The following is a 114,865-nucleotide window of genomic DNA, read 5'->3' as shown; positions in this document are numbered from 1 at the left end:
GGCGCTGGCGGGGGCGCAGATCCAGTTGCAGGCGCAGGCTTGGACGCGGCAGAAAAATGGCAAGCGCGTGCCGACGCGGTGGCGGGTGCAGGTGCCGGGGCATGGGCTGGATGTGCAGGCAGAGGCGCTGGAGCCGCAGGCGTGGATGGACACGCGGTTCCCGTATTGGGAAGGGCCGGTGCGGTTGACCGGCAGTGCGGGGGGGCGCGGGTATCTGGAGATGACCGGCTACTGAGGCTTCGCCGCAGCGCTACTGCAACCCTGCCTGTGTTGGCTGGGTGCGGCCAGCTGGCCATCCCCCGCTGGCTGTGGCACCCTCGCCGATGGCCTGCCGACCGTCAATACACCCCTGTGGTTGCCAGGCCGCATACATCACCAAAAGAAGAACAGAGAAATCACCATGCCATTTCGCCGTACCTTCCTGGCTGCCTCCCTCGCTCTGCTGATCACTGGCCAAGCCCCGCTGTACGCCGCACCGCCGCTGTCGATGGATAACGGCACCACCGCCCTGACTGTGCAGAACAGCAACGCCTGGGTCGAAATCAGCGCCAGCGCGCTGCAGCACAACATTCGTACCTTGCAGGCAGAGCTGGGTGCCAAGTCCAGGCTGTGCGCCGTGCTCAAGGCCGACGCCTATGGCCACGGCATCGGCCTGGTGATGCCATCGATCATTGCCCAGGGCGTGCCCTGCGTGGCGGTGGCCAGCAACGAGGAAGCCCGTGTGGTCCGTGCCAGTGGCTTCACCGGGCAGCTGGTGCGGGTGCGCCTGGCCAGCCTTGGTGAGGTGGAAGATGCCCTGCAGTACGATATGGAAGAACTGGTCGGCAGCGCCGAGTTCGCGCGCCAGCTCGATGCCCTGGCCGAGCGTCACGGCAAGACCTTGCGCATCCACCTCGCGCTCAATTCCAGCGGCATGAGCCGCAACGGGGTAGAGATGACCACTTGGTCCGGCCGTGGCGAAGCACTGCAAATCACCGACCAGAAGCACCTCAAGGTGGTTGCGCTGATGACCCACTTCGCCGTGGAAGACAAAGACGATGTGCGTAAAGGCCTGGTTGCCTTCAACGAGCAGACCGCCTGGCTGATCAAGCATGCCAAGCTGGATCGCAGCAAGCTCACCCTGCACGCGGCCAACTCCTTCGCGACGCTGGAAGTGCCGGAAGCGCGCCTGGACATGGTGCGCACCGGTGGCGCGCTGTTCGGCGATACCGTACCGACGCACACCGAGTACCAGCGGGTCATGCAGTTCAAGTCGCATGTGGCGGCGGTGCACAGCTACCCGGCCGGTAACACTGTCGGCTACGACCGCACCTTCACCCTGAGCCGTGATTCGCGCCTGGCCAACATTACCGTCGGCTACTCCGATGGCTATCGCCGCGTGTTCACCAACAAAGGCCATGTGTTGATCAACGGCCACCGCGTGCCGGTGGTGGGCAAGGTGTCGATGAACACCTTGATGGTCGATGTCACCGACTTCCCTGATGTGAAGGATGGCAACGAAGTGGTGTTGTTCGGCAAGCAGGCCCAGGGCGAGATCACCCAGGCCGAGATCGAAGAAATCAACGGCGCGCTGCTGGCCGACCTGTACACCGTATGGGGCAGTTCCAATCCCAAGATTCTCGTCGACTGACATAGCCGTTCCAGCAAGCCCTGGCGCTGCCGGCCCAGGGCCCGGGCGCTAGGTGCCTGGGTAGCGGCCTTTGCTCAGATAAGCAGCAAATTCCGTCTCCGGTACCATGCTGCCGCCGGTCCCCCACACCAGGTGCGTGGCCCTGGCCATACGCTCGCTCGACAAGCCCATGCGGGCCAGGTATTCGGGCGCTTCAAGCACCTTGACCATGCCCGGCATACCCGCCAGCGCCGAAGGTTCCAGCCGTACATGTTCCAGGTCATGGGCCAGTACCAACAGCCGGTACAACGTTTCGTCGCTGACGGTGTAATACCCATCGAGCAAGCGCTGCATGGCCTTGCCGACGAAGCCTGAAGGGCGGCCCACCGCCAGGCCGTCTGCGGCGGTCAGGTTGTCGATGCCGAAATCCTGCACGCTGGTGGCGTCATGCAGCCCGCTGTACACCCCCAGGAACATGCATGGCGAGTGGGTGGGTTCGGCGAACAGGCAGTGCACATGGTCGCCCCACAGCAGCTTCAGGCCGAACGCCACGCCACCGGGGCCCCCGCCGACACCGCAGGGCAGGTAGACGAACAACGGATGCTCGGCATCCACCTGGATACCGGCCGCGTCGAACTGCCGGGCAAGCCGCTCGGCGGCAACGGCGTAGCCAAGGAACAGGTGCGGCGAGTTCTCGTCATCGACGAAATAGCAGGTCGGGTCCGCCGCCGCCTGCTGGCGGCCTTGCGCCACCGCGACGCTGTAGTCGCTGGCATACTCGACCACATTCACGCCATGGCCGCGCAGTTTGTCCTTCTTCCACTGGCGAGCATCGGCCGACATGTGCACGGTGGCCTGGAAACCCAGCCTGGCGCTGATGATGCCGATCGACAGGCCGAGGTTACCGGTCGAACCGACGGCAACCTTGTAGCGCCTGAAAAACGCCCGCGCCTGGTCGCTGTCCAGCGCCCGGTAGTCGCTGTCGAGGCTGATCAGGCCGGCGGCCAGGGCCAGGTCTTCGGCATGCTTGAGCACCTCGTGAATACCGCCGCGGGCCTTGATCGAGCCGGAGATCGGCAGTTCGCTGTCGGCCTTGAGCCACAGCGAACCGCTGGCGCGCAGGCCGGCCTCCTGCAGCAAGGTGGCGTGCAGCGCGGGCAGCGGGCGCAATGGCGATTCGATGATGCCGCCGCTGGCGGCGGTATCAGCAAATACGCTGGCCAGGTACGGGGCAAAGCGCGTTAACCGGGCACTGGCCGCACTGACATCGACGGCGCCCAGGCCAACATCGGCCAGGGCCTGGGCGGCCGGAGCGATGTGCGGGTTGAACCAGCGGGTTTCGCGCAGCCCCACCAGCTCCTCGATCAGGGGGTGGGAGTTGCACCATGCTTGCAGCGTCTTGCCGTGAATCATCGTGGCGTTCCTGGGATGGGGCCGGGGCTGACTGGGCGAAGTAACCAGATTTGCTCCTTGTCGGCAAGGCCGGTCAGTTGCATTCATATTCCCGCGCCCCGGCAATATGCCGCCCGGCCACATAGCCAAAGGTCAGCGCCGGGCCCAGGTTGATGCCACCCGACGGGTACCAGCCGCCAAATACACTGGCCATGTCGGTACCCGCCGCGTACAGGCCGACGATGGGCTGCCCGGCCTCATCCAGCACCCGGGCACTGGCGTCGGTGCGCAGCCCGGCAAAGGTTCCAAAACAGCCGGGTTGGACCTTTACCGCATAGAACGGCCCGTATTCGATCGGTGCCACGCAGGGGTTGGGCCCTTCATGCTGCGGGTCGCCCTGCTTGCGGTTGAAGGGTGTGGAGCCACGGCCGAAGGCGGGGTCCTGGCCGTTACGGGCGTGGTGGTTGAATTCGCTGACCGTGGCCTGCAGCCCGACCGGGTCGATGCCGCAAGCCTCGGCCAACGCTTCGAGCGTGGCGCCGCGCCTGAGGTAGCCGCTGCGCAGGTGCGGCCATACCGGCAGCGGGGCCGGTCGGGCGTAGCCCAGGCCGTAGCGGCGCAGGAAGCGGTGGTCGCAGACCAGCCACGAGCACACTTCCTCATGCGCCGGTACGGCCGCAATCATGGCCGCCACGTAGTCGTAATAACCATGCGCTTCGTTGACGAAACGCCTGCCATTGGCCAACACGCCGATGATGCCTGGCTTGCCGCGCTCGATGATGTGCGGGAAGTGGCCGACACTACCGTCGCGGTACGGCACTCGCGACACTGGCGCCCAGGCCACCGGCGACTTCAGGTCGGTGGCCACCACGCCGCCAACCGACTCGCCCAGACGCAGGCCGTCGCCCGAGCAGCCCTTGGGCGGCAAGGCCAGGTTGTCGTGGCCACTGGCATCGCGGGGAAACAGTTGCTGGCGCCGCGCAGGGTCGTTGGGGAAGCCGCCTGCCGCCAGCACCACGGCTTTGGCACGCACCGGTTGTTCGCCCTGCGCTGTGGCTATCACTGCCCCACACACCCGAGCGTTCTCGACCAACAGGCGCGTGGCCGGTGCCGACGCTTGTAGCTGCACGCCCAGGTCCTGTGCCGACTTGGCCAGGCGCGCCACCAATGCCACGCCGTTGACCAGGTACATCGCCCGGCCATACCGGGCCAGGTGGTACAGGTGGCGGCCAAAACGCTTGCAGACGTGCAGCAAGGCCTTGGGCGAACGGGTCAGGTTGAGGAACGCGGCAAGGTCGGCACCGGCCATGATCGGCATGCCCATGAACGAGGTTTCGCGCAGGGGCTGGCGCAAGCGTGGCAGCAGTGCGCCCACTTCGCGAGCGTCATAGGGCGCGGCAATCACCTGGTGCCCACCCTCGGCCGCACCCGGCGTGTCGCCGTGCATGTCCGGTATGCCGTTGCCGTCGGCAAACTGCAACGCCGTGTGCTGTTCAAAGAACGCCACCATGTGCGGGCACGCCTCGAGGAAGGCGTCTACCCGCTCTTGGTTGTAATACGCCCCCAGCTCGTTACGCAGGTAAGTGCGCGGTTGCTCGATGCTTTCCTCGATGCCGGCCCGGCGTGCCAGCGGGTTGCGCGGCACCCAGGCCCAGCCGCCGGACCAGGCAGTGGCACCGCCGAACACCGCTTCCTTCTCCACCACGATCACCTTCTGCCCATGCCAGGCGGCCGTCACCGCGGCAGCCAGACCGGCGGCGCCGGACCCTATGACCAGTACATCGCATTCGGTTTCTATCGGGGCGGAAGGCATTACAAGCGTCCTCTATTGTTATTGGAACAAGGTTCCATATTCTTCGCGGCAGGACATCAGCCTGCAAGGGTGAGATGGCCCGGACCGGCAAGTTATGGGCGATCACCGGACAATTTTCGCTGACCTTGCTGCGCCCGGTATCGGGCCTGTGGAATCATCTTCTAGAATCCGCAAAAATTTTCAGGGACCTGAGTCATGGCTGGTAGTCAGATCGAACGCGCCTTCAGTCTTGTAGAACACCTGGCCGGTGAACCGCAGGGGCTGCCTTTGCAAACCCTGGCCGAGCGCATGGACATCCCCAAGAGTGCTACCCACCGCATGCTCACCGAGCTGGCAAGGCTGGGCTATGTGCGGCAGAACCGTGACAACAGCCGCTACCAGCTCTCCGCCAAGCTGGTGGCACTGGGCTTTCGTTACCTGGCCAGCAGCGGCGCCGACATCATCCAGCCGATACTCGACCGCCTGGCCCAGGACAGCGGTGAACTGGTGCGTCTGGGCGTGATTGACGGTGCTCGCCAGACCTGGATCGCCAAATCCCAGGGCGCCCGCTCAGGGCTGCGCTACGACCCTGACATGGGCCGCGATGCGCCGCTGTTCTACACGGCGTCCGGGCATGCCTGGCTAGCCAGCCTGGATGATGAACAGGCGCTGCAGATGGTGTTGCGTCAGGGGATTGCCGACCCGGCCCAGTTCGGCCCGAAGGCGCCACGCTCCACCGATGAGCTGTTGGCCTATCTGCGCCGGGCGCGTGAGCGCGGTTACGCTTGGGTCGAGGAAACCTCGGCGATTGGCACCTCGGCCCTGGCAGCGGTGGTCCGGCGCCCGCAAAGTGACCATGTGATTGGCGTGCTGAGCATCGCCGGGCCCAGTGCACGCCTGGCAGAGAGCCGCCTGGCAGAGCTGGCGCCGTTGCTGCTGGCAGCAACGGAAGAACTGTCGCTGGCCAGCCGGGCGAGCGAGCTATTTGCCTGAGTGCGCGCGTTTCTGGTCGATAACCGCACAGTCTGTGCTACCTGTGCTTTTGAAAAGCAGAACCTGGTTCTAGATTGTTCAAGGCAGATTGCGGAACGTTGTTCCGGAATTTCCAATACAACAATCACAAGAGGACAGGCTGTTGAACGCACCCCTTCGTATCGCCTTGATCGGCGCTGGCATAATGGGCCGCCAGCATTACCGGCATCTGCTCAATGTGCCGCAAGCCCGTTTGTGTGCCGTGGCCGACCCGGGCCCGCAGGCCGAGGCCTTTGCCGCCGAATGCGGCGTGCCGTGCTTCTTCGACCATCGGCACATGCTGGAAAGCGCGCGCCCCGAGGCCGTGATCGTCGCCAACCCCAACAACCTGCACGTCGCCAGTGCGCTGGACTGCATCGAGGCTGGCGTACCCGTGCTGGTGGAAAAGCCGGTGGGCGTGCACCTGGATGAAGTGCGCGCGCTGGTCGAGGCCTCGCGTCGGCGCAATGTACCGGTACTGGTCGGCCATCACCGTCGGCATAACCCGTTGATCAGCCAGGCCCGCCAGGTGATTACCGATGGCAAGCTGGGCCGCTTGATCAACGTGACCGCGCTGTGGCAATTGCAAAAGCCCGACAGCTACTTCGAAACCCCATGGCGCCGCGAGCCGGGTGCCGGTTTCCTGCTGACCAATCTGATCCATGACCTCGACCTGCTGCGCCACCTGTGCGGCGAGGTGGCGCAGGTACAGGCCTTCACTCGCAACGATGTGCGCGGATATGCCAACGAAGACAGCGCAGCGGTGTTGCTGCAGTTCGCCAATGGTGCGTTGGGCAGCCTGACAGGCTCCGACGCGGTGGCCGCGCCCTGGAGCTGGGAGCTGGACTCTGGCGAAAGCCCGGTATACCCACGCCAGGATGGCCAGCCGTGCTACTTGCTCGCCGGCACCCTGGGCGCGCTGAGCATTCCCCAGCTCAAGCGCTGGCATTACGCCGAGGCGGGTGCAGGGTGGCATACGCCGTTGCTGCAGAGCGAAGAAAACATTCCCCCCGGCGAAGCATTGACCTTGCAGCTGCAGCACTTCGTGCGGGTTGCCCGGGGCGAGCAGGCGCCGCTGATCGACGCGGCCGACGGTGGCCGCACCCTGGCCTTGATCGAAGCGATCCGCAAGGCAGCGGACAGCGGCCGGGCCTGTGCGCCCGAACAGGTTGCCTGAATGCGCCCTTCATTGACTGGTGACAACTGATGACTGATCGAGTGTTTTCCCTGGCGGCGCTGACCGTGCTCGAACTATCCCCACCTGACATGGTTGAAGCCGCAGCCCGCGCCGGCTACAGCCACGTTGGCCTGCGCCTGGTGCCTGCCACCGAGCAGGAGCAGCATTTTCCGCTGGTGGCCGATGGCGACCTGCGCCGCAAGACCCAGGCGCGGTTGCGCGACACGGGTATCAAGGTACTGGACCTGGAAATCCTGCGCCTGAAGGCGGACACCTGTGTGGCCAGTTTCGAGCCGATTCTGGCCGTGGGCGCCGAACTGGGTGGCACAGAGCTTCTGGTGGCTGGCAACGATGCGGACGAGTCGCGCTTGACCGAGCGTTTTGCCGCGCTGTGCGATCTGGCGGCGGGCTACGGTATTCATCCGCACCTGGAATTCATGCCCTGGACCGATGTACGAGACCTGCGCCAGGCCGTGCGGGTGGTAGCCAATGCCGACCGCGGCAACGGCTGCGTGCTGGTGGATGCGTTCCACTTCAACCGCTCCAGCTGCGCGTTGCACGACCTCGCGCAGCTGGCGCCGCAGCGCATGCGCTACGCACAATTATGCGACGTCGCCGGCCCGGTGCCGGCTGACATGGACGAAATCCTGCGCCAGGCACGCAATGAACGGCGTTTTCCCGGCGAGGGCGATGCCGACCTGGTCGGCCTGCTGCGCACCTTGCCGCCAAACGTACCGCTGAGCCTGGAAATCCCCACGCGGCAACTGCTGGCGCAGGGCATCAGTGGTGAACAGCGTGCGCGCATGGCACTGGAGAAAGCCATGGCGGTGCTGGCCAAGGTCTGACCGAAGCAGTGCGGCTACTGCCGCTGTTCGCCGGCAAGCCAGCTCCTGCACGGCAGGAGCCGGCTTGCCGGCGACGGGGCCGTGCAGGCAGCAGCCATCGCCCCTTGCGGCCTGAGCAAAAAAAGGGCCCGCAAGGGGCCCCGTAGAGGTAAGTGGCAGCGCGCCTAGGCGTGCTCGACCTTGCGCGGTGCCATGAAGTACATCCACACCAACGCCAGGAAGTACATGGCCGGGATCAGGGTGAACAACACCGCATAGTTGTTGTGTGTTGCGGTCAGTACGCTGCCGACGATCTGGGTCATGAACATGCCGCCAATCGCCGCACACATGCTGCCAAAGCCGAACACCGTACTTACCAGGTGCCTGGGCGTGTAATCCATCACCAGGCTCCAGATATTGGCGGTCCATGCCTGGTGCGCGCCGACTGCCAGCGAGATGGCGGCCACCGCAACCCACAGCCCACTGGCATTGGCGGCGAAGGTGACGCTGAGCATGGTGCAGGCGAAGATCAGCATCGACACCAGCCGCGCCGTGGTGGCGCGCATGCCACGCCCGATCAGCCAGGACGACAGGATGCCGCCGCCGATGCTGCCGAAATCCGCCGTCAGCCAGATGATGATCAGCGGGATCCCCATCTGGGTCACGTTGATACCCAGGCTGTATTGCTGGTTGAGAAATGGGGGCAACCAGTACAGGTAGAACCAGAACACCGGCGCGGTAATCGCGTAGGCCACGGCGAAGGCCCAGGTGCCACGCAGGCGCAGGATGCGGCTGAACGGCACGCGGCTCGGCTCGGCAGTATCGCCTTGCTGGATGTATTCCACCTCGCTCTGGCGCACGCGGGGATGGTCTTCCGGGTTGTAGTACTTCAGCACCCACAACACCACCCAAACCAGGCCCAGGCTACCCATGGCGATGAACGCGGCCTGCCAGCCCCACACCGCCAGGATCAGCGGCAGCAGGGCGGGGGTGACCATGGCGCCGACGTTGGTACCGGCATTGAACAGGCCGGTGGCGATGGCGCGTTCCCCGGCCGGGAACCACAGCCGCACGGTCTTCACACAGGCCGGGTAGTTGGCCGCTTCGGTCAGGCCGAGGATGAAGCGGCAGACCATGAAACCGGCGGCTGACGTGGCCAGGCCATGGGCGCCGGTGGCCAGGCTCCACAGCAGCACGGCGAAGAAGAACGCGCGTTTTACCCCGACCTTGTCGATCAACCTGCCTTGCAGCAGGAAACCGATGGCGTAGCCGACCTGGAACCAGAAGTTGATGTTGGCGTAGTCCATCGCCGTCCAGCTCATCTCCTTGGCCAGGACAGGCTGCATGATGCCCAGCGCGGCACGGTCGATGTAGTTCAGGGTGGTAGCGAAGAATACCAGGGCAAGCATGCCCCAACGGGTCTTGCCGACGGCGAAGGCGCCGCGAAGCTTGTCGCCGATCGAACCCTGGGGCGTCCGAGGGGCGGCGGAGGTGGTCCTGGAGTGGTTCATAAACTGCTCGTTCTTGAAATTGTATTCAGCTGCGATGCTACGGGGTCGCCAGTCCCAGGCAGGGGACATGCAAGGCCGGTGCATGGTGGGCAGTGAAGGCGGCAGCGTCAATTCAAGCGAGAGGCTAGTGTTCGGTTATCGAACGGTTGCGGTGGCCTGTGGGCCAGATGGCGGGGCGGATCAGCCGGGGTAGACGGGGTGGCGTTCGCTACTCGGCACCGTGGGGCTGCATGGGCAGTTGTTTTGCTGGCCGAGTATATGTTGGTCCAGGGCGTCAGTACCATACAGTTGTCCAGCGGTGTACCTCGTCGCGGCCGTATTGTTGAATCCATAGTTGCAGCGTTTTGTTCGATGTGCTTTTCGCTTCTATTACCTCAGCGGTGTACGGGTTTCTGTAGTACCTGCTTTGGCGCGCCCTGAAGCGGCGTAATGGTGGTGGGGGCGAGCATGAATGGTTACGATCTTCGTCCTCAATCTTGCTGATCGCCAATATCTCCGATAGGCCGAACTGGTATTCGGCGAGCAGGTCGTGGAGTTTGCTTTCGAACTCGAATTCTCGTTTGAGGTGCGGGTCGATCCCTACGAAGGACAACTCGGACTTCTTGGCGGCGAGCAGGTGCTCGAGTGCGCGGAATTCGGCAAGTCGGGACATGTCTTGGCTCCATCGATTGATGGGGTTAGTGTTAGTGGCTGCCGAACTGTAATGCAAGCAAATAAATAATTTGTGAAATATTTAGGATTGGCAGATGGCGTAGCGTATTGGGTGCGATGTTTAATTCTGTTTTGCCTGTGTAAGAATATTCCCACTGTAAAGTCGGTTAAATGTAAAGAGTTATGGTGACTGCACTATTCAGGCGGGGCGGTGGCATTGGGCCGCAAAGCGGCCCAATTGTTCGATTGGCGCGTTGTCCGTTGGCGCGCCTTCGCCATGGGCCGGGCAAATATGACGATGGCTAACCACGGGTTATCCGCCTTTCTTTTTACCGGCTTGGGCGGTGTTTTTTTGAAAGGCTTCCGGAGGTGGCGGGGCTGCGCGGACGTTGAACAGCCGACAGACACCGTACCAGCAGATGGCGACTGTCAGGTTGTAGGGAAACAGCACGGCCCAGAATGGTAGTTGCCAGTTCTTCTTGCCCTGCATTTCGCCCGGTTCGCCGGTTCGCCAGGGGGCATAGTGGCGCCAGGCTTCGGCCGGGGTCAAGCAGATGGCGTGAAGCGGCCGGTGCCACCAATTGGGTTCGCCAGGTGGGGGAAGTTTGTCAGGGCCGTGGTCCATGAAGTGACGGAGATATTCCCATACTTCGGCGACATGCTTGACGCTGGCTTCGGTGGGTTCGTTGCTGTCGACCCAGAGACAGTCCTTCTGGTGGAGGCTACCGTCTTCCCGGCGAGGGGCGAAGGCGAGGGCATAGCAGGTGCTGAAGGAGGAACCGCCAAACTCGGTGCGTTTGAAAATGCCGCCTCCGGTGTTAGACCATTCAAAAACTAATAATTTCGTCAATCGTTGGTAGTAGATTTTCTTCGTTGAGCGGTTAAGGCAGAGGCTAGATAGATTCTTTATGAAATATATCCGGTAGGCGAGAAACGGAAGGAATACGAAAGGGGTGGCTGCGAATCCGAACATCAGGATGGGGTCGAATGTATAAGGGTTCCAGGCATCGTCAGAGAAAAAGTACGGGTAAGTGACAATCATTAGGATTAAAATTGATGCGCAGTATAGTTTTCCCATGAAAACCGAGTCCGTAACCCAGGGGTTTCGCAGGCACAAAGTGTTATTGGATAAGTGTAATACCTGTCCACCAATAGCTGGCTTGTGACCTGATTCGGATGTTGTGTTAAATAACCAGAGGGTTGCCATTGTCAGCGCTCAAGACGAAAAGTTGAAGAGATCTCATTGCTTTCCTCCAGCCCTTGGTGGGCATTATAAGAAATATGTAATGAGACATGGTTTTGACTGGCTGGAGTGCTTTTGAAATGAAGAACTAGCCCTGCGCTTACGATGTAGCCGTCTGGGACGATTGGATAGACGTCTAGGCCTTGATCATCACGTAAGCTGCTCAAACTCCCGGACCATTCGCTTGCGCCGATTACGAAACCCGGTAAAAGCACTGTAAACTCGACGGTTGGAGGAGTTGTGTTCACTTCATTGGGGGTAATAGCTGTCCAGTTGCGTGGGGGCCAGTGATGATTTTGATGCCAGCGGGTGTCGACATTGATTACACCCAGCGAAGCTGCTTGCTCGGCCGATAGTAGCTTTGGTCCATAGTGCTCATTGTGCCAAGCTTTGATTTCTGCGTGCAGCGATGGGAATGCAGGCAATTTTATTTCATGGTCCAAGGTGATTTCATGGCGGACTTCGCCATCGTTAATGCGATTGCCAAAGATGCTGCGTGCTGCCCAAAGCTCAATAGGGCTGTGAAGGTGTTCATGTGCCTTGCCGTGAAGATAGAGTCCCCCTGCAATAATTGCGACTCCCACAAGTACAAGTGAAGCTGCAGCCCAACCGGCGAACGGTACTACCGAAGTCACGCCAGCAATTGCAAGTCCGGCTTCAAGGACGACAGTAGATCCGGCGGCCATGGTTATCCCTGCGGCCAGTGTATACCTGGATGCAGTTGGATTACCGTTATCAGCTTGACGTTGCGATTTGAGGGTGTCAGAAACAATGCCAAATATAATTGCGGGATATCCTGCTAAACGCGCAAAAAGATTACTGCTCAGAAACCTGATAATCCCATTGCCAAACGCCATCCCCGGCGCAGTCGAACCCAACCTCAGCATCACGGCTTTCTGCGTTGCGCGCACGCTGACCAACGTCGACGCCGCCGCACCGATAACACCGAAAATCGATGAAGCGAAGCCCGTGGTGTATTCCGGCGCATCACTTTTCTGCAGGCTGCTGTAGGCCGTCTTGAGCGACAACACATTGAACCACAGCATCCCGGCGTTCAAACCACCGCCAACGCTTGAAGTCAGCAACCCGAGGAAGTTGGGTTTCACTCGTACGGCAGTGGTCAGTTCGATTGAGACCGTCCGGCTTCCCGAGATACGCAGGCGCTTCATTTCCTCCACCTGCGCCATGCCGCTTTTCAGGTACTTCTGCACCTCCTGGCTGAATGGATTTTCCCTGATCGCCTGGTCGGTAATCCGGTAGCGTGCCGCCAACAACCCGAGTGCCTTCTCGGCATTGGCTTCACCTGCCGCCAGCAGCACTTGCTGGCGCAGGCCACGGCTGGCATCCCAGCGTGTCTGCCCACGCAGGCGCTTGAGCACCACGGTATTGACCGACTGGGCAGTCAGGTCGGTGATGTCGGCCATGGCCGGAAATCGCCCGGCCAAGCCTTCGATCACGTTGTCGCTGGCGCCGAGCAGGCTGCCGATCGCGTCGGCCTTGTCCTTGAACGGGTTGAACGGGGCGAGGGCGGTGTAGAGCGGGCTGTCGTGCTGGTCCAGCCACTGCTCCAGGCGCTTGAGGCGCCGGTCTTGGTCTTCGGTACCGGGGGCCGGCTGGCCCATCGGCTGGATCAGCAGCGCCAGGGAGATTTCCAACCCGCGGGCGGAGGCGAGTTCGTCGCGGTCGTAGCAGGCCAGGGCGGCGGCCAGGCTGTAGGGATTGTCGATATGCCGGGATTCGGCGGTTGCCAGCCAGGCGTCATGGTCGTGGCTGGCTTGCAAGGCCTGGTTGCGCAGGGCGCCGATGCGCTGTTCCAGCTCATCGCGTTCGGCGAGGAACCGCAGGTAGCTGGCGCTATCGAGGCGCTGTGCCAGGCGTGCGCCATTGGGGGAATAGTCTTCGTGGGTGAGGGCCTGGAAATGCGATGCCGAGGGCGACAGGGCGGGCCCGCGGCGTTCCTTGCCAAGCCGGAATGCGGCCAGCTCCGGGGAGGGTGCATCCGCCGGGTACAGGCTTTCCAGTGTCTTGTTCAGCAGCATGGCGACCAGGTTGCGGTGGTGGAAGTCGCGGCTCTGCGGGCTCAGCTGTTCGGCATCCAGCCGGTAGCAGGCCGGTACCCGTTCGTGCTCGGGGCCCTCGGCGGGTTGCAGGTGTTGCAGCTGCTCGGCAGGCATCAGGTCGCGCAGTTGGTGCTGGTAGGCGGACACCGACAGGCTGAGGTCCAGGGCCATGCCTTCGGCGTCGGCTAGCGCCACCACCACCGGTACCTTGGGCTGGGGGTAGGGGTAGTGCCGGCCGATGGCAGCGAGGTTGCCGATGGGCAAGGTTTCGCTGAGCGGATCACTGCTCCAGGTCAGGGACATGCGCTGCGCGGCGGGTTTGTAATCTTCGACCCAGGTGGGCAAGGCACTGACTGGCAAGACATGGGGCTGGCTTGACGGGGCCTGGCTGGCGCTGACGAGTTCGGCCATGTCCAGCTGGCGCATGTGCCGTTTGCGCAGGGCTGGCGAAGCGCTGATGCGCGCGGTCATGGCGTTGGTCCACAGGTGCGGGCTGTAGCCGATCCACACTTCGCTGGCGGTATCGGGGCAGGTGTCGGCCCAGACCCAGCCCAGGGTGCGGCTGGACAGGTAGCGATCGCGCAGGTGGTAACTTTCCAGGCCGCGATAGCGCAGTTCCTTGTAGAGGCCTGCGCCGAGGTACTCGTGGATGACCAGCTTCTGGCCCCGGGGGCCTTGCATGAACACGTAGACATAGCCCGGGCGCAGGGCGCGCAGGGTGTAGGCGGAATGCTGCAGCGGGGGGAAATCCTGCTCGAGGTTGAAGCCGGCATCGGCATAGCGGCAGGCAGGAGCGTCGCCGCTGCGCGGGACGATGGCATAGCGCACCGGCAGGACGGGAATGCGTGCGCTGCAGGCAGGGCCGGAGGTGGCGCTGCTTACGGAGGCGTCGTTCATGGGGCGGGCTCCTCGCTTTCGATCAATGCGCGCAATTCGTGGAGCCGGCTCTGCGGGGACTCCTTCAGGTTGGTGTAGATCGTCACGGCCTGTTCATCGGCCATGAGCCACATGTTCCTGGCGATTAGCCTGATGAACTGCCCAGCCACCTCCTCGTCGCGAAAATGGAGCGCTTTCAATTGCGGCAGCAGTTTTTCAATCCATAGCCTGATGTCCGCCAATGTGTGGCTGGCATGCTGCGGCATGGCTACTACCTCGTGAGCCAGGCTGAGCACGAAGTGCTCGTGCATGCCTGCCTGCAGCCGTTCCAGTTCGACCTTGCTCAGGGAGAGTGGAGATTGCGAGATGGCACGTGCACTGCTCGGGTTGCGCTCGAGCGTCTTCCACGCGTGGGCTGGTCCCCAGTTGACTCGCCAGGCCAGTGAAGTCACAGGCCCAAGCCAGGCAGCCCGATGGTCGTCATCCAGTGCCTCCAGCCAGGCTGCAAGGTGATCCGGTCTGAACTGGAACGTGGCCAGCCCCTGATCAGGAAGCGAGACCTGCACCAGGCTGGTGAAATGGTCTGCCAACCCGCCAAGGCCAATATCGGCATCCAGCGCGATGGCACCGCCAATGGGCATCCAGGTAGCGATTGCATGGGCAAGCAGTTCGGGCGCGTCTGCCACGTTTACCAGCAATGGCCCGAAGTCGTGGCGCTCGTCCAGGGTGCTGCGCTTCCACAGCCACGCTTGCCGGGTGTTTCGGCGCACATCACTGACCAGCTCAAGTACCGAAGGGGCATAGGCCGGCACCAGCTCGCCATTGGGCAGAATCTGCGATATTGGCCGGTAGGCCCAATACTCGAGCACGTTGGTCATCAGCAGCAGAAAGCGCGCGCTTTTCCCGACCTGCATGCTTGGCAAGGTTTTCGAGGACGTGTTTTTCATCGACCTGGCCCTCTGCGACAAGGGCAGTCGGGCAACGGGCAGGAACCATCGGGGCGGCGCCCGCACTGGCGATCCAACGGCTTGCCATGGTCTGGAGCGCCACTGATGGAGAACAGCTTGCCTGCTCCATCTGCCGATTGGAGCACCTGGCCGTTGATGCGTAGTGTCGGACTGTCCAGGGTGATGCCTGCCTCGTCGATCCGGATGGAGCCGCCAGGGCCCTGGATGACCACCGCGTCTGCTGTATGCAGCTCATAGCGCCGGGTACGCCTGCGGATTTCGCCGCGGGCCTCCAGTTCAACATGCCCTTCAACCTGTAGCTCAAGATTGCCGCCAACGCGGGTGTGGTGGTTGGCAGCGATCTGGTCATGGCGGTGGTTGCCGATGGTTTCAACCCGGTCCTTGGCGATGTTGATTGTCTGGTTTCGTCCGATGACGAGTGTGGCGTCATGTCCAATGTTGACGCGTTCATCATTGCCAACCGTTTCAGCGCGGTCACGGCCAATCAGAATGGACTCGTCGTTATTGACCTGTTCCTTGCGGTCGTTGCCGATCTGCGTGGACTCATCGTGCCTGACCACAATGTTCTGGTCTTTCTGTGCGTGGATGAAGACTTCCTCCTGCCCCAGTTCATCTTCGAAGCGCAGCTCGTTGAAACCATCGCCCTTGTGGGTCTGGCTCTTGATCGTCATGCGTGTCTTGTGCCGGGGAAGGTCGTAAGGCGGCAGCTGATCTGCGCAGTAGGTACGTCCGGTAATCACCGGCTGGTCGGGGTCGCCATTGACGAACTGGATGATCACCTCCTGGCCGACCCGGGGGATGGCCATCGAACCCCAGCTGCCACCAGCCCAGCCTTGCGATACCCGAACCCAACAGGAGCTGAACGCGTTGTGCCGGCTTTCGCGGTCCCAGGGAAAGCTGACCTTGACCCGGCCCCACTCATCGCAATGGATCTCTTCGCCGGGCGGGCCGACCACGGTGGCCACGTGGGGGCCATCGACGCGAGGCCTGGCCAGCGGTGCAGGGCGCCACTCGGTTCTGCCGGGGACGAGCGTTGCGCTTTGCTGGTAGCGGGTGCTCTGGTCGGCGCCGGCGGCTTCTTCCAGCAGGCTGGTGAATTGGCTGCCGGTGTGGCTGACCTCATTCACTCGCCAATGCACATTGAGGTCGTCTCGCGGGTGGCCTGCAAGTGTGAAGCTCAGGCCAGGTTGCAAGCGCGGGTCGTCGCCTTCGACTTCGGCAATACGTACATCGTGACGCAATGCGGTGATGCGGTTTTCGGTAAATGGCTTGCCGACGGCATCAGACTTGTAACGGCCTGGATAATCGAAGCGCTCATAAACGCTGGACTGGTGCTCCAGAAAAGGCCCCGAAGCGCTTTGCTCCAGGCGATAGGCCGGTTTGGTGAAGGTATAGTCGCGCTGCACCTGGCGGGCAGTACGCACTCGCTCGCTATAGCGCAAGCGCCGTAAACAGGGGGTTGCCTGCGCGCCGCCGCCAGCAGATCGATACAGCACACTGCACAGCTCGCCAGGCTTGTCATCATCGTCTACGGCTTCTTCGTCATGCTTGGCGGAGGTTGTAGCGGACGGGATATTCCCGAATGCGAGTACTCGGTCGGTCAGGATGAGTTTGTGATTGTTTTCGGTATGTTCGAAGCGGTAGACGAAGCCTTCCTCGGCCGCCAGGCGGGAAAAGAAATCGAGGTCGGTTTCTCCGGCCTGGACGCAGAACTCCCGCTTTGGATAATCGAAACCTTTGGCAATATGGTATTCAGTAATGCCTTGGCGTTTGAGCATCATTTCGAGAATGTGCGGAACGCTTTTGTGCTGGAAGATCCGCCAGTTCGAGCGAAGGCCAGCGCGAGCCAGTTGCGGTTCGACGACGGCGCTGTAGCGGGTGCGATGCGGGCCACTATCGGCTTGGCTGAACGCGCTGATCAGACCATGCACATGCCGCAAGGGGCAGTTCCCACGGCTGATGGTGAACAATGCCGGCTTGTCGAGTAATTGCCCGAAGTCGAGGTCGTGTTCGTAGCTGATGAGTTCCAGTTCCAGCTTGAAGTTCTGGCTGATACTTTCCTTGAGTGTAAAGGACACAACCTCCAACGCGGGTCGGTAAACAAGCGGTTGGAAACTGTAATACAGGTCGGATTGGCTAGGCATGAGCAGTCCCTGTTCACCGTCTGGTAGTACCCAGGTGTCCGGGCGGCGAAGCCGTCCGGATCAATGCCCTGGACGCGTGTTCGGGTGTCAGGATTGTTGCCAGTCGTCAGACCCTTCGGTGCCGCAGATTTCGTGGCATTCCGTTATCTTTCGATAGGAAAACCAAAGTTCCACCTCTTGATGTCGCGGCGTGGAGGTCATTTCTTGTGCATGGGGCTGCTCGGTCCGCATCTTGATGATTGTCGCGTCGGTAAGTGTCGTTGTGTAATAGTGCTCGTTGGGGTCTTCGCTGGTGGCGCGAAATTGCTTGATTGTTACTTCCGGCAGTAACTCCGCCTTGCAGATGGCTTCCAGTAACAGCGGCTTGGATTTGTTCGTGGTGAAGGTCACCTTGTAGGGGCCATGCACACGCTTGCCAGAGGGTTGGCCGTTCTGTGGGTCGATCGGTGTGTTGATTTCATGTTCGACCTTCTGCAACATGATTTCACTTTCAAACTCGGCCTGATAGATATTGCCGATCGACGCCGCAGTGCTTGCGCCTTCGCTGATATCGCCTTGCACTTTGCCGGTGACTTTCAAATATGCGGGTGAGGCCATTATGTACTCCAGATTTTCACGGGTTACATGCCCTGTTTCTGCAAGGGCACAGCCATCGGAAGCGATGGGCTTGTCATCGAGGCGGGTGCCTCGCTGATCAGTGGAACTCGATGATGCGTTGCAGCTGGATTACTGCTGCAAAATGCCGTTGAGGGATTCCAGTACTTCGGTGGTAATCAAGTGCAGGCGATAGCTGTAGATCCCGTAGGCCACAGCCATGGCAAGCAGGGAAATCACCAGGGGACTCCACCACGGCCATTGCCGGCTCATGCGGAAGTTTCGCGGCGCGACATGGGTGTAGGGGTCGCATACCGTTTCGGGTGCAGGGCCCCGTAGTTCACGGAGCATCCCATGCAGTTGATGGATCAGCGCGTTCAGCGTTTCTTCACCTTTTGGCGCGATGGCGTACTTGCCTTTCAGCCCCAGGCATAACGCGAAATACATGAATTCCAGTACGTCCTGATAACGTGCGGGTTCCTGCATCAGACGGGACAACACCGTGAAGAATTTTTCCCCACCCCAGGTTTCGTCGTGGAAGATGCTCAGCAGGGGCTCCTGGCTCCAGCAACTGTTCTTGCCCCACGGCCTTTCCATGACCGCTTCATCGATGTACAGGCACAGGGCATAGGAATAGGCGAGCGCCTGGGCGGGCTCGTAGCCATGCTGGCGGATCTCCTCCTGGATATTCTCGATCTGGTTGCGCACTTGCTGGTGCACTTTCTGGATATTGGGCAACTCGTCCAGTGTGCGCAGGCGTATGACCAGGCCGAACAGCGGTGCCGCAGCATCCAGCATGAGGTTGTCGTAGCCGCCACGCAGTTGAAATTCCGGATCTGCCGGGTAACCTTCGTCAGCCTGTTCCGGCGGTGGCGTCTGCGCCGAGGCTTCCGGCTTGGCCGAAGCAGGTGGCTCCGGGGGCGACGGCTTGCCGAGTACCGCCTGCAGCGGTGTGCTTTCAACACCAGTGGCGTCGGTGGAGGTAGTGTTGTTGCCTTTCATCTCATTCACTCCTGATCGCCCAGAACTGCAATTCAAGCCCGGGGAAGTCCCCCGCGATATGGATGCCGAAGCCGTTTGCCGTCTTCATGCAGGCCCAGGCTGGATCACGTCGGTCCAGTTCGAAGTAACTGAAGCCTGCATGGAAGGGCAGGTCGCGAGGCGCCACTGGCAAGGGGGTCAACGGGATGCCTGGGAGCTGCAACGGCACCAGCTCCTCCAGCGATTCCAGCGAAGTGATCTTGGCTTTCTGCACGAACATCTGGCGTAACACCTGCGGTTGCAGATGGGCGCCCACCGCGACGACGAAGTCGGCCTCATCGATCAACCGGCGGTCATCCAGCGTGGCCTTCATCACGCCGTAGTCCAGTGTTTCCAGTGGCAACGACACGGCACGTGGTTGCAGCACCGTACTCAGCGCCCGGCGTAGCGCGTCCTGCAGTGGCTGGAACGAGGTGCGCAGCGCGGTGTGGTGATAGGCAGGGTATTCGTGCGGCAACCGACCGGGGTCGGTGAAAGTCACCAATTCACCGCAGGCCTGGCTCATGCACAGATAGAGCTGCTCGGGGTGTGTCTGGGCCTGCCTGGCCAGGTGCTGGAAGCAGGGCCACCAGCGGTTCATGGCTTGCAGCAGGTTGAAGTCGCGGATGTCGGCGATGCCCGACTGGCGCCCTCCGCCGAGGCGTGCGGCAAGGTTGCGCCCACGTTCCCGCAAGGTATTGGTGATTTCTTCCAGGAAGCGTTGCAGCGCCGGTATCGCCCGTACCGACACACAGGTGGGGTAGAACGCTTCGTCCAGCTGCAGGCTACCGTCGGGACGACGCTCCAGGATACGTGCCAGGGCCAGGCGGGTATAGGCGCTGCTGTCCTCGGTCTGGCGTTTGAGCTGCAGGTTGGGGACGGCCAGGTCGACGGCTACCAGGTCACCGTCAGCACTGTGGGTATCCTTGATTTCATGGACCTGGGCGATGTAGCGCAGGTTGGCAGCGTGGTCGGGCCAACTCACTTCACGGCCGCCATTGGTGCGCAAGGGCAGGCATAGATACACCTCGCTGTCTCTCGCGCCATCATCTTCGATTTCCAGCGGTGGCGGCGGCGGCAGATCGGCGGGAATATCGAACACCGTGCCATCTGGCATGATGCCCCGGGCCCGGGTAATGGCGATTTTGCCAAGGGTCAGGTACTCGTCGTTCAGCTGTAGTTCGCTGAAGCCATAAAACGCAGCATTGAGGCTACCCAGGCGTTGCTGCAAGGCTGCTTCGCTGGCGCGTGCTGCCTGTTGAAAATGCTGCGGCTTGACGAACAGTCCTTCAGGCCAAAGAACAGGATTACGTGTACTCATGGGCACTCCATGTCAGCGCGGGTAAGCAAAACGGGAAGGGTTGCCGGCCTCATCAATCCTCTTCCTTGAGCAGGATCTGCGTGTCGTTTACCAACACCGACAGAATGATCTGGTGCCCGCGAGGCGGAATCCGGAGCACTTGCTGCCAGGTGGCGTTTTCCTGGTTTCGGTAGTCACCGACGACGGCGACGAAGCGGGTGTCAGGCTCAATCGGGGCAAAGGGGATGAACTTGAACTGGCCGGGCCGCAGCAGATAGTCGTCATCCCGGATGTAGGTGCTGCGCAGGGCTTTGGCAGGGTCCTGCTCCAGCAATTCATAGATACTGTTGCGTAGCAGCGAATCGTCACGCAGTTGCAGGATCTTGATGGCGATGGGGGTCGCCACGGCCTCGCTGGCCACGGTCGTGGTATGCGGCACGGTCAGCACTACAGTCGAGTCGTCGTAGTTGCCGGGTGTACTTTCCTCCAGCGGTGAGCGAACCGGAGCGGTGTCGTCCTCCTCGGCCATCACCGCGGCCGGGGTTGCAGGGAATTGTTCCTGAAGGTATTCGAAGAGGGTCCCGACTTTTTCAGCCAGAACGTAAGGGTCACTTGCGCTCAGGCTCACGGCGTAGGGGCTGGGATCCAGGGCTGTCTCAGCCTCGACGGTGGGGACAAGGCTGTTCGGGTTGCTATTGAGTGTCGGGCTGGCATTGATGCTGAATGCAATCGCGGTCGGGTGATCCTTCGGCGGCCCGATGGGCAACGAAGGGTCCAAGAGCACCTGGCTCATCCTGCTCAGGGCGGTACAGCCAGCAAGCGCGATCAGCGCGGTGCAAAGGGCGGCGGTGAACAGATGTCGGGTCATGCGCCTTCTCCTGCAATCAGGCGCTGCAGCGGGTTGTCCGACGATGGCCTGGTCACTGCAACTGCATCCAGTGCCGCCAGAGGGTCTTTCCCGGTGTCGCAGTTGAAGACCGAGCAGATTTCGGTGACCGCCTGGGGCGCTGCAGGGCTGGGCTGCCAGGCCTGGGCCGAAGTCTCGGCGAGCAACTGGTCCAGTACCCTGTGGTCAGGGGTGAACAGCGCTTCCAGGCGTGCGTCGGCGTGTTCGCACTGAACCAGCAGCCGATAGCTGCCGATACGAAGCTGATCGCCCTCGACGAGCCGTCGCGCAGGGCGCTCGCCAAGGCTGACGCTGCTGTCGTTCAGGTAGGTGCGGTTACAGTGGTCAATTACACAGAAGCTGCCCTCGATCCAGCGGATTTCGCAGTGGATGGGCGCCACCGTCTGTTCGCGGTCAGTGATCAGCCAGGTAGCCGCTTCGCTGCCGATGGTGCCGCCGTTGCGGTCGAACCGGTGCCGCGCCGTTACGCTGTGCTGCAATTGATCGAGATTGATGACGCTCAAGGTCAAGCTGCTCATGCACGCCCCCGAAAGCGGACAACAGGGCTGACCCGACCGTGGCGGTCATCGACAAAGCTGGTCCAGCCCAGGTAGGCCCCTTGGCTGCGATGCAGGCAAAATGGCGATAGCGCATTGCGCTTCAGGCGCAGCTCCAGGTCATAGGCCAAGCCATCGCGCAGCAATAGATCGATCAGCGCGCGCAAGCGGTCGAAGTTGACGCCGCCTGGAAGCAGATCATGCAGTTGCGTCTGGTCAAGTTCGCCGATCACGATGGTGAACTTGCTGCTGCGGGTACGCGTGCGGCTGCCAAGCATGAATGTGCGCCCCAGTTCGCCATTGCGCCGACCAAGGCAGACCAGTTGCTTCAGCGTGGTGGATACCGAGCGCGTTTCGAACTCGCGAATGTGGACCTGCTCCAGGTCGAAACAGTGGGCAATGATGCCGGCGACGGTTCCTGGCGCACGGCTGCGGCTGGCAATGACACCAGCGAAGCTGAGCAGCCGGCTCCACGGCAGCGCGGTGTTTCCCCGCAACTGCCTGTCGTTCAGGCCGAGCAGCGCAAAGATGTACTGTGAGAACCCATCGGTGGCTCCCGGCTGGAAGCGGATGTAGTAGCGGTATTTACGCCAGACGCGATGCAGCAGGCTGAGCAGGTAGTGGTTGAAGAAATCGAAGAATGCCGGGCGTATACCGATACCCTGTGCATGTTCGTACGCCACCTGTTCCAGGTAATAGGTCGGCAACGGCGAATCGGTGCCGTGCAAGCCCATGAAAGTGGTGCACACGCGATAGCGCTGGTCCTGGCCAGGCATACGTTCGGCTTTGTATACGTCCGAAACGGGGAAGGTCAGCCGCGGGTCGCTGGCAAGCCGCACCCGCAACCGGGCGGCCTCGCTTGGCCAGCGTGGTTCAAGGTCATCGCCGTGCAGTCCATACAAGCGCTCCAGCAACTGGAAGAAGTTGTACTGGTGCGCGTCGGCGAGCAGTCTGTCGGCTAGATCAGTGGTTGTTTGCCGGTCTGCAGTGGCCATGTGTAGTGCTCGTTGTTGGTGATGTTGATCACTTCCAGTTGGTGGAAGGAGTTGATGCTGGCGTACAGCGCGAAGAAGTGGGCCAGTGCGCAACTGAACAGGTAGAGGTCGCCTTCGCAGAGGAAGGCCGCCTGGTCCAGCTTCAGGCGGGTACGCAGCCCGCGAATGGGCTGCCCCTTTATCAGCCAGTCCAGGGGCTCTGTATGGATCTCGCGTATGCCGTCGAGGTGCTTGCGTGTGGTGCGAGCGTGCTGGATGTCGTGCAGCGCGGCGAAGTCGTACGCGCGTATCACTGCTTTCAGTGGGTCGACCGATAGCAGTGACAGGTAGTTGAGTGACATGTTGGAAATCAACGCCCACTGCAACTGGCCGTCCAGCACCGGGCGATAGGGGCGGGACGGCGCGCAGATATTGGTGTAGGTGGCGAGGGGAGGCGTAGCCTCGGTGAGCACGTTGATGTCATCGATGCCCAAAGCCAGCGGCAGGTCGCGATTGGTGCAGGTCAGGTCGATGGACGCGGTTTCCAGCTCGCCGATATAGGCGTTGGCATCCGCGCGTACAAAGGCGATGCGGTGAGTGACGCCATGGCCGTGCAAGGATTCTTCGAGGGTGTAGCGGTAGTACAACGCCGTGCGGCCTTGGACGTGTTCGATTTCGTGGGCAAACGACTCGAATGGCCTGAAGGTTCTGAGGTGTTCGCCAACGCTCCCGTCTGCGGTGGTGCGGGTGCTGATGACCGCATCGACGCTGAAGATCTCGTGAGCGAACTGCTCCGTGCCTTTGGGCTTGAGCTCGAACTGGGCTTTGGTGCTGGACAGGTCGATGGGCTCGGCGCTGTGTTCGAACAGGTTGATCGCCGGAGTGCAGAACAGCTTGAAATCTGATTTGCCGATACGCAGCACATCAGGTAGCAGGCGGCAGAAGTGGAATTCGATGTCGACCTGCTTGCTCTGCTCCGCGGGCCAAAGTCTGTCCAACCCGGTGATGGTAAAAAAATGGAAGCGCTGCGGGAACATGAAGTATTCCTGCAGGATCCGGTAACCATCAAAGACATTTTTCGGGTAGGGCAGCAGGGCTTCATCAGCGCTGAAACCGGGGAAGGCAAGGCTGCTGGCAGGCAACCGGCGGACCTGGCCATTGACGGTTACGCAGACATGCTCGAGGTACTGCGACAGCCACAGGTACAACGTGCGGGCGGTACGCTGGTCGCCGCTGAGGTGAAAGTCGAGGCTGCTACAGCTCAAAGTATTCAATGGCCGTTCGACCAGCGTTTTCAGGTGGAGGCGGACCACTGCGCTGTCGAGGGTCTGGGTTGCGCCAACCGCGTCGATTTCGAACGGATGAATATTCACCGGAGTGCAGGTGCGAAACTCGCAGGCGACACCGTCCACCGGCTTTGAGAACAACCTCGAGCCTTTGGCAATCTGTTGTGCCTGGCTGAGCGCCTGCATGCGTGGCGTGAACTGGATAATCGTCACGCTGGGCAGGGGTCGAAGGTAGTTTGGCCACAGCAACTGCAGCATGGGGTGGGTCAATTCCGGCAGGTCGTCTTCCAGCTTCAGCCTCAGCCTGGCTGTAAGAAATGCGAACGCTTCCATCAGGCGCTCGACATCCGGGTCGCTTGCCCCGTTGCCAAGCAACCGGGCCAGTTGCGGGTTGTCCTTGACGAAGTCGTTTCCCAATTCGTGCAGGTATCGCAGTTCTTCGCTGAATCTGTCCTTCAGTGACATGGTTCATCTCACTCGGGTGAAGCGGTTGTGCCCGTTGACCAGCAGTTCCAGTTGCAACTGCTCTGCCTGGTCATTGACCTGTACCTGGCAGTCCAGCCGGAAATGCAATTCCAGCGGGGTGTGACAATCGGGCACGGCTTTAAGCGCACAGACTTGTATGCGTGGTTCAAAGCGTCGGATGGTGCGGCGGATATCAAGGCTCACTTGTTCCAGCAGGTCGCCGCTGCTCGCATCGTGTCCATTGAAATCCCGCAGGCCCAGCTCAGGGCTACTCTGTGAGCAACCTTGCCGGGCGTTGAGCAGTGTTTCGAGGTGGCGCTTGATGGCGGCGATCTTGTGAAAGGCGTTCTCCTGCCGGGAGTGCCCGCTGATAGCGGATTGACCAGCCGTCAAACGATCAAAAAAGCCGGTCATTGGGTATCGAGCCGCCCGACCAGGGAAATCTCGAAGTTCGCGCCCATGTACTTGAAGTGAGGGCGCACGGCGAGCGAGACCTGGTACCAGCCTGGATCACCGGCAACGTCCGAGACTTCTACCCGGGCAGCACGCAGTGGACGGCGGCTGCGTACATCCGCTGAAGGGTTCTCCTGGTCGGCGACGTACTGTTTGATCCATTTGTTGAGTTCGGCCTCGAGATCGCGCCGCTCTTTCCAGCTGCCGATCTGCTCGCGCTGCAGTACCTTGATGTAATGGGCCAGTCGATTGACGATGAACAGGTAGGGCAGCTGCGTACCGAGCTTGTAGTTGGTCTGGGCTTGCAGCCCTTCGGGCGTCTTTGGGAAGTTCTTGGGTTTTTGCGCCGAGTTGGCCGAGAAGAACGCGGCATTGTCACTGTCTTTGCGCATGGTCAGGGCGATGAAGCCCTCTTCGGCGAGTTCGAATTCCTTTCGATCGGAAATCAGCACTTCGGTGGGAATCTTGGCCTGCAACTGGCCCATGGCCTCGTACAGGTGCACCGGCAGGTCCTCGACAGCGCCGCCGGACTGCGGGCCGATGATGTTCGGGCACCAGCGGTAGCGGGCGAAACTGTCGTTGATGCAGCTGGCCAGCAGGAAGGCGGAGTTGCCCCACAGGTAGTTGTCGTGGCGCCCGGCAATGTCTTCTTCGTAGTTGAAACTTTCAATCGGCTGTTCCGTGGGGTGGTAGGCAGAGCGCAGCATGAAGCGCGGGGCGGTCAGCGCGACGTGGCGGGAGTCTTCGCTTTCGCGGAAGGCACGCCATTTGGCATGGCGCGGGCCGGCAAAAATGTCCTTGATCTCCTTGAGGTTGGGCAGATCTTCAAAACTGCCGAGGTTGAAGAACTCTGGAGACGGCGCCGCCAGGAAAGGCGCGTGTGACATCGCGCCGACCGAGGCCATGTAGCTCAGCAGCTTGATGTCGGGAGAAGAGGGCCCGAAGCTATAGTTGCCGACCATGGCAGCCACGGGCTCGCCACCAAACTGGCCATAACCTGCGGTGTAAACGTGTTTATACAGGCCGCTGCAGGTGATGTCGGCAGCATTCTCGAAATCCTCGAGCAGATCATGCTTGCTGACATGCAAGACTTCGAGCTTTATATTTTCGCGGAAGTCCGTGCGGTCGACCAAGAGTTTGAGGCTGCGCCAGGACGACTCCAGTTGCTGGAACGCGGGCTGATGCAGAATGGCGTCCATCTGCTTGCTGAGCACCCGATCAAGTTCGGCAATCATCTGATCAACGCGGTGTTTATTCACCAGTTGGTCCGGTTCACTACTTTTCAGGATTTCAGCAATAAAGGCAGAAACACCCTGGCGGGCAACCTGATAGCCCTCCTGTGTAGGTACCAACTTGGTCTCAGCCATGATCTGGTCGAGCAGGGTTGCGTTGCTCAACGTTTCGCTCGTTGTTTCAACGGCTTGTGTAGTGTCGCTTGTTTTTGGCATCGGACGCTCCGTTGTCTCAGTCTTCTTGTGGCGCCGCGAGCGCCTGCTCGAGTTCTTCGGCGAGTTGTTTGCGCGCTTGCTCGTTACTCAACAGCTGTTGCAGGTGTTTGCGAAAAGTTGGCACGTTGCCGAGCGGCCCCTTCAAGGCGACCAGTGCTTCACGCAACTGCAACAGTTTGTTGAGCTCGGGTACCTGCCGGACAATCCGGTCCGGGCTGAAATCCTTGATGGACCTGAACTGCAGGTTGACTGCTAGCTCGGTATCGGCTGCGGTGCTGAGCAGGGAGGGTGCGGACATGGCCAGGTTGACATCGGCGTCGTGCAACACGTTGTTGAACGTGTGTTTGTCAATGCGCATCACCGAACGGTCTTCAAGCGCACGGCTGTCATCCAGGCCGAAGTCGCCCAGGACAAGCATCTTGTGTGGCAACTCTACTTCGGCCTGCTCGTCACGGGTGGCTGAAACGTATTTGATGTTGATACGTTCTTTGGGTGCAACGGATCCCGAGTTTTTAGACATCGGCACATGGCTCTCTAGTGATGTTGTAGGGTGTTTCCCGAAGGCGTGTTTAATTGTGTGTTTTGTTTGTAGGAAGTTTCCTGCAAAAAGCGCTTTTGGCTCGCTTACTTGCCCTGCCGTCATAAAAACCATGCATGGAAAATCCCCCCTTGGTCGAGGGTTAAGATGTAAATAAATATTTGTTTGTATGCACAGTGTGCGATGTACTAGGCTCGTACCGGTTTCGTTTGGAGTGGTTATGCGCGGGAGGGCGTAAGTGGGTATTCACTTGTCAGAAAAACATTCTGCATGGCCGTGCAGGGCTTATGTGTTCATGGCATGGGTGAACTTGTAATGATATCCCGCCGTGCATGTTACGCAGGCGTTTCGTTGCTGTTTTGTATGCAGCCGGTGCTGGCTGGGCTTGATCGCGAGTGCCCCCGGATCGTCTCCGACATCGAGCGCCTGGCTTGTTTTGACCGGGCTGCCGGTACACCGGCACATGTGTCATCCCGATCGTGGTCAGCGCAGGAGCAGGAAGCGCCGACGGTGATGCGGGTAATGGCAAATGAGGCTTCGCGAGCGGCAGATGACCTGACGTTTCGCATTGGTAGTGGCAGCGAAGCCGGCTCAGCAACAGCGGGGCTGATGATCTCGGCGCCTGCCATAGCCTCAACCAGCGAGGGCCCCTACCTCGCCATCAGCTGCATACAGAAAATATCGCGGCTGCAGCTGATTACCACGCGGCCTGTCGACGCGAGCTGGGTTACCGTGAGGCTGACCAGCGAGGGTGGCGCCACGCGTAACACGCCGTGGCGCGTAATGGAAAACGGCCAGGTACTCGATGGCGGGCGTGGCTTGCCCGCGATCGAGCAGATCAGGCAGTTGATCGGGGCTCATCGGATAGTCGTGGCGAGCGATCGCAGCGAGGTCGACGGGTTGGTGTTCGACGCCCAGGGCCTGGGGCCGTTGATCGAACAGGCGCGGGGTGCTTGCCGGTGGTAGTGCAGACACCCGCGGACGAGATCAGTCGGCTGCTTGCCCCGGTCGACCCAGCGGTCCCGGCTGGGTTGTTCGATATCGAGGATGAAACCTACCAGGCGATAGACCAGGAGATGGTCAAGCTGGGCGGACTGCAGGCGGCGTCAATCGATTGGGCCTACATCGAAGAGGCGTCCTGTCAGTACCTGTGCCGGCAGTGCAAGCACATGCGGATCGTTGCGCACCTGAGCACTGCCTGGCTGCGCAGCGCTTGCTGGGAACGCTGGGGGGACACCCTGGCGTTGCTGGCCGGCATGGTCGAATGCTATTGGGAAAGCGCTTATCCGAAGCCAGGTCCCACGGGTTATCTCGGCAAGCGGAAGCTGGTCGGCCTTGTACTCAGTCGCTTGATCGACGCGCTACCGCGCCTTGACCGGTTTACCTACAGCCCCGCCCATGCAGCGGCGGCGCAGGCTGCCCTGGCGCGCCTGAAACAACAGCAGGTCGGCGCCCAACTCGATGCGGCTGGGTTGGGCGAACTGGAACGCTTGTTACACCGGCAAAGGGAACTGGCCAACGGTGTTGGCGAGGCTGTTGCGCCGACCCTGACTGCTGCAAGCCCGCAGCCCGTGCCACTGGCAGACGTGATTGCCATGCCAGCGCCCAGAGTTTCCATTGGCAGCGAGCGGGAAACGCGGCGCGCCGTTTTGACCATGGCTGAGCTCATCAATCAACAGGATCCGTACGATCCGACCGGTTATCAGCTACGTCGTTTTGGCCTGTGGTCGCATATCCAGGCGGCGCCAGCCGTCAGACAGCGGCACTGCACGGGCCTGATGGCGGTACCGCCAGAGGTGATTGCAGGCTACGAAAATCTCGTAGCGGGTACTTCAGTGGACGTCGCGCTACTGCATCGGATCGAGAAGAGTCTCACGGCAGCCCCTTACTGGTTTCGAGGCAGCTTCCTGGCGGCAAGCGTAGCGTCTCAGCTGGCGCTGAACGAGGTCAGCGAGGCCATTCGCAGTACGACCGCGCGTTTTGTCCAGCGCCTGCCTTCATTGCAGCAATTGTGCTTCAGCGATGGCACGCCGTTCCTTGACGATCAAGCCTTGGCATGGCTGAACGGCTGCCAGGGTGCGTCAGCCCAAGGCGCTGCTTCCCAGGAGTTCGGCAGCCTGCGAGAGGAACTCATTGCCCAACTTGACGGCATGGGTGTAGAGCCCGTGCTCCTGAGGTTGCAGGGGATGCAGGCGGATCTGAACTCGCCGCGTGAGCGCTCGCATACCACGCTCATCGCCGCTGATTTGCTGGCGGCACGCGGCGTGTCCTGGCTGGCCCGGGATCTGTGCATCGGCGTTGCGCGGACGATGCAGCAAACCACTGCCGATGCCTGGGAGCCCGAGGTATTCCAGCGGCTCCAGCACTACACGACATCCACTGCATTGGCAGCTCAGATTAAAGATCCGGAGCCCATATGAACCCACCATGGAAACAACTAGAACGCTGGGGCTTGCGCCTGTCCAGCCGTATCGGTCTGGCGATGCCGCTGCTACTTGGGTTGGGCGCCGTGCTGATGCTGGTCGCCGTCTGGTGGCTTGGCCCGCATTGGACGTGGCATGGACAACAACCGCTGGCCAACCTCGCACATCGTATTGTTGCGAGCCTGCTGTTGGTGGTGGTGCCGTTACTTGGCTGGCTCATCGTGTTGCGCAGACGTGTCCGCCGCCTGCAAGCGGACCGCAAGCAGGCCGTGGCTGCCGCGCTGGACCCCACGCTGCCGCTGGTTCAGGCACAAGAGCGGGCGTTGAACCAGAGGCTGGCCAGCTATCTGGACAATGCTGGCGGGCGAAGCGCCTTGTATCGGCTGCCATGGTATCTGGTTTTGGGCGACGTACACGCTGGCAAGAGCAGCTTCATTGATCGTAGCGACCAGAGTTTCTCCCTGACCCGCATCGACAGGGCCCAGGCCCATGGCCTGCAAGCCCAGGCGCTGGCTTACCCGGTAGGCTGGTGGGTCAGCAACGACGCAGTGATCATCGACCCTCCGGGTGCCTTTATCAGCCAGGCTGCAGCGCCGGGACCGGTGCCTGGCCCTGAGCAGCCCGAAGTTTCCCCGCCACCTGAAGCCCCGGCCAGGCTGTGGGAGCACCTGCTGGGATGGCTGCTGAGCAACCGCAGTCAGAGGGCGCTGAATGGGTTGGTGCTGGTCATTGACCTGCCTGCGTTGTTGCATGGTACTTCCGGCCAACGCCTGGCGTTGGCCCATATGCTGCGCGCACGCCTGTACGAGGTCAGTAGCCGGCTGGGCGCGCGCCTGCCGTTGTACGTGGTGCTGTCCAAGTTCGACTTGCTCGATGGCTTCGATCAGCTCTATGGCAGGCTCTCGGCCTCCAGGCGGGAGGAGTTGCTGGGTTTCACGTTCAAACTGGATGCGGCCGGTTCGCCCGATGCCTGGCTGGACGAATATCGCAGCCATTACGAACGTTTGATCAGGCTGCTGTTCGAGCAGGTCTTCGATCAGCTTGACGGCCTTGGCAGGGCGCCGGCGCGTGCGCGCCTGTTCTCCTTGCATGCGCAACTGGTTGGGCTGCGGCCGATATTGCTGTCGTTTCTGCGTGAAACGCTGGGCAGCGACCGCTTCACCACGCCCGCTCTGGTACGAGGGCTCTACTGGTCGTCGGTGGTGCAGCAAGGCGATATGCTCAATGCGTTCGTCCGTGAGGCGGCACAGCCCTACAAGACAAAACTGCCTTTGCGTGAAGGCAAGGCGCAGGGCAAGGCGTTGGCATACTTTATCCAGCAGGCCTTCGGGCGCGTCATCTACCGGGAAGTCGGTCTCGCCGGCGACAACGCCAGGGTGGCACGCAGCAAGCGCCGGTTGTTGCGGGTGGGTTGCGCAGTAGGCATGCTGGCGTTCTGTATCGTTGTCGCCAGCTGGCAACATTACTTCGATAGCAATGCTGCCAAGGCCGCCAGCGTGCTCGCCAAGAGCAAGGAGTACAGCCACTGGCAACTGGACCAGCATCTTGATCCGACCGGGCGCAACCTGCTGGAGCCGCTGGATCAGATCCGCGATGCAGTATCGCTGTTTGGCGACTATCGCACTGCATGGCCAGGTGTTGCCGACGCGGGCCTCTATCAGGGGCGCGCCATCGGTCCCCGGGTCGACGAGGCCTATCTGAGCTTGCTTGGTAAAAGCTTCCTGCCGGCATTGGCCAGTGGTGTCGTCGACGTGATGACCGCCGCGCCCCCTGGCAGTGAGCAGCAGATGGCCGCGCTCAGGGTTTACCGAATGCTTGAGGATCGCCAGAACCGCCGCCCCGAGTGGGTCGAGGACTGGATGGCTCAGCGGTGGCAGCAAGCCTTCCCGGGCCAGGGGCAACTGCAGCGCGACCTCATGCGCCACCTGCAATACGCCTTGGCTTACGCCGACGCCGACTTGCTCCAGTACCAGCAACGTGTTGCCGAGGTGCAGCAGACCCTGCGCAAACTGCCCCTGCCGGAGCGGGTCTATGCGGGCCTCAAGCAGCGCGCTCAGGAACAGCTGCACCAGGGCCTGGACCTGCGTTACCAGGTCGGGCCAGCCTTCGATGTGGTATATCGGCCGACTTCCGGTTCCATGCACGGTGATGCTGGCGTCGTGATTGCGCCAATGCTCACCGCCAGAGGTTTCCAGGCGTACGTTGCACCGCTCGGCCAGCGGTTCGTCGAAATGGCGATGATCGACCAGTGGGCGCTGGGCGAGCGCGGCCAACTCGATTATTCCGATGCCGACCGGGACGCGCTTGCTGCTCGCCTGCGCAGCCTGTACAGCAGCGATTACATTGATAGCTGGCGGCGGGCACTGACCGCGTTTTCGCTGGTGGACTTCCGTGATCTGGAGCATGCAGTCGCAGTTCTCGAGCAAATGACCGGGCCTGCAGCACCGCTGCAACGGCTGCTGGATACAGTGAAGGAGAACACCACGCTGTGGTCCTCGGCAGACCTGGAGGTGCCAGGCGAGACAGCTGTTCTGCAACCAGTCGGCCGCCCCGCTGAACAGCAGCAGACCATGGCCATCCAGCGCGCATTCGCCGGGCTCAGCGGCATGTTGCAGGCGCCAGGTGACAAGCCGAGCGGCTATGAACAAACCCTTGCCGCGCTGACGGCGGTTCACGCCTATGCCAAGGCGGTGCAGGACAGTCCCGACCGGGGCAAGGCGGCCCTGCAGGCTGTGCGTCAACGCTTTTCGATGACCGGGCCCGACCCGATCGGCACCTTGCAGCGGCTGGCGACAGGCTTGCCGGAGCCACTCAACCATCAGCTCGGAAAGGTCGCGGAGCAGACTGCGCAGGTGCTGAACATTCAAGCATTGCTTGAGTTGGAGCGCCGCTGGGATGCTGACGTCTACCGTTTCTTCCAGCAGCGATTGGCAGGGCGATACCCCTTCGTGGTGAGGGCACCTGATGCTTCCCTGGAGGATTTCGAAGCGTTCTTCGGACCAAAGGGGCGGTTGCAGCAATTCCATGACCAGTACCTGAAGCTGTTTATCGATGACAACCTCGAAGCTCTGCGAGCCGGACAGCAGCAGTCCCTGATCCGCAGCGATGTGCTCGAACAGTTGGCGCTGGCGAATCGCATCCGCGAGACGTTCTTCGATCAACGCGGGAACCTGAACGTGCAGTTCAGCATCGAGCCGTTGGGGCTGAGCGCCAACCAGCGTACGAGCCTGCTGGACCTGGACGGTCAGTTGATTGCCTACACCCATGGTCCGAGTCAGATCACCGGTGTCGTCTGGCCCAATACGCTGGGGCAGCAGGTGCGCAGCAACCTGACCTTGCTCAGGCAAAACGGCAACAGCAGCAGCCTGGGTTACCACGGCCCGTGGTCGCTGTTCCGCTTGCTCAGCCGCGGCTCGCTCAATGGGCGCACTGCCACCAGCGTGGACCTCAGCTTCAGGACCGGTGATGGCGTGATGCGCTATCGGCTGAACGCGGAAAAAGCCTTCAATCCCATTACCCAGCAACCATTCAAAGGCTTCCGGTTGCCACGCGGTCTATTACAGCAGCCAATGAACGTCGCACAGGCGGAAGGGGCGGACGGGCAGGCTTTATGATCAGGAACCGACCCGTTCGTCTTGCGCCTGCAAGCCGCTCAATGCTCTACCAGCCAGGTAGCCAAAGGTCATGCCCGGCCCCAGCGTGATGCCGCCACTCGGGTAATACCCGCCCATCACGCTGCCCATGTCATTACCCACCGCATACAGCCCGGGTATCGGCTGGGCCGCGTGGTCCAACACACGGGCCGAGGCGTCTGTTCCAAGCCCGGCAAAGGTGCCCAGGCTGCCCGGCACCAGCTTCACCGCGTGGAAGGGGCCGTGCAGCAATGGCCGCAGCGACGGATTTGGCGTTTGCGCCGGTTCGCCCTGAGCACGGTTGTAGGCTGATACGCCGCGCTGGAATTCGGGGTCGTGGCCGACGGCGGCATGCCGATTGAAGGCGTCCACCGTGTGTTGCAACTGTGCGGCGTCGATCCCGCAACGCTGGGCCAGTTCTACCAGGCTGGCGCCAGTGTGCAAGTAGCCGTGACGTTGATAAAGGCGGGTCGGAAAGGGAAAGGGCTTGGCCCAGCCGAGGCCGTAGCGGCGTTGCGCACGGTGATCGCAAATCAGCCAGGCTTCAGGCGCCTCGCCCTGCGGCGTGGCGGCGAACAGAGCGTTCATGAAGTCGTGGTAGCAATCGGCTTCGTTGACAAAACGCCGGCCATCACGGCGTACGGCAATGAAGCCGGGTTTGCCGCGTTCGATCAGGTGCGGGAAATGGCTGAAGCGGCCATCGCCACGCGGCACCTCGGACACCGGTGCCCACGCAGCGGCGTGGGCCAGTGCCGTATCCACCAGCGCACCGACCTGTTCACCAAGGCGCAGGCCATCACCGGTGTTTTCGACGGGCGCGGCGGAGTAGTGCCTACGGCCGTCTGGCGCGTGCGGCATCAGTTGCGCGATGCGTTCACGGTCATGCGGGAAGCCACCGCAGGCCAGCACCACGCCACGACGGGTGTGGATCACCTGGCCGTCGGTAAACCGTACTCCGCTGACTCGCCCTTCACCCAGCAGGTGGCTGGCCGGCTTGTCGGTCAGCAGCGTCACGCCAAGGTCCAGGGCGCTGCGTAGCAGGCGGGCGACCAGTGCGTTGCCGTTGACCAACTGCAGGCCGCGACGGTGCAGCAACAGGTCGCGCCCGTGGCGCAACAGGCGCTTGCCCACATACAACGCCGCCGTGGGCGAGCGCGTGGCGTTGAAGAACGCAGCCATGTCGGCACCGCCGGCAATGCCCATGCCGGCCAGGCTGACAATATCCAGAGGTGGTCGCAGCTTATGCAGCCAGGGTCCGAGCAAACCCCCGTCATAGGGCAGTGCGCACAGCGAGCGGCCACCGCGTGCACTGCCATCGCCCTCGCGCATGTCGGGCATGTGGCTGCCGGATTGAAACTGCACGGCGGTGTGCTGCTGAAAGAACGCGACCATCTGCGGGCCATGGCGCAGGAAGGCGCGCTGGCGGGAGTCAAGCTCACCGACATGGGTTTGCGCGCGCAGGTAGCGCTCCGGGGCATCGTCGGCCTCGACGATGCCTTCGGCTAGCGCCAACGGGTTGCGCGGTATCCAAAGCCAGCCGCCCGACCAGGCGCTGGTGCCGCCCAGTTGGCTGGCTTTTTCCGCAACAATCACTTGCAGGCCGTGGTAGGCGGCGGTAACGGCGCAGGCCAGGCCAGAGGCGCCGGAGCCGATGACCAATACGTCACATTCAAGGGGTTGCATGGTGGGGGTCGCCCTGGCAGTGGAGGAAGCTGCTATTGCAGCGGTGAAAAGCCGGTAGGCCGCAGCAGCTGCGACTGCAAGCGCAGCACCGCGCCGAGTTCGCGGTTACGCCGTGAAAACTCTGCCCAGCGCGGGTCTGCCGCCATGGCGGCGCGGCGTGCCATACGCTCGTCGAGGCTGGCGTAACCCCAGATGTGCACCACCTGGTTGGCTTCGCCGAACTCATTGGTGAAAAAGCCGAGAAGATGGCCGAGGTGCTCGCGCTGAACTTCCAGTGCATGGCTTTGGTACAGGGCGAGCCAGTCGGCCATTTTCAGTGGGTCGAGGGTGTAGGTTCTCAGTTCGTAGTACATGCCGGGGTCTCCTTGGCGGTGGTCGGCGCCTGCAGGCGCGCGGCGATGTGGCTGGCTGCGAGCCAGCCGAAGGTGAGGGCAGGGCCCAGGGTGATGCCGGGCCCCGGATAGGTGCCTTTCATCAGGGAATTCATGTCGTTGCCCACAGCGTACAGCCCGGTGATCGGCTGGCCGTCGCGGTTCAGCACGTTGGCCTGGGCGTTGGTCACCAGCCCGCAGGCCGAACCGAGGTCGCCGGTGTGCAGGCGGATGGCGTAGAACGGCGGGCTGGCGAGTGGCGCCAGGCACGGGTTGGGTGTGTGCTGTGGGTCGCCCATGTAGCGGTTGTAGCTGTTGCCGCCTTTGCCGAAGGCGCGGTCAATGCCATCGCGTGCATCGGCGTTGAATTGCTGCAGGGTTTGCATGAACACCAGCGGGTCGGCGCCAATGGCCTGGGCCAGCGCTTGCGCGGTAGGTGCGCGGTGCAGGTAGCCGGCGTCGATCAGTGCCTGGTTGTTGACCGGCTTGGGCCGCGCCAGGCCCAGGCCGTAGCGGTCCATCGCCGCGGCATCACAGACCAGCCAGCAACTGGCGATACCGTTGGCGAGCATGGTGTGGACGAAATGGTGGTAGGAGTCGGATTCGTTGACGAAGCGCCGCCCGTCCGTGGTCACCGCGATCACCCCCGGCTTGGCACGGTCGGTGACCAGGTGGGGAAAGCGTTCGCGCTCGCCGTTGGCATGGCGCAGCTCGGACACCGGCGCCCAGAAGAAGTTGGCCGCCAGGCCCTGGCCCTGGGCCGCGGCGACCGCCTGAGCAAGACGCAGGGCTGCGCCGTCATTGCCAGGTGGTGACATGCTCAGGTGCGGCCCTTGCTGGGTGGGCCGGTAGCTGGCGGCCAACGCGCCGGCAGCGAACCCGCCCATCGCGCACACCACGCCGCCACGGGCCAGCACCCGTTCGACGCGCCCTTCACGTTGTACCACCACGCCGATGACGGCGCCGCGTTCGACGATCAGCTCCAACGCGTCGCTGCGCAACCACAGCTGGGCGCCATGCTCGAAGGCGCTGGTCGCCAGGCGGGCGATCAAGGCGTTACCGGTGGTAAGCCGCGTACCGCGATGGTGCCGCAGGCGGTCACCCGCGTAGCGGGCCATCAGCTTCAGGCAGTGCCACAGTGACCGGGGCGAACGGCGCATGCTGAGGAAGTGCTGGATGTCCACGCGGTTGACCATCATGCCGCCGAACAGCAGCATGCCTGGCGGGGGCATTCGCAGGTCCTTGAAGCGCTGCCCAAGGCGCGTGCCGTCATACTCGAGCATCTCCAGCGCCCGGCCGAACTGGGTGGCGCCAGGGGCGTCCGGGTAATAGTCGGGCGAATGCGGGCGCAGCGCATAGCGCAATTCGCTGTGCTGCTCCAGCCAGCGCAGCGCCTGGTGGCCGTGTTCGATGAAGGCGTCGACGAGGACGGGGTCGTAGCCGTCGCCGATCACATGCCGTAGGTAGCTGCGGATAGCTTCGGGGGAGTCATCGGCCCCGGCAGCGCGGGCCTGATCGGTGCCATACAGCCACACCGCCCCGCCGGAAATGGCCGAGGTGCCACCAAACTGCGCGGCTTTTTCCACCACCAGTACCTTCAGGCCAAGGCAGGCAGCTGTGGTGGCCGCGGCAAAGCCAGCGGCGCCGCTGCCCAGCACGACCAGGTCAAACTGATGCTGCGCGTGTTCAAGTGTTGGCATGGCTCAGATCTCCAGCGGTGTTACACCCATGAAGGCGCCCAGGTGGCCGAGTTGGGCGAAGGCCATTTCCGAGCCCGTCTGGACCGTGCAGCCGACTTCGCGTGCGCGTTTCAGCAGCGGCGTGATTTCCGGCGAGGTGACTACGTCGGCGACCAGCGTGGCTGGCTGCAAGGTGGCGAGCAGGGCGGCCGGCAGCGGCAGCGCTGCGTTGTCGCCCATGCCGACGGGGGAGGCGTTGACCAGCAGATCGAAGCTTTCCAGGCCGTCGACCCGGGTGGCGAGTGCGACCTTGGGGAAGGCTTGGCCGAGCAGTTCGCACATTGCGCCCATACGGGCCGAGCAGGGGTCGCTGAGCGCCACGCTGGCGATGCCCGCTGCGCCCAAGGCGTAGGCGATGGCGCTGCCGACCCCGCCACATCCGACTACCAACGCACGCTTGCCCGCCGGCTCGAAGCCATGTTTGCGTGCGGCGCCGAGGAAGCCGGCACCGTCGACGTTGTCGCCGAGCAAGCGGCCGTCACGCTCGCGGCGAATCACGTTGACCGAACCCAAGGCGGCTGCGCGTTGGCTCAGGTCGTCCAGGCGGCTGGCCAGGGCCTGCTTGTGCGGCACGGTGACCACGCAACCGCGCAGGTTGTGCCAGCCACGCAGGGTGCCGATGAACGCATCGAGCGCGCTTGCCTGCAGGTCGATGGGCAGCATGGCGAGATTGCAATTGTTGTTGGCGAACCAGTTGTTGAAGTTCTCGGGGGACTTCACCTGGGTGATGGGCGAACCGACGATGGCGACCAGTTCAGTGGAACCACGAATCATGCTGACCTCCTTATTTGGCGTTGTCATGGAGGCAAGGGTGAGGCAGAGAGGAACCGGCAACAATGCGCTCGTCACCGTTTTGATGCGATAATCGCACTGCCGGTCCGTTTATCGCATCGGTTGCGGTATTTCCAGTCTGCGAGTCGATTGAATGAACACTTCAGTGATCCATCCCCGCGACCTGATCGCGGGTTTGCAGAAAGGCCTGGCCTTGATGCAGTTGTTCAGCGCCGAGCAGCCGCGCCTGAGCGTGCCGCAGGCGGCCAGGTTGTCCGGCCTTACCCCCAGTGCCGCCCGACGCTTCTTGCTGACCTTGGTGCACGAGGGGTTTGCCGCAACCGATAACCGCGAGTACTGGCTGACACCCAAGGCCTTGCGCCTTGGCCAGGCCTATGTGGACTCGGCGCAATTGCCGCGCATGCTGCGGCCGATCGTCGAGCAGGTGGCACGGCAGACCCAGGAGCATGTGTCGGTGGGTACCCGTGATGGCGACGAAATCATTCACCTGGTGCGCAGCCGCTACAGCCATGTGGCCTCGTTGTCGATCCGGCCGGGCTCGCGGGTGCCGATGTATTGCACGGCCGGTGGGCGGATATGGCTGGCCTGGCTGGACGAGCAGGCGCGGGATGATTACATGGCGCGCAACCCGCTACGGGCGTTGACGCCTTATACCCAGACGGACTGCGGGCTACTGCAAACGGAGCTACTGCGAGTCCGGGAGCAGGGGTTCTGCATCGTCGACCAGGAATTTGAAATCGGCATGCGCGTGTTGGGCGTGCCGCTACTGGACCGCGCCGGCAAATTGAAAGCGACGCTGACCATTACCACCGATGCTTCGCGGTTGAGTGTGGATGAAATGCGCTTGCGCTACTTGCCCAGACTGTATGAGGCGCAGGCGTTGTTGCGGCCGGTGCTGGATTGAACTGACGGCCGTTCCAGCAAGTACTGCCGCGACCTCAGTGGCGCCCTGAGCGTGGCGACCATCAGTGGCGGCCAACCGCATACCGACCGTGGTGGCACTGCTCAAGCGCGAGGCGGCGGCGACAGGTGAGCGGATCAACCCGTTCGACCCGGTGCTGCGCCGGCCTTCGCCTGTGTTTGGTCAGGCTGGGAAGCGGGCGGTACGGTGCCATCTACCATGCCGCCGCCCTGGGCCTATTCCACCGCTTCGGCCACGCCTTGGTCCTCGCCCAGGAACCCGCCACTCTGGTGCTGCCACAAGCGTGCATACGTCCCGTTCTTCGCCAGCAACTGCGCATGGGTACCTTGCTCGATGATGCGCCCTTCATCCATGACGATCAGCCGGTCCATGGCGGCGATGGTCGACAAGCGGTGGGCGATGGCAATGACGGTCTTGCCCTGCATCATTTCATCCAGGCTTTCCTGGATCGCCACTTCCACTTCCGAATCCAGCGCGCTGGTGGCTTCGTCCAGCAACAGGATCGGCGCATTCTTCAACATCACCCGGGCAATCGCGATGCGCTGGCGCTGGCCGCCGGACAGCTTGATGCCGCGCTCGCCCACCAGCGTGTCATAGCCGCTGTGGCCCTGGCGGTCGCTGAGCTGGCTGATGAACCCGTCGGCCTGCGCATTCACCGCAGCGGCGCGGATCTGCGCCTCGGTCGCATCGGGGCGGCCATAGGCGATGTTGTCGCGAATCGAGCGGTGCAACAGCGAGGTGTCCTGGGTGACCATGCCGATGGCGCTGCGCAGGCTGTCCTGGGTAACCCGGGCGATGTTCTGCCCGTCGATGCGGATTTCGCCACTGTCCACGTCATGGAAACGCAGCAGCAGGTTGATCAGCGTGGACTTGCCGGCGCCGGAGCGGCCCACCAGGCCGACCTTCTCACCAGGGTGGATGTGCAGGCTCAGGTCGTTGAGCACCTGGCGCTCGCCGTTGTAGTTGAAACTGACCTTGTCGAAGGTCACCGCGCCGCCGCGGGTGACCAGCTCGCCCGCGTCCGGCGCATCCTGCACCTTGGGGCCACGGGTCAGGGTGTCCATGCCGTCCTGCACGGTGCCGATGTTTTCGAACAGCGAGGTCATTTGCCACATGATCCAGTGCGACATGCCGTTGATACGCAGGGCCATGGCGGTTATTGCCGCCACCGCGCCGGTGCCGACCTGGCCCTGGTGCCAGAGCCACAGGGCATAGCCGCCGGCCCCCAGGATCAGGCCCACCACCAGCGCCTGGTTGACGATTTCGAACTGGCTGACCAGGCGCATCTGGCGAAAGCCGGTGTGCTTGAAATCCTCCATGGCGGCACGCGCGAAGTGCGCTTCCCGTTTGGAATGCGAGAACAGCTTGACCGTGGTGATGTTGGTGTAGGCGTCGGACACGCGCCCGGTCATCGACGACCGCGCATGGGCCTGTTCCTGCCCGACCTTGCCCAGGCGCGGTACGAAATAGAGCATGGCCAGGCCGAACAGGAGCACCCAGGCCATGAACGGCAGCATCAGCTTCACGGCAAAGCCGCCGGCCAGGGCAATGATCGCAATGAAGTACACGCCGATGCCGGGCAGGATCTCGATGATGGTGAACAACACTTCACGCACCGCCAGTGCCGTCTGCATCACCTTGGTGGTGACCCTGCCGGAGAACTCGTCGGAAAAGAAGGACAGGCTCTGGCGCAGCATCAGCCGGTGGAAATCCCAGCGCAGGCGCAACGGCAAATTGATCGCCAGTACCTGGTGCTGGACCATCGTGCGCAATGCCACCAGCCCGATGCTGGTCAGCAGGACGATGCCGATCCCCCACAGTACGTGACTTTCCTGCGGGCTGGCCGGGTCACCAGCCTGCCAGGCTGCAAGCAGGTCGACCACCTGGCCGAGGAAGGCGAACAGCCAGGCTTCGTAGATCGACACCGCGGCGCTGAGCAATGCCAGCGCCAGGATGTAGCCGCGTGCGCCGCGGGTGCAGGCCCACATGAACCGCAACAGGCCCACCGGTGGTGGTGGCACTTCGTCGGGGGGAAAGGGGTCGAGCCATCGTTCAAAAATACGCAACATGCTTGTCTCCGGAAATCTGCTGATGCCTGGCCGCTAACCATACAGAACACGCCACGCTTCGGGGGTTCGAGTTGCCAGGGCGATCCCTTGCGCTGGAAGGCCGGCGAACCTGCAAGGTGACAGAGCCAGGCTATCAGGCTCTAACAGTCACTCTATTAGCTCTCTGCCCAAGCTCGGCTAGTCTTTTATCTGGCTTCGCCAATTGCGCCAGCGGGCGGTGTGTCAGCACTTGCGTGCAAGACCGCAGTCGTTTGCCGTGGCAGTTTCGCAAGCCCTCGTACAGACCTGATAAGGGGCAGCACGAGCGCACGCGCTCGGCTGAAAGAATACCTGGCACAGACCGGAACTCTGGATAAACGACCCGAAGGTACACGCAGATGTCGAACGCATCGAAATGCCCGTTGCATCAAACCGCAGGTGGCGGCACCACCAACCGTGACTGGTGGCCTGACCAGCTCAACCTGAGAATTCTCCACCAGCATTCCTCCAAGTCCGACCCGATGGACCCGGGTTTCGATTATGCCAAGGCGTTCAAAAGCCTCGACTTCCAGGCCCTGAAGCAAGACCTGACCGCCCTGATGACCGATTCCCAGGACTGGTGGCCCGCCGACTTCGGCCATTACGGGCCGCTGTTCATCCGCATGGCCTGGCACAGCGCCGGTACCTACCGCATCGGCGATGGCCGCGGCGGTGCTGGCTCTGGCCAGCAGCGCTTCGCCCCGCTCAACAGCTGGCCGGACAACGTCAGCCTGGATAAAGCCCGACGGCTGCTGTGGCCGATCAAGCAGAAATACGGCAACAAGATTTCCTGGGCCGACCTGATCGTGCTCACCGGCAACGTCGCACTTGAATCCATGGGCTTCAAGACCTTCGGCTTTTCCGGTGGCCGTGCCGATGTTTGGGAGCCGGATGAAGATGTGTACTGGGGTTCGGAAAAGGTCTGGCTGGGCGGTGACCTTCGTTATGGCAAGGAACAGGTCAAGGCCCAACCGCCGGGCCAGGGTGACCTGGTCGCCGAACCAGCGAAGCACCCGGAGGAGCAAAGCCGCGAACTGAGTGGTGAACGCAACCTGGAAAACCCGTTGGCCGCGGTGCAGATGGGCCTGATCTACGTGAACCCGGAAGGCCCGGACGGTAACCCCGACCCGGTCGCTTCGGGCCGGGATATCCGCGAAACCTTCGGTCGCATGGCCATGAACGATGAAGAAACCGTGGCCCTGATCGCCGGCGGGCATGCCTTCGGCAAGACCCACGGCGCCGGCCCTGCCGACAATGTCGGTGCCGAGCCGGAAGCGGCCGGTCTGGAACTGCAAGGCCTGGGCTGGGCCAACCGATTCGGTACGGGTAAAGGTGCAGACACCATCACCAGCGGTCTGGAGGTCACCTGGACCTCCACCCCCACCCGCTGGAGCAACGAGTACCTCAACAACCTGTTCAACTTCGAATGGGAACTGACCAAGAGCCCGGCAGGCGCGCACCAGTGGCGGCCGAAAGACGGCAAAGGCGCAGGCACCGTGCCGGATGCTCACGACCCGGGCAAGCGCCACGCGCCGTCCATGCTCACCTCCGACCTGGCGCTGCGCTTCGACCCGATCTACGAGCCGATCGCCCGCCGCTTCAAGGACAACCCCGAGCAGCTTGCAGACGCTTTCGCTCGCGCCTGGTACAAACTGATTCACCGTGACATGGGGCCGCTGGCGCGCTACCTGGGCCCGGAAATGCCCGACGAAGAGCTGCTGTGGCAAGACCCTATTCCCAAAGTCGACCACCCGTTGGTGGGCGAGCAGGACATTGCTGCACTCAAGGCCAAGGTACTGGCCGCAGGCCTGAGCGTCGGCGAGCTGGTGGCCACCGCCTGGGCGGCCGCGTCGACCTTCCGCGGCTCGGACAAGCGTGGCGGGGCCAACGGTGGTCGCCTGCGCCTGGCACCGCAGAAAGACTGGCCGGCCAACCAGGGCACCGGCAAGGTGCTGGCGGCGCTGGAGCAGATCCAGGCCGAGTTCAATGCCGGCGGCAAGAAAATCTCCCTGGCCGACCTGATCGTCCTCGCCGGCGCGGCCGCGGTGGAAAAGGCTGCCAGGGATGCCGGGCACGACCTCAGCGTGGCCTTCCGTCCGGGGCGTGCCGACGCTTCGCAGGCGCAGACCGACGTCGAGTCCTTCGCTGTGCTGGAGCCGCTGGCCGATGGCTTCCGCAACTTCACCAAGGCCCGCTACAGCGTCAAGGCCGAAAAGCTGCTGCTGGACAAGGCCCAGCTGCTGACCCTCACGGCCCCTGAACTGACCGTGCTGATTGGCGGCCTGCGCGTGCTCGGTGCCAACCATGGCGGCAACCAGCAGGGCGTATTCACCGACAAGGTCGGCACCCTGAGCAACGATTTCTTCCGCAACCTGCTCGACATGGGCGTGGAATGGAAGGCGACATCGGCTGACAACGAGGCGTTCGAAGGCCGTGACCGCAAGACCGGGCAGGTGAAATGGAGCGCCAGCCGGGTCGACCTGGTATTTGGCTCGCATGCTCAGTTGCGGGCGTTGAGCGAGGTGTATGGCAGCAGTGATGGCGGTGAAAAGTTCGTCAAGGACTTTGTGGCAGCCTGGGAGAAGGTCATGGAGCTGGACCGGTTCGACCTGAAGTAACGGTGTTGCAGTGCAGGGGCGCCTGGCGCCCCTTTTCGCGCGGCGCTGGACCATTGCGCCGTTCCTGTGCAAGCTGATGCATGACAGTGATTGCACAGAGAAGGTAATCGTCAGTGACCCCCGAAACCCTGTTGGCAGGTTTGCCAGGCTACGCCCTGGCGCCTGAGTCGATCCAGGTATTGGCCGATGCCAAGGCCTATCACGCTTGCCTGCTCGAGCAGATCCGCGCAGCGACCCGACGCATTGTCATCGTCGCGCTATACCTGCAGCAAGACGAGGCAGGCCAGGAGGTGCTGGATGCCTTGTACCAGGCCAAGGCCGCACGGCCAGGCCTGGATATCACCATCGTGGTCGACTGGTTCCGTGCCCGGCGCGGCTTGCTGGGCGCTGGCCGCCAGCCGGGTAATGCCGCCTGGTATCAGGCCCAGCGCCAGCAGCACGGGCTGGATATCGTGATCCATGGCGTGCCGGTGCAAACCCGCGAGCTGTTCGGTGTGCTGCACCTGAAGGGCAGCATCATCGACGACTGCGTGATCTACACCGGCGCCAGCCTGAACAACGTCTACCTGCACCGCTTCGACCGCTACCGCCTGGACCGCTACCACCTGTTCCACTCGCCAGCGCTTGCCGACGCCATGGTCGACCTGGTCCGGCGCCTGTTGCATCACACCGCGACGCCGCGCCTGGACCTGCCGGCCCAGCCTTCCACCCGCAGCCTGCGCAGCGATATCCGGCGCTTGCGTGCGCGGCTGCGGCGCATGGCTTATGACGCACCGGCCAGTGTGCCGGGGCAAGGCCTGCGCGTGATTCCGCTGCTGGGCGTGGGCCGTGGCAACCCACTGAACCGGGCAGTGTGTGCCTTGCTGGCGGCGGCGCGTCGCCAGGTCATCATCAGCACGCCATATTTCAACCCGCCACGGGTGTTGATGCGTGAGCTCGATCATGCGCTGGAGCGAGGCGTGCGGGTAGAACTGATCGTCGGCGACCGTACCGCCAACGACTTCTATATCGCCCCCGGTGAACCGTTCAGTGCCAGTGGTGCCTTGCCTTATCTGTATGAGGACAACCTGCGTGCCTTCGCCCGGCGTCGCCACGCCGCGATTGCCAGCGGCCAGTTGCAGGTACGGATCTGGAACGACCCTGGGCATACCTTCCATGCCAAGGGGGTGTGGGTCGACCAACGCTATTCGTTGTTGACCGGCAATAACCTCAACCCACGCGGCTTCAACCTGGACCTGGAGAATGGCCTGCTCATCGATGACCCGCACGGCGAATGGCAGGTGCCCCGGGAGGCCGAGCTGGCCGCATTGCGCCGGCATGCGCCGCAGATCGACCCGGTGCAAGCGCTGGGGAGCAAGGCTGAGCATCCGAAGGAAGTACGCACGCTCTTGCGTCGGCTACGCTTCAGTCGGTTGGAGCCGTTGATCAAACGGGTCCTTTGAGGTTTCGTTCGAGTCTGCATGATTTCCCGGGAGTCTGGCGTCCGGTCGTCGACCGGATCGATCAGCAGCCAATTGCTGACAGTCCACTCTTCGGAATCCGGTAAAAGGCGCCCACTGAATGGATGCAACCTTCGGTAGTAATTCGTCGCGCAGTCAGGTGGTTCGGCAGTTGACGCTGGTCTTTTCCAGCCTGCTGTTGTTGATATTGCTACTGGGCCTGGTTTCCTTGTACCGCATCGCCGAGTCACTGGATGCACGCGAACGAGCACAGAGCCGGTTTCATGCCGAGTCGGCGCTGGCACAATTGCAGAAGAACGAGCGCAACTACCTGGTCTCCTATGCCGTGTGGCAAGCCGCCTACGATCACTTGGCCGACCGCGTGGACCGGCAGTGGGCCTACGACGAGGATAACCTGGGCGAAACGCTCTACAGCACCGACGGTTATGAAGGGGTATTCGTCCTGGGTGACGATGGCACCCACTACGCGATGCTGGAAGGGCGCCTCAGTGAACACGGCTTCGAACGCCACAGCGCCAGCCGCGCCCAGGTTCTGCAACGGGCCCGGCAGGCGACGACGCAAGAGGAACAGGCGGCCTCCGGCTACCTGGTGTTCGATGGCCAGCCGGCGCTGTACACCGCAGCGCTCATCCGCCCGTCCTCGGCCCGGCACCCGCTGCCGGCCTCTGGAGCAGTGCTGGTCTTCGTGCGGGTGCTCAGCCCGAAGGTGCTCGGTCAACTGGGGCGCTCCGCCGGGCTGGCCGGTTTTGCCGTGGTTGCCGCAAGCCAGGTGCAGGCAGACCAGGGGCGCTTGGCGCTGGAGGACAGTGGCTACGCCCTGACCTGGCATATCGATCAGCCGGGGACGGACCTGCTCGAGACGGTACTGTTGCCCCTGGCCCTGGCGTTGCTGATCATCGCGCTGGTCATGGTGCTGTTCGCCCGCTATGCCATGCGCGCCACTGCCAGCATGGACCGTAGCCACCACGCGCTGGCTGCCTCGAAAGCCGCCCTGGAGTCCAGTGAAGCGCGCTTCAAGGCAGTGGCCGAGGCAGCATCGGACTGGATCTGGGAAACCGATGCGCAGCAGCGCCTGACCTATCTTTCACCGCGTTTTACCGAGCTGACCGGGCATACCCTGGAGCGGTGGCTGCAGCGCCCCATCAGTGACCTGTTCGATTGTGATACCGGCCAGGTCGAGACCTGGCTGCACGGCCTCGCCGGCAGCGAATCGACCGGCAACCTGCGTTGCCAGTACCGTGATCATCATGAGCAACGGCGAGAGTGCCGGGTCGCCGCCAAGGCCATCATCGAGCACAAGACCTGCCGGGGGTTCCGCGGTACCTGTACGGATATCACCGACGAAGTGGCGGCCCATGCGCAGGTCCAGCACCTGTCGCTGCACGATGCGCTCACCGGCCTGCCCAACCGCAACAAGCTGTTCCGCTTCCTTGATGATGCCAGGGGCGCGGAGCAGGCGTTGCTGATGCTCGACCTGGACAATTTCAAGCCGATCAACGACAGCCTCGGCCACCCGGCCGGGGACGCCGTGCTGATCGAAGTGGCCCGCCGGCTAGGGCAGGTGACCCGCGACACTGACCTGGTGGCACGCCTGGGCGGTGACGAATTCGTCATCGTCCTGGCCCGGCCAGGCACTCACGATGAAGTGGACCGCTTTTGCGCGCGGGTCATCGAAACCCTCAAGCGCCCGATCACCTTCGAACAACACAAGGTCCAGATCGGGGTCAGCCTCGGGGTGGTGTTGTCCGCAGAGTATCCCGGTTCCGCCAGTGCACTGATCCGCTATGCCGATGTCGCCTTGTACAGCGCGAAACAGGCCGGCAAGCATACCTGGCGCTACTTCTCGGCACAGTTGAACTCGGCATTGCTGGAAAAACGCGAGCTGGAGCGCGAATTGCGCGAAGGCATCGCCCGTGGCGAACTGCGCTTGCATTTCCAGCCGCGCTTCAAGGTGGACGGGGTAACGGTGGCTTCTGCCGAGGCGCTGGTGCGCTGGCAACATCCACGGCTCGGCCTGCTGCGGCCGGACCGCTTCATTGCCCTGGCCGAGGAGTCCGACCTGATCGTGCAACTGGGCAACTGGGTACTCCAGGAGGCGTGCACGCTGGCGCGTGGCTGGCCGCTGGAGATCCTGGTCTCGGTCAACATGTCGCCGGCGCAGTTCAGCCGCAGCGACGTGGTGCGGGACGTGGCTGAAGCACTTCGGCACACAGGCCTGCCTGCCCATCGCCTGGAGCTGGAGATAACCGAGAACGTCATGCTCAATGACGTGGAAGGCGCCCTACAGACCATGAACGCGTTGAAGGAGCTGGGGGTACGCCTGAACATCGATGACTTCGGAACCGGCTATTCCTCCCTGGGTTACCTGCGTACCTACCCGTTCGACAGCATCAAGATCGACAAACGCTTCGTCCAGTCGCTGGGCTCCAGCAGCAGTGATCGCAGCGTGGTACAGGCGATCATCAACCTGGGCAATGCGATGGGCATGACGGTCACCGCCGAGGGCGTGGAAACCGCGGAGCAGCTGGCCTTGCTTTACGACGACCAGTGCCATGAAGTGCAGGGTTACCTGCTTAGCCGGCCGGTGGAAAACCGGGCGTTGATGCAACTGTTGGGGGCTGGCGAAGGTGCAGATCGTGGCGTGTCCTGACAGCCGCGCGCGCATGACCTTGGGTGCAGGTCAGCGCCGGTCACTGTGATATATCCGTGCCATCATCTTTGTCGTACACTCCGGCCACCGAGTTCACAAGGAGTGTGCACCATGCGTCGTGCCATCCGCCTGGCCCTGGCTTTGGCTGTGTTGCAGTTGCCGCTGGTCGTTGCCGCTGAAGCACCAGGCGATCCATTGCTGGACACGCCAGCGCATAGCGCTGCGGGCGCTGGGCAAAACGCCCGTGGCGTGCTGCGCGCCCGCGATCACGCGGTGCTGGCCAGTGAACTGGCCGGGCGCATCGTCGAGATGCCCTATGCAGAAGGCGAAGACTTCAAGAAAGGCAGCACCCTGGCACGCTTCGATTGCGCCGCTTACCAGGCCCAGCTCAACGCTGCCCAGGCGGCAGTTCGCGCTTCCAGGGAAGAGCTCGACCACAATCGGCAACTGGCCGCGCTCAAGTCGGTCGGCCGGTACGAAGTTTCCTTGGCCGAAGCCAGGCAGGCCCAGGCCCAGGCCGAAGCGCAGGTGTACCAGGTGCAGGTCAGGCGTTGCGTGGTCAACGCACCCTTCGATGGTCGTGTGGTGCAACGCCGTGCCCAGCCACACGAAAGCGTACCCAGCGGGGCGCCGCTGCTGGAAGTGGTGGACAACCGTTCGCTGGAGATCCAGCTGCTGGTGCCATCGAACTGGCTCGCACGTCTGAAACCCGGCCAAGCCTTCCAGTTCACCCCGGATGAAACCGGCCGACCGTTGCAGGCGCAGGTCAAGCGCGTGGGGGCGCGGATCGATGAGGGCAGCCAGACGCTGCTGCTGATTGGCCAACTGCCGCAAGACGCCCAAGGGCTGTTGGCGGGCATGAGCGGTACGGCCATTTTCCCGGAACAACCATGACGGCCGCCGCCAACGCCATGGCTGAGCATGCCTTCGCCCGGTTTCTGGGGCTGGAACGGCAGGCTCGCCAGGCTGCCAACAGCGAGCAGTTGGCCTATGCCATGGTCAACGATGGCCAGGCGCTGTTCGGTTTTCGCCATGCCGCGTTGTTGATCGAAGGCAAGGTCCAGGCATTGACCGGTGTCAGTGTGGTGGAAAGCAATGCCCCGTTCGTGGCTTTCGTCGAGCGCGCCGCCAGGCAGTTGCAGGCCGCCGGTGCTGCTGATGCCGCCGCCGCGGTCAACCCGGCGATGCTCGATGCACAGGTGCGCGACGACTGGCAGGCTTTGTCTGCTGCGCAGGCCTTCTGGTTGCCGTTGCACAACCGTGAAGGGCAAACCTTCGGCGGCCTGTGGCTGGCTCGCGATATCCCGTTCAACGCTGCCGAGCAGGCCCTGCTGCTGCACCTGGCAGAAACCTATGGGCATGCCTGGCAGGCCTTGCGCCCGGCGCGCCCCTGGCGCCTGCGCTGGCCACGGCGGCGCCTGCTGGCGCTGGTGGCGGTGGCCGTGGTGGTGCTGTGCATACCGGTACGTCAGTCGGTGCTGGCGCCTGCCGAGGTGGTGCCGCGCGGTGGTCGGGTGGTGGCCGCGCCGCTGGACGGCGTCATTGCCGAGTTCCGGGTCAAACCCAACCAGACGGTGACCGCCGGTGAACTGCTGGTGCGTTTCGATGACACCTCGCTCAAGGCGCAAGCCGATGTTGCCGAGCGTACCTTGGGCGTTGCCGAGGCCGAGCTCAAGGCCAGCACTCAGCGTGCGTTCTCCGATGCTGATTCCAGCGCGCGCCTTGACCTGCTGGCTGCACGGGTGGAGCAGAAGCGCGCCGAACTCGACTACGCCCGGCAGTTGCTGGCCCGCAGCGAAGTCCGCGCCGAGCGGGATGGCATTGCCGTGTTCGCCGATGCCCAGCGCTGGACTGGCAAACCGGTGCAGACCGGCGAGCGCCTGCTGCAACTGGCCGACCCGGCCAAGGCCGAGCTGCGCATGGAGTTGCCGGTGGGCGACGCCATCGCCCTGCAACCGGGGGCCGAGGTGGCGCTGTTCCTGGACAGCGATCCGTTGCACCGGCACCCCGCGCAGCTCGAGCGTGCCGCCTACGAAGCCCAGGCTACGGCAGCAGGGCAGTTGGCCTATCGGCTGGATGCGGCGTTCGTCGAGGCGCCGCCACGCATTGGCCTGCGCGGCACCGCCAAGCTGTATGGCGAGCGGGCGCCGCTGGCCTATTACCTGCTGCGCCGCCCGCTGGCAGCTGTGCGCCAAGGGCTGGGCTGGTGATGCTGCCCGCCCTGCGCGCCGACCTGCAACTGTCACCGGCTGCCCCGGCGCTGGACGGTTCAGCGCAATGGACCTTGGCCGACCCGCTACGCGGTCGTTACTTCAAGCTCGGCGCAGCCGCGGTGCGCTTGTTGCACCACTGGGGCCTGGGCGATCCGCAACGGGTACTGGCGGCGGCCAATGCCGAACCAGGCGCGAGGCTGCAGGCTGACGAGCTGGACACGCTGCGCGCGTTCCTTGGTCAACATGACCTGCTGACCGCGCAGGATGCCGACCAGCGTCAAAGCTACGCCAGCAAAGCTGCGGCCACCCGGCAGAGCGTCTGGAAGAAGGCGCTGCACCAGTACTTGTTCTTCCGTATCCCGTTGTGGCGTCCGGACGCCTTCCTCAATCGCAGTTGGCCACTACTCGAGCGCCATGGCGGCTGGCTGCTGCGCTTCGGTCTGCCTACCTTGCTGGTCCTCGGCATATTCCTGATGGCCCGCGACTGGTCGCGTTTCATCGCCACCTTCCCGCACCTGTTCAGCCTGGGCGGCATGCTCGTCTTCGGCCTGGCGCTGGCCTTTGCCAAGCTCTGCCACGAGTTCGGCCATGCCTACATGGCCAAGCGGGCCGGCTGTCGGGTGCAGAGCATGGGGTTGGCGTTCATGGTGATGCTGCCGATGTTCTACACCGACGTCAGTGATGCGTGGCGGGTAAGCGATCGGCGCTCGCGGCTGCTGATCGATGCCGGGGGCATCTTCGCCGAACTGGTCCTGGCGGTGCTGGCCCTGCTGGCCTGGTCGCTGCTGCCGGATGGGCCGCTGCGCACGGCAGCGTTCATGCTCGCCAGTGCCACCTGGATGACTACCTTGCTGGTCAACCTCAACCCGTTCATGCGCTTCGACGGGTATTTCCTGGTCAGTGACCTGTGGGGCGTCGAGAACCTGCAGCAACGCGCCTTCGCCCTGTGCCGCTGGCGCCTGCGCGAGGCGCTGTTCGGCTACGGCGATGCAAAACCCGAGCCTTGGCCCGAAGGCATGCACAAGCGCCTGCTGGTGTGGGGCTATGGTGCCTGGTTGTGGCGTGCAGTGCTGTTCTTCGGTATCGCCCTGGCGGTGTACCACCTGTTTTTCAAGCTGCTGGGCATTTTCCTGATGCTGGTCGAACTGGCGTGGTTCATCGGCCTGCCAGTGTGCAAGGAGCTGCAGCAGTGGTGGCAGCGGCGCGGCCAGGCGCAGCCACGCAAGGCCTTGCGCAATGGCCTTGGGCTGTTGCTGCTGCTGGCGCTGCTGGTAGTGCCGTGGCGCGGGGCGGTGGAAGTGCCGGCAATGCTCGAAGCGTCCCGCGTGAGTGCCTTGCACGCCCCGCTGGCGGGGCGCTTGAAGCGGTTGCTGGTGCAGGATGGCCAGCAGGTCAGCCAGGGCCAATTATTGCTGGAGCTGGAATCGCCGGACCTGGATTCGCGCCAGGCGATCGTTCGCCGCGAAATCCAGATTCTCCAGTTGCTGCTGCGGCGGCAGTCCGGGCGCAGTGCCACAGCCGGCGACGCTGGCGTGCTCGAGCAGCAACTGGCCGAGGCGGTGGCGGAATTCCGCGGCCTGGCCGCGCAGCGTCAACGGCTACTGCTTCGCGCCCCTTACGACGGGGTGTTGCGCGACCTGCCCGGCGGGCTGGCGCCAGGGCAATGGCTGAATACCGCCCAGCCACTGGGGCGTATCGTCGAGCCTGGGGTGCGCTTGCGTGGCTACCTGGCCGAGGCCGAGTTGTGGCGGGTGACGGCAGGCATTGAAGGCCGCTTCATTGCCGATGATCCATTGCGTGCGGCATTGCCAGTACGCCTGGAACAGGTAGATGCCACCGGGGCGACCTACCTGGAACTGGAAGCCCTGGCTTCCGATCGCCATGGCCCGATTGCCGTGCGCCGCGACAGCCAGCAGCGTGCGCAGCCGCTGCATGCGCAGTACGGCGTATGGCTGAGCCCAATGACAACAATCGCCGACGTTGCTCAGCCGCTGCGCGGAGTGGTGGTGCTCGACGGTGCCCGCGAGTCGTTGCTGGAGGCAGCCTGGCGCCGGTTGGCGGCGCTGGGCGTGCGTGAGAGTGGTTTCTAGAACTGTTCAGCTGAAGGAGTGCCCATGCCCGAACTGCTTTTGCCACGCTGCGCTCGCCTCGACCTGGCCATCGACCTGCCGGCAGTGCTGACGGCATTGCAACGGGTAGCCAGCGATGCCTGGCAGCCTCATTTCAACAGCGGCTACCACCAAGGCGACTGGAGCGGCGTAGCCCTGGTGACTGCCGCCGACGCCGTTGTGCCGCTTGCTCCCGGCCAGGGCGCTGCGCTGCGGTTGGCCTGGTGGCAGGAAGAAGCGGCCTGGCAGGCCCTGCTCGCGCCGTTTGCCAGCTCGCTACGCGCTGCCCGCCTGCTGCGCCTGGGGGCCGGCGCGCGCATCCATGAGCACCGTGACCCGGACCTCGGCCGGCCGGGCGGCTGCCTGCGCTTGCATATCCCGTTGCTCAGCCCGGCCGGCGTGGAATTTCTGGTCGATGACCTGCAGGTGCCCATGCGCCCAGGCGAGTGCTGGTTCATCGACCTGTCGCGACCACACCGGGTCGACAACCGGGGACCAGGTGAGCGGATTCACCTGGTGCTCGATTGCCTGCCTGACCCGTGGCTGCTGAGCCTGATCGAAAGTGGCCGTGGACAGACCCCGAACCTGTGCCTGGGCAGGGCGGGGCAGGCGTTTGAAGAGTTTCGCCAGCAGGTGGCGCAGGACCTCGCCCTGGCTGCTCGCCTGCAGGCCCATCAGCAACCCCAGGCCTTCGTGGCCGAGGCCATCAGCCTGGGCGCAGCTATGGGGCTGGTGTTTTCCGAAGCCGAAGTGCTCAGCGCCATGCGCCGGGGCCGGCAAGCATGGAGCGAGCAATGGCGAGCCTGAATTCCACGGTTGATTTCCACGGTTGGCTGCCCATCCGCCTGTGGCGCAGGGACGGCGACTGGCGGGTGGACTGGTGCTGGTTCGGTGAGCGTCACCTGAGCAAGCCGTTTTTCCGTGACGAAGTGGACCTGGCCCTGCGCCTGCCGTTCAACCAGGCGCTGCGTCGCGACAGCGATATCCAGGCGCTGCTTGACTGGCATGCACGTAGCCCGGGCCTGGCTCCAGCGGCCTTGCTGTTCCACGCCTCGCGCTGTGGCTCGACCCTGGTGGCACAGTTGTTGGCCAGCCAGGCGCACAATATAGTGCTGTCCGAGCCACCCCCGCTGGACAGCCTGTTGCGCGCGCCGCTGCAGGATGCCAATGCCGCAGCCTGGCAGGACGCGGCGCTGCAAGCGTTATTGTCCGCCTACGGCCAGCGCCGCCGGGGCGATGAGCGTCAGTTGCTGGTCAAGCTTGATGCCTGGAACGTGTTCGAGGCGCCCGTGCTGACGGCGCTGTACCCTCAAGTGCCACGGCTGTTCCTGTACCGCGACCCGCTGGAGATTGTCGTCTCGCAGTTGCGTCAGGCGGGCATGCAACGGGTCCCGGGCCTGCTCGGGCCGTCGGCTTTCGATGTGCTGTTGCCACAGGACGGGGTCATGGGCGTGGTGGAATACACCTGCAGGATGGTCGGCGAAATCCTCAGCGCAGGGCTGGCGTTGTGCCGCCAGCATGGCGGTATCGCGCTCAACTACAACGAGTTGCCCGATGCGACCTGGGGTCGGCTTGGCCCGCTGCTCGGGCTGGCACCCGGCGTTGAACAGACCTTGCGCGAGGTGGCAGCCTTCGATGCCAAGCAACCGGCGATGAACTTCAGCGCCGACAGCCAGCGTAAACGCCAGGAAGCCAGCGAAGCGGTGCGCGAGGGTGTGCGCCGATGGGCCTTGGAACCGTACAACGCCCTGGAAAGCCTGCGCTTGAGCCCGGCGCGGCGGCAGGCGTGATAAGTCCTCGAACAACTGTTTGATAAAAGTGCATGGCGACCCTGCCGCAATGGTGGCTATTTGCCGTGGTGTTCGGCTACGCTGTTTCCGATAAGCAGGGCAATCCACAGGATGCGCGCCTCTCACCAAGGGGTTGACTATTGCAAGGAAGCGACACCATGGCCAGTACCGAAGTGCACCTGCGCCCCATCACTGATGTCGACCAGGCATTCCTGCGTACCCTCTACGGCACCACCCGGGCTGGCGAAATGGCCATGCTGCCATGGGACCAGGCCGCCATCGAGACGTTTCTCGACCAACAGTTCCAGGCCCAGCACGCCCATTTTCAGCGTCACTTTGCCGACGCTGCTTTCTCGATCATCGAAACCGCGGGTGAAGCGATCGGCCGCGCCTACCTGCTGTGGACCGACAGCCACCTGCAAATCATCGATACAGCCTTGATGCCTGCCTGGCGTGGCCGGGGCATCGGTTCCGGGCTGATCCGCCAGTGGTTGGCGCAGGCCGATCGACAGGGCCTCAGCGTCGGCCTGCACGTGACCTTGCACAACCCGGCACTGCGCCTGTACCAGCGCAACGGTTTCGAAGTGGTTGGCGACAACGGCCTGTACCTGGAGATGCGCCGGTCGGCGCCTGCAGTTTTTCACGTCGACAGGCTTGCCTGACGATGCGCGTCGTATTCCGCGGGGCTGTGTGGCCCGCTCTATAGCGTAGTCATTGGAGATCGGAAAATGAGTGAGCCATTTCTCGGCGAGATCAGGATGTTCGCAGGCAATTTCGCGCCGCGTGGCTGGGCACAGTGCCAAGGGCAGTTGTTGAGCATCGCGCAGAACAGCGCACTGTTCGCCATCCTGGGCACCACCTACGGCGGCAACGGCCAGACCACCTTCGGCCTGCCTGACCTGCGTGGCCGCATGCCCGTTGGCGTAGGTACCGGGCCGGGGCTGCCGACTGTCGACCAGGGCGAAATGGCCGGGGTCAACCAGGTCAGCTTGCTGCCGCAGAACCTGCCGCCCATCACAGTGGCGATCCCTGCCAGCAAAGCCAGTGTCGCCATCCCGGCGGTGGTCACCGATGCCAACCTCGGTGAGCCCACCACCTCCAGCGTGCTGGCCACACCTTACGACACCACCGGTTCGGGAGCGGCAGCGAGCATCTACTCCGATGCCGCCGCCAGCACCACCCTGAAGCCGTTCGATGCCAACATTCCGCCAGTGAACGTAGTGGCGGGCGGCAGTTCGATACCTGTTCCGGTACAAGCGCCATACCTGGGCATGAACTTCATCATCGCCCTGGAAGGCATCTTCCCGTCCCGTAACTGATCCAGGACAGGGCGGCATCGCGGGGCTGTTTGAGGCCCTGCGATGCTTCGCGTTCGATTACAAGCAGCGCCGCTGCACCGGCACAACGACAGGTACAACCAGCCGCAAGGCTGAATGAGGTCGACATGGCTTTCTGGAAACGCAACCGTACGCACGCACAACCCACCGTTTCCGTAAACCGTCCGAGCCTCATCCAGGCGCTGGAACCGCGCATGATGTTTGACGCCTCGGTAGCCGTGGTCGCCGACCAGGGCGCACAGGCCGTGGCAGCTGCAACGGCCAAGGGCCCAACCGTGGCCAGCGATGCGAACAGTAACCAGGACACTGAGGCGGCACACGATGCCGCCCCTGCCACGGCGCCGGCAACCACTGCGGCGGGCAGCCACGAAGTGGTGTTCGTCGACTCCGCCGTCAGTGACTACCAGAAGCTGATTGCCGGCCTTCCTGCTGGCGTCGAGGTGGTGGTGCTGGAGAACGGCAAGGATGGTTTCAGGCAGATTGCCGATTACCTCGATGGCCGTAGCGACGTGGCCAGCATCGATATCATCAGCCACGGTGACAGCGGCTACGTCTACCTGGCCGGCAATGCCGTGTGGAGCAACCAGCTGGCGAGTCATGCCAGCGACCTGGCGCGTATCGGTGCCAGCCTGACGGACGGTGGCGATATTCGTTTCTTCGCCTGTAACACCGGCGCGGGCAGCGATGGCCAGCTGTTCGTTGACCAGGTGGCGCGGTTCACCGGCGCCGACGTCGGCGCTTCGGCGAATGCCACCGGCAATCGCGTCGGCGAGGACTGGCAACTGGAAACCGTCTCCGGGGTGCTGGCGACAGCCACGGGCGTGCAGCGCGGGGACCTGTCGGCATTCACCACCTCGCTGGCGACCATTACCGTTACCGACACCGATGCATCTTCCACGGCGCTCAACGGCAAGGTGTCGCTGGCCGAGGCTATCCAGGCGGCCAATACGGATGCTTCGGTGGATGGCTCCAGCGCTGGCAGCGGCAGCGATATCATTGTCTTCCACCAGTCGCTGAAAGGGCAGACCATACACTGGTCCACGGCTTCAGCGCTGTTGGTCACCAGCAATATCACCGTCAACGGCGACGTCGATGGTGACGGCCAGGGCGATATCATCCTCAGCGGCGATGTCAACAACAATGGCTTGCGCGATTCAGTCGAATCATCTGGCCTGCAGAGCAACAGCGGCGGTGTGTTGACCGTACGCAATCTGGACTTCCGCCATTTCTCCGGTAACTTGACCGGCGGTGCAATCCGGGCCAATTCGGGCTCGATCACCGTCGAGGACTCGAATTTCCAGGACAACGCCGGTGCCGTGATCAACTCGGCGACCACGGTGGGTTCCACGGTGATCGTGCGCAACACGGCCATTCACGACAACGATGGCAGTATCGCCAACGCTACGGCCATGTCGTCGCTGGTGCGTCTGGGTGGGGCCAACAACCACGTGCTGGAAAACGTGGCGATCTACGACAACATCGGCGAATACGGTGCCACTGGCGTCGTCGCCGCCGGTGCAGTGATCGTGCTGAACAATACCGGCGGCTCGGTGAGCATCGTCAACAGCACCATCGTCAACAACACCTTCAGCACCAGCACCGGCACGATCAGCTCGGCCGGTCTTGGCTGGGCGTCGGGCAGCGCTGGCACAGTGACGGTGCAGAACAGCATCCTCACCGGCAATACCGTCAATGGCGTCGCGCTGGATGCAGCCACCAACAACGGCACCGGTGGTGGCTATACCAGCACCACCAACCTGATCGGCGTTTCGGTCGACTTTGCCAATGCTGCAGGTGGCGACTACCGGCTGGCCTCGACCGCCAGCAATGCCATCGACCAGGGCACAGCTGCCGGTGCCACGCTCACCGACCTGCGCGGCTTTGTCCGGCCGCGTGGCGCAGGGGTGGACATCGGTGCCTATGAGGTGCTGTATGCCGCCCCGCCCGTGGTCGACCTGGACGCCACCAACGGCGGTAACGACAGCACGGTGAACTTTACCGGCGCGCCGGTGGCGATCGTACCCAACCTCAGCCTCACCCAGACCGATGGCGACACCCAGGTCAGCGGCGCTACCCTGACCCTGAGCGGGGTGCTGGATGCCGGCAACGAAACCCTGTCGCTGACTGCCGGGCAGATTGCCAGCGCAGCCAGCTTCGGCATCACTGTCAGCGGGTCGGGCAGCACCGTGCTGACGCTGAGCGGTGTCGCCACCCTGGCGCAATACCGCGCAGTGCTAGCCGCGGTGGCCTATGGCAACGCTGCCGTGGCCTACACCAGCGGTACCCGTAGCGTGGCGGTCAGCGTCAACGATGACATGGGCAGTACCAGCCGCACCGCCTCGGTGGTGGTGCAGCCACTCAACAGCGTGCCGGTGATCGGCAACCTAAATGGTGACGGCGTCACCTTCACCCAGGGCAGCGGCGCGGTGCTGATCGACAGCGGCGGCAATGCCACCGTCAGCGACAGCGATTCGGCCGACTTCGCCGGTGGCAACCTGAGCGTGGCGATCAGCGCCAATGGCGTGGCCAGCGAGGATCTGCTCGGGCTGCGCAACCAGGGCACTGGCGCCGGGCAGATCGGTGTCAGTGGCAGCACGGTAAGCTATGGCGGGGTCGCCATCGGCAGCCTGTCTGGCGGCAGCGGTGGGGCCAACCTGGTGGTCACGTTCAACGCCAATGCCAATGCGGCGGCGGTACAGGCGCTGGTGCGCAACCTCACCTACGAAAACAGCAATGCCGGCAACGCCATCGCCCAGGCCAGCCGGACCCTGAGCATCACCCTCAATGACGGTGACGGTGGCACGTCCGCTGCAGCTTCGGTGCAAGTGGCGATCCAGGAAACCATTGCCCCGACCGCCACCATCAGCATCAGCGACACGGCCTTGAAAATTGGCGACACGGCCACTGTGACCATCGCCTTCAGCGAGGCGGTGAGCGGCTTGACCCTCGCCGACCTGAGCGTGGCCAACGGCAGCCTGAGCGGGCTCGCCAGCTCCGACGGTGGTATCACCTGGACCGCGATCCTGACGCCGAGCAGCAATGTCAGTGATGCCAGTAACCTGATCACCCTGGACAACACAGGGGTCAGTGACCTTGCCGGCAATGCCGGCAGCGGCACCACCGATTCAAACAACTATGCCATCGATACCTTGCGCCCGACCGCCACCATCGTGGTAGCCGACAGCGCCTTGCGGGCTGGCGAGACGTCGCTGGTCACCATTACCTTCAGCGAGGCAGTAAGCGGTTTTACCGTTGCCGACCTGAGCGTGGCCAACGGTAGCCTGAGCGGCCTCTCCAGCGCCGATGGTGGTATCACCTGGACCGCCACCCTTACCCCGGGCAGCAACGTCAGCGACACCAGCAACCTGATCACCCTGGATAACACCGGGGTGACCGACGTGGCTGGCAATAGTGGCAGCGGCACCACCAGTTCCAACAACTACGCCGTCGACACCCAGCGTCCGACCGCGACCATCGTGGTGGCTGACAGCGCCCTGCGCATCGGCGAGACCACCACGGTGACCATCACCTTCAGCGAGGCGGTAAGCGGTTTTACCCTTGCCGACCTCAGCGTGGCCAACGGCGCGTTGAGCGGGCTAGCCAGCGCGGACGGCGGCATCACCTGGACCGCGACCCTGACGCCGGACAGCAGCGTCAGCGATACCAGCAACCTGATCACCCTGGATAACACCGGGGTGACCGACGTGGCTGGCAATAGCGGCAGCGGCACCACCAGTTCCAACAACTACGCCATCGACACCCAGCGCCCGACCGCGACCATCGTGGTAGCTGACAGCGCCCTGCGCATTGGCCAGACCACTACCGTGACCATCACCTTCAGCGAGGCGGTAAGTGGTTTTACCGTTGCCGACCTGAGCGTGGCCAACGCTAGCCTGAGCGGTCTCGCCAGCGCCGACGGTGGTGTTACCTGGACCGCGACCCTGACCCCAAGCAGCAACGTCAGTGATGCCAGCAACCTCATCACGCTCGACAATACCGGGGTAATCGACGTGGCGGGCAATGTCGGCAGCGGCACGACAGACTCGAACAACTACGCCATCGACACCCAGCGCCCGACTGCTGTGATTACGGTCGCCGACACCACCCTCACGGTCGGCGAGACCACCACGGTCACCATCACTTTCAATGAAGCGGTGACCGGCTTGAGCACCGCCGACCTGACGGTGGCCAATGGCACCCTTGGCGGGCTGAGCAGCGTCGATGGCGGCGTCACCTGGACCGCCACCCTGACGCCTGCCAGCGGTATCAGCGACACCAGCAACCTCATCACCCTGGACAATACCGGTGTCGCCGACCTGGCCGGCAACGCGGGGCTTGGCAGCACTCAGTCAGCCAACTACATCGTCAACACCGTGGCCCCCACCGCCACTGTCGTGGTAGCCGACAATGCGCTGAGCGTGGGCGAGACCACGCTGGTCGTCATTACTTTCAGCGAAGCAGTGACTGGTTTCGACAACAGCGACCTCAGCGTGAGCAACGGCACATTGAGTGCAGTGAGCAGCAGCGACGGCGGCATTACCTGGACGGCGACACTCACCCCGACCAGCAATGTCGAGGACGCGAGCAACCTCATCACCCTGGACAATAGCGGTGTGGTAGGCGCCAGCTCCGGCAATGCCGGGGTCGGCACCACCGACTCCAACAACTATGCCATCGACACCCAGCGCCCGACGGCCAGCATCGTGGTTGCCGATAGCCAGCTGAGTAGCGGCCAGACCAGCCTGGTGACCATCACCTTCAGCGAGGCGGTGAGTGGCTTCAGCGCAGCCGACCTGACGGTGGCCAACGGCACCCTCAGCGGGCTGAGCAGCGCCGATGGCGGCGTCACCTGGACCGCGACCCTGACGCCGGGCAGCGGTATAACCGATACCAGCAACCTCATCACCCTGGACAACAGCGGCGTGGCCGACGCAGCGGGCAACGCCGGCAGCGGCAGCACGGCCTCGAACAACTACAGCATCGACAGCCAGCGCCCGACGGCGACCATCGTGCTGGCCGACAGCGCGCTGCGTGCCGGCGAGACGACCCAGGTCACCATCACTTTCAGCGAAGCGGTGAACGGCCTCGACCTGGCCGACCTCAGCGCCCAGAACGGCACCCTGGCCAACCTGGCCAGCAGCGATGGCGGCATCACCTGGACCGCGACCTTCACCCCGGCGCTGGCCGTGCAGGACGCCAGCAACGTCATCAGCCTGAACAACAGCGGCATCGCCGACCTGGCCGGCAACGTGGGCACTGGCACCACCCAGTCGGCCAACTACACGGTCAATACCGTGCTGCCCAGCGCCACCATCGTGGTGGCCGATAGCGCCCTGCGTGCTGGCGAGTCGAGCCTGGTGACCATCACGTTCAGCGAGGCGGTGAGCGGCTTCGACAACAGCGACCTGAGCGTGAGCAATGGCACCTTGAGTGCCGTGAGCAGTATCGATGGCGGTGTCACCTGGACGGCGACCTTCACCCCAACCGCCAACGTCGAGGACGCCAGCAACCTGATCAGCCTGGATAACAGCGGCGTGGTCGGCGCCTCCGGCAATGCCGGGGTCGGCACCACTGACTCCAACAACTATGCCATCGACACCCAGCGCCCGACGGCCAGCATCGTGGTTGCCGATAGCCAGCTGGGTATCGGCCAGACCAGCCTGGTGACCATCACCTTCAGCGAGGCGGTGAGTGGCTTCAGCGCAGCCGACCTGACGGTGGCCAACGGCACCCTCAGCGGGCTGAGCAGCGCCGATGGCGGCGTCACCTGGACCGCGACCCTGACGCCGGGCAGCGGTATTACCGATACCAGCAACCTCATCACCATGGACAACAGCGACGTGGCCGACGCTGCGGGCAACGCCGGCAGCGGCAGCACGGCCTCGAACAACTACAGCATCGACAGCCAGCGCCCGACGGCGACCATCGTGCTGGCCGACAGCGCGCTGCGTGCCGGCGAGACGACCCAGGTCACCATCACTTTCAGCGAAGCGGTGAACGGCCTCGACCTGGCCGACCTCAGCGCCCAGAACGGCACCCTGGCCAACCTGGCCAGCAGCGATGGCGGCATCACCTGGACCGCGACCTTCACCCCGGCGCTGGCCGTGCAGGACGCCAGCAACGTCATCAGCCTGAACAACAGCGGCATCGCCGACCTGGCCGGCAACGTGGGCACTGGCACCACCCAGTCGGCCAACTACACGGTCAATACCGTGCTGCCCAGCGCCACCATCGTGGTGGCCGATAGCGCCCTGCGTGCTGGCGAGTCGAGCCTGGTGACCATCACGTTCAGCGAGGCGGTGAGCGGCTTCGACAACAGCGACCTGAGCGTGAGCAATGGCACCTTGAGTGCCGTGAGCAGTATCGATGGCGGTGTCACCTGGACGGCGACCTTCACCCCAACCGCCAACGTCGAGGACGCCAGCAACCTGATCAGCCTGGATAACAGCGGTGTGGTTGGCGCCTCCGGCAATGCCGGGGTCGGCACCACCGACTCCAACAACTATGCCATCGACACCCAGCGCCCGACGGCCAGCATCGTGGTTGCCGATAGCCAGCTGAGTATCGGCCAGACCAGCCTGGTGACCATCACCTTCAATGAAGCGGTAACCGGACTGTCCCTGGCCCAGCTCCAGGCCGATAACGGCGTGCTGAGTAACCTGGCAAGCAGCGATGGTGGTATCACCTGGACGGCCACCTTGACGCCAACCACCGGCAGCCAGAGCAACGGCAACCGCGTCCACCTGGACGTCAGCTCGGTTACCGACGGCCAAGGCAATCACGGCGACAGCCCGGCGCAATCCAACGCCTATCTCGTCGATACCCGCGCCCCGAGCGTAACCAGCGTCGGCGGTCCGGTTGGCGGTGTGACCTACAATGCCGGAGATGCTCTGGTGTTCGTGGTCAATGCCAGTGAAGCCGTGGAAGTCAATGGCTCGCCACGGTTGCTGCTGGATGTGGGCGGGCGTGCGGCATATGCCGAGCTGGTAGCCGGCGCAGGCACGGCGACCCTGGTGTTCCAGTACATCGTCCAGGCCGGCGACAACGACAGCGACGGCATCAGCGTGACGGGCCTGGCGGCCAACGGTGCGAGCTTGAACGATGCACTTGGCAATGCCATGAACCTTACTTTGAACAACATTGCCGATATGCACCAGGTGCTGGTCGACACCCAGGCACCGACCGCGCTTGCCATCGTCACCCTCGACACGTCGCCCAGCAACGCCCAGAGCGTGCGCTTTACTGTGAGCTTCAGCGAGCGCGTCAATGGCGTGAAGCTGAGCGACTTCAGCCTGGTCAGCAGTGGTTCGGCCAACGGCACGCTGAGCGCCCTGCGCCAGCTCGGCGATGGTGTCTACGAAATCACCGTCAGTGGCGTGAGCGGCACCGGCACCTTGGGGCTGAACCTCAAGGCCAACGGTACCGGCATCGGCGACGTCGCCGGCAACCTGCTCGGTGGCGGCCTGGTGGGCGCGGCCTACAGCATCGATCGCGACGCGCCCACGGTAAGCAGTGTCGGCGTGCCGGCCGGGGTCGCCTACAACGCGGGTGATGTCCTGACCTTCGTGGTCAATACCAGCGAAGCGGTCATTGTCGATGGCGTTCCACAGCTGGCGCTGGACATTGGTGGGCGTACGGTGTTTGCCGATTTCGTCGCCGGATCGGCGACCACCACGCTGGTGTTCCAGTACCGCATCCAGGCCGGCGACAACGATGCCGATGGCGTGCAGGTACTGGGCCTTTCGGCCAATGGTGCGACCCTGCACGATGCGCTCGGCAATGCGCTGAACCCGGGGCTCAATGCAGTGGGGGACAGCGCCGGAGTGACTGTCGACACGCGTCTGCCAAGCGTCGAGTCGATCGTCCCGGTTCCGGTTTCCACGCCCGGCAGCCAAGCGTTCACGGTCACCTTCAGCGAGGAGGTCAGGGGTGTCGACCTGGCTGATTTCGAACTGGTAACGACCGGCAATGCCACGGGTACCTTGCAATCGCTGGTGCGTATCGATGGCCACGCCTGGCAGGTCAATGTCGCTGCAGTGGCGGGCAGCGGCACGCTGGCACTGGCGCTGAAAGCCGCTGGCACCGGCATCAGTGACATTGCCGGGAATGCCGTGGTGGGCGGTTTCAGCGGCCAGGGCCAGGCATTGCCGTCCAGCGATGGCGACCCGGAGTACCGCGCCTATCCGCCTGCAAAACCGGGCCTTCCCGGGCCGACTGCAGCGGTGCTCGCGCCGCTTGCAGCGCCGCTGCCGCCGTTCCAGTCGCCACTGGTACCACAACCATTGTTCGAGGTGCCGAGCCCGGGCGGTGGCTTGCCGACCGTTGGCGATATCTTCATTCGCAATGGTGCCTTGGCGCCGAGCTACCTGGCCCAGGTTTTCGTGGGGCAGCACCATGCCATTGGCGATGGTTCGGGCGCAGGCTTCCTCGGCTTCGGCGGCGGCGATGCCAATGTGTTCGGGGCCAGCAGCCTGGCCAATATCTTCGACAAGACGCTGCCGGATGACGGCGGCCAGTACGAGCTGAACGGGGGTAAACCGTGGCGCCAGGGTGCCGATGCGGGGGCAGGCAGGGGCCTGTCCGGGGCACCGACCCTTGGCCAGCAACTGCAGGCCTTCAAGGACGGTGAGCAGCGCCAGGTCAGCAAGCTGGCCCAGGCGCTGGAACAGATCGAGGCAGCTGCACCTCAGGCGTGAGCGTTGGCCGTGAGGGCCGACAGACCAGAAAAACAAGCAATTTGCCGTGCCAAAGGGGGCGGAAGGGATGAGTAAAGCGTCAAGGATATTTGCGGTGAGCCTGTTGGCATTGACGGTGACCGGTTGTGCCGTCAAGACCCAGCCGATCGAGCGCAGCGTCAGCGAGCAGCGGGCACGGCAGGATCTGGCCAGCATGTTCAAGGGCCAGGAGGCGTTGCAAGGCCCGCTGACACTGCACCAGGCGATGGCGCGGGCAGTCAAGTACAACCTGGAGGCTCGCCTGAAGGTCATGGAAGAAGCCCTGGCCCAGCGTCAGGTGGACCTGGCCACGTTCGACATGCTGCCCCGTATGGCTGCCTCCGCGGGCTATGCCGGGCGCAGCAACGTCAGCGCTTCCAGCAGCCGCAGCGTGCTGACCAATACCCAATCCCTGGAACCCTCGACTTCCCAGGACCGCGACCGAGACGTGGCCGACCTGACCATGGTCTGGAACGTGCTGGATTTCGGCGTCAGCTATGTCAGTGCCAAGCAGCAGGGCGACCAGCGCCTGATCGTGCAGGAGCGCCGCCGCAAGGTGGTGCAGACCATCATCCAGGACGTGCGTTCGGCCTACTGGCGGGCAGTGGCCGCCGAGCGCCTGCTCAAGCAGATCGACACCTTGATGGTGCGCGTCGAGCAGGCTCGCGATAACAGCCAGCGCATGGGCGACCAGCGTATTGGTGACCCGATCCAGGCGCTGACCTACCAGCGTTCGCTGATCGAGGCGACGCGCCAGCTGGAAGAGCAGCGCCGGGCCTTGTCGTTGGCCAAGACCGAACTGGGCGCGTTGATCAATCTGCCGCCGGGCAGTGAACTGAGCCTGGCGGAGAACACCGATTATGCTGTGCCCGAACTGAAGGTGGGCCTGGACAGCCTGGAACAGCAGGCCTTGGCATCGCGCCCGGAACTGCGCGAGCAGGACTACCAGGCGCGCATCAGCGCCGCCGAGGTGCGCAAATCGATGCTGCGCATGCTGCCGGGGCTGGAATTCTCCGCAGGAGGCCATTACGACAGTAACAGCTTCCTGACCAACCAGCACTGGGCCGACTATGGCGTGAAAGTCACCTGGAACCTGTTCAACGTGCTGTCTGGCCCTGCTTCGATCGATGTCGCCAAGGCTGGCGAGCAGGTGGTCGAGGCGCGCCGCCAGGCGATGTCGATGGCCATCCTGGCCCAGCTGTACGTGGCCAATGCCAACTTCAGCGAGGCCCGCCGGCAATTCGTCACCAGCCAGCAGCTGGTGCTTCTCGACCAGCAGATCGTCGAGCAGCTGCGCAACCGCCATCAGGCCGAAGGCATTGGCGAGCTGGAACTGATCCAGGGCGAGCTGAACGCCTTGCAGGCTGACCTGCGGCGCGACCTGGCCTATGCCGAGTTACGTAACAGTTATGGGCAACTGTTCGCCAGTGCCGGGCTGGACCCGCTGCCGGCGACCCTGCCGTCCGGCGAGCTTGCCGACATTGCCCAAGCCCTGAGCAGCAGCGAGGCGCGCTGGCAGCAAGGGGACATCACACCGGGGACCTGAGCCACGTTACCGAGCCGGCCGGGGCGACCTGCTGCCCCGGCACCTGCGCGACTGCCTGATGCAGAACATGCGCCTGCACATAGCGCAGCAGCTGTTGTTGCGCCATTTCTGCTGCGACGCCGGCAGTGTCCAGCACCAGCTCGGCGTGCAGCGGTGTCTCATAAGGTGCATCGATGCCGGTGAACCCCCGCAGTTCACCAGCCCTTGCCCGTCGATACAGGCCCTTGGGGTCACGTGCCTCGCAGGTTGCCAGGTCGGCGCTGACATGCACCTCATGAAACCCCGTTTTGCACGCCTTGCGCGCGGCGGCGCGATCGGCGCGATAGGGGGAAATGAGCGCGGCGATGCAGATCAGGCCGGCATCGGCGAACAATGCGGCCACCTCGCCGGTACGGCGAATGTTTTCATGACGGTCGGCGGGGGAAAAGCCAAGGTCGGCGTTCAGGCCGGCGCGCAGTGCATCGCCATCAAGCACATAGCTGGCGTGTCCCAGCGCATTCAGGCTGCAGGCCAGGGCTGTGGCCAGGGTTGATTTGCCTGCACCGGACAGGCCGGTCAGCCAGATAACCGCTCCACGTCGGCTCGGCTGGGGCTGGTGCTCGCTTGCGGCAATGGGCACGTCGATCCCTCCTGATGGATAGGCCGAGTGTAGTGTGCCGCACGGCACGTGTCAGGCTACGTTTGTGGGGTAGGGCGTGGCTGGGGCTGTTTGCGTGGCGAGGCGTGATCAATTGTGCAAACGGTCAGCGGAACATTTGCACGTATGCGCTCTGTAGAATCAGTGACAGCGCATACAATCGCGTCCTTCCTCGTTAACCAGACAGGGCAAACCCTCCATGGCGCTTGATCCACCCACAATGCTGACTATCTCGATCGCCCTGGCCGCTGCTGCAGCGTTGTACCTGGCGATCGAATGGCGCAGTGTCCGCGAGCCGCCGCTGCTGTTCTGGAGCGCAGGCTTTGCCACCATCGCGGTTGGTTCGACCCTGGCCTTGCTGCGCGGCATCGGTTTGCTGCTGATCGGCATCTGGTTCGCCAATGGCTTGCTGGTGGTGGCGCACGGGCTGTTCCTGATGGGCGTGTTGCGCTTCACCCAGGTGCGCCTGTCACCTCGCTGGTTGCTGCTGGTCCCGCTGTGGTTCGCCTTGCTGCTGTTGCCCGTGGGGCCACAGTGGTCGAAAGTGATGTTGATGGCCAACTCGTTGCTGGTGGCACTGCTGACGCTCAAGGCCAGCCTGTTGTTGCGCCCGCATGGCCGGTCGCTGAGTGTTGGCGCGGTGCAGTTGCGCTATGTATTGCTGGTGCACGGGCTGTTCTACCTGGCCAAGGCGATCATCGCGATCACCCCGGGTACGCTGATCGACCTGGCCACCTTCGGCGGGCTGATCATCCAGGTTTCCCTGGTGGAGGGGACGATGGCGATCATGCTGATCGCCTTGTCGATGACCGGCACGGTGCGCTACCGGCGCGAGGAGCGGATCGCCCGGCTGGCCGCGCGCGACCCATTGACTGCGCTGTATAACCGGCGTGCCCTGGAGGTGCGTGCGGGGCATTTCTTCAAGGGTGTGAGCCCGGCGCAGCCCGGTGCCTTGCTGCTGATCGACATCGACAATTTCAAACTGGTCAATGACCTGCACGGGCACGTGGCAGGTGACCGCTTGCTGGTTGCTCTGGCCGAGATGATCCGCACGCTGCTGCCCGAGCGCTCGCTGGCCGCACGCCTGGGCGGCGATGAATTTGTCATCCTGCTGTGGGGCACGAGCAGCGAGCGCGTGCTGGAACTGGGCGGATTGCTGCGTGAGCAGTTCCAGCAGTTTGCCGGCAACACGGCACCCACGCCGCAGCCCGTCACGCTGAGCATTGGTGTCAATCTGTTCGATCAGCCGCCGGCAAGCCTGGCGGCGCTGATCGAGCAGGGGGATGTGGCGTTGTACCAGTCAAAGCGCAGTGGACGGGACAGTATACGTTTTGTCAAAAGGCCACTGGGCGACCTCGGCTGAAGGCCTGGCACAAGGCCTTCAGCCTGGGCCGCAACGACGCTGCGAAGAAACCCGGCGCCGGGGTCAGGTCACTACCTGGTAGCACGGTACGTACGCCGCGCCGCCGGGCAGCTTCATCCGGTGCTGGTCGACGAACGCCTGCAACAGCCGGCCGAGTGGGTCCAGCACGGCGCTGTCGCCACGGATCTGATACGGCCCGTGTTCCTCGATCAGGCGGATGCCCTTGTCCTTGACGTTGCCTGCAACTATGCCGGAGAACGCCCGGCGCAGGTTGGCGGCCAGTTCATGCGCAGGCAGTTCGCGCCGCAGGTCCAGGTCAGCCATGGCCTGGTGAGTTGGGTCGAACGGGCGCTGGAAGCTTTCTTCGATCTTCAGCAGCCAGTTGAAATGGAACGCATCGTTGCGCTCACGGCGGAACTGTTTGACCTCCTTGAGCCCCTCGACCATGTGTCGGGCCACTTCTGCCGGGTCGTCGATGATGATCTGGTACAGGCGATGTGCCGCTTCACCAAGCGTGGCGCCGACGAAGGCGTGCAATTGTTGCAGGTACGGCTCGGCACTGCGCGGGCCGGTGAGCACCACCGGGAACGGCAGGTCCTGGTTGTCCGGGTGCATGAGGATACCCAGTAGGTAGAGGAATTCCTCGGCCGTACCGGCGCCGCCCGGGAAGATGATGATGCCGTGGCCGACACGGACAAAGGCTTCCAGGCGCTTCTCGATGTCCGGCAGGATCACCAGTTCGTTGACGATCGGGTTGGGTGCCTCGGCGGCAATGATCCCTGGCTCGGTAAGGCCCAGGTAGCGGCTGCCGTGCATGCGCTGCTTGGCGTGGGCAATGGTTGCGCCTTTCATCGGGCCCTTCATCACGCCCGGGCCGCAGCCGGTGCAAACGTCCAGTTTGCGCAGGCCCAGTTCGTGGCCGACCTTCTTGGTGTACTGGTATTCTTCGCTGCTGATCGAATGGCCGCCCCAGCACACTACCATCTTCGGCTCCACGCCCGGGCGCAGGGTGCGGGCGTTGCGCAGCAGGTGGAACACGTAGTCGGTGATGCCCTGGGAGCTTTCCAGGTCGATGCGCTGGCTGGCCAGCTCGCTTTCGGTGTAGACGATGTCGCGCAGGGCGCTGAACAGCATTTCACGGGTGCTGGCGATCATCTCGCCATCGACGAAGGCGTCGGCTGGGGCATTCAGCAACTCCAGGCGCACGCCACGGTCCTGTTGGTGGATACATACTTCGAAGTCCTGGTAGGCCTCGAGGATGGTCTTGGCATTGTCGACATGGGCGCCGGTGTTGAGGATGGCCAGGGCGCACTGGCGAAACAGGGTGTAAAGGCTTCCGGTACCGACTTCACTCAGCTGCTGCACTTCACGTTGTGACAGCGTCTCCAGGCTGCCTTTGGGGCTGACGGATGCATTGATGACATGGCGTTGGGGCATCTAAGTCTTTCCTGTGCGGGTAAAACATCCTTCTTTGACAACACCATACCGAGAAATTGGAGCGGCAACGAGGGGAATACCAAAAAAGCTTGAGACCTGGTTGGCTACTTCGCCGGTAAAACAGCGCTCACCTCATCCCAGCAACTTCTGTACGCCGAGGGTGATTGCCAGCCCACCCCCGATCAGCCACAGGTTCAGGATCGCTCCGGTGGCCAGTGCCCGCGGCCCGGCCTGGCGGATCTGGCTGAAGCGTGTTTCCATGCCCAGCGCGGTCATGGCCATGGTCAGGGCAAAGGTATCCAGGCTGTTGATGGCCTGTGTCACGCCGCCCGGCAGCAACTGGGAGGAATTGACCAGCACCAGTGCAAGGAAGCCGAAGGCGAACCAGGGCATGGCAATGCGCCCGTTGCCCTGTGCCTGGCCCGGCTGGCGTGTACGGCTGATCCACAACCCTGCCAACAGCAGCACCGGCACCAGCAGCATCACCCGGGTCATCTTGACGATCGTGGCGATATGCGTGGCATCGGCGCTGACATTGCTGGCCGCGCCAACCACCTGCGCCACCTCGTGAAGGGTGCCGCCGAGGAACAGGCCAGCGCCCAGGGTATCCAGCTGTAGCCAGCCGGCGTTGATTGCCAACGGGTAGAGGAACATCGACAGGGTGCCGAACAGCACCACGCTACCGACCGCCATTGCACTCTTGTGCGGGGCGCTGCGCAGGGCCGATTCGAACGCCAGTACCGCAGCCGCGCCGCATATGGCGCTGCCGGCAGCGGTCAGCAAGGCACTGTCGCGGTCCAGCTTGAACACCTTCATGCCACACCACAGGCCGATCAGCAGGGTGCTGGCTACCACCAGCAATGACACGATGAGCCCCGCCCAGCCGACTTCGGCGATTTCCTGCAGGCTGACCCGCAGGCCGAAACAGGCAACGGCAATGCGCAACAGGCCGCGCGCGGAAAAGTTGATGCCTGCCGCCCAGCTTGCGGGCACACCGTCGCGCAGTGCGTTGGCGTAAAGCGCACCGGCGACGATACCGACAATCAGCGGGCTGATACCCAGGCTGGCGATGGCAGGCAGGGCGGCCAGTTGAGTGACCGCAAACGCGAACAACGCGACGAACAGAATGCCATTGAGCCGCCCGCGGGTGGAGAGGGTGGGTGCAATAGCGGGGTTGGACGTTACCGTGGCCATGTGAGTCCTCCGGGAGGGTGTTTCGAGATGGCTTACGTTAATCCGGTTATAAGCTTATAAAAAATCGTAATTTGAAATGGCAAATATCCGTGAACCTGATATTTTTGACTAATGACCCCGGAACAGCTGATAACATTCGCCACCGTCGCCGAGCATGGAAACATCAGCCATGCGGCCCAGGCCCTGCACCTGTCGCAACCGGCGGTGTCAGGCCAGCTAAAACTGCTGCAGGAGACTTTTGGCGAGCCCCTCTACCAACGCGCTGGCCGCGGCGTGCGGCTGACCGCGGCCGGTGAGCAGTTGCTGGCCTATGCCGAGCGGCTGCGCGAAACCTTCCGCCAGGCCCAGGCGCTGCGCGAGGCGATGCGCGGGCTGGAGCGTGGGACCCTGCGCATCGGCGCCAGTACCACGCCGGCCAGCTACCTGCTGCCGTACCTGATTGCCGATTTCCATGCCCGCTATCCGCAGGTGCAGGTCAGCACCTCCCATGGCAACACGGCGGAAATCGTCGCCGCGCTGGACAGCGTTGACATCGCCCTGATCGAAGGCCCCCCTGGGCAGGAACTGCCATTGGGCACGGCGGTGACGGGGTGGCGGCAAGACGAGATCGTGGCCATCGTGCCGCGTGGACATCCGCTGGCTGGCAGCGACCAGCAGACGCTGGCTGCGCTGGGGGCTTACCCGCTGGTGTTGCGCGAAAGCGGCTCGGGAGTGCGACAAATCGTCGAGCGGGCTTTTGCCCGCAGTGGCGTGGCGATGCGCGTGGCGCTGGAAATCGCCGGGGTGGAAGGGGTGAAGGAGGCGGTGCGAGCCGGGATGGGCATCGGTTTCGTCTCGGCGATGTCGATCCGGCACGAAGATGGTGCGCTACGCCGGTTGCAGGTTGCGCCGCAGGCGCTGGTGCGGCGGTTTTCCATCCTGGTGCCGCATGCAGCCACGCCATCGCGAGCGGCGGCGCAGTTTCTGGAGTTGTGTGCAGGGCAGTCAGAGGAGCGTTAGCAACACCGGCTTCAGCTCACCTGAAACACATGCTTCAGATAAGCCACGAAGTTCTCATCGCGGCACTGGGTCTTGCCCGGGCTGTCGGAAATCTTGGCTACCGGCGCGCCGTTGCAGGCGGTCATCTTGATCACGATGTTCATCGGTTCCACATCCGGAATATCGCATGTTAGCCGAGTGCCAATGCCAAAGCTCACATTGATCCGCTCATGCAGCGCTCGGTACAACGCCAGCGCCTTGGCAAAATCCAGCCCGTCGGAAAAGATCAGCGTCTTGCTCTTCGGATCGATCCCCAGCCTTTCGTAGTGGGCAATGGCTTTTTCCGCCCAGGCCAGCGGATCGCCCGAGTCGTGCCGCAGGCCATCGAACAGCTTGGCGAAGTACAGGTCGAAATCTCCCAGGAACGCGTCCATGGTGATGCAGTCGGTCAGGGCGATGCCGAGCAACCCGCGGTATTCCCGCACCCAGCATTCCAGCGCGGCAGCCTGGCTGTCGACCAGCCGCGGACCGAGCTGCTGGTGGGCCATGAACCACTCGTGGGCCATGGTACCGATCGGTTTGAGCTGGTACTCCCGGGCCAGGTGCACATTGCTGGTACCGACAAAGCGGCCCGGGAAGTCGCGCTTGAGGATGTGTACCACCTCTTCCTGCACCCGGTAGGAAAAGCGCCGCCGGGTACCGAAGTCGGCGAGTTGGAAACCGGCCAGTTCATCTGGGCTGGCTTCGCCTTTCAGCCAGTCGAGTTTCTGATACAGGCGTTCGCGCACCTGCTCGATCACCACCTCGCGGTAGCGGTAGCGGTTGCGCACCTCGCTGATGATCGCCAGCAGCGGGATTTCGTAGAGAATCACGTGCAGCCATGGCCCACGCACGCGGATCGCCAGTTGCCCGGCATCATCCAGGTACACCTGGACATAGCGCAGGTTGAAGCGGAACAGGCTGAGAAACCGGATGAAATCCGCCTTGATGAAGGGGATCTTCTCCAGGTAGGCGAGTTGGTCGTGGGTGACGCTGACCTCGGCCAACTGTTCCACCTGGTAGCGGATCTCCGCCAGGTAGGGGGCAAGGTTCTCGTTGTTGCGGCAGCGGAACTCCCACTCCACCTCGGCGTTGGGGTAGTTGTGCAGCACTGCCTGCATCATGGTGATCTTGTAGAAGTCGGTATCCAGCAGGTTCTGGATGATACGCGGGCCGAAAACGCTATCGCTCATGGGCGGTCTTCCTTGATTCGGGCAAGCTGGTGGTCGAGTGCCGCTTCGTCGCCGCAGAGGATCACGCCCTCGGCGGCCAGCGCGCCACACGCCTCGATCGCCCCCGCCTGGGTGAGGGCGCGGCAGGCGGGCAGATACAGCAGCACCTGGAAGCCGGCCTGGCGCAGTTGCCGGGCGGTGGTCCTGACACAGTAGTCCAGGGCCAGGCCGCCGACGATCACCGCGCCCACCTGGTGTACCTTGAGGTATTCGATCACCCCGGTGGAGCGGCGCTCGGCCAGGTCGTGGTAACAGGCACCGTAGGGGTGCAGGTCGGGCTCGACGCCTTTCCAGACGAAGTAGTCATAATCGATCGGCGCGGGCAGCCCGGGCAGCAGTTCGAAACCTGCGGTGCCGGGTACGCAGTGGCTGACCCAGGTCAGGTCGGCATCCGCCAGTTGCAGCGGCTGCAACATGTCGGCGTGGTCGCCGACCACCCAGGCGGCGTTGGCTGGATGAGCGTCCTTGCTGCCCAGTCGCAGGTCGGCGCGCAGCGCCATGGCATTCAGATCCGCCACGATTTCGTCACCTTCGGGCACAGGTAGCTCTTGCGGGGCGTTGGCGGTGAAGCCATTTTGCGCGTCGACATCGAAGCTGGCGATCTTCATGGCGGTTCTCCTTGCTGGGTTGGTCATATAATTCACCTGGTGTTATAAGTGTGTCAAGCGCTTTTTATTCAAAGATTTTTGCTTGTGCTACTTAACATCTCTGGTGGAATATAGGCGCATTCCTGAGCGGAGCCATCCCGTGAGTAGCACCGAAGTCCTGGCCAGCGTCGATATCATCGCCCTGCGTATGGCCCCTGAAGCGCAGCATCTGCAAGTGTTGTTGCACCGTCGCGAGCGAGAACCACATGCCGGCCAGTGGGCCTTGCCCGGGGTCATCGTCAATGGCAGAACCCCCGACACCAGCCTGGAAGGCGCTGCCGACCGGGCCCTGCGCGAAAAGGCCCGGGTAGTGCCGCGTTACCTGGAACAGGTGGGTACCGAAGGTAACGCCTTCCGTGACCCCAGGGGCTGGTCGATGAGCACCTTCTACCTGGCGCTGCTCGACCCGCAACAGCAGGTCGAGGGCGAGCAGCTGGCGTTCTTCGATCTGGACAGCGTGCTGGAGCGCAAGGTGCTGCTGCCGTTCGACCATAACCTGCTGGTCGGCCGCGCCCGCGAGCGCCTTGCCGCGAAGACGGTGTACAGCAGCTTGCCGCTTTACTTGCTGGCAGAGAAGTTCACCGTGCTGGATGCGCTGGGGGCCGTGCAAGCCTGCCTGGGCCAAGCGGTGAACAACACCTCGCTGCGCAAACGGCTGGAGCGTTTGCGCGAGCTGGGCTGGGTGAGGGATACCGGGGAGAAGAATCAACCGCGGTTGGGGCGACCGCAGCAGTTGTATGCCTATACACCTCAGGGGGAGCGGGCGTTCATGTTCGACCGTAGCCTGTTGCCCGAAGGCGCCTGACTGGCTTGCCGGCCTGATCGAGCACAGACGAGGTCAGTGCCCCATGGCTACCTTGGCACCGGCCTGGCGACGACGGTAGGCGCTATCGCGGCTGGCCAGCCACCAGTAAAGCGGCGAAGTGATCGCCAGGCCCACCAGCCACGACAAGTCTGCGCCGTTGATGTGCTCGGCAATCGGCCCGACATACAGTGGCGTGTTCATGAACGGGATCTGCACCACGATGCCCACCGCATAGGCAACCAGCGCCTGCGGGTTGTAACGCCCGTAGATGCCACCATCGACCTGGAAGATCGACTGGATGTCGTAGTCACCCTTGTGAATGGCGTAGAAGTCGATCAGGTTGATCGCCGTCCATGGCACCAGCACTACCAGCAGTACCAGCACCATGTCGACGAAGTGGCCGATGAAGTCTGCCGAGGCGAATACCGCCACCACGCAGCAGGCGCTCAGCACCACCAGTGACAGCACTGCACGGCTGTTGGCGGTGGGGATCCAGCGGTAGGCGAAGGTTTGCACCAGGGTGATGATCGACAGTACCGCACCATACAGGTTGAGGGCGTTGTGGCTGATCACGCTGAGCAGGAACAGCACCAGCATGATCGGCCCCAGGGTCCCGGTGGCCAGCTTGACGGCGTCCATGGTGTCCATGCCGGCCGGGAGCGCCAGGACCGCCACGGCGCCGAAGATGAACGACAGGCTCGAACCCAGCGCGGAGCCCAGGTAGGTGGTCCAGAACGTCGCGCTGACCTTGACGTCGGCCGGCAGGTAGCGCGAATAGTCCGACACGTACGGGGCGAAGGCGATCTGCCACAGCGCCGCCAGCGACACGGTGGCCAGCCAGCCGGCCAGGTTGAAGCCGCCGCGGGTAAGGAAGTCGTCACTTTGCACATGGCTGAAGATGTAGCCGAAGCCGACCACGATGCCGATGCCCAGTACCCAGGTGCCGATGCGGTTGAGCACATGGATGAAGCGGTAGCCGATGATGCCGATGATGCCCGAGCCCAGTGCGCCGATCACGATGCCCACCGGCACGGGCACGGCATCCACCACACCGTGCAGCGACTTGCCGGCGAGGACGATGTTGGAGGCGAAGAAGCCGATGTACATGACCCCTGCGATCACCACCACCAGCAACGCGCCGAGCGAGCCGAACTGGGCACGGCTCTGGATCATCTGCGGGATGCCCATCTGCGGGCCCTGGGCCGAGTGCAGTGCCATCAGCACACCGCCAAGCAAATGGCCGACCAGAATGGCGACGACGCCCCACAGCAGGTTCAGGTGGAACAGCTGCACGCCCAATGCGCCGGTAACGATGGGCAGCGGCGCGATGTTGCCGCCGAACCACAGGGTGAACAGATCCCTTACCTTTCCATGGCGGTCCTGCGGGGGCACATAGCCGATCGTGTGTTTTTCTATCAGGGGGGCCGAATTGGCTGCACTGGTCATGACTGACTCCAAGGCAAGGTGGGGCATCGGGAACTGCCCGGGGGCGTGCCGACGAAGGGCGACGCGTTCTTGTTGGAGTGATGATGCGGGGCGCGGGGATAACGAGAAATTAGTAAATATGTACCCATAAACCTTAAAAAACCTAAGGCTGACAAAAGCTTAAGCGGGTGACGGCAGCAAGAAGGATGCCACTGGCCGGGAGCGCCTGGAGTAGACGGGCTGGGCGGCTGGCGGGCGATTTGCGCTGGGCTGTGGTGGTGCGCTGTGCGCCTTTGCGGGGCAGCTGATAAAGGTGGTGAAAGGGAGCCGGCAGCAGAAGCCAACCGCTACATCGGCAGCAAGCGATCCTGGATCACCTCTTTCATCACCAGGGTCGAACTCAACCGTTTTACATTGGGAATGCTGGTCAGCTGCTCGTCGTACAGTTTCTGGAATGCAGGCAAGTCCCTGGCCACCACATGCAGCAGGTAATCCGGGTCGCCAAACAGCCGTTGTGCTTCGACGATCTGCGGGATCTCGGCCAAGGCTGCTTCAAAGTCCGCCACTGGCTGGCGGGTGACTTCACGCAGGGTCACGAATACCAGGGCGGCAAAGTTCAGGCCCAGGGCACTGGGCGCCAACCGGGCGTGATAACCAAGGATCGCGCCGCTTTCTTCCAGCACCTTCAAGCGCCGGTGGCAGGGCGACAGGCTGAGCCCGACGCGGTCGGCCAGTTCGGTCACCGATAGCCGACCATATTTTTGCAGCTCGGCAAGGATTTTTCGATCGATCCTGTCCATTGAGAAGAATCTTCCATTGATTGGAGGCTGGTGAGGAATATACGAAAGAAAATGCTCCGGCGAAATACGTAGTCTTTGTTCATCCCAAGCAGTGGAAGAAGGACTATTCAAGTGGCTCTCAGTGTTCTGACGGCGTTCTGGGCCGTGTCGATGCTGTTCGTGATGACCCCCGGTGCGGACTGGGCCTATGCCATTTCGGCGGGCATGCGCGGGCGCTGGGTAATGCCTGCGGTCGCGGGGATGTTGTCGGGGCATTTCCTGGCGACTTTACTGGTGGCGGCCGGCGTCGGCAGCCTGCTGGCGGGCCACCCGCTGGCGCTGACCTTGCTGACCCTGGCAGGGTGCGGCTACCTGCTGTGGCTGGGCGGCAACCTGCTGCTGAGCCCGGCATTGCCGTCGGCCGGGCAGGGAGGGGCGGGGGAATCGGGGTCGCGCTGGGCGGTCAAGGGATTCTGCGTCAGTGGCCTCAACCCGAAAGTTTTCCTGCTGTTCCTGGCCTTGCTGCCGCAATTCACCGACCCGCAGTCGAGCTGGCCGGTGCCGGTGCAGATCCTGCTGCTGGGGCTGGTACACCTGTGCAGTTCGCTGGTGATCTATTCCCTGGTCGGCTATGGCGCCAAAACCGTACTGAGCACCCGGCCACAGGCGGCGAAGCTGGTCGGGCGGGTTTCCGGGGTAGCGATGATCGCGGTGGCCGTGGGCTTGATCGCCGGGCAGGTGAGGTGAGATCGGAGCAGACGACAATCACGGCCCTGGATAAACTCGCAACACCTTAACGCACAACCAGGACGTGCCCATGCCCGACGCCGCGCAACTGCTCACCTTCGCCCTGATCTGCCTCGGCATGGTCCTGACCCCGGGGCCGAACATGATCTACCTGATTTCCCGCTCGATCTGCCAGGGCCGCAAGGCCGGGCTGATCTCGTTGGGCGGTGTGGCCCTGGGCTTCGTCATCTACATGGTCTGCGCCGCACTCGGTATCACCGCCCTGGTGATGGCCGTACCGTTTGCCTACGACGCGCTGCGTATCGGCGGCGCGCTGTACCTGTTGTACCTGGCCTGGCAGGCGCTGCGCCCCGGCGGGCGTTCGCCATTCCAGGTTCGCGAACTACCGGCCGACAGCCCGCGGCGGCTGTTCACCATGGGCTTTGCCACCAGCCTGCTCAATCCCAAGATCGCCGTCATGTACCTGTCGTTGATGCCACAGTTCATTGAACCGGGCCATGGCAGCGTGCTGTTGCAGTCGCTGGTGCTGGGATCGACGCAGATCGCCATCAGTGTCACGGTGAATGCCCTGATCGCGCTCATGGCCGGGTCGATTGCCGTGTTCCTGGCCGGGCGCCCATTGTGGCAACAGGTACAACGCTGGCTGATGGGCACGGTGCTGGCGGCCCTGGCCGTGCGCATGCTGGCCGAGGGGCGGCGCTGAAGTTGAGGCCTGCGGATGGCCGGGGTTGAAAGGCCGGCACAGGCTAGCGAATGAAGTGCACCTTGCCGGTGTCGTCATTGCCCATGTAGATGCCGTACACCCCTGCCTGCCGCTCGAGGATGTAGCGCTCCAGAATCTGCCGGATCGCCGGGTAATAGATGTCGTCCCAGGGGACCTCGTCCGGCTCGAAGAACTTGCAGGCCAGTGTTTCCGCCCCGTATTGCCCGGTTTCCTCGGTGGCGATGGCGCGGAAGATGATGTACACCTCGCTGATCTTCGGCACGCTGAAGATCGAATACGGCGAGACGATTTCGGCGCGTACGCCGGTCTCTTCCCAGACCTCGCGCAATGCCGCCTGTTCGGTGGTCTCACCGGCCTCCATGAAACCGGCGGGCAAGGTCCAGGTGCCCGGGCGCGGGGGGATGGCGCGCTGGCATAGCAGGTACTTGCCATCGCGCTCGATGATGCAGCCGGCGATGATCTTCGGGTTGATGTAGTGGATGTAGCCGCAGCCAGTGCAGTGCAGGCGTTCGTGGGTGTCGCCTGTAGGAACGCCCCGGGCCAGTTCCGTGGTGCAGTGCGGGCAGTAGCGCGGGGCGTTGGGCATGGTCAGCGGCCTGTGCGGGGTTGTATACGTGGCTCCTTGAGGGCCAGGGGCTCGACCATGTCGCGCACCTTGGTATTGTCATCCTGCTTCTGGCGCAGGTAGTCCAGGGCCACCTTGGCTGCGGCGCGGACGTGATCGACCGAGGCCTGGTGGGCCAGCAGCGGGTCGCCGCTCTTGATCGCCTCGACGATCTTTTCCATTTCCCGGTTACTGGCGCCGCGGCGGTTTTCCTGTGAAACCGAGGTAGCGCGCAGGTAGCTGATGCGTGCTTGCAACTGGCGCAGCTGCTGGGCTGCCACCTGGTTGCCGGAACCCTCCAGCAGCACATCGTAGAAGCCTTGTACCGAATCCAGCACCTGTGGCAGCTCGCCTTCTTCGAGGGCCTCGCGGTTGACTTCCAGGGCGCGCTCCAGGGCCCGGATGTCCTTCGCCTTGGCGTTGAGGGTGAACAGTTGCACGATCAGCCCTTCGAGCACGCAGCGCAATTCATAGATGTCGCGAGCGTCTTCGAGGGTGATGATGGCCACGCGCGGGCCCTTGGCATCGGCGAACTCCACCAGGCCTTCCGACTCCAGATGGCGCAGGGCCTCACGTACCGAGGTGCGGCTGACGCCGAGGCGGTCGCAGAGGTCGCGCTCGACCAGGCGGTCGCCTGGCAGCAGGTGGAAGTTCATGATCGCGGCGCGCAGCTTGTCGAGCACGATTTCGCGCAGGGTAACGGGGTTGCGGTTGACCTTGAAGCTGTCGTCGAGTGGCAGGCGTTTCATCGAGTGCGCTCTGAAAGAGGCTGCCCGACCGCAACTGCAACAGCACCACGAACCTCGGGTGCTCCTTGCATGGGTTCGAACAGCCCGGTGTTAACGGGTTGACTCCGCATCGGCTTCAGCGAACGCTTCGCGGGCCAGGCGGAAGCTGTCCACCGCCGCGGGCACGCCGCAATAAATGCCGACCTGGAGCAGGATCTCGCGAATCTGTTCACGGCTCAGGCCATTACGCAAGGCGCCGCGAATGTGCAGCTTGAGCTCGTGGGGCCGGTTGAGCGCGGAAATCATGGCCAAGTTTATCATGCTGCGCTCTTTCAGCGACAAGCCTTCACGGCCCCAGACGTGGCCCCAGCAGTACTCGGTGACCAGCTCCTGCAATGGCCTGGTGAAATCGTCGGCATTCTGCAGCGAGCGGTTGACGTAGTCTTCGCCAAGCACCTGGGTGCGGATCTGCAGGCCTTTTTCGTACTTTTCATTGCTCATGCATACCTCCGGAAATACACGGTCAGCGGTGCTGGCTTCCTCGCGGGCGAGCGCGCGAAGAAGCGCATGGGTGTATCAGCCAAGCGCAGGCAGCGCGCCCAGCTTGCCCTTGTGGTAGACCATCGGGGTCACCGGCTCGGCCGGCAACACCAGGTTCTTCACCGCGCCAACGATGATGGCGTGATCGCCGCCGTCGTATTCGCGCCACAGTTCGCATTCGATGATCGCCGTGGCCTTGGTCAGCAGCGGGTTGCCCAGCTCGCTCAAGTGCCACTCGATGCCTTTGGCCTTGTCCTTGCCCTTGCCAGCGAACGCGTAGGCCTCGGCGGTCTGGTCGGCGGACAGCAGGTGAATGGCGAACTGCTTGCTGTCACGCAGGATCGGGTAGGTGTCCGAGGCATAGTTGGGACAGAACAGCACCAGTGCCGGGTCGATCGACAACGCGCTGAACGCACTGGCGGTGATGCCGACGATGCCGCCGTCGGCGTCCAGCGTGGTGACCACCGTGACGCCGGACGGGAAGGAGCCCATCACGTCTTTGTAGATGCCGGGTTCGATCATGGGCGCAGTTCTCCTAGCGCATGACAAAGGGGTCGGGCATGGGCGCGGTGGACAGGTTGATCCACACGGTCTTCAGCTCGGTATAGGCCAGCACCGAATCGATGCCGCTCTCACGGCCGTAGCCGCTGTTCTTGAACCCGCCGATCGGTGCCATGGCCGATACGGCGCGGTAGGTGTTGACCCAGATGATCCCCGAACGCACGTCGCGGGCCAGGCGATGCGCACGGCCCAGGTCGCGGGTCCAGATACCGGCGGCCAGGCCGAACTGCGAGTCGTTGGCGATGGCCAGGGCTTCTTCTTCGGTCTTGAAGCGGATCACCGCAGCAACCGGGCCGAAGACTTCTTCCTGCATGATGGTCATCGAGTTGCTGTCGCACTCGAACAGGGTCGGCTCGTAGAACCAACCGTCACCTTCGACCTCGGCACGTTTGCCGCCCATGTGCAGCCTGGCACCTTCGGCCTTGGCCGCAGCCACCAGGCCTTCGACCACGGCCAGCTGCTGCGCGGTAGCCATCGGGCCCATTTCGCTGGCGTCGTCCTGCGGGTTGCCGATACGGATGCGCTTGGCGCGGGCGACCAGGCGGGTGACGAACTCGTCGAAGATCTCGTCCTGCACCAGCAGGCGCGAGCCGGCCACGCAGCTTTGCCCGGAGGCGGCGTAGATGCCGGCCACTGCACCGTTGATGGCGCTGTCCAGGTCGGCGTCGGCAAAGATGATGTTCGGCGACTTGCCACCCAGCTCCAGCGACAGCTTGGCGAAGTTCTCGGCACTGCTGCGCACCACGTGGCGGGCGGTGGCAGCGCCGCCGGTAAAGGCGATCTTGCGCACCAGCGGGTGGCGGGTCAGCGCCGCGCCGGTGCTCGGGCCGTAGCCGGTGACCACGTTGACCACGCCGGGCGGGAAACCGGCCTCGAGGGCCAGGCGGGCCAGCTCGAGGATGGTCGCCGAGGCGTGCTCGGACGGCTTGAGCACGATGGTATTGCCGGCGGCCAGGGCCGGCGCCAGCTTGATCGCGGTGAGGTACAGCGGGCTGTTCCACGGGATGATCCCGGCAACCACGCCGATCGGCTCGTGCACGGTGTAGGCGAACAGGTCGGGCTTGTCCAGTGGCAAGGTGCCACCTTCAAGCTTGTCGGCCAGGCCTGCGGTGTAGTGGAAGAACTCTGGCAGGTAGCCGACCTGGCCGCGGGTTTCGCGGATCAGCTTGCCGTTGTCACGGCTTTCCAGCTGGGCCAGGTGCTCCTTGTTCTCGGCAATCAGGTCGCCCAGGCGGCGCAGCAGCTTGCCGCGCGCGGTGGCGCTGATGCTGCGCCATTGCTGGCTGTCGAACGCCCGCTGGGCGGCCTGCACGGCCAGCTCCACATCGGCTTCGTCGGCGTCGGGCAACTGCGCCCAGGCCTGGGCGGTGGCCGGGTTGAGGCTGTCGAAGGTCTTGCCGCTCTGGGCATCGCGCCATTGGCCGTCGATGCACATCTGGAAACGAACGAGGGTCATGCAACAATCCCCTTGGCGGATTCGGTGAGGGTGCGGGCTTGCGCGAGGAAGTCCAGCAGCATCTTGTTGACTTCGCGCGGTGCTTCCACCGGCATCATATGCCGTTGCTCGGCGAGGACCACACAGTGCGCCCCCGGAATGCTGGCGGCGAGTTGGCGGGCCATGGCCGGGGTGGAGCCCGCGTCGAGTTCGCCGGTGGCGATCAGCGTCGGCACCTGGATGCTGCCCAGGTCGGCGGCGCGGTACATGTCCTGGGTGGCGAACAGCGAATAAGTGGTGTGGTAGCCCTGTGGGTCGTTGCTCGCCAGGACCTGGCGGATAGCGGCGACCTGCGCCGGGTTGGCAGCCTTGTATTCACGGCTGAACCAGCGGTCGAGCGCGGCGTCGACATTGGCGTCGGGGCCTTGCTCGGCCGCCTGGGCGGCGCGGGCGATAACCCCGGCACTCTGTTCGGGGGTGCGGTTGAACACACTGTTGAGTATCACCAGCGCTGCCAGGCGCTGCGGGTGATGCAGGGCGAACGCGCGGGCGACCAGGCCACCCATGGAGAAGCCGATCACGGTGGCCTGCGCGATCTGCAGGTGGTCGAGCAGCTCGGCAAGCTGGGCGGCATAACCTTCCAGGCCAATGTCGGCGGCCGGCAGGGCACTTTGGCCATGGCCGAGCATGTCGTAGGCGATGACGCGGTAGTCGTTGGCCAGGCCAACGAACTGACCGCCCCACATTTCCTTGTTCAGGCCCACGCCATGGATCAGTACCACGGGTTGGCCCTGGCCAACCGACAGGTAGCTGGTGCCGGCGGGGGTGCGTTCAGCAACAGGCTGAATCATGGAGGGCGCTCCTTCAGGGGCGGGCACGGCGGGTAGGCAGGTTACGCCCCGGCCCGTCCTGGTTGTTGTTATTGAGCGTTGGCTTTTTCGGCAGCCAGTTCTTCCAGGTCGATGTAGCGGTTGCCGATGCGCGGGTGCAGGCGGCCACCGTCGGAAGCGCCCAGGACCACGACGATTTCATCGGCGCGCGGGGCGTCCTCGATCTGCATTTCCAGGGTGATGTAGTGCGAACGCAGGCCTTCGTCGTCCTTCTGCATCATCGGGATCTGGATCGAGGTGCCCGGGCCTCCGCGCTTGTTGGTGAAGCTCAGGTAGCTCTTGGCCTGTACCGCTTCGCGATAGTGGTTGCCGAAGCGCAGGGTGTGGATCACCGCCGAAGCGTGTTCGATTTCGCCATCGGCGCCGACCACGGCCGCTTTGCCATAGGCTTCGATCTTGTCGGCACCACCAATGGCGGCAGTCAGGCGCTCGACCATCAGGGCCCCCAGGTCCGAGCAGTTGGCGCGGATTTCCGGCTTCAGATCCTCAACAAAACCGCGACCGGCCCATGGGTTCTTGATGACCACGGCCAGGCCGACCATGGTCACCGGCTTGTCAGTGGCCTTGCCGCCTTCGATGCGGGTCTCTTCGGAGTAGGTGACGATCTTGCGGATTTCGAAACTCATGGATGGCTCCTGGTGAGGGTTATCAGCTCTTGTTGTCTGATGGTATACCATAATATTTGTTGTGCAAGAGGTGGCGGGAAATTTCTCTCTTGCGAGGGGACGAAAGGTGGCCTGATGCCTTGAATTCTCTACTGTCTGTACTGGCCTTTCCGCGGGTAAACCCGCGCCCACAGGTACCTCTAGCGGAGCACCTGTGGGAGCGGGTTTACCCGCGAAGCGGCCCGTTCAGGCAACACAGGAAATACCCATAAAAAAAACCGCTCCTGCGGGCCACGATGGCCCACGAGAGCGGGCGCGTCCCGCAATGGTTCAGGCAAAGGGAATTCAGGCGAACGCTGGCACCACTTCCTTGATGAACAGCTCGAGCGATTTCTTCTTCTCGGCATGCGGCAGGCTGTTGTCACACCAGAAACTGAACTCGTCGACGCCAAGCGCCTGGTAGTATTTGATGCGGGCAATGATCTCTTCCGGGGTGCCGATCATGGTGTTCTTGCGGATGTTCTCCAGTTCGAACGCCGGCACTTCGGCAAACTTCGACTCCGGGCTAGGTTCAAGGAAACCGTTGACCGGGGTGGTCTTGTTGCCGAACCAGGCATCGAAGGTGCGATAGAAGCGCGAGATGGCCTGGGCCCCGACCTTCCAGCCGTCCGGCTCGGCCGGGCTGTGCACATGGGTGTGGCGCAGCACCATCAGTTGCGGGCGCGGCACGCCCGGGTTGTTGTCGAGGGCTGCCTGGAACTTGTTCTTCAGGTCCAGCACTTCTTCGTCGCCCTTCATCAACGGCGTCACCATGACGTTGCAACCGTTGGCCACGGCGAAGTTGTGCGAGTCCGGGTCGCGGGCGGCGATCCACATCGGCGGCACAGCGTTGTAAGGCTTCGGCACGCTGGTGGAGGTGGGGAACTTGTACACCTCGCCGTCATGGGCGTAGTCGCCTTCCCACAGCTTGCGCACCACCGGCACCATTTCGCGCAGGGCTTTGCCGCCGTCGGTGGCCGGCATGCCACCGGCCATGCGGTCGAACTCGAACTGGTAGGCGCCTCGGGCCAGGCCCACTTCCATGCGGCCCTTGCTGATCACATCGAGCAGGGCGCACTCGCCGGCGACCCGGATCGGGTTCCAGAACGGCGCGATGATGGTGCCGGCGCCCAGGCGGATCTTTTCGGTGCGTGCGGCCAGGTAGGCCAGCAATGGCATCGGGCTTGGCGAGATGGTGTATTCCATGGCGTGGTGTTCGCCGATCCACACGGTGCTGAAACCGCCGTCTTCGGCCATCAGGGTCAGCTCGGTGAGGTCTTCGAACAACTGGCGGTGGCTGACCTGTTCATCCCAACGTTCCATGTGCACGAACAACGAAAATTTCATGGGGCTTTCCTCAACGCTTGTTGTTTTCGCCCGCCAATGCAGCGGGCTTCAGTGTGGGAGCGGGCCTGCGTCTGGCTGCCAGGCTCAGGCAAAGGCGGGCAGGCTGGCCATCTTGCCGCGGCAGTACACCATTGGCCGTGGCGCCTCTGCCGGGACGATCAGGTTGTGCACCTTGCCGACCATGATGGCGTGGTCGCCACCCTCATATTCACGCCACAGTTCGCACTCGATGACCGCGGTGGCGCCGGCCAGGATCGGGTTGCCCAGTTCACTCAGGGTCCATTCGATGCCGCTGGCCTTGTCCTTGCCTTTCTTGGCGAACGCATAGGCTTCAGCTTGCTGTTCACCGGAGAGCAAGTGGATGGCGAAGCGCTTCTGGCGGATCAGTACAGGGTAGGAGTCGGAGCTGTAGTTGGGGCAGAACAGCACCAGCGGCGGGTCCATCGACAGCGAGGAGAACGCGCTGGCGGTCAGGCCGACGACCGAGCCGTCGTCGTCCAGGGTGGTGATGACGGTAACACCGGACGGGAAGGAGCCCAGAACGTGCTTGTAGACGGTTGCGTCGATCATCGGGGTATACCTCTGAAGGGCTGCGGTGGTCCGCGGTTTTTATCGTTGATGTGTCTGATGGTATACCGTAATACCTATTTTGCAAGCGGAATTTTCACGCTTACGGTTATCACGATGAGCGGCGCAAGGCCACGGATGCCGCGGGTTTGGTTGCCAAGTCGGTTCGCTGGCAAGGCTTGTCAAACGGATCAGTGGGCAGTTTTTCCTGCGGATCAGTGTTGTCAAAAGTTTGGAATACCATAATATGGTCCGCAGCTGAGAGGCCGCCTTGATGCGGTTTCCTTACAAAGATAAAAACGACCTTTCGAGCTGAAACCTATGTCCCAACCGTCGTCGCAACACCCGTTTGTCGAGAACCACACGGTCGATTACGTTCCACCTGCCGAGCGCCACGGGAAGGCGCGCGACCTGTTCACCCTCTGGTTCAGTACCAACATCGCGCCACTGCCCATCGTCACCGGCGCCATGGTGGTCCAGGTGTTCCACCTGAATCTGCTGTGGGGGCTGGTCGCCATCGTGCTGGGCCATCTTGCCGGCGGCGTGGTGATCGCCCTGGCCTCTGCGCAGGGACCGCAGCTGGGCATTCCGCAGATGGTGCAGAGCCGTGGCCAGTTCGGGCGTTACGGCGCGCTGCTGATCGTGTTCTTCACCGCGCTGATCTATGTCGGTTTCTTCATTTCCAACATCGTCCTGGCGGGCAAGACCATCCATGGCATTGCCCCGGGCGTGCCGATGCCGGGCGCGATCGTGATCGGCGCGCTGAGCGCCACTGCCATCGGCGTGATCGGCTACCGCTTCATACACGTTCTCAACCGCATCGGTACCTGGGTGATGGGCTCGGCGCTGCTGGCCGGCTTCATCATGATGTTCGCCCAGGCGCTGCCGGCCGACTTCTTCAGCCGTGGCGGGTTCAACCTGTCGGGTTTCATCGCCACGGTTTCGCTGGGCACCATCTGGCAGATCAGCTTCTCGCCGTACACCTCAGACTACTCGCGCTACCTGCCGCGTGAAGTGGGGATTGCCAGACCGTTCTGGGCCACCTACTTCGGCGCCACCCTCGGCACCATCCTGTGTTTCAGCTTCGGTGCGGTGGCGGTGCTGTGCGTGCCCGAAGGCACCGACGCGATGGATGCGGTCAAGCAGGCCACGGGCTGGCTGGGCCCGGTCCTGATGGTACTGTTCCTGCTCAACATCATCAGCCACAACGCCCTCAACCTGTATGGCGCGGTGCTGTCGATCGTTACTGCGATCCAGACCTTCGCCGCGGCCTGGACACCGAGCATCAAGGTCCGGGTAATGCTGGCTGCGGTGATCCTGGTAGGTTGCGGCCTGGTGGCGCTGAATGCTTCGGCGGGCTTCATCGGCCAGTTCATCGGCCTGATCCTGGCCTTGTTGCTGGTGCTGGTACCTTGGGCGTCGATCAACCTGATCGATTTCTACCTGATCAAGAAAGGCCAGTACGACATCGCCTCGATCTTTCGTGCCGACGGCGGTATCTACGGCCGCTTCAATCATCACGCAATCATTGCCTATGCCTGCGGCATCCTGGTGCAGTTGCCGTTTGCCAATACGTCGCTGTATGTGGGGCCGTACTCGAACATCGTCGAAGGGGCGGACCTGTCCTGGCTGTTCGGCTTGCTGGTGACGGTGCCGCTGTACTACTGCCTGGCCACTCGCGGCGCCGCAGGCGAGAAGGCAGGGCGGGTTGTGACTGTCAACGACTGACAGCCCCCTGCCGGGGCCACGATACGGCCCTTCGCGAGCGTGCCCGCGAAGGGCCGGTGCAGGAATACCGCGCGTTCAGCGCCCTTCATGCTGCCGGCGATACGCCCCCGGTTGCATTCCCACCGCCTTGGCGAACGCCCGGGTAAAGGCCGCAACCGACTGATACCCCACCTGTGCGCCGACCTGTTCCACGGTGTGCCCCGCCTGCAGCAGCTGGCTGGCATGACGCATGCGCAATGCCAGCAGCACTTGCCCCGGGGACTGCCCGGCCAGTTCATTGAAACGCTTGAAAAATGCCGAACGTGACAGGCCGGTGCAGGCTGCCATGCTTTCCAGGGTCCAGGCCTGCCCTGGGTGCTCGATCAATTGCGCCAGCAGCTCGGCATAAGCCGGCTGGCGGGCGAGTGCGATCAGCCCGCCCAGTGCCTGTCCGGCATGCACCTGCTGGCGTAGCACATAGAGGAACAGCAAGTGCGTCAACCGCTCCAGCAGTGTTTGCGAAGGGCCGGCGGCACGCCGGCATTCCTCCAGGATCAACTCGAACAACGCCCGCGCCGCATGCCCGGCCGGTTCGTCGGCGCGCAGCAGTATCCAGTCGGCCAGGCCTTCGATGATCAGCGCTGACAGCCCTGGCTTGAAGTGGAAGAAGCCGCACACCAGCCCGACGCCATCGACCGCTTCGCCATCCAGTGCCTGCATGGCCTGGCGTGGCTGGGCACAAGCAGCGGCCAGGTCCGGTTCGCTGGCCAGGCGATAGCCAAGGTCGCGCAGCAGGAATACCGCATCGCCGGCCGCCAGGCGTATGGCATCGGGCTGGCCGTCGATGTGCAGCCAGCAATGCCCCTGCACCACCAGGTGGAAGCTGGCGCGGCCCATGCCCTGGGTGCTGGCGTGCCAGCCGCCGCAGTAACGGCCGACATGAAACAGGCTGGCATCGAGTTCCAGACCCTCTAATAACCAATCGACAAGACGGCTGGACGAAATCATCTAATGCAAAGACTCAAGAGCAAGGAAAGGCGACTGATGAATATGGAGGGTAATTCTTATAACCAACAGACTGTAGTGACACCCATCAAAGGAGACTACTGCATGTCGTCGCGCATTACTTTACACACCCTGCAGAGCGCCCCGGAAGCGGCCCGTCCATTCCTCGAGAACGCCCGGAAGAATTCCGGCTTCATTCCCAACCTGCTGGGTGTGCTGGCCAACGCTCCGGCGGCACTGGAAACCTACGTGACCGTTTCGGCACTCAACGGCAAGGCCGAGCTGAGCCTGGCCGAGCGCGAAGTGGTGCAGCTGATTGCCGCCACCCAGCATGGCTGTGACTTCTGCGTGGCCGGCCATACGGCGGTGGCGCTGAACAAGGCCAAGCTGCCACCGGAGGTGGTCGAAGCCCTGCGTGCCCGTGGCGAACTGCCGGATGCCCGTTACGAAACCCTGGCCGCTTTTGCCCGCGAAGTGATCGCCACCCGTGGCAACGTCAGCGAGGCGACTTACCAGGCCTTCCGCGCAGCCGGTTTCAGCGAAGGTAACGCGCTGGAAGTGATTCTGGGGGTGAGCCTCGCAACCCTGTGCAACTTTGCTAATGTGTTCGCCCAGACGCCGCTCAACGACGAGCTGAGCAAGTACCGCTGGCAGCCAACCGCGTAACTGTACGCCTGGCGCTGGTGGCGCCTGCGATATCAAAAGGAGTAGGGACATGCTTGATACTGCATTTCGTCAATGGCTGGATGCCAATGCCGAGGCAATCGACCAGGGGCAGTGCGACCCGCAACTGGTGCTGGCGCACATCGCCGAATCGCAGCTGCTGCGCATTGGCGTCGCCCCCGCACTGGGTGGCAACGGTGGCGCGGTCACCGATGCGGTCGAGGCCATCGCCGCCATCGCCAGCCGCTCACTGGCCGCAGCCTTTGTCTGCTGGGGCCAGCGGGCGTTCATCGAATACCTGCTGCAAAGCCCTAACCAGGCCCTGCGTGAGCGCCTGCTGCCCAGCCTGCTGACCGGCGAGCTGGCGGGGGCCACCGGCTTGTCCAACGCCATGAAGTTCCTTTCCGGGATCGAGGCGCTGCAAGTGCGTGGCCGCCCTGGGGCGGCGGGCTGGACACTGGAAGGCCGGCTGCACTGGGTGACCAACCTGCGCAAGAGCGGGTTCGTGGTGGCGGCAGCCATTGAAGATGATGCTGGCGGTTCACCCTTCGTGCTGGCCATCCCCTCCGTCAGCCAGGGACTGGAGCGTTCTGACGACCTGGCGCTGATGGGCCTGCAATCGAGCAATACCGCAGCGCTGGCGTTCCACCAGGTAGAGCTCGGCCGTGACTGGCTGCTGCACGACAATGCCCGCGAGTTCCTGCCCAAGGTGCGCCCGGCGTTTCTTGCCTTGCAGTGCGGCATGGCCATTGGCCTGGCGCGGCGTTCGCTACACGAAGTGCACGATCACCTCCATGGGCGGTTGTCGTTCCTCGAAGAGCATCGCCAGGTCCTCGACGAGCGGCTGGAAAACACCGTGGCCGAACTCAAGCAAGGCTTGCTCGAAGGGCGCTTCCAGAGCCAGCCGGCGGCCCTGTTCAAGTTGCGCATCATCCTCGCTGAATGTGCTGCCGATGCCGTGCAGCTGGAGCTGCAGGCCAGCGGCGGCAAGGCGTACCTCGATGAGTTCGGTGCCGGTTTCGCCCGCCGCTGGCGCGAATCGGCGTTCGTGCCCATCGTTACCCCAAGCCTGGTGCAGCTGCGTGCCGAACTGCATCGACAGGCTGCCAGCGCATGAGCCAAGCATTGCTCGAAGCCCGCGGGATCAGCCTGGGCTACCCGCGCGAAGGCGGCTGGCAGCAAGTGCTGGCGTGCTTCGACCTGCAGTTGGGGCCAGGGGAGGTGGTGACCATCCTCGGCCCCAGTGGGGTGGGCAAGTCCAGCCTGCTGCGGGTGCTGGCCGGCCTGCAGCAGCCGCATGGCGGCAGCGTGACGCTGCACGGTGAGCCGCTGCAAGGCCCGCACCCGCGCCTGGCGGTGGCCTTCCAGGACCCGAGCCTGCTGCCCTGGCTGAGCCTGGAAAAGAACGTCGCCTTTGGCCTGGATTTCGCCCGCCAGCCAAAGCTGGCCGCAGCCGAGCGCCGTGCACGCATCGACCATGCCATCAGCGCGGTGGGCCTGGCCCATGCGCGCAGCCAGTACCCGGCGCAGCTGTCCGGCGGCATGGCCCAGCGCACCGCATTGGCACGCTGCCTGGCGCGCCAGCCTGAGGTGCTGCTGCTTGACGAGCCGTTCGGGGCGCTCGACGAAGTGACCCGTGCCGACATGCAGCAATTGCTGCTGCAGCTGATCGCTACCCATAACACCGCAGCCGTACTGATTACCCACGATATCGACGAAGCCTTGTTGTTGTCCGACCGGGTGCTGCTACTGGGTGATCACCCCGCGCACATACTCGGCCAATGGCACATCGACCTGCCACAACCGCGCGCGCAGCGGGTCGAGGAACTGGGCGCACTGCGGATCGAGATTCTCAAGACCCTTCGGCGCGCCAGCCGCACCGCTGCACCTTCCTCTACCTCGTTGCCTTCGGAGCCTGCACATGTGCATGGATGACTGCTGTTCCTCCACCTCGCGTCGTGATTTCCTCAAGCTCAGTGCCATGCTGACGGCTGCCGGGGCCGTGCCGCTGCTGGCCAGCCTGCAGGCCCGGGCTGCCGCGGAGCCCGATGCGCCGGTGCGCATCGGCTACCTGCCGATCACCGATGCCACGCCGTTGCTGGTGGCGCACAACAACGGCCTGTTCGAGGCCGAAGGCATCAAGGCCGAGCGCCCGGTGCTGTTGCGCAGCTGGGCGCAAGTGATCGAGGCGTTCATCTCGGGCCAGGTCAACGTCATCCATCTGCTGTCGCCGATGACCGTGTGGGCACGTTACGCCAGCAAAGTGCCGGCCAAGGTGGTGGCCTGGAACCATGTGGGGGGCTCGGGCCTTACCGTGGCGCCGGACATCACCGACATCAGGCAACTGGGCGGCAAGACCGTAGCCATCCCGTTCTGGTACTCGATCCACAACGTGGTGCTGCAGCAGATGCTCGGCGACAACGGCCTGACGCCGGTGTCGAAGCCCGCCAACACCCAACTTGCGGCTAACGAGGTCAACCTGCTGGTGCTGCCACCCTCGGACATGCCGCCGGCCCTGGCCAGCAAGCGCATCGCCGGCTATATCGTTGCCGAACCGTTCAACGCCCTGGCCGAGAACCTCAAGGTCGGTCGTGTGCAGCGCTTCACCGGCGATGTGTGGCGCAACCACGCCTGCTGCGTGGTGTTCATGCATGAGCATGACCTGAACAACCGCCCGGAGTGGTCGCAGAAGGTGGTCAACGCCATCGTCAAGGCCCAGCAATGGACCCGCGACCACCGCGCCGAAGCGGCGGCGCTGTTGTCCAAGGCCGGCCCCAACAAGTACACGCCGCATGAACCGGCGGTGCTGACCAAGGTGCTGGCCCCGGCTGCCGAAGACCGCGCCGGCTACATTGCCAGTGGGGCGATCCAGCATCAGCAGTGGGATGAAAAGCGCATCGACTTCCAGCCCTACCCGTACCCCAGCTATACCGAAGAGTTGGTCAAGCGCCTCAAGCACACCTTGATCGAGGGCGAGAACGGTTTCCTTGCCGGCCTGGACCCGGCGCAAACCGCCCGCGACCTGGTTGACGATCGCTTCGTGCGCAACGCCATCGCCGCCGTCGGCGGCCCCTCGGTGTTCGGCATTGCCGAGAACTACCAGCGTAGCGAGGAGTTCGCGGTCTGATGCGCAAGCATGTCGTACATGCCGGCCTCGGCCTGGTCGGTCTGCTGGGGTTGCTGTTGTTGTGGTGGGCGGGTGTGCAGGTATTCGGCGAGGCCGATGGCCTGTCGGCACGCTTCTCGCCCCAGGCGACCCTGGCCAGCCTGGTCGAGTTGCTCGGCCAGGGCGAGGTCTACGGGCATGTCTGGGTCAGCCTCAAGCGCATCCTGGTCGGGTTGCTGCTGGCGTTGCTGATCGGTGTGCCGCTGGGCTTGCTGGTGGGCAGCTATCGGCAGCTGGAGGCCGCGACCACGCCGGCGTTCCAGTTCTTGCGCATGATCTCGCCATTGTCGTGGATGCCGGTGGTGGTGATGCTGATGGGCGTGGGTGACCAGCCGATCTACTTCCTGCTGGCGTTTGCCGCGTTGTGGCCGATCCTGCTGAATACCGCCGCCGGGGTCCGGCAGCTGGACCCGCGCTGGTTGCAATTGAGCCGCAGTCTGAGTGCCACGCGCTGGGAAACCCTGTGCAAGGTGATCGTGCCGGGGGTGATCGGCCATGTGCTCACCGGTGTGCGCCTGGCCATCGGCATTCTGTGGATCGTGCTGGTGCCGTGCGAAATGCTCGGGGTGAGCGCCGGGCTGGGCTACTTCATTCTTGATACCCGCGACCGCCTGGCGTATTCCGAGCTGATGGCGATGGTGTTGCTGATCGGGGTGCTGGGGTTCGCGCTGGACGCCCTGGCGCGTGGGTTGCATCGGCGCTGGGTACATGGCTGAAGGGCCAATGGGGCTTCTTCGCGGGTAAAGCCGCGAAGAAGCCCGTGGCTCAGTGCACGGTATTGCGCTGGCGCACACACGCCTGGGCCTGAGCGGTCAGCTCATCCAGCCGCTCATCCCGCTGCTGTTCCGCTGCGAGCATGGCATCCTCGCCCTGCTGGTTGAGCAGGTAGGTATGAATCTGCATCACTTCGGCCGTCTGGTAGATCGGCGCGATATCCAGCCGCCCGATCAATGCGCCACTGGCCCGCCCGGTGCTGCTCATCAGCACTTGCGGGCCATTGGCGGCCACCACCTGCATGCCCATGGCCTCGAACCACGGCACCTGGCTGGCGAAGGCATTCAGCTCGACGCAGGCATGGCGCGCCTGCAGGTCGGCCAACAGGGCGCGGGCAATGCCCTGGCGACGCTGACTGGGGTGCACGGCCAGGAACGCCAGCGCGCACACCTGCTCGTCGTCCTCGGCTGGCAGCGACAGGGCAAAACCCAGCAGCTGGTCCGGTGTCTCGGCATCCAGCGCCAGGGTCAGCGCCACGTGCAGGCCGCGGGTGCCGTCCAGCGCTTGCAGGTACTGGTGCACCTCCATGCCGACGCCGTATTGGTACAGCGGATACAGCGGATTGTCGGCGCTGATGGCGACGCTGCTCAGTTGGCCGACATGGTGGATCACCAGTTCGCGGATCTGGTTCTGGAAGGATTCGGGCGGCACGCTGTCAAGGCGGCTCAGGATGAACATCGGGGGGCGGGCTCCGGCGGCGGTTGGATAGACGGCTCGCGCCGTGTCGGCGCGGGCTATCAGTCTAACCGGTTTTGCCCATCAGCCTTGTAGCTGCAAGGCACCGAGCATCAGGTCGAGGTTCTGCACTGCTGCGCCAGACGCGCCTTTGCCGAGGTTGTCGAACACGGCGGTCAACAATACCTGGCCATGTTCGGGGTTGGCGAACAGTGCCAGGCGCAGGTCATTGCTGTCGTTCAAGGCTTCCGGGTCCAGCGTTGGCGCTGCACCGTGCTGATGCAGGGGCATGACCTGGACGTGCCGGGCGCCTTGGTAATGCTGCTCCAGGCAAGCCTGCAGCTGCGCGGCGCTGACCTGGCCGGGCAGCAGGCGCAACTGCAGCGGGATGCTCAGCACGATACCCTGGCGGTAGGCCGCGTAACCGGGCAGGAACATTGGCCGTGCCGACAGTCCGGCATGCCGCTGGATCTCCGGCACGTGCTTGTGCGCCAGCTCCAGGCCATACAGTTGCAGGGTCGCAGGCTTGTCGATGCCGGGCTGTTCATGCCGTTCGACCGCATTGCGGCCACCACCGGAATAGCCGGAGATGGCGTGGATATTCAGCGGGTAATCCGCTGGCAGCAGGCCCGCCTTGACCAATGGTCGCAGCAGGGCGATCGCGCCGGTGGGGTAACAGCCGGGGTTGCTGACGCGCTTGCTGTGGGCGATGCGTTCGGCTTGCTGCTCGTCGAGTTCAGGCAGGCCATAGACCCAGCCAGGGGCCGTGCGGTGCGCAGAGCTTGCGTCGATCACCCGCACCTGCGGGTTGACGATCGTCGCCACTGCTTCGCGCGCGGCATCGTCGGGCAGGCACAGCAGGGCGATGTCGGCGCTGTTGATCGCTTCGCGGCGACGTTGCGGGTCTTTGCGTTCGGCGTCCGGCAGGGTCAACAGGCTCAGGTCGCGGCGGCCTTGCAAGCGCGCATGGATCTGCAGGCCGGTGGTGCCTTGGTCACCGTCGATGAAAACAACAGGAGTTCGCATGGTCAGCGTCCGATCGGGAGGGGATGACCTATGCTCGCTTGTGGTGGAGATAAAGAAAATTTGAATATCATGACGGCAATATTCAGATTTCCTGAACCAGAAGACACTTGATATGCGCGAAATCAGCCTCGACCGCCTGCGCACGCTGGTGGTGATCGTCGACCTGGGCTCGTTTGCCGAGGCCGCTCGCCAGCTCAACCTGGCGCCGCCGACCATCAGCTTGCACGTGGCCGAGCTGGAGGCGCGCATCGGCGCACCGTTGCTCACCCGTGCCCGCACTCAGGTGCGCCCGACCGCCATCGGCGAAACCCTGCTGGCCCGCGCTAGACGCCTGCTGGCCGATGCCGACCAGGCGCTGGATGAAGTGCGCCGGCAGGTCGAGGGGCTGACCGGCAGGGTGCGCCTGGGCGCCTCGACCGGTGCCATTGCCCACCTGCTGCCGCAGGCGCTGGAGCATTTGCGTGCCGCGCACCCGGGGATCGATGTGCAAGTACAGGTGCTGACCTCGCAGGCATCGCTGGCCCGCTTGCGCGAGGGCACCCTGGATATCGGCCTGGTCGCCTTGCCGCAGGTGGCCGGCAAAGGGCTTGAGGTCACCCCTTGGCGGCGCGACCCGATCCTGGCCTATGTGCCGGCCGACTGGCAGCCGCCGGCCAAAGTCACGCCGGCCTGGCTGGCGCAGCGGGCGTTGATCCTCAACGACAGCAGTACGCAGCTGTCGCGGGTAACCGGCGAGTGGTTCGCGGCGGCAGGGTTCTACCCCGAAGCACGGATCGAGCTGAACTATAACGATGCCATCAAGAGCCTGGTCGGGGCCGGATACGGGGCGACCTTGCTGCCGCAGGAGGGGGAGGTGGCCGAACTGGATCGGCGCATCGTCCGCCGACCGCTGCGTCCGGGGCTGTGGCGGCAATTGGGCATCGCCTGCCGTGAAGGGCAGGTGGAGCGAGCCACCGGGCATGTGCTACAGGCATTGCAGCGGTTGCGGCAGTAGGGCTGCACGGCAGCCCCAGGTTTCACCCCCGTTCTCGCGCTCGTAGCGCAGTCACCGTCTCGCCAGCTACCCCCCAGTTATCAGTCGGCACGTCCTCGATCACCACGAAAGTACTGGCCGGCGGCTTGCCCAGCACCTGCTGCAGCATGCGCGTGGTCTGTTCGATCAGCTGGCGCTTGTGTTCGGCGCTCACCCCTTCATCGGTCACGCGAATATGGACATACGGCATGGTTGTTCGCGCCTCCGTTCAGTGCCAGGTGCCAGCGGTGCCACCGCCGTCCACCGGCAGGATGACACCGCTGACGAAACGTGAATCCGCCAGGTACAGCACGGCGTCCACCACATCCTGCGGCGAGCCGGTGCGGCCACTGGGTGACAGCGCGCCCATCCCCTGCATGTTGCCACCGTGCAGCGGCGTGTCGATGATCCCGGGCGCTACGGCGTTGACCTGCACGCCGCTGGCCGCCAGCTCCAGTGCCAGGCCTTTGACCGCCTGGTTCAGGCCGCCCTTGACCAGCACCGGCAGCAGGGCCGGCACACGGGTGTCTGGTTGCAGGGCGATGGAGGCGGTGATGGCGATGATCTTGCCATGCCCCTGGCGGGTCATGATCCGCGCCGCTTCCTGGGCCGGGTAGAAGAACCCCTTGAGGTTGGTGCCGACCAGGGCGTCGACATCCGCCGCGCTGTACTCCGTGGCCGGTTTGGCAATGAAGATGCCAGCGTTGTTGATCAGCAGGTCGACACCGCCGAAGGCTTGCTCGGCGCGGGCGAACAGGCGCTGTGCGGTGTCTGGCTCGGCGATGTCGCCGGCTACGCCGATGAAACGCGAAGGGTGGCCGAGGCGGGCAGCAGCCTGCTCCAGGCGGGCCTGGCTGCGAGCGTTGCCGATCACGTTGTCGCCGCGTTCGAGGAAGGCCTCGGCGAGGGCGAAGCCCAGGCCGCTGGAGGCCCCGGTGATGATGACGGTGCGTGCGGTGTGCATGTGGCGGATCTCCAGTGAAGTGAGCCATGAGCTCGGTGTGGAGACACTCTAGGCCGTTACCGAAACTTGAAAAATGAGGCGCAAGGCATTTCAATCGATACACCATGTAATCAATCGAGCCGCCATGACCCGCCATTTCGATGACCTTCAACTGGGCAGCCTGGAGCTGTTCTGCCTGGCTGCCGACCGCGGCAGTTTCAGCGCGGCGGCCACCGAGGCTGGCGTTACGCCGGCGGCGGTCAGCCGCAGCGTGGCACGCCTGGAGGAACGCCTGGGTGTGCGCCTGTTTGTCCGCACCACCCGGCAGATGCGCCTGTCTGCTGCGGGGCAGGCCTATTACCAGCACTGTCGGCAGGCGCTGGGGCAACTGGTCGAGGCCGAGCGTCAGGTCGCGGGTGGTCAGGCCGAGCCGAGCGGCCGCTTGCGCATCAGCGCGCCCACGCCTTATGCCCACCACCGTTTGCTGCCGCTGCTGCCGCGGTTCCGCCAGCGCTACCCACGCGTGCAGGTGGACGTGCATGTCAGCAACCGCAACGTCGACTTTGCCGAGGAACCGTTCGACCTGGCCATTCGTGGCCGTGAGCCGGCTGATTCACGCCTGGTGGCGCGCCGCCTGGAGGAGGCCGAGCTGGTGGTGGTGGGCACGCCGGGCTACCTTGCCCGCGCCGGCACGCCGCAGACGCTGCATGACCTGCTGCAGCACGACTGCATCCAGTTCGAGATGCCGAGCAGCGGCCGTCGCCCGCCCTGGACCTTTCGCCAGGACGGGGGCCTGGTAGAAATCGACACCCAGGGCGCGTTCACCTGCCTCGGTGACTTCCTCGCTACCGCTACGCTGGTGCGCCATGGCGGCGGGTTGATGCAGGCTTACCGGTTTACCGTGCAGGATGCCCTGGCCAGTGGCGAGTTGGTGGAGGTGCTGAGCGAGTATGGCGGGACCTCCCGGCCCTTCATGTTGCTCTACCCTCAGGCCCGCTACATGCCGTTGCGGGTGCGGGTGTTCATCGACTTCCTGTTCGCCGAAGCAGGCTTGCCGGCAGGCTGAAGGGCTGTACGGCCGGCGAGGACGTTCTATGCTTTTCGCTGCGTCGGGTTGAATGAAGCCCGACGGACCTTATGGTTTTTCAGGAGAATGCTCCATGAGCCTTTCGAAATGCATCCCTCTGCTGGTGATTGCCTCCGTCCTCAGTTTTGCCGCCCACGCAGACCCGTCGAGCAACTGCGCGGCCAAGATCAAGGAGCTTGAAGACATCAACAAATCCGACGGTCAGGCCCTGCACGGTGGCATGGCGCATGACTATCACGAGCTGTTGAAACAGGCCAAGGAGGGGCAGGCTGCAGGCGACATGACCAAGTGCCAGGCCTCGGCTGACCGTGCCAAGACCATCTACAACAAGGCGCGCAGCAGGTAGCGGCTGCCGATGGCAGCCTCTTCGCAGCTAAACCCGCATCCACAGGATTGCCACCCGATCCAGGACTGCTGCAATACCTGTGGCAGCGGGTTTCCCGGCGAAGAGGCCGGCGCAGGATGGGGCCTACTCAGAACCAGCGGTCATTCTTCTTGCGCCCACGGGTCAGCGCCGGCAGGATCAGCCCCGCCAGCAGGCCCGCGCCGGCAATGCTGCCGCCATACACCATGTAGCGCATCATCACCTGCTTGTTCTCGTCACCCAGGCGGGCCTTGGTGTCGCGCAGGTCCGACTGGCTCTGGTCCAGTTGCTCGCTCAACACCTGGTTGCGCGCCTGCAGTTCGTCGATCAGCTTCTTCCGCGAATCGAGCGTTTCCTGCATGCCCTGTACGCGATTCTTCCAGCTGTCGTCGATGGTTTTCAGTTGCCCGGTCAGGTCCGCGACCTGGGCGTCGAGCTGCGGCAGGCGCTCGCCCTGGCCTGGTACCGCTTGCAGGTCGCTGCTGAGAATCCACACGAGATCGCCATTCTGGCCTCGCACCTGGCTGTAGTTGCCCTGGGTGCCGATCAGGGTCAGTTTCTGCCCGGACTTGAGGGTGCCGACGATGCGGTGGCCGTCGGTCGGGCCGCTGCGCACGTAGGTGCTCAGGTTGTCGCTGACCCAGCGTGCATCGCTGGCGGGCTCTTCGGCGTGCACCGGTGCGGCAAGGGCCACCAGGGTGGCGATCAGGCCGCTGCGCAGGGCAGTGAGGGCGGAAGCAGTTGGGCGGGAATCGGGCATGTTGGTCTTCGCTGAAACAGGACAAAAGTAGGCCCGGTGACCTGGGCCGATGAACCGGTCGGTGAGTTGACCGCCAGCGAAAGACCGCTTTTTTGTCAGCAGGTTCACCACCTGATATCGGAAATGTCTGCAGAATGTTGCTGAGACCGCCACCATGCCAGGTATGGCGCCGTGATTGCCAAGACGGGCTAGACTCAACTGTTCACCTCTTTCATGGAGCAATACCATGACTGCCAAGAACACCATTTGCCTCTGGTACGACAACGATGCCGAGGCGGCGGCGAACTTCTACGCCCGCATCTTTCCCGATACCCGGGTGACTGCGGTGCACAGGGCGCCGGGCGATTACCCGTCGGGCAAGCAGGACGATGTGATCACGGTCGAATTCACCGTCATGGGCCTACCCTGCGTGGGGCTCAATGGCGGCAAGGCTTTCACCCATTGCGAGGCGTTTTCGTTCCAGGTCAGTACCAAGGACCAGGCCGAGACTGACCGTTATTGGCATGCCATTGTCGATAATGGCGGCGAAGCCAGCGTTTGCGGCTGGTGCAAGGATCGATGGGGTATTTCCTGGCAGATCACCCCACGCATCCTGATCGAAGCCATCGGCCACCCGGATCGTGCGGCGGCCAAGCGCGCGTTCGACGCCATGATGCAGATGGGCAAGATCGACGTGGCCAGGATCGAGGCTGCGCTGAAGGGGGTGAGCTGAGGGTCGGCAGCAGCGCGTGTGAGAGCGGGGCCACCGGCGAACAGCGGCGAAGCCGGTGCCACATGCCGGATTTTCTGCCGGATACCCGCTCCCACGCAGGCCGCATCAGGTTTCGGACACTTCGCTTGCCGCCACGGTTGCCTTGCTGGACGCCTTTTTCTCCTGTACCACGATATAGAACTCCTCGCCGTGCTTGACCGCACCATACAACACGGCCTTTTCGATCAGTTCGTTGCCACGCAGGTGGCGCAGCATCATCGGGTCCTTGCGCAGGTCGCGGTACAGCGCCAGGCACAACAGCGCCATCACCACCACGAATGGCAGGGCCACGACGATGGTCAGGTTCTGCAGCCCGGTCAGGGCCTCGCCGGGCGCGCGCGGGTCGCCGATGGCCAGCATGATTGCCGCCACCGTACCGGTCAGCGCACCCCAGAAGATCACCGTGCGCCGCGATGGCGTGGTAGTGCCGTGCTCCGACAGCGTGCCCATGACCAGCGAGGCGGCGTCGGCACCCGAGACGAAGAAGATGCCTACCAGGACCATCACCAGCACCGAGGTCGCCGACGCCAGCGGGTAGCTGTCCAGCAGCTGGTACAACGCATGGTTACTGTTGACTGCACCATTGGCCAGCTGGAAGGCGCCTTCGCGCAGGGCCTCGATGCCCGCGCCGCCGAAGATGGTGAACCACACCAGGCTGACCAGGCTCGGTACCAGCAATACGCCGGTAACGAACTGGCGGATGGTGCGCCCGCGGCTGATACGGGCAATGAACATGCCGACGAAGGGCGTCCAGGAGATCCACCAGGCCCAGTAGAACACGGTCCAGCCGGCCAGCCAGCTGTTCATCTGCTCACCGCCGCTGGCGTTGGTGCGGGCCATCATTTCCGGCAGCATCTTTATGTAGATGCCGATCGAAGTGGGCAGCAGGTTGAGCATCAGCAAGGTCGGGCCGACCATGAACACGAATGCCGCCAGCACCAGTGCCAGTACCATGTTGGTGTTGGACAGCCACTGGATACCCTTGCCGATGCCCGAGACCGCCGAAGTGACGAAGGCAATGGTCAGCAGGGTGATGACCGAGATATAGAACAGCTTGCCGGGGCTTTCGATCCAGCCGTTGTATTCCAGGCCGCCAGCGATCTGCAGGGCACCCAGGCCCAGTGAAGCGGCCGAGCCGAACAACGTGGCGAAGATCGCCATCATGTCGATCAGGCGGCCCAGCGGGCCGTTGGCATGCTTGCCGATCAGCGGCCGGAAGGCCGCGGAAATCAGCTGCGAGCGGCCCCGGCGGAAGGTGCCGTAGGCAATCACCAGGCCGACGATGGCGTACATGGCCCAGGGGTGCAGGGTCCAGTGGAACAGCGTGGTAGCCATGGCCACCTGCATCGCTTCGCTCGATTGGCCGCTGGCCGACCCTGGCGGTGGTGACACATAGTGCGACAGGGGCTCGGCAACGCCGAAGAACATCAGGCCGATACCCATGCCGGCGCTGAACATCATCGCCACCCAGGACACTGTGCGGAATTCAGGCTGCTCACCGTCACGCCCCAGCGGAACCCGGCCGTAGCGGCTGGCGGCCAGCCACAGCACGAACACCACGAACAGGGTGGACGTCAGCACGAAGAACCAGCCGAAGTTGAGAATGACCCAGGATTGCGCGCTGGAGGCACTGCTGGCCAGGCTGGCCTGGTTGAGGAAGCCCCAGAGGACGAAAGCGATTGCCAGCAGGCTGGTGAAGCCGAAGACGATCCAGTCGAGCTTGCCCTCGAAATGCCGGTCCTGGCGCGCTTCTGCGGTTTTCGAGGGGTCCGTCACGCCAAGGTCGAGCGTTTCGGTGATGTGTTCCTTTGCCATGTATGTTGGGGCCCTTTTTCTGGCTTACCTGCTGGCGCAGGCTTGTTGTGTGTGGGCTACCGAGCTGGACATTGCCTCGGCGGGAAACTGCTGGCGCGATTATCCTGCGCAGGAAATGCCGACACCTGTCCCGATAGCGCCGTGGGGCGTCCATTACGCGACCTGGCAAATATTTTTAGTTCTGAGGGCGGATGGCCCTTTCTGCCCCGCGTTCTGGTACCCTGAAGGGCATTACCCGGGCCCGCACATACGAGCACCGTAGAAGCGTTGCTGCTTGCGGGCCTGGCCGTACCAGGAAACGGAGATTCGTCAACATGGCCACTGACCGTGTGAGCCTGATTCATTTCGATAAATTGAGCATGAGCCCTGCCGCTGCCGACCGGTTCCAGAAAGCCCTCGACGCGCTGGAAGCGCTCAAGCTGCAGGACCGTTACGTGTACCTCATCGCTCCTTATCTGGGTGATATCGCCGACGCCTCCGACCACGAGCAACTGGACACCGCCCTGAAGCAGGGCCAGCGTGTGGTCGATGAGTTGCTGAAAGCGAGGTCGGTCAGCAAGGTCAAGGCCGAGGACGTACGCCAGGTGTTCCAGGGCGCCGCCGCACAGGCGCGCGCAGCCATGCCTGGCTAAGTGGCAGCATGGCCAAAGACATCGACAACCCTTGCGTCTCGCTGTGCCAGCTCAATAGCGAGTTATGCATGAGCTGTGGCCGCACCCGCGACGAAATCCGCAAATGGCGGGGCATGAAACGCCCCGAGAAGATGGCCACCGTGCAGCGGTCGGCCACGCGCATGAAAGCTATCGCCAAGAAGGCGGCCAAGCGGCAGAATGCCGACTGAACCTGCGTATCCTGCACGCTGCCCTTCCTGTTTTTGTCGTCTGACGAGCCTGAAATGGATTCTCACTCGCTGTTAGCCTTTACCCTGGTCGCGGCCATCGCGATCGCCAGCCCTGGCCCTGCCACCCTGATGGCTATCAACAACAGCCTTGCCCACGGCCAGCGCAGCGCCATCTGGTCGTCGCTGGGCAATGGCTCGGGCCTGTTCTGCCTGTCGGCTGCAGCCATGCTCGGGCTTGGCGCACTGCTGGCCAGTTCTGAAATGCTCTTCAATGCCGTGAAGGTCCTGGGCGCCGGCTACCTGTTCTACCTGGGGGCGCGGCAGTTGCTGAAAACCAGCCCGATGCTGGCACAGGGTGGCGCAGAGGGGGCGGCCAAGGTGCGGCCCACGCCGCTGAAGTTGTACAAGTCGGCGTTCTTCACGGCAGTCACCAACCCCAAGGCGACCATGTTCTTTACCGCGCTGTTCCCCCAGTTCATCGACCAGGGCGCGGCGTTGCTGCCCCAGTTCCTGGTACTGACCGGGATTTTCGTCGCGTTGTCGCTGGTTTCGCTGAGCCTGTATGCCGCACTGGCGGCACGTGCCAAGGGTGTACTCACTCGGCCGTCGCTTTCGCGCTGGGTAAGCCGGGTGGTGGGCACCACCTTTATCGGCTTTGGCGCGGCGATCCTGGCGATGCGACGGCAAGGGGCCTGAAGTACGTGTGATGTGCGAGCAACTCCCGGGCTTCTATACACCTATTCTGGCCGGCAGCGTTTTGCCGGCCTGTGGCGTGCCGGGCGATAGACGGCCAGCCTGTTGCCCGCCAGTGGTCCAGACTGTCCATGACGTGCACAGCGGGTTGCTGCCGCCGACCGAGGGTAGTCGATGATCGAGCGTTGCTTTCGCCACGCCTTGCGGCTGTTGCCGTGCCTGTGGCTGCTGCCCATGGCGGCGGTAGCAGACGAAGCGTGCCGGCGGCTGACAGCCACCGGCAATGCCGAATACCCGCCCTACCTGTGGCGTGACCCGCAGAACCCCCGGCAACTGATCGGTGCCAATGCCGACCTGCTGAAGTACCTGGGCAAGCAGCTGGGGCTGGACATCGAAGTGATTTACGGCGGGCCATGGTCGCGCGCGCAGGAAGAAGTGCGTAGTGGCCGTATCGACCTGATGGCCGGGTATTTCCTGACCCAGGCCCGCCAACAGCAGATGGATTTCATCTACCCGCCATTCCTGCATACCCCGAGCGTGGTCTGGGTGCGCCAGGACAATATCTTCGCCTACCGGCAATGGGCCGATCTCAAAGGCCGCAAGGGCGGCACGCTGGTCAGCAACAGCCATGGCCAGCAGTTCGACGACTATGCCAGGGCCAACCTCACCCTCGAAGCTGTACCGGGGGCCAGGCAGGCGTTCGAGAAGCTGCTGCACAAGCGCAGCGATTACGTGGTGTATGAACAGTATCCCGGCATGGCGCTGGTGCGCAGCCTGGGTATCGCGGGGACGGTACAGGTGCTGGCGCCGCCGATTTCCAGCGAAGGGCTGTACCTGGCGATGTCGCATCACTCGCCCTGCAACCAGCCGCGTTTGCGTGAAGCGCTGGCGCGGGAGATGGAAAAGGTCGTTGCCGGGGCGCTGCCCGAGCAGTTGCTGCAACAGAGCCTGGAGCGCTGGCAGTAACCGCCTGCGGCTCCTACAGCGACCGCGCCAGCTGTTCGGCCTCCTTGGCCCGGGTCACGCTTAGCGCACCGGGCAGGCTGACGGCGTTCTTCGCAGCGAGGAGCTCGGCCATCACGCTGACGGCGATCTCCGCCGGTGTCTTGCTGCCGATATAGATACCGATAGGGCCGTGCAGACGCTGCAGCGATGCTTCGCTTTCGCCGAAGTGTTCGATCAGGCGCTCACGGCGCAGCTGGCTATTGCGCCGCGAGCCAATGGCACCGATGTAGAACGCCGGGCTGTGCAAGGCTTCGAGCAGCGCCAGGTCGTCCAGCTTGGGGTCGTGGCTGACCGCGACGATGGCGCTGCGCAGGTCCGGGGCAAAGGCGCGCACGACGTCGTCCGGCATACCGGTCAGGCGGGTGACGCCGGCGACATTCCAACCGGCCGTGTACTCCGGGCGCGGGTCGCACAGGGAAACACTGAAGCCGTTGAACAGGGCCATGGTCGCCAGGTATTCGGCCAGCGCACCGGCACCGATCAGCAGCAAGCGGTAGCCCGGGCCGAGGGTGTTGCACAGGCGCTGGCCATCGAAGCTGAACAGCTCGGGCGTGCGGGTGGCGGTGAGGCTGGCTTGGCCGCTACGCAGGTCGAGGTCGCGGCGCACCAGATTGCCGCTGTCGAGGCCGGCCAGCAGCTGTTCCAGCTGTGGCAGCGATGGGGCGAACTCCAGCACCAGTTCCAGGGTGCCGCCGCAGGGCAGGCCGAAACGGTGGGCGTCGTCGGCGCTGACGCCATAGCGCACCAGCTGCGGCAGGCCCTCAGGCATTCCGGGGCCACCATGGGCGCTGGTGTAGCGCTGGATGAGGTCGTCTTCGATACAGCCGCCGGAGACACTGCCGACTACCCGGCCATCGTTGCGCAGGGCCATCATCGAGCCCACCGGGCGCGGTGAGGAGCCCCAGGTGCGCGCGACCGTGGCGAGCAGGGCACGGTGACCGGCGGCGAGCCAGTCGCGGGTGGTGCGCAGCACCAGCAGATCGATGCTTTCCATGGTTACTCCGCTAAACCTGATGTTCAAGGGCCGCCAGAGGCATCTCAGCGCATATGCAGGATGATCGGGCTGCTGCTGGCCGGGCCGGTATGCCCACGCAGCTTACCTACCGCCTGTGCACTCACTGCACCGCCCTGATTGCCCCAGGCTGTGCGCACGAAGCTCAGCACTGCGGCAATTTCCTCATTGCTCAACTGTTCGCGGAACGCTGGCATGCGATAGGCATCCGGCAAGCCCGCCGTGACCACCCGCTGCGAACCGTTGAGGGTGATGTTGATCGCCGAAGCGTCTTCCTTGGCCAGTGCCGAGGTGGCTCCAGCCAAGGGTGGCATCCACTCGACCTGGCCCTTGCCATCCAGGCCGTGGCACGACGCGCAACGGGTCACATAGGTATGTGCCCCGGGGCTGTCAAGCCGCATTGCCGTCGATTGGGCCTGGTACTGCCACGGTGGGCCGTCGCGTTGCGGATCGCCAGGCAGCGACTTCAGGTAATGCGCGATCGCTGCCAGGTCCGTGTCGCTCATGAATTGCGTGGAGTTGTTGAAGGCCTCGGTCATCGAACCGAATACCACGGCGTGGCGGTTGCGCCCGGTCTTGAGGAATTGCGCTATTTCCGCTTCGCTCCAGCGCCCCAGCCCGGTGTTGTGGTCTGCGCGCAAGCTCGGTGCGTACCAGCCATCGAGGAGGGCGCCGGCGAGGAACGGCTTGCCACTGTCATCCAGGGCCTTCTCGTTGAAAGCCAGGCCGCGCGGAGTGTGACAGCTGCCGCAGTGGCCAGGGCCCTGGACCAGGTAGGCGCCGCGGTTCCATTGTGCATCCTTGCCTGGCTGGTCTGCGTACGGCGTGCTGGTGGCGAACAGGCCGTTCCACACGGCGATGGGCCAACGCAGGTTCAGCGGCCAGGGAATGTCGCCGGGCTGGTTGGCCTGCGCTGCCGGTTGCACGCCGAGCATGAAGAAGGCATACAGCGCCTTGACATCGTCATCGCCAAGCCTGGCGTAGGACGGGTAGGGCATCGCCGGGTACAACCGCCGGCCGTCGGGCGTGACGCCATGGCGCACGGCGCGGTCGAAGTCGGCCAGGCTGTAGCGACCGATGCCGTTGTCGAGGTCGGGGGTGATATTGGTGGCATGAATGGCGCCCAGCGGGGTGGCCATTTTCAGCCCGCCGGCGAACGGTTTGCCGTCCGGCACGCTGTGGCAGGCTACGCAGTCGCTGAGCCGGGCCACGTACTCGCCACGGCTGACCAGCGCCGGGTCGGCGGCCGTGGCCTGTTCGCCGGTAAACGGCGAAACGGGCTCGCGGGTGACATACCAGGCCAGCAGGCCTGCCGCGACCAGGCATGGCACCGCCAGCCAGCCAGCGGTTCTTGCGAAACGATGGGTCATGGTGCGTCCTTGTACGGTCAGCCGAAGGTATGGCGGCTCAGCGGCAGGCTGCGCACGCGCTGGCCGGTCAGTTGCGCGACCGCGTTGACCACCGCCGGGGCGACGGCGGGCAGCGGTGGCTCGCCGATACCGCCCATCTTCGCCCCACTCTCGACGATACGGACATGCACCCGGGCCATGCGCGAAGGCGGCAGGATCGGGTACAGGTCGTAGTTGCGCGCGCGTGGCTTGCCGTCGACGTATACCGCTTCTTCCAACAGCGTCTGCGACAGGCCCAGGGCGACGGCGCCGTTGACCTGGTGCTCGATGATCGCCGGGTTGACGATGCTGCCCGGGTCGATGGCCTGCCAGATGTCGTGCACCTTGACCTGGCCGTTCTCGATCGACACCTCGGCAATCACCGCCGCCTCGGAGCCGAACGGCGAGGCCATGGCCACGCCGCGTGCGCGCTTGCTGCCGTCCTCGGCAGTGAACGGCCCGCGCTTCCAGCCGCCGGACAGTTCGGCAACCGCCTGCAGCAGGGTGGTCAGGCGCGGGTTGTCGCGCAGCAGGTGCAGGCGCAGCTCGAACGGGTCCTTGCCGCCCTTGTCGGCCAGTTCGTCAAGGAACGATTCATAGAAGAAGTCATTCAGCGAATTGCCCACCGAGCGCCAGTAGCCAAGCATGGCCGGGCCTTTGACGTAGACCTGGGCGATGCGTTTGTTGGCGATGGCGTAGGACTTGCCCGACAGCCCTTCGAGCGCAGTCGGGTCGAGCTTCTCGCCCTGTTTGCCGGCGAGGGCTTCGGTCGGGCCTTCGGTGGCGCTCACGGCCTCGATGGCCACCGGCAGGCCGTCGGCGTCCAGCCCGGCACGGAATTTCACCACGGCCACCGGGCGCAATACGTCACGCAGGAACTCTTCCTCGCGGCTCCAGATGAGCTTCACCGGGCGGCCGACCGCCTTGGCCAAGGCAATCGCCTGAGGGTAGGGGTTGGCCGAGTCGTACAGGAAGTGGCGGCCGAAGAAGCCACCCAGCAACGGCGAATGCAGGGTGATCTGTGCCGGGGCCAGGCCGGTGCGCCGGGCGATGTCGTCACGGAACATGTCCGGCGCCTGGTTGGGCAGCCATACCTCCAGCGATCCGTCGCCATTGAAGCGCGCCAGTGCCGAGGGTGGCTCAAGCTGGGCATGGTTGAGGTACTGGTTGTGGTAGGTCGCCTCGACGCGGGTCTTGGCACTGGCCAGCATGCCAGCCACATCGCCCTGGTTTTCCTCATCACGGGCCGGGGCTTCTACCGTGGCCAGATGCTCGCGCCAGCCATCGCTGGAGAAATCGGCCGGCATTGGCCGTACCGGGCTGTCGGCGGCAGGCTCCTGCCAGTCCACCTGGATGGCTTCTACCGCACGCTTGGCGTGCCACCAGCGCTCGGCAACCACGGCCACGGCGCCTGGCAGCTGATGCACCGAGTGCACGCCCGGCATGGCCTTGACCTGCTCTTCGTTGCGCAGGCTACCGACGGTCATGCCCAGGCGTGGCGCGTGCTGCACGGCAGCATGGAGCATGCCGTCGACCTTGACGTCGATGCTGTACACGGCCTTGCCGGTGGACTTGTCATAGGCATCCAGGCGGCGTACCGGTTTGCCGATCCAGCGAAACTGGCTGGGGTCGCGCAGCTTGACGCTGGCCGGGTCGGGTACCGGCAGGTCCATGGCCCGTGCGGCCAGTTCACCATAGGGCACAGAGCGCCCGCTCGTGGTATGTACCACGGTACCCGGCGTGGTAGTGAGTTGCTCAACCGGTACGCCCAACTGCTCGGCGCCTGCCTGCAGGAGCATGGCGCGGGCGAGGGCGCCCAGGCGGCGCATGGTCGGGTAGCTCATGCGTACCGACATGCTGCCGCCGGTGATACGCATGCCGTTTTCCATCACTACATAGGCTTCCCCAGGCGGGGCGCTGTCGACCACGAACCTGGCCGGGTCGACATCCAGCTCTTCGCCGACGATCTGGGCCATGGCGGTGAAAGGGCCTTGCCCGCCTTCCATGAACGGGCTGAGCAGACGCACCGTGCCGTCCGGGCGGATCTCCAGGAAGGCCGGCACCTGGGTACCGCGTTCGGCGCTGGCTGCGGCCGCTGCCTGCACGCGGGCCGAGCCCATGGGCAGGCCAAAGCCAAGCACCAGAGCCCCGACAGCCGTACCGGCGAGGAAGCGCCGACGCGACAGGTTGAGGGTCGCGCCGTGCTGCAACTTGAGCAGTTCTTCTGCAGGGGTATCGACGGGCGTGCGCATCAGGCCTTCTCCCCTTGGGCCAGGTCATGCATGGCGGCATGGATGGCGTTGTAGGTGCCGCAGCGGCACAGGTTGACCATCGCCGCGTCGATCTGCGCATCAGTGGGCCTGGGCGTGTGCTTGAGCAGAGCAGTGGCCGCCATCACCTGGCCGGACTGGCAATAGCCGCACTGGGCAACCTGGTGCTCGACCCACGCCGCGACCACCCGCTTGCCGACGGCGTCGGCCTCGATCGCCTCGATGGTAGTCACCTCGCGCCCGACCACACCGGCCACCGGCGTGACGCAAGCGCGCACCACATTGCCGTCCACCAGCACCGAACAGGCGCCGCACTGGGCCAGGCCGCAGCCATACTTGGTGCCGGTCAGACCCAGGTCGTCGCGGATCACCCACAGCAGTGGCGTGTCGGCGTCTGCCTCGACCTGGTAGGTCTTCTGGTTGATGCGTAGTTCCATGGTTCACCTGCCCGTCAACGGTTGCTGTCGCTGTGCTTTTGCTGATCGGGGAATACGCTGTTCCCCAGTCCGGAAACGCTAGCACAGGGGGCTGACCGCTGGTCGGCTGCAAGGGGCAGGTTCAGAGGATCAGGCAAGTAATTCGGCGGAATGCGCAAGCTGGTCGCGCAAACAGGACTTCCGCCGGGAAAACCCGGATAATGCCGGCCACTTTCGTTTTGCACGCTTAAATCACGGTAATCCCGCATGGAAATCAAGGTCAATTTTCTCGACAATCTCCGGCTCGAAGCCAAGTTCGACGACTTCACGGTGATCGCCGACCAACCGATCCGTTACAAGGGTGATGGCTCGGCCCCGGGGCCGTTCGACTATTTCCTGGCGTCCTCTGCCTTGTGCGCGGCTTACTTCGTCAAGCTGTACTGCCAGACCCGCAACATCCCGACCGAGAACATCCGCCTGGCGCAAAACAACATCGTCGATCCGGAAAACCGCTACAACCAGATCTTCAAGATCCAGGTCGAGCTGCCCGAGGACATCTCGGAGAAGGACCGTCAGGGCATCCTGCGTTCCATCGACCGTTGCACCGTGAAGAAGGTGGTACAGACCGGCCCCGAGTTCGTGATCGAAGTGGTCGACAACCTCGACGCCGATGCCCAGGGCCTGTTGATGCCGGTGTCGGACACCAGCACCTACATCCCCGGCAAGGACCTGCCGCTGGAGCAGACCATCGCCAACATGTCGGGCATCCTGGCCGGGCTGGGGATGAAGATCGAGATCGCTTCGTGGCGCAACATCGTGCCCAACGTGTGGTCGCTGCATGTGCGCGATGCCCAGTCGCCAATGTGCTTCACCAACGGCAAGGGCGCGACCAAGGAAGCCGCGCTGGCCTCGGCGCTGGGCGAATTCATCGAACGCCTGAACTGCAACTTCTTCTATAACGACCAGTACTGGGGTGAGGACCTGGCCAACGCGCCGTTCGTGCACTACCCGAACGAGCAATGGTTCAAACCGGGCCCGCGGGATGCGCTGCCGGTCGAGATCCTCGACGAGCACTGCCTGGCCATCTACAACCCGGACGGTGAGCTGCGCGGTTCACACCTGTACGACACCAACTCGGGCAACACGGCTCGTGGCATCTGCTCGCTGCCGTTCGTGCGCCAGTCCGACCAGCAGGTGGTCTACTTCCCGTCCAACCTGATCGAGAACCTGTTCCTCAGCAACGGCATGAGCGCCGGCAATACCCTGGCCGAGGCGCAGGTGCAGTGCCTGTCGGAAATCTTCGAGCGGGCAGTGAAGCGCGAGATCCTCGAAGGCGAGCTGTGCCTGCCGGATGTGCCGCAGGAGGTATTGGCCAAGTACCCGGCCATCGTTGCCGGCATCCAGGGCCTGGAGGAGCAGGGCTTCCCGGTACTGGTCAAGGATGCTTCGCTGGGGGGCGAGTTCCCGGTCATGTGCGTGACCCTGATGAACCCGCGTACCGGCGGCGTATTCGCCTCGTTCGGAGCCCATCCGAGCCTGGAGGTGGCGCTGGAGCGCAGCCTTACCGAACTGCTGCAGGGGCGCAGCTTCGAGGGCTTGAACGACCTGCCGCAGCCGACCTTCGAAAGCCACGCGCTGACCGAACCGAACAACTTCGTCGAGCATTTCATCGACTCCAGCGGCGTGGTGTCGTGGCGCTTCTTCAGCGCCAAGGCCGACTTCGAGTTCGTCGAGTGGGACTTCTCCGGCCATGGCGAGGACTCCAACGTGCAGGAGGCCGCGACCCTGTTTGGCATCCTCGAAGACCTTGGCAAGGAGGTGTACATGGCCGTGTACGACAACCTTGGCGCCACCGCCTGCCGCATTCTGGTGCCGGGCTACTCGGAAATCTACCCGGTGGAGGACCTGATCTGGGACAACACCAACCGCGCCTTGTCATTCCGCGCCGATATCCTCAATCTGCACAGCCTCGACAACCGCGCCCTCAAGTTGCTGCTCAAGCGCCTGGACAACTGCGACGTCGATGACTACACCACTATCACCACGCTGATCGGCGTGGAGTTCGACGAGAATACCGTGTGGGGCCAGCTGACCATTCTGGAACTGAAGCTGCTGATCTGCCTGGCAGTGCAGCGTTTCGAGGATGCCAAGGAACTGGTCGAGGCGTTCCTGCAGTTCAACGACAACACCGTCGAGCGCGGGTTGTTCTACCAGGCATTGAACGTGGTGCTGGAAGTGTTGCTGGACGACGAGCTGGAAATGGACGACTACGAGGCCAACTTCCGGCGTATGTTCGGCGACTCGCGCATGGACGCGGTGTTGGGTTCGGTCGATGGCAGCGTGCGCTTCCATGGCCTGACCCCGACCAGCATGAAGCTCGAAGGCCTCGATCGCCACTTGCGCCTGATCGAAAGTTATAAAAAGCTGCATGCGGCTCGGGCCAGGCTGGCCTGACCACGCGTGACAGGCTGATATCGCCAGGGGCCGCGTTGCGGCCCTTCGCGACACAAGGCCGCTCCTGCCACGCGCGCGCTCGTATCTATCGGTTTAAGCCGCTGTTTCCAGTCTGCCTCGTCGCTTCGCCTGCCAGGCGCGTAGCGTTTTGCTGCCATCCTCTGAATCCATGGCGCATTAATCGCCAGAAGGATCTGCGCTGCGCTTCTTGACAGGGGTTCCTTCGACCGCCTCTGCGCTGCAGGCAGGGCCGGAGGTGGCGCTGCTCACGGAGGCGTCGCTCATTGGAACTCCTTATCCAGGGGCAATCTGTGTAAATGATGAAAACAACAAGCCTGGTTCACGACCGATCAGTCCATCGCATCGCCCAGGGATTCATCAGATGCGCGCCTATCTACAGGTGTTGAAGGTCAGCCGGGCTCTAGTTCTTGCACTTGGCCATGACCACCTGGCAAGTTCTTGGTGATCCCCCCGACCGGCCGGCATAGCGCACGCAGTTGTCCAGCGATTTCTTCCGGGCAATGCTCAAGGTATCGCCCCACGCCAGGCCACCTTCGCCAGTGGTGGGGACGGCTTTGGCGAAGCAGTTGGAGCCTATTGTGCGTGACGCATGGTTGGCTTTGCCGGGTTTGCTGGAACAACCGGCCACAAGCACCAGGCTGAGGCCCAGCAGCGTGGCCAACGCCCAGGGCGAGCGCGGGCGAATCGGGTTGCTGCTCATCGGTTGTCTCCTTGCGCCAACGCTTCGCAGCATAGGCCATTCAAACCAAACGGTGAACTATCGCCTTGCCGAGAGGCTCCTTTACTAGGCGCGCCCCGTGCACGCCTGGTGGCCATGCCATCAGTCCTTGGGTCACTGAATGAAAAGGAGGCACCGTGACCGTATCCGACCAAACCTTGTGCCGCTGTACACCCGGCCCGCTACATGCCCTGCTGCTGTCCGGCAGCGTTCCGTTGTTCCTCGCTGCGCTACTCAGCGACATTGCCTATTTCAACAGTTACCAGATCCAGTGGAGCAACTTCGCCGCCTGGTTGATCGCCGGCGCCCTGGTGTTCTGCGGGCTGGCGTTGTTGTTCGCGTTGGCCAACCTGATCCGTGCCGAACGCAAGCGTGGCCGGCCAACCCTGTACTTCGTGCTGCTGCTGGTGACCTGGGTACTGGGCTTGATCAATGCCTTCGAACACGCCAAGGACGCCTGGGCGGTAATGCCGTCCGGGCTGGTGCTGTCAGTGATCGTGAGCGTGCTCGCGACCGTGGCTGCCTTCACCGGTTTGAGCGGCCTGCGCTCGGGAGGTGCGGCATGAAGCTTGTACCTGCGTTGGGCCTGTTGAGCATGGCGTTGCTGCTGGCTGCTTGTGGTGGTGATGGCGAGCCGAACCAGGCGCTTGGGCCCGACCCTAAACTGCCGGCGCCACAACGTGGCCTGCTGCCAAGCATGAAGATCGCCCAGCCGGCAGCCTGGGGTGAACAGAAACCGACGGTGCCTGAAGGCTTCAGCATTACCGCCATTGCCACTGGCCTGAAGATCCCGCGGCAGACCCTGGTGTTGCCCAATGGCGATATCCTCGTCGCCGAGGGCCGCGGTGGCAGCGCGGCCAAGCTCAAGCCCAAGGATGTCATCGCCAGCCAGATCAAGGCCGAGGGCAATACCCAGGTCAAGGGTGGCAACCGCCTGACCTTGCTGCGCGATGCCGACGGCGACGGTCGCTACGAGGTGCAGACGGTGTTTGCAGAAAACCTCAATGCGCCGTACGGCCTGGCCTTTGCCGACGGCAAGCTGTACGTGGCCAACCAGGATGCCCTGGTGCGCTTCGACTACCAGGACGGCCAGACGCGGGCCGATGGCCCGCCAACCAAGGTCACCGACCTGCCGGCTGCGATCAACCACCATTGGACCAAGGCGCTGACAATCAGCCCGGATGGTCGTTACCTGTATGTGGGCATCGGTTCGAACAGCAACATCACCGAACGCGGGATGGAAGTGGAGATCGATCGGGCCATGGTCTGGCAGGTCGATGCTGCAACCGGCGCGCACCGGCCCTATGCCACAGGCCTGCGCAACCCGACGGCGCTGGCTATCCAGCCGCAGACCGGGCAGCTGTGGGCGGTCGTCAACGAGCGTGATGAGCTCGGGCCCGACCTGGTCCCGGACTACCTGACCTCGGTGCGTGAAGGTGGGTTCTACGGCTGGCCTTACAGCTACTGGGGCCAGAACGTGGATGAGCGGGTACGACCGCAGAACCCGGAAAGGGTAGCGGCGGCGATCAAGCCGGATTACAGCCTCGGCTCGCACGTGGCTGCGTTGGGCGTGAGCTTTTCCATCCCGGCCATGGGCGAGCGCTTCGCCGACGGTGCCTTCGTGGGTGAACACGGTAGCTGGAACCGGCCCAACCCGGTGGGCTACAAGGTGATCTTCGTGCCGTTCAGCAATGGCAAGCCGGCCGGCGAACCGATCGACTTCGCCACTGGCTTTCGCGGTGAGGATGGCAAGACCCGTGGGCGCCCGGTGGGGGTGACGGTGGACCCGCGTGGCGCCTTGATCATTGCCGATGATCTGGCCAATACGGTCTGGCGGGTAACGCCCAACCGTTGATTGCATGTGTAGTGCATGCGCCTGCAGGAGCGGCCAGTGTTGCCAGAGGGCCGTTCCTGCGGGGGCGAGCGGGCTACTTGCCCAGCGATCAGAAGCGGTAGTTGAAGCTGGCTTCCAGTGTACGCGGTGCGCCTGGGGTGATCAGGTCCACCGAGCCGTGCGCAGCGGCATAGTAGTCGCGGTCGAACACGTTCTTCAGGCGCAGCGCGGCATCCCACTGCGGCACGCTGTAGAGCAGCGCGGCGTCGAAGGTGGTGTAGCCCGGCATCACCACCACGTTGTCCAGAGCGGTGTAGCGCTCATCGACGTAGTTGGCACCGGCGGCCATGCGCCATTGCGGGGTCAAGGTACGCACCAGCCAGACGTTGGCGCTGTTGCGCGGCGTCAGGGTTGGGGTCTGGCCTTCGTTGGCGACGCCATTGGTCTTGCTGTTGGACTTGGTGATCTCGGCATCGAGGTAGGCGTAGCCGGCGTAGATCTGCCACTTGTCGCTCAGTTGGCCGCTGACGGTGGCTTCGAAGCCGTCGGTGCGCTGCTCGCCAGCCAGCACGGTGAGATTGGGGTTGGCCGGGTCGGCGGTCTTCATGTTGGTGCGCTCGAGGCGGAACACCGCTGCGGTCAACGACAGGCGGCTGTCGAGCAGGTCCCACTTGGCGCCAATTTCGTAGTTGGTGGTTTCTTCCGGCTCCAGGTGCTGGTTGCTCGGGCTGACCGCGAACACCTCGCCCGAGGGCTGGTAACTGCGGCTGACCGAAACGTAGTAGGACTGCATGGCATCCGGCTGGTAGACCAGGCCGGCGCGCGGGCTCCAGGTCTTGTCGGTGCGGTCGAGGTCGACATTCTGCACGCGGTCGTCGTCGTACTCCTGGCCAAAGATGTCATAACGTACGCCGACCAGCGCTTTCCAGTGCTCATTCAGCTCGATCATGTCCTGAACGTACAGGCCAGTGGTCTGCTGGAAGTTGGTGCCCTGCGACGACAGGTTGGCGGCGTGTTCCGGTACCGGCACCAGGGCCTCGCGGTACACCGGCACCTGGGCCACGTTGCTCTGGCTCAGCACCCGTTGGTATTTGTCCTGGAAGCCAACCTCCACGCCATACAACAGGCTGTGCTGCATCCCGGCCAGCTGCGCCTGTTGCTTGAGCTCGGTCTGGTTGAACATGCCGTACTCGTCACGGGCGACGTTGCCGCGGTTGAGCTTGACCAGCAGTTCGCCATTGGGCGCAGTGACAAAGCGCGTCGGGCTGCTGTCGGCGAGGGTGTTGTTGCGGTCCAGGTCGTAGCGGTAGTAGCGGCTGGTATTGCTCAGGGTAAAGTCGTCATTGATGCGGTAATCAAGGCTTGCGGTCAGCGAGAACACTTCGCTGCGGGCATAGTCCTGGTCGGCATCGCCGGAACCGAAGCGCTTGTCACGGTGCACATCCACCGGACGCTTGCCCAGGGCCGGGATGCCGAAGTCGATCAGGCGCTTGTCGTACAGGTAGGTGGCGCCCAGGTTCAGTTCCAGGTCGTCGGAGAGGCGCCAGTAGGCCGATGGCGCGATGGCCTTGCGGTCTATGTAGCCATCATCGCGAAAGGTGTCGCTGTCTTCGAAGGCGCCGGTCACGCGGTAGGCCTGGTTGCCCTGCGGGTCGGCCCAGCCACTGTCGAGCTGGGTGCGGCGCTTGCCCTCGCTGTCGAAGCTCAGGCCGACTTCGCGCTTGGGCGTGAAGCTGGGTTTCTTGCTGATGCTGTTGATCAGGCCACCTGAAGAGCCACGGCCATACAGCACGGCGGCGGGGCCCTTGATCACCTCGACCCGCTCGATATTGGACAGGTCGCGGAAGTACAGCGCGTCATCGCGCACACCGTCGATGTACATGTCGCCAATGGCGCTGAAGCCTCGAATAGTCACCTGGTCGCGCTGGCCGTCGCCATTGGACAGACCGACGCCGGGCACATTCTTCAACACGTCTTCCATCGACTGCGCGCCCTGGTCCCTGATCACGCTTTCCGGCACGACGTTGACGGTTTGCGGAATGTCGCGCAGCGGAGCGTCGATCTTCAGGGCACTGCGGCTTTCACCTGCTTTGTAGCTTTGTTGCTCGTAGACGCTGCTGACGGCGGTAGCGGGCAGGGCCAGCGAACCCGGCGACCCGGGTTGAACGGCCGCGTGAACAGCAGGCACAACCAGAATGCCCAGCATGGAAATCGATGCTGGGGCAACAGACTTTTTTGCCATTACAGGTGACTCTTTGTTGTATTTTAGAGTGCAAAT

95 protein-coding genes and 1 pseudogene (1 of these 96 cut by a window edge) are annotated in these 114,865 nt (G+C 63.6%); 44 read left to right on the top strand and 52 right to left on the bottom strand.

Annotation, left to right across the window (positions count from 1 at the left end):
* Positions 1-235 carry the 3' end of a lipocalin-like domain-containing protein gene (locus ACVWZT_RS23430; protein ID WP_457471699.1) on the top strand. The gene continues 821 nt to the left of window position 1, outside the view, so the window shows 235 of its 1,056 coding nt (coding positions 822-1,056); the start codon falls outside the window, past its left edge; the stop codon is at positions 233-235.
* A 165-nt stretch (positions 236-400) separates the two neighbouring features.
* Complete coding sequence (gene alr, locus ACVWZT_RS23425; RefSeq protein ID WP_457471698.1) at positions 401-1,630, top strand: alanine racemase; 1,230 nt, start codon at positions 401-403, stop codon at positions 1,628-1,630.
* A 48-nt stretch (positions 1,631-1,678) separates the two neighbouring features.
* Here the strand turns inward: alr and ACVWZT_RS23420 are convergent, their stop codons facing one another.
* Together ACVWZT_RS23420 and ACVWZT_RS23415 are read right to left on the bottom strand one after the other, a co-directional pair.
* Complete coding sequence (locus tag ACVWZT_RS23420; RefSeq protein WP_457471697.1) at positions 1,679-3,022, bottom strand: D-serine ammonia-lyase; 1,344 nt, start codon at positions 3,020-3,022, stop codon at positions 1,679-1,681.
* 73 nt (positions 3,023-3,095) lie between these two features.
* The gene (locus ACVWZT_RS23415) at positions 3,096-4,814 is read right to left on the bottom strand and encodes an FAD-dependent oxidoreductase (RefSeq protein WP_457471695.1); all 1,719 of its coding nucleotides are present in this window, start codon (positions 4,812-4,814) and stop codon (positions 3,096-3,098) included.
* Between the two features lie 195 nt (positions 4,815-5,009).
* On the opposite strand from ACVWZT_RS23415, the gene ACVWZT_RS23410 reads away from it, so the two are divergent.
* The 3 genes from ACVWZT_RS23410 to ACVWZT_RS23400 all read left to right on the top strand — a co-directional run bounded on the left by ACVWZT_RS23410 (position 5,010) and on the right by ACVWZT_RS23400 (position 7,826).
* Positions 5,010-5,786 (top strand): IclR family transcriptional regulator, encoded by a 777-nt coding sequence (locus ACVWZT_RS23410; RefSeq protein WP_457471694.1) that lies wholly within the window; start codon positions 5,010-5,012, stop codon positions 5,784-5,786.
* A gap of 142 nt (positions 5,787-5,928) precedes the next feature.
* Complete coding sequence (locus tag ACVWZT_RS23405) at positions 5,929-6,981, top strand: Gfo/Idh/MocA family protein (RefSeq protein WP_457471693.1); 1,053 nt, start codon at positions 5,929-5,931, stop codon at positions 6,979-6,981.
* A gap of 29 nt (positions 6,982-7,010) precedes the next feature.
* A complete protein-coding gene (locus ACVWZT_RS23400; RefSeq protein ID WP_296231162.1) occupies positions 7,011-7,826 on the top strand; it encodes a sugar phosphate isomerase/epimerase family protein in 816 nt (271 codons plus the stop codon).
* A gap of 164 nt (positions 7,827-7,990) precedes the next feature.
* On the opposite strand, the gene ACVWZT_RS23395 is transcribed toward ACVWZT_RS23400, so the two are convergent.
* From ACVWZT_RS23395 to tssB, 16 genes are all read right to left on the bottom strand, one after another.
* Positions 7,991-9,316 (bottom strand): MFS transporter, encoded by a 1,326-nt coding sequence (locus ACVWZT_RS23395; protein ID WP_457471692.1) that lies wholly within the window; start codon positions 9,314-9,316, stop codon positions 7,991-7,993.
* Positions 9,317-9,590: 274 nt separating this feature from the next.
* Positions 9,591-9,968: a histone-like nucleoid-structuring protein, MvaT/MvaU family gene (locus ACVWZT_RS23390; protein ID WP_296231160.1), complete on the bottom strand. Its 378-nt coding sequence runs from the start codon at positions 9,966-9,968 to the stop codon at positions 9,591-9,593.
* A gap of 312 nt (positions 9,969-10,280) precedes the next feature.
* Entirely contained in the window at positions 10,281-11,174 is an 894-nt protein-coding gene (locus ACVWZT_RS23385; protein ID WP_457471690.1) for a DUF6708 domain-containing protein, read from the bottom strand.
* A 2-nt stretch (positions 11,175-11,176) separates the two neighbouring features.
* A complete protein-coding gene (locus tag ACVWZT_RS23380) occupies positions 11,177-14,167 on the bottom strand; it encodes a T6SS effector BTH_I2691 family protein (RefSeq protein WP_457471688.1) in 2,991 nt (996 codons plus the stop codon).
* On the bottom strand, positions 14,164-15,093 hold the full coding sequence (locus ACVWZT_RS23375; RefSeq protein WP_457471686.1) for a DUF4123 domain-containing protein: 930 nt from the start codon (positions 15,091-15,093) through the stop codon (positions 14,164-14,166). The genes ACVWZT_RS23380 and ACVWZT_RS23375 overlap by 4 nt, the downstream gene beginning before the upstream one ends.
* Complete coding sequence (locus ACVWZT_RS23370; protein WP_457471685.1) at positions 15,090-17,258, bottom strand: type VI secretion system Vgr family protein; 2,169 nt, start codon at positions 17,256-17,258, stop codon at positions 15,090-15,092. Before ACVWZT_RS23370 ends, ACVWZT_RS23375 begins: the two co-directional genes overlap by 4 nt.
* Before the next feature lie 87 nt (positions 17,259-17,345).
* Positions 17,346-17,855 (bottom strand): Hcp family type VI secretion system effector, encoded by a 510-nt coding sequence (locus ACVWZT_RS23365; RefSeq protein WP_457471684.1) that lies wholly within the window; start codon positions 17,853-17,855, stop codon positions 17,346-17,348.
* 129 nt (positions 17,856-17,984) lie between these two features.
* On the bottom strand, positions 17,985-18,854 hold the full coding sequence (gene icmH, locus ACVWZT_RS23360) for a type IVB secretion system protein IcmH/DotU (RefSeq protein ID WP_457471682.1): 870 nt from the start codon (positions 18,852-18,854) through the stop codon (positions 17,985-17,987).
* A gap of 1 nt (position 18,855) precedes the next feature.
* A complete protein-coding gene (gene tssK / locus ACVWZT_RS23355) occupies positions 18,856-20,193 on the bottom strand; it encodes a type VI secretion system baseplate subunit TssK (protein ID WP_457471680.1) in 1,338 nt (445 codons plus the stop codon).
* Between the two features lie 52 nt (positions 20,194-20,245).
* Complete coding sequence (gene tssJ / locus ACVWZT_RS23350; protein ID WP_457471678.1) at positions 20,246-21,040, bottom strand: type VI secretion system lipoprotein TssJ; 795 nt, start codon at positions 21,038-21,040, stop codon at positions 20,246-20,248.
* Complete coding sequence (locus ACVWZT_RS23345; RefSeq protein WP_457471676.1) at positions 21,037-21,597, bottom strand: FHA domain-containing protein; 561 nt, start codon at positions 21,595-21,597, stop codon at positions 21,037-21,039. Before ACVWZT_RS23345 ends, tssJ begins: the two co-directional genes overlap by 4 nt.
* Positions 21,594-22,610, bottom strand: coding sequence for a type VI secretion system baseplate subunit TssG (gene tssG, locus ACVWZT_RS23340; protein WP_457471674.1), 1,017 nt, complete (start codon positions 22,608-22,610; stop codon positions 21,594-21,596). Before tssG ends, ACVWZT_RS23345 begins: the two co-directional genes overlap by 4 nt.
* A complete protein-coding gene (gene tssF, locus ACVWZT_RS23335) occupies positions 22,574-24,340 on the bottom strand; it encodes a type VI secretion system baseplate subunit TssF (RefSeq protein ID WP_457471673.1) in 1,767 nt (588 codons plus the stop codon). Before tssF ends, tssG begins: the two co-directional genes overlap by 37 nt.
* Before the next feature lie 3 nt (positions 24,341-24,343).
* Complete coding sequence (tssE, locus tag ACVWZT_RS23330) at positions 24,344-24,754, bottom strand: type VI secretion system baseplate subunit TssE (RefSeq protein WP_457471671.1); 411 nt, start codon at positions 24,752-24,754, stop codon at positions 24,344-24,346.
* Positions 24,751-26,241 (bottom strand): type VI secretion system contractile sheath large subunit, encoded by a 1,491-nt coding sequence (gene tssC / locus ACVWZT_RS23325; RefSeq protein WP_457471670.1) that lies wholly within the window; start codon positions 26,239-26,241, stop codon positions 24,751-24,753. Before tssC ends, tssE begins: the two co-directional genes overlap by 4 nt.
* Before the next feature lie 16 nt (positions 26,242-26,257).
* Positions 26,258-26,761: a type VI secretion system contractile sheath small subunit gene (gene tssB / locus ACVWZT_RS23320; protein ID WP_457472138.1), complete on the bottom strand. Its 504-nt coding sequence runs from the start codon at positions 26,759-26,761 to the stop codon at positions 26,258-26,260.
* A 288-nt stretch (positions 26,762-27,049) separates the two neighbouring features.
* On the opposite strand from tssB, the gene vasI reads away from it, so the two are divergent.
* From vasI to tssM, 3 genes are read left to right on the top strand one after another with little or no spacing between them, the layout of a single operon-like run.
* The gene (gene vasI, locus ACVWZT_RS23315) at positions 27,050-27,745 is read left to right on the top strand and encodes a type VI secretion system-associated protein VasI (protein WP_457471668.1); all 696 of its coding nucleotides are present in this window, start codon (positions 27,050-27,052) and stop codon (positions 27,743-27,745) included.
* On the top strand, positions 27,733-29,199 hold the full coding sequence (tssA, locus tag ACVWZT_RS23310; protein ID WP_457471666.1) for a type VI secretion system protein TssA: 1,467 nt from the start codon (positions 27,733-27,735) through the stop codon (positions 29,197-29,199). The genes vasI and tssA overlap by 13 nt, the downstream gene beginning before the upstream one ends.
* Positions 29,196-32,816, top strand: coding sequence for a type VI secretion system membrane subunit TssM (gene tssM, locus ACVWZT_RS23305; RefSeq protein ID WP_457471664.1), 3,621 nt, complete (start codon positions 29,196-29,198; stop codon positions 32,814-32,816). The genes tssA and tssM overlap by 4 nt, the downstream gene beginning before the upstream one ends.
* Here tssM and ACVWZT_RS23300 read toward each other — a convergent pair whose 3' ends face one another.
* The 4 genes from ACVWZT_RS23300 to ACVWZT_RS23285 are packed head-to-tail and all read right to left on the bottom strand — an operon-like array spanning position 32,817 to position 37,401.
* Entirely contained in the window at positions 32,817-34,517 is a 1,701-nt protein-coding gene (locus tag ACVWZT_RS23300) for an FAD-dependent oxidoreductase (protein ID WP_296231145.1), read from the bottom strand.
* Between the two features lie 32 nt (positions 34,518-34,549).
* Entirely contained in the window at positions 34,550-34,870 is a 321-nt protein-coding gene (locus tag ACVWZT_RS23295; protein WP_457471662.1) for an NIPSNAP family protein, read from the bottom strand.
* Positions 34,855-36,588 (bottom strand): FAD-dependent oxidoreductase, encoded by a 1,734-nt coding sequence (locus ACVWZT_RS23290; protein ID WP_457471661.1) that lies wholly within the window; start codon positions 36,586-36,588, stop codon positions 34,855-34,857. Before ACVWZT_RS23290 ends, ACVWZT_RS23295 begins: the two co-directional genes overlap by 16 nt.
* 3 nt (positions 36,589-36,591) lie before the next feature.
* A complete protein-coding gene (locus ACVWZT_RS23285) occupies positions 36,592-37,401 on the bottom strand; it encodes a shikimate dehydrogenase family protein (RefSeq protein ID WP_457471660.1) in 810 nt (269 codons plus the stop codon).
* 151 nt (positions 37,402-37,552) lie between these two features.
* Between ACVWZT_RS23285 and ACVWZT_RS23280 the strand changes: the two genes are divergently transcribed.
* Together ACVWZT_RS23280 and ACVWZT_RS23275 are read left to right on the top strand one after the other, a co-directional pair.
* Positions 37,553-38,323 carry an IclR family transcriptional regulator domain-containing protein gene (locus ACVWZT_RS23280; RefSeq protein WP_457471659.1) on the top strand — a complete coding sequence of 257 codons (771 nt, stop codon included), beginning with the start codon at positions 37,553-37,555 and terminating at the stop codon, positions 38,321-38,323.
* Between the two features lie 42 nt (positions 38,324-38,365).
* Positions 38,366-38,507, top strand: a pseudogene (locus ACVWZT_RS23275) (IclR family transcriptional regulator); the annotation flags it as partial.
* A 49-nt stretch (positions 38,508-38,556) separates the two neighbouring features.
* Here the strand turns inward: ACVWZT_RS23275 and ACVWZT_RS23270 are convergent.
* Positions 38,557-40,410: an ABC transporter ATP-binding protein gene (locus ACVWZT_RS23270; RefSeq protein ID WP_457471658.1), complete on the bottom strand. Its 1,854-nt coding sequence runs from the start codon at positions 40,408-40,410 to the stop codon at positions 38,557-38,559.
* A 377-nt stretch (positions 40,411-40,787) separates the two neighbouring features.
* Here ACVWZT_RS23270 and katG point away from each other — a divergent pair, with 377 nt between their 5' ends.
* The 12 genes from katG (at position 40,788) to ACVWZT_RS23210 (ending at position 64,864) form a co-directional block, all read left to right on the top strand.
* On the top strand, positions 40,788-43,046 hold the full coding sequence (gene katG, locus ACVWZT_RS23265) for a catalase/peroxidase HPI (protein WP_457471656.1): 2,259 nt from the start codon (positions 40,788-40,790) through the stop codon (positions 43,044-43,046).
* A gap of 113 nt (positions 43,047-43,159) precedes the next feature.
* Complete coding sequence (gene pssA, locus ACVWZT_RS23260; RefSeq protein WP_457471655.1) at positions 43,160-44,488, top strand: CDP-diacylglycerol--serine O-phosphatidyltransferase; 1,329 nt, start codon at positions 43,160-43,162, stop codon at positions 44,486-44,488.
* Between the two features lie 118 nt (positions 44,489-44,606).
* The gene (locus ACVWZT_RS23255) at positions 44,607-47,156 is read left to right on the top strand and encodes a bifunctional diguanylate cyclase/phosphodiesterase (RefSeq protein ID WP_296231134.1); all 2,550 of its coding nucleotides are present in this window, start codon (positions 44,607-44,609) and stop codon (positions 47,154-47,156) included.
* 111 nt (positions 47,157-47,267) lie between these two features.
* Entirely contained in the window at positions 47,268-48,050 is a 783-nt protein-coding gene (locus tag ACVWZT_RS23250) for an efflux RND transporter periplasmic adaptor subunit (RefSeq protein WP_296231133.1), read from the top strand.
* Positions 48,047-49,366, top strand: a complete 1,320-nt coding sequence (locus ACVWZT_RS23245) for an efflux RND transporter periplasmic adaptor subunit (protein ID WP_296231132.1) — start codon at positions 48,047-48,049, stop codon at positions 49,364-49,366. The genes ACVWZT_RS23250 and ACVWZT_RS23245 overlap by 4 nt, the downstream gene beginning before the upstream one ends.
* Positions 49,363-51,459 carry an HlyD family efflux transporter periplasmic adaptor subunit gene (locus ACVWZT_RS23240; protein WP_457471654.1) on the top strand — a complete coding sequence of 699 codons (2,097 nt, stop codon included), beginning with the start codon at positions 49,363-49,365 and terminating at the stop codon, positions 51,457-51,459. Before ACVWZT_RS23245 ends, ACVWZT_RS23240 begins: the two co-directional genes overlap by 4 nt.
* Before the next feature lie 24 nt (positions 51,460-51,483).
* Positions 51,484-52,284: an aspartyl/asparaginyl beta-hydroxylase domain-containing protein gene (locus ACVWZT_RS23235; RefSeq protein WP_457471652.1), complete on the top strand. Its 801-nt coding sequence runs from the start codon at positions 51,484-51,486 to the stop codon at positions 52,282-52,284.
* Positions 52,272-53,267, top strand: a complete 996-nt coding sequence (locus ACVWZT_RS23230; protein WP_457471650.1) for a sulfotransferase family protein — start codon at positions 52,272-52,274, stop codon at positions 53,265-53,267. The genes ACVWZT_RS23235 and ACVWZT_RS23230 overlap by 13 nt, the downstream gene beginning before the upstream one ends.
* A gap of 158 nt (positions 53,268-53,425) precedes the next feature.
* Positions 53,426-53,929 (top strand): GNAT family N-acetyltransferase, encoded by a 504-nt coding sequence (locus ACVWZT_RS23225; RefSeq protein WP_296231126.1) that lies wholly within the window; start codon positions 53,426-53,428, stop codon positions 53,927-53,929.
* A 66-nt stretch (positions 53,930-53,995) separates the two neighbouring features.
* Positions 53,996-54,586, top strand: coding sequence for a phage tail protein (locus ACVWZT_RS23220; RefSeq protein WP_296231124.1), 591 nt, complete (start codon positions 53,996-53,998; stop codon positions 54,584-54,586).
* Between the two features lie 125 nt (positions 54,587-54,711).
* Entirely contained in the window at positions 54,712-63,300 is an 8,589-nt protein-coding gene (locus tag ACVWZT_RS23215; RefSeq protein WP_457471648.1) for an Ig-like domain-containing protein, read from the top strand.
* A gap of 67 nt (positions 63,301-63,367) precedes the next feature.
* Complete coding sequence (locus tag ACVWZT_RS23210) at positions 63,368-64,864, top strand: TolC family protein (protein ID WP_296231952.1); 1,497 nt, start codon at positions 63,368-63,370, stop codon at positions 64,862-64,864.
* On the opposite strand, the gene cysC is transcribed toward ACVWZT_RS23210, so the two are convergent.
* The gene (cysC, locus tag ACVWZT_RS23205) at positions 64,848-65,483 is read right to left on the bottom strand and encodes an adenylyl-sulfate kinase (protein WP_457471646.1); all 636 of its coding nucleotides are present in this window, start codon (positions 65,481-65,483) and stop codon (positions 64,848-64,850) included. The genes ACVWZT_RS23210 and cysC overlap by 17 nt on opposite strands.
* A 217-nt stretch (positions 65,484-65,700) precedes the next feature.
* Between cysC and ACVWZT_RS23200 the strand changes: the two genes are divergently transcribed.
* Positions 65,701-66,864 carry a GGDEF domain-containing protein gene (locus tag ACVWZT_RS23200; RefSeq protein ID WP_457471644.1) on the top strand — a complete coding sequence of 388 codons (1,164 nt, stop codon included), beginning with the start codon at positions 65,701-65,703 and terminating at the stop codon, positions 66,862-66,864.
* A gap of 63 nt (positions 66,865-66,927) precedes the next feature.
* Here the strand turns inward: ACVWZT_RS23200 and ppnN are convergent, their stop codons facing one another.
* Both ppnN and ACVWZT_RS23190 read right to left on the bottom strand, forming a co-directional pair.
* Positions 66,928-68,301, bottom strand: coding sequence for a nucleotide 5'-monophosphate nucleosidase PpnN (gene ppnN, locus ACVWZT_RS23195; protein ID WP_457471642.1), 1,374 nt, complete (start codon positions 68,299-68,301; stop codon positions 66,928-66,930).
* 132 nt (positions 68,302-68,433) lie between these two features.
* A complete protein-coding gene (locus tag ACVWZT_RS23190; protein ID WP_296231955.1) occupies positions 68,434-69,495 on the bottom strand; it encodes a YeiH family protein in 1,062 nt (353 codons plus the stop codon).
* Between the two features lie 111 nt (positions 69,496-69,606).
* On the opposite strand from ACVWZT_RS23190, the gene ACVWZT_RS23185 reads away from it, so the two are divergent.
* The gene (locus tag ACVWZT_RS23185) at positions 69,607-70,494 is read left to right on the top strand and encodes a LysR family transcriptional regulator (RefSeq protein ID WP_296231956.1); all 888 of its coding nucleotides are present in this window, start codon (positions 69,607-69,609) and stop codon (positions 70,492-70,494) included.
* An 11-nt stretch (positions 70,495-70,505) separates the two neighbouring features.
* On the opposite strand, the gene pncB is transcribed toward ACVWZT_RS23185, so the two are convergent.
* Both pncB and ACVWZT_RS23175 read right to left on the bottom strand, forming a co-directional pair.
* The gene (pncB, locus tag ACVWZT_RS23180; protein ID WP_457471641.1) at positions 70,506-71,705 is read right to left on the bottom strand and encodes a nicotinate phosphoribosyltransferase; all 1,200 of its coding nucleotides are present in this window, start codon (positions 71,703-71,705) and stop codon (positions 70,506-70,508) included.
* Complete coding sequence (locus ACVWZT_RS23175) at positions 71,702-72,352, bottom strand: isochorismatase family protein (RefSeq protein WP_457471639.1); 651 nt, start codon at positions 72,350-72,352, stop codon at positions 71,702-71,704. The genes pncB and ACVWZT_RS23175 overlap by 4 nt, the downstream gene beginning before the upstream one ends.
* Before the next feature lie 139 nt (positions 72,353-72,491).
* Here ACVWZT_RS23175 and ACVWZT_RS23170 point away from each other — a divergent pair, with 139 nt between their 5' ends.
* Positions 72,492-73,196, top strand: coding sequence for an NrtR DNA-binding winged helix domain-containing protein (locus ACVWZT_RS23170; protein WP_296231961.1), 705 nt, complete (start codon positions 72,492-72,494; stop codon positions 73,194-73,196).
* Between the two features lie 33 nt (positions 73,197-73,229).
* Here the strand turns inward: ACVWZT_RS23170 and ACVWZT_RS23165 are convergent, their stop codons facing one another.
* Positions 73,230-74,642 carry a purine-cytosine permease family protein gene (locus tag ACVWZT_RS23165; protein WP_296231962.1) on the bottom strand — a complete coding sequence of 471 codons (1,413 nt, stop codon included), beginning with the start codon at positions 74,640-74,642 and terminating at the stop codon, positions 73,230-73,232.
* Positions 74,643-74,968: 326 nt separating this feature from the next.
* Positions 74,969-75,421, bottom strand: coding sequence for an Lrp/AsnC family transcriptional regulator (locus ACVWZT_RS23160; RefSeq protein WP_457471637.1), 453 nt, complete (start codon positions 75,419-75,421; stop codon positions 74,969-74,971).
* Positions 75,422-75,532: 111 nt separating this feature from the next.
* On the opposite strand from ACVWZT_RS23160, the gene ACVWZT_RS23155 reads away from it, so the two are divergent.
* On the top strand, positions 75,533-76,147 hold the full coding sequence (locus ACVWZT_RS23155) for a LysE family translocator (RefSeq protein ID WP_457471635.1): 615 nt from the start codon (positions 75,533-75,535) through the stop codon (positions 76,145-76,147).
* A 70-nt stretch (positions 76,148-76,217) separates the two neighbouring features.
* Positions 76,218-76,850, top strand: a complete 633-nt coding sequence (locus ACVWZT_RS23150) for a LysE family translocator (RefSeq protein ID WP_457471633.1) — start codon at positions 76,218-76,220, stop codon at positions 76,848-76,850.
* A gap of 43 nt (positions 76,851-76,893) precedes the next feature.
* On the opposite strand, the gene ACVWZT_RS23145 is transcribed toward ACVWZT_RS23150, so the two are convergent.
* The 9 genes from ACVWZT_RS23145 to ACVWZT_RS23105 form a co-directional block, all read right to left on the bottom strand.
* Complete coding sequence (locus tag ACVWZT_RS23145; protein WP_225777441.1) at positions 76,894-77,457, bottom strand: NUDIX hydrolase; 564 nt, start codon at positions 77,455-77,457, stop codon at positions 76,894-76,896.
* A gap of 2 nt (positions 77,458-77,459) precedes the next feature.
* The gene (locus tag ACVWZT_RS23140) at positions 77,460-78,224 is read right to left on the bottom strand and encodes a GntR family transcriptional regulator (protein WP_296231966.1); all 765 of its coding nucleotides are present in this window, start codon (positions 78,222-78,224) and stop codon (positions 77,460-77,462) included.
* 90 nt (positions 78,225-78,314) lie between these two features.
* Complete coding sequence (locus ACVWZT_RS23135) at positions 78,315-78,704, bottom strand: carboxymuconolactone decarboxylase family protein (RefSeq protein ID WP_296231967.1); 390 nt, start codon at positions 78,702-78,704, stop codon at positions 78,315-78,317.
* Between the two features lie 75 nt (positions 78,705-78,779).
* Positions 78,780-79,265, bottom strand: coding sequence for a flavin reductase family protein (locus tag ACVWZT_RS23130; RefSeq protein WP_296231968.1), 486 nt, complete (start codon positions 79,263-79,265; stop codon positions 78,780-78,782).
* 13 nt (positions 79,266-79,278) lie between these two features.
* Positions 79,279-80,760, bottom strand: a complete 1,482-nt coding sequence (locus tag ACVWZT_RS23125; protein WP_296231969.1) for an aldehyde dehydrogenase — start codon at positions 80,758-80,760, stop codon at positions 79,279-79,281.
* Positions 80,757-81,590 carry an alpha/beta fold hydrolase gene (locus tag ACVWZT_RS23120; protein WP_296231970.1) on the bottom strand — a complete coding sequence of 278 codons (834 nt, stop codon included), beginning with the start codon at positions 81,588-81,590 and terminating at the stop codon, positions 80,757-80,759. Before ACVWZT_RS23120 ends, ACVWZT_RS23125 begins: the two co-directional genes overlap by 4 nt.
* Positions 81,591-81,658: 68 nt before the next feature.
* Positions 81,659-82,255, bottom strand: a complete 597-nt coding sequence (locus ACVWZT_RS23115; protein ID WP_003258678.1) for an amino acid synthesis family protein — start codon at positions 82,253-82,255, stop codon at positions 81,659-81,661.
* A gap of 324 nt (positions 82,256-82,579) precedes the next feature.
* Complete coding sequence (locus tag ACVWZT_RS23110; protein WP_457471631.1) at positions 82,580-83,620, bottom strand: LLM class flavin-dependent oxidoreductase; 1,041 nt, start codon at positions 83,618-83,620, stop codon at positions 82,580-82,582.
* A gap of 84 nt (positions 83,621-83,704) precedes the next feature.
* Positions 83,705-84,190, bottom strand: coding sequence for a flavin reductase family protein (locus ACVWZT_RS23105; RefSeq protein ID WP_289132323.1), 486 nt, complete (start codon positions 84,188-84,190; stop codon positions 83,705-83,707).
* Positions 84,191-84,508: 318 nt separating this feature from the next.
* Between ACVWZT_RS23105 and ACVWZT_RS23100 the strand changes: the two genes are divergently transcribed.
* Positions 84,509-85,915: a purine-cytosine permease family protein gene (locus tag ACVWZT_RS23100; RefSeq protein ID WP_296231974.1), complete on the top strand. Its 1,407-nt coding sequence runs from the start codon at positions 84,509-84,511 to the stop codon at positions 85,913-85,915.
* A gap of 75 nt (positions 85,916-85,990) precedes the next feature.
* Here ACVWZT_RS23100 and ACVWZT_RS23095 read toward each other — a convergent pair whose 3' ends face one another.
* Positions 85,991-86,902 (bottom strand): AraC family transcriptional regulator, encoded by a 912-nt coding sequence (locus tag ACVWZT_RS23095; RefSeq protein ID WP_457471628.1) that lies wholly within the window; start codon positions 86,900-86,902, stop codon positions 85,991-85,993.
* 102 nt (positions 86,903-87,004) lie between these two features.
* Between ACVWZT_RS23095 and ACVWZT_RS23090 the strand changes: the two genes are divergently transcribed.
* Genes ACVWZT_RS23090 through ACVWZT_RS23070 form a run of 5 tightly spaced genes read left to right on the top strand, consistent with a single transcriptional unit; the run spans position 87,005 to position 91,444 of the window.
* The gene (locus ACVWZT_RS23090) at positions 87,005-87,565 is read left to right on the top strand and encodes a carboxymuconolactone decarboxylase family protein (RefSeq protein WP_457471627.1); all 561 of its coding nucleotides are present in this window, start codon (positions 87,005-87,007) and stop codon (positions 87,563-87,565) included.
* Between the two features lie 49 nt (positions 87,566-87,614).
* The gene (locus ACVWZT_RS23085) at positions 87,615-88,679 is read left to right on the top strand and encodes an acyl-CoA dehydrogenase family protein (RefSeq protein WP_457471626.1); all 1,065 of its coding nucleotides are present in this window, start codon (positions 87,615-87,617) and stop codon (positions 88,677-88,679) included.
* Positions 88,676-89,497: an ABC transporter ATP-binding protein gene (locus tag ACVWZT_RS23080; protein WP_457471625.1), complete on the top strand. Its 822-nt coding sequence runs from the start codon at positions 88,676-88,678 to the stop codon at positions 89,495-89,497. Before ACVWZT_RS23085 ends, ACVWZT_RS23080 begins: the two co-directional genes overlap by 4 nt.
* Positions 89,484-90,689: an ABC transporter substrate-binding protein gene (locus ACVWZT_RS23075; protein ID WP_457471623.1), complete on the top strand. Its 1,206-nt coding sequence runs from the start codon at positions 89,484-89,486 to the stop codon at positions 90,687-90,689. Before ACVWZT_RS23080 ends, ACVWZT_RS23075 begins: the two co-directional genes overlap by 14 nt.
* Complete coding sequence (locus ACVWZT_RS23070) at positions 90,689-91,444, top strand: ABC transporter permease (RefSeq protein WP_457471622.1); 756 nt, start codon at positions 90,689-90,691, stop codon at positions 91,442-91,444. Before ACVWZT_RS23075 ends, ACVWZT_RS23070 begins: the two co-directional genes overlap by 1 nt.
* Positions 91,445-91,493: 49 nt before the next feature.
* On the opposite strand, the gene ACVWZT_RS23065 is transcribed toward ACVWZT_RS23070, so the two are convergent.
* Together ACVWZT_RS23065 and argC are read right to left on the bottom strand one after the other, a co-directional pair.
* On the bottom strand, positions 91,494-92,180 hold the full coding sequence (locus ACVWZT_RS23065) for a GNAT family N-acetyltransferase (protein ID WP_457471621.1): 687 nt from the start codon (positions 92,178-92,180) through the stop codon (positions 91,494-91,496).
* Positions 92,181-92,261: 81 nt separating this feature from the next.
* Entirely contained in the window at positions 92,262-93,203 is a 942-nt protein-coding gene (gene argC / locus ACVWZT_RS23060) for an N-acetyl-gamma-glutamyl-phosphate reductase (RefSeq protein WP_457471619.1), read from the bottom strand.
* A 112-nt stretch (positions 93,204-93,315) separates the two neighbouring features.
* Between argC and ACVWZT_RS23055 the strand changes: the two genes are divergently transcribed.
* Positions 93,316-94,197: a LysR family transcriptional regulator gene (locus ACVWZT_RS23055; protein ID WP_457471618.1), complete on the top strand. Its 882-nt coding sequence runs from the start codon at positions 93,316-93,318 to the stop codon at positions 94,195-94,197.
* Positions 94,198-94,219: 22 nt separating this feature from the next.
* Here ACVWZT_RS23055 and ACVWZT_RS23050 read toward each other — a convergent pair whose 3' ends face one another.
* On the bottom strand, positions 94,220-94,426 hold the full coding sequence (locus tag ACVWZT_RS23050; protein WP_457471616.1) for a tautomerase family protein: 207 nt from the start codon (positions 94,424-94,426) through the stop codon (positions 94,220-94,222).
* 18 nt (positions 94,427-94,444) lie between these two features.
* Positions 94,445-95,179 carry an SDR family NAD(P)-dependent oxidoreductase gene (locus tag ACVWZT_RS23045; RefSeq protein WP_457471614.1) on the bottom strand — a complete coding sequence of 245 codons (735 nt, stop codon included), beginning with the start codon at positions 95,177-95,179 and terminating at the stop codon, positions 94,445-94,447.
* 124 nt (positions 95,180-95,303) lie between these two features.
* Between ACVWZT_RS23045 and ACVWZT_RS23040 the strand changes: the two genes are divergently transcribed.
* Positions 95,304-96,224 (top strand): LysR substrate-binding domain-containing protein, encoded by a 921-nt coding sequence (locus ACVWZT_RS23040; RefSeq protein WP_457471612.1) that lies wholly within the window; start codon positions 95,304-95,306, stop codon positions 96,222-96,224.
* Positions 96,225-96,318: 94 nt separating this feature from the next.
* Positions 96,319-96,591, top strand: a complete 273-nt coding sequence (locus ACVWZT_RS23035; protein ID WP_296231987.1) for a hypothetical protein — start codon at positions 96,319-96,321, stop codon at positions 96,589-96,591.
* Between the two features lie 127 nt (positions 96,592-96,718).
* Here ACVWZT_RS23035 and ACVWZT_RS23030 read toward each other — a convergent pair whose 3' ends face one another.
* The gene (locus ACVWZT_RS23030) at positions 96,719-97,369 is read right to left on the bottom strand and encodes a TIGR04211 family SH3 domain-containing protein (protein ID WP_457471610.1); all 651 of its coding nucleotides are present in this window, start codon (positions 97,367-97,369) and stop codon (positions 96,719-96,721) included.
* A 226-nt stretch (positions 97,370-97,595) separates the two neighbouring features.
* Between ACVWZT_RS23030 and ACVWZT_RS23025 the strand changes: the two genes are divergently transcribed.
* On the top strand, positions 97,596-98,081 hold the full coding sequence (locus tag ACVWZT_RS23025) for a VOC family protein (RefSeq protein ID WP_457471608.1): 486 nt from the start codon (positions 97,596-97,598) through the stop codon (positions 98,079-98,081).
* A gap of 105 nt (positions 98,082-98,186) precedes the next feature.
* Here the strand turns inward: ACVWZT_RS23025 and ACVWZT_RS23020 are convergent, their stop codons facing one another.
* Positions 98,187-99,935, bottom strand: coding sequence for a BCCT family transporter (locus ACVWZT_RS23020; RefSeq protein ID WP_296231991.1), 1,749 nt, complete (start codon positions 99,933-99,935; stop codon positions 98,187-98,189).
* Positions 99,936-100,249: 314 nt separating this feature from the next.
* Here ACVWZT_RS23020 and ACVWZT_RS23015 point away from each other — a divergent pair, with 314 nt between their 5' ends.
* The 4 genes from ACVWZT_RS23015 (at position 100,250) to ACVWZT_RS23000 (ending at position 102,435) form a co-directional block, all read left to right on the top strand.
* Positions 100,250-100,567 (top strand): hypothetical protein, encoded by a 318-nt coding sequence (locus tag ACVWZT_RS23015; RefSeq protein ID WP_457471606.1) that lies wholly within the window; start codon positions 100,250-100,252, stop codon positions 100,565-100,567.
* A gap of 8 nt (positions 100,568-100,575) precedes the next feature.
* Positions 100,576-100,776: a DUF1289 domain-containing protein gene (locus ACVWZT_RS23010; RefSeq protein ID WP_457471604.1), complete on the top strand. Its 201-nt coding sequence runs from the start codon at positions 100,576-100,578 to the stop codon at positions 100,774-100,776.
* Positions 100,777-100,830: 54 nt separating this feature from the next.
* Complete coding sequence (locus ACVWZT_RS23005; RefSeq protein ID WP_457471603.1) at positions 100,831-101,472, top strand: LysE family translocator; 642 nt, start codon at positions 100,831-100,833, stop codon at positions 101,470-101,472.
* 171 nt (positions 101,473-101,643) lie between these two features.
* Entirely contained in the window at positions 101,644-102,435 is a 792-nt protein-coding gene (locus tag ACVWZT_RS23000) for a substrate-binding periplasmic protein (RefSeq protein ID WP_296231998.1), read from the top strand.
* A 13-nt stretch (positions 102,436-102,448) separates the two neighbouring features.
* On the opposite strand, the gene ACVWZT_RS22995 is transcribed toward ACVWZT_RS23000, so the two are convergent.
* The 4 genes from ACVWZT_RS22995 to ACVWZT_RS22980 are packed head-to-tail and all read right to left on the bottom strand — an operon-like array spanning position 102,449 to position 107,581.
* On the bottom strand, positions 102,449-103,468 hold the full coding sequence (locus ACVWZT_RS22995; protein ID WP_457471601.1) for an XdhC family protein: 1,020 nt from the start codon (positions 103,466-103,468) through the stop codon (positions 102,449-102,451).
* 44 nt (positions 103,469-103,512) lie between these two features.
* Positions 103,513-104,856 (bottom strand): c-type cytochrome, encoded by a 1,344-nt coding sequence (locus tag ACVWZT_RS22990; protein ID WP_457471599.1) that lies wholly within the window; start codon positions 104,854-104,856, stop codon positions 103,513-103,515.
* 17 nt (positions 104,857-104,873) lie between these two features.
* Positions 104,874-107,126: a xanthine dehydrogenase family protein molybdopterin-binding subunit gene (locus ACVWZT_RS22985; protein ID WP_296232001.1), complete on the bottom strand. Its 2,253-nt coding sequence runs from the start codon at positions 107,124-107,126 to the stop codon at positions 104,874-104,876.
* Entirely contained in the window at positions 107,126-107,581 is a 456-nt protein-coding gene (locus ACVWZT_RS22980) for a (2Fe-2S)-binding protein (protein WP_296232002.1), read from the bottom strand. Before ACVWZT_RS22980 ends, ACVWZT_RS22985 begins: the two co-directional genes overlap by 1 nt.
* Before the next feature lie 246 nt (positions 107,582-107,827).
* Between ACVWZT_RS22980 and ACVWZT_RS22975 the strand changes: the two genes are divergently transcribed.
* Positions 107,828-110,014, top strand: coding sequence for an OsmC domain/YcaO domain-containing protein (locus ACVWZT_RS22975; RefSeq protein WP_289132365.1), 2,187 nt, complete (start codon positions 107,828-107,830; stop codon positions 110,012-110,014).
* Positions 110,015-110,435: 421 nt separating this feature from the next.
* Here ACVWZT_RS22975 and ACVWZT_RS22970 read toward each other — a convergent pair whose 3' ends face one another.
* Entirely contained in the window at positions 110,436-110,735 is a 300-nt protein-coding gene (locus ACVWZT_RS22970) for a hypothetical protein (protein WP_457471596.1), read from the bottom strand.
* Positions 110,736-110,890: 155 nt separating this feature from the next.
* Between ACVWZT_RS22970 and ACVWZT_RS22965 the strand changes: the two genes are divergently transcribed.
* Positions 110,891-111,319, top strand: a complete 429-nt coding sequence (locus ACVWZT_RS22965; RefSeq protein WP_296232007.1) for a DUF2231 domain-containing protein — start codon at positions 110,891-110,893, stop codon at positions 111,317-111,319.
* The gene (locus ACVWZT_RS22960; protein WP_457471594.1) at positions 111,316-112,608 is read left to right on the top strand and encodes a PQQ-dependent sugar dehydrogenase; all 1,293 of its coding nucleotides are present in this window, start codon (positions 111,316-111,318) and stop codon (positions 112,606-112,608) included. The genes ACVWZT_RS22965 and ACVWZT_RS22960 overlap by 4 nt, the downstream gene beginning before the upstream one ends.
* Positions 112,609-112,696: 88 nt before the next feature.
* On the opposite strand, the gene ACVWZT_RS22955 is transcribed toward ACVWZT_RS22960, so the two are convergent.
* Complete coding sequence (locus ACVWZT_RS22955) at positions 112,697-114,829, bottom strand: TonB-dependent receptor (protein ID WP_457471592.1); 2,133 nt, start codon at positions 114,827-114,829, stop codon at positions 112,697-112,699.
* Positions 114,830-114,865: the final 36 nt, after the last annotated feature.

It is taken from the genome of Pseudomonas sp. TE21394 (genome assembly GCF_054057835.1).
This window is presented reverse-complemented; position numbering and strand designations above follow the sequence as displayed.

Excerpts from the sequence above, each read along its gene's own strand:
- alr (WP_457471698.1), top strand. The coding sequence starts at position 401 with ATGCCATTTCGCCGTACCTTCCTGGCTGCCTCCCTCGCTCTGCTGATC.
- ACVWZT_RS23420 (WP_457471697.1), bottom strand. The coding sequence starts at position 3,022 with ATGATTCACGGCAAGACGCTGCAAGCATGGTGCAACTCCCACCCCCTG.
- ACVWZT_RS23415 (WP_457471695.1), bottom strand. The coding sequence starts at position 4,814 with ATGCCTTCCGCCCCGATAGAAACCGAATGCGATGTACTGGTCATAGGG.
- ACVWZT_RS23410 (WP_457471694.1), top strand. The coding sequence starts at position 5,010 with ATGGCTGGTAGTCAGATCGAACGCGCCTTCAGTCTTGTAGAACACCTG.
- ACVWZT_RS23400 (WP_296231162.1), top strand. The coding sequence starts at position 7,011 with ATGACTGATCGAGTGTTTTCCCTGGCGGCGCTGACCGTGCTCGAACTA.
- ACVWZT_RS23395 (WP_457471692.1), bottom strand. The coding sequence starts at position 9,316 with ATGAACCACTCCAGGACCACCTCCGCCGCCCCTCGGACGCCCCAGGGT.
- ACVWZT_RS23390 (WP_296231160.1), bottom strand. The coding sequence starts at position 9,968 with ATGTCCCGACTTGCCGAATTCCGCGCACTCGAGCACCTGCTCGCCGCC.
- ACVWZT_RS23385 (WP_457471690.1), bottom strand. The coding sequence starts at position 11,174 with ATGGCAACCCTCTGGTTATTTAACACAACATCCGAATCAGGTCACAAG.
- ACVWZT_RS23380 (WP_457471688.1), bottom strand. The coding sequence starts at position 14,167 with ATGAACGACGCCTCCGTAAGCAGCGCCACCTCCGGCCCTGCCTGCAGC.
- ACVWZT_RS23375 (WP_457471686.1), bottom strand. The coding sequence starts at position 15,093 with ATGAAAAACACGTCCTCGAAAACCTTGCCAAGCATGCAGGTCGGGAAA.
- ACVWZT_RS23370 (WP_457471685.1), bottom strand. The coding sequence starts at position 17,258 with ATGCCTAGCCAATCCGACCTGTATTACAGTTTCCAACCGCTTGTTTAC.
- ACVWZT_RS23365 (WP_457471684.1), bottom strand. The coding sequence starts at position 17,855 with ATGGCCTCACCCGCATATTTGAAAGTCACCGGCAAAGTGCAAGGCGAT.
- icmH (WP_457471682.1), bottom strand. The coding sequence starts at position 18,854 with ATGAAAGGCAACAACACTACCTCCACCGACGCCACTGGTGTTGAAAGC.
- tssK (WP_457471680.1), bottom strand. The coding sequence starts at position 20,193 with ATGAGTACACGTAATCCTGTTCTTTGGCCTGAAGGACTGTTCGTCAAG.
- tssJ (WP_457471678.1), bottom strand. The coding sequence starts at position 21,040 with ATGACCCGACATCTGTTCACCGCCGCCCTTTGCACCGCGCTGATCGCG.
- ACVWZT_RS23345 (WP_457471676.1), bottom strand. The coding sequence starts at position 21,597 with ATGAGCAGCTTGACCTTGAGCGTCATCAATCTCGATCAATTGCAGCAC.
- tssG (WP_457471674.1), bottom strand. The coding sequence starts at position 22,610 with ATGGCCACTGCAGACCGGCAAACAACCACTGATCTAGCCGACAGACTG.
- tssF (WP_457471673.1), bottom strand. The coding sequence starts at position 24,340 with ATGTCACTGAAGGACAGATTCAGCGAAGAACTGCGATACCTGCACGAA.
- tssE (WP_457471671.1), bottom strand. The coding sequence starts at position 24,754 with ATGACCGGCTTTTTTGATCGTTTGACGGCTGGTCAATCCGCTATCAGC.
- tssC (WP_457471670.1), bottom strand. The coding sequence starts at position 26,241 with ATGCCAAAAACAAGCGACACTACACAAGCCGTTGAAACAACGAGCGAA.
- tssB (WP_457472138.1), bottom strand. The coding sequence starts at position 26,761 with ATGTCTAAAAACTCGGGATCCGTTGCACCCAAAGAACGTATCAACATC.
- vasI (WP_457471668.1), top strand. The coding sequence starts at position 27,050 with ATGGCCGTGCAGGGCTTATGTGTTCATGGCATGGGTGAACTTGTAATG.
- tssM (WP_457471664.1), top strand. The coding sequence starts at position 29,196 with ATGAACCCACCATGGAAACAACTAGAACGCTGGGGCTTGCGCCTGTCC.
- ACVWZT_RS23300 (WP_296231145.1), bottom strand. The coding sequence starts at position 34,517 with ATGCAACCCCTTGAATGTGACGTATTGGTCATCGGCTCCGGCGCCTCT.
- ACVWZT_RS23295 (WP_457471662.1), bottom strand. The coding sequence starts at position 34,870 with ATGTACTACGAACTGAGAACCTACACCCTCGACCCACTGAAAATGGCC.
- ACVWZT_RS23290 (WP_457471661.1), bottom strand. The coding sequence starts at position 36,588 with ATGCCAACACTTGAACACGCGCAGCATCAGTTTGACCTGGTCGTGCTG.
- ACVWZT_RS23285 (WP_457471660.1), bottom strand. The coding sequence starts at position 37,401 with ATGATTCGTGGTTCCACTGAACTGGTCGCCATCGTCGGTTCGCCCATC.
- ACVWZT_RS23280 (WP_457471659.1), top strand. The coding sequence starts at position 37,553 with ATGAACACTTCAGTGATCCATCCCCGCGACCTGATCGCGGGTTTGCAG.
- ACVWZT_RS23270 (WP_457471658.1), bottom strand. The coding sequence starts at position 40,410 with ATGTTGCGTATTTTTGAACGATGGCTCGACCCCTTTCCCCCCGACGAA.
- katG (WP_457471656.1), top strand. The coding sequence starts at position 40,788 with ATGTCGAACGCATCGAAATGCCCGTTGCATCAAACCGCAGGTGGCGGC.
- ACVWZT_RS23255 (WP_296231134.1), top strand. The coding sequence starts at position 44,607 with ATGGATGCAACCTTCGGTAGTAATTCGTCGCGCAGTCAGGTGGTTCGG.
- ACVWZT_RS23250 (WP_296231133.1), top strand. The coding sequence starts at position 47,268 with ATGCGTCGTGCCATCCGCCTGGCCCTGGCTTTGGCTGTGTTGCAGTTG.
- ACVWZT_RS23245 (WP_296231132.1), top strand. The coding sequence starts at position 48,047 with ATGACGGCCGCCGCCAACGCCATGGCTGAGCATGCCTTCGCCCGGTTT.
- ACVWZT_RS23235 (WP_457471652.1), top strand. The coding sequence starts at position 51,484 with ATGCCCGAACTGCTTTTGCCACGCTGCGCTCGCCTCGACCTGGCCATC.
- ACVWZT_RS23230 (WP_457471650.1), top strand. The coding sequence starts at position 52,272 with ATGGCGAGCCTGAATTCCACGGTTGATTTCCACGGTTGGCTGCCCATC.
- ACVWZT_RS23225 (WP_296231126.1), top strand. The coding sequence starts at position 53,426 with ATGGCCAGTACCGAAGTGCACCTGCGCCCCATCACTGATGTCGACCAG.
- ACVWZT_RS23220 (WP_296231124.1), top strand. The coding sequence starts at position 53,996 with ATGAGTGAGCCATTTCTCGGCGAGATCAGGATGTTCGCAGGCAATTTC.
- ACVWZT_RS23215 (WP_457471648.1), top strand. The coding sequence starts at position 54,712 with ATGGCTTTCTGGAAACGCAACCGTACGCACGCACAACCCACCGTTTCC.
- ACVWZT_RS23210 (WP_296231952.1), top strand. The coding sequence starts at position 63,368 with ATGAGTAAAGCGTCAAGGATATTTGCGGTGAGCCTGTTGGCATTGACG.
- ACVWZT_RS23200 (WP_457471644.1), top strand. The coding sequence starts at position 65,701 with ATGGCGCTTGATCCACCCACAATGCTGACTATCTCGATCGCCCTGGCC.
- ppnN (WP_457471642.1), bottom strand. The coding sequence starts at position 68,301 with ATGCCCCAACGCCATGTCATCAATGCATCCGTCAGCCCCAAAGGCAGC.
- ACVWZT_RS23190 (WP_296231955.1), bottom strand. The coding sequence starts at position 69,495 with ATGGCCACGGTAACGTCCAACCCCGCTATTGCACCCACCCTCTCCACC.
- ACVWZT_RS23185 (WP_296231956.1), top strand. The coding sequence starts at position 69,607 with ATGACCCCGGAACAGCTGATAACATTCGCCACCGTCGCCGAGCATGGA.
- pncB (WP_457471641.1), bottom strand. The coding sequence starts at position 71,705 with ATGAGCGATAGCGTTTTCGGCCCGCGTATCATCCAGAACCTGCTGGAT.
- ACVWZT_RS23175 (WP_457471639.1), bottom strand. The coding sequence starts at position 72,352 with ATGAAGATCGCCAGCTTCGATGTCGACGCGCAAAATGGCTTCACCGCC.
- ACVWZT_RS23165 (WP_296231962.1), bottom strand. The coding sequence starts at position 74,642 with ATGACCAGTGCAGCCAATTCGGCCCCCCTGATAGAAAAACACACGATC.
- ACVWZT_RS23160 (WP_457471637.1), bottom strand. The coding sequence starts at position 75,421 with ATGGACAGGATCGATCGAAAAATCCTTGCCGAGCTGCAAAAATATGGT.
- ACVWZT_RS23150 (WP_457471633.1), top strand. The coding sequence starts at position 76,218 with ATGCCCGACGCCGCGCAACTGCTCACCTTCGCCCTGATCTGCCTCGGC.
- ACVWZT_RS23145 (WP_225777441.1), bottom strand. The coding sequence starts at position 77,457 with ATGCCCAACGCCCCGCGCTACTGCCCGCACTGCACCACGGAACTGGCC.
- ACVWZT_RS23140 (WP_296231966.1), bottom strand. The coding sequence starts at position 78,224 with ATGAAACGCCTGCCACTCGACGACAGCTTCAAGGTCAACCGCAACCCC.
- ACVWZT_RS23135 (WP_296231967.1), bottom strand. The coding sequence starts at position 78,704 with ATGAGCAATGAAAAGTACGAAAAAGGCCTGCAGATCCGCACCCAGGTG.
- ACVWZT_RS23130 (WP_296231968.1), bottom strand. The coding sequence starts at position 79,265 with ATGATCGAACCCGGCATCTACAAAGACGTGATGGGCTCCTTCCCGTCC.
- ACVWZT_RS23125 (WP_296231969.1), bottom strand. The coding sequence starts at position 80,760 with ATGACCCTCGTTCGTTTCCAGATGTGCATCGACGGCCAATGGCGCGAT.
- ACVWZT_RS23120 (WP_296231970.1), bottom strand. The coding sequence starts at position 81,590 with ATGATTCAGCCTGTTGCTGAACGCACCCCCGCCGGCACCAGCTACCTG.
- ACVWZT_RS23115 (WP_003258678.1), bottom strand. The coding sequence starts at position 82,255 with ATGAGTTTCGAAATCCGCAAGATCGTCACCTACTCCGAAGAGACCCGC.
- ACVWZT_RS23110 (WP_457471631.1), bottom strand. The coding sequence starts at position 83,620 with ATGAAATTTTCGTTGTTCGTGCACATGGAACGTTGGGATGAACAGGTC.
- ACVWZT_RS23105 (WP_289132323.1), bottom strand. The coding sequence starts at position 84,190 with ATGATCGACGCAACCGTCTACAAGCACGTTCTGGGCTCCTTCCCGTCC.
- ACVWZT_RS23100 (WP_296231974.1), top strand. The coding sequence starts at position 84,509 with ATGTCCCAACCGTCGTCGCAACACCCGTTTGTCGAGAACCACACGGTC.
- ACVWZT_RS23095 (WP_457471628.1), bottom strand. The coding sequence starts at position 86,902 with ATGATTTCGTCCAGCCGTCTTGTCGATTGGTTATTAGAGGGTCTGGAA.
- ACVWZT_RS23090 (WP_457471627.1), top strand. The coding sequence starts at position 87,005 with ATGTCGTCGCGCATTACTTTACACACCCTGCAGAGCGCCCCGGAAGCG.
- ACVWZT_RS23085 (WP_457471626.1), top strand. The coding sequence starts at position 87,615 with ATGCTTGATACTGCATTTCGTCAATGGCTGGATGCCAATGCCGAGGCA.
- ACVWZT_RS23080 (WP_457471625.1), top strand. The coding sequence starts at position 88,676 with ATGAGCCAAGCATTGCTCGAAGCCCGCGGGATCAGCCTGGGCTACCCG.
- ACVWZT_RS23075 (WP_457471623.1), top strand. The coding sequence starts at position 89,484 with ATGTGCATGGATGACTGCTGTTCCTCCACCTCGCGTCGTGATTTCCTC.
- ACVWZT_RS23070 (WP_457471622.1), top strand. The coding sequence starts at position 90,689 with ATGCGCAAGCATGTCGTACATGCCGGCCTCGGCCTGGTCGGTCTGCTG.
- ACVWZT_RS23065 (WP_457471621.1), bottom strand. The coding sequence starts at position 92,180 with ATGTTCATCCTGAGCCGCCTTGACAGCGTGCCGCCCGAATCCTTCCAG.
- argC (WP_457471619.1), bottom strand. The coding sequence starts at position 93,203 with ATGCGAACTCCTGTTGTTTTCATCGACGGTGACCAAGGCACCACCGGC.
- ACVWZT_RS23055 (WP_457471618.1), top strand. The coding sequence starts at position 93,316 with ATGCGCGAAATCAGCCTCGACCGCCTGCGCACGCTGGTGGTGATCGTC.
- ACVWZT_RS23050 (WP_457471616.1), bottom strand. The coding sequence starts at position 94,426 with ATGCCGTATGTCCATATTCGCGTGACCGATGAAGGGGTGAGCGCCGAA.
- ACVWZT_RS23045 (WP_457471614.1), bottom strand. The coding sequence starts at position 95,179 with ATGCACACCGCACGCACCGTCATCATCACCGGGGCCTCCAGCGGCCTG.
- ACVWZT_RS23040 (WP_457471612.1), top strand. The coding sequence starts at position 95,304 with ATGACCCGCCATTTCGATGACCTTCAACTGGGCAGCCTGGAGCTGTTC.
- ACVWZT_RS23035 (WP_296231987.1), top strand. The coding sequence starts at position 96,319 with ATGAGCCTTTCGAAATGCATCCCTCTGCTGGTGATTGCCTCCGTCCTC.
- ACVWZT_RS23030 (WP_457471610.1), bottom strand. The coding sequence starts at position 97,369 with ATGCCCGATTCCCGCCCAACTGCTTCCGCCCTCACTGCCCTGCGCAGC.
- ACVWZT_RS23025 (WP_457471608.1), top strand. The coding sequence starts at position 97,596 with ATGACTGCCAAGAACACCATTTGCCTCTGGTACGACAACGATGCCGAG.
- ACVWZT_RS23020 (WP_296231991.1), bottom strand. The coding sequence starts at position 99,935 with ATGGCAAAGGAACACATCACCGAAACGCTCGACCTTGGCGTGACGGAC.
- ACVWZT_RS23015 (WP_457471606.1), top strand. The coding sequence starts at position 100,250 with ATGGCCACTGACCGTGTGAGCCTGATTCATTTCGATAAATTGAGCATG.
- ACVWZT_RS23010 (WP_457471604.1), top strand. The coding sequence starts at position 100,576 with ATGGCCAAAGACATCGACAACCCTTGCGTCTCGCTGTGCCAGCTCAAT.
- ACVWZT_RS23005 (WP_457471603.1), top strand. The coding sequence starts at position 100,831 with ATGGATTCTCACTCGCTGTTAGCCTTTACCCTGGTCGCGGCCATCGCG.
- ACVWZT_RS23000 (WP_296231998.1), top strand. The coding sequence starts at position 101,644 with ATGATCGAGCGTTGCTTTCGCCACGCCTTGCGGCTGTTGCCGTGCCTG.
- ACVWZT_RS22995 (WP_457471601.1), bottom strand. The coding sequence starts at position 103,468 with ATGGAAAGCATCGATCTGCTGGTGCTGCGCACCACCCGCGACTGGCTC.
- ACVWZT_RS22990 (WP_457471599.1), bottom strand. The coding sequence starts at position 104,856 with ATGACCCATCGTTTCGCAAGAACCGCTGGCTGGCTGGCGGTGCCATGC.
- ACVWZT_RS22985 (WP_296232001.1), bottom strand. The coding sequence starts at position 107,126 with ATGCGCACGCCCGTCGATACCCCTGCAGAAGAACTGCTCAAGTTGCAG.
- ACVWZT_RS22980 (WP_296232002.1), bottom strand. The coding sequence starts at position 107,581 with ATGGAACTACGCATCAACCAGAAGACCTACCAGGTCGAGGCAGACGCC.
- ACVWZT_RS22975 (WP_289132365.1), top strand. The coding sequence starts at position 107,828 with ATGGAAATCAAGGTCAATTTTCTCGACAATCTCCGGCTCGAAGCCAAG.
- ACVWZT_RS22970 (WP_457471596.1), bottom strand. The coding sequence starts at position 110,735 with ATGAGCAGCAACCCGATTCGCCCGCGCTCGCCCTGGGCGTTGGCCACG.
- ACVWZT_RS22960 (WP_457471594.1), top strand. The coding sequence starts at position 111,316 with ATGAAGCTTGTACCTGCGTTGGGCCTGTTGAGCATGGCGTTGCTGCTG.
- ACVWZT_RS22955 (WP_457471592.1), bottom strand. The coding sequence starts at position 114,829 with ATGGCAAAAAAGTCTGTTGCCCCAGCATCGATTTCCATGCTGGGCATT.